Source organism: Mesorhizobium sp. AR07 (assembly GCF_024746815.1).
GTDB lineage: Bacteria > Pseudomonadota > Alphaproteobacteria > Rhizobiales > Rhizobiaceae > Mesorhizobium.
Window position 1 is genome coordinate 6,273,280 of the sequence record NZ_CP080525.1, and the last position, 110,977, is coordinate 6,384,256.

Sequence of the window (110,977 nt, forward strand, 5' to 3'; positions counted from 1 at the left end):
CGTCGAGCTGCAGAGTTTTTGGCGGCTGCCGCGATCCAACGGCATCGTCTTTCCGATCCGCTGCTATCTGATCAAGATGGACGAACTGGTGACGCAGCCGAAATGGGCGCGGCGCCTGCACCGCGTAATTCGCGATCTCCCGGACGAACTCGCGAATTACAAGGGCCTGACGCGCTATCGCCCGACGCTGGTCGAATGGCTGTCGAAGCTGGATGATGGGAGTGTGACGAGCCCGGGATTCGGGCCGGATTGAAGCTGAAACTGCCGATCTCCCCCTCGTGGGGAAGATGCCCGACAGGGCAGAGGGGGGCGCGAAGGAACGCAACCTTGCCCACTCCCCAGCGAAAGACCACCAACACCCCTAAGGTCGCAGCTGCGATCGATTGATAGGTCGGCGGGACAGCGCCCCCCTCTGCCCTGCCGGACATCTCCCCCACAAGGGGGGAGATTGGCCAACTTACCCCGCGCTGTTCTGCGGATAGCAGATGATCGAGAGATAGCGCATCGGCAGCACGGTCAGCACTTCCGGTCCGTGCGGGGCATCGGCATCGAAGAACAGGCTGTCGCCGGGTTTCATCGGATAGAGGTTGCTGCCGTGCCGGTAAACGACCTCGCCTTCAAGCATGTAGAGGAACTCCATGCCCTCGTGCTGGAAGGTCGGGAACACGTCGGAATCCTCGGTCAGCGTGATCAGATAGGGTTCGACGACGACGCCGCTGGTGTTCGAGCCGATATGGCCGAGCAGATTGTACTGGTGGCCGGCGCGCGTGCCGCGACGCTCGACATCGAGCCCTTCGCCGGCCTTGACGAAGACGGCGCTGCGCTCCTCCTCGAAACGGCGGAAGAAGGCGGTGACCGGGACGCCGAGCGCTCGCGACAGCGCCTGCAAGGTGGTCAGCGACGGCGAGGTGATGCCGTTCTCGATCTTCGACAGCATGCCCAGCGAAATGTCGGTGGCGACCGCCAGATCGGCGACGGTGATGCCGAGCTTCTTGCGGAACGCTCGCACCTCGCGGCCGATCGCGACCTCCAGCACCTTTTCGCGGGTGTCGCGAATGGCGTGCGGGTTCTGCGTCAGTGGCGCCCGAATGGTTTTTCCGTCTGCTGAAACCTTGGGCAGTGGCTTGGCTTTTGCGCCAGCGGGACCGGCCTTGGGATCGGAAATCTTGTTCGCCATGTCGCCCCCGTGCTCCGCGGATTTATTTCACTCTAGGTGAACATGTCAGGTGCCGATACAGCAGCGCAAGTGCGACGGCAAGTCGCTTGAATGCGCATGCACCCGATCCGACGCCTACCGTGCGAGGTTTTGCTGGAAATCCTCCCAGCCGAAACGCTGTTTCGACACAGGAACTGTTGACAGCACGAAAGGGCCAATTACTGTCCTGTGAGTGAAATTTGTTTCGTAAGAGCAATTCCAGGAAAAGTGTGAAACGGTTTTCCCGGGAAAAGCTCATAGCGCTTTCCCTTGGGAATTGCGTCAAAACAAAAGACAGAGCGGTTCTGCGTTTGCGTGAAACGATGGAACCGATCTAGGGAAATCAGATCGGGAGGCCTGAAATGAAAAGTCGCGTTGCCGTCATCGGAGCCGGACCGTCCGGTCTGGCGCAACTCAGGGCCTTCAAGTCGGCGGCCGACAAGGGCGCTGACATTCCCGAAATCGTCTGCTTCGAAAAGCAGTCCGACTGGGGCGGCCTGTGGAACTACACCTGGCGCACCGGCCTCGACGAACATGGCGATCCGGTGCATGGCTCGATGTACCGCTACCTCTGGTCCAACGGACCGAAGGAGTGCCTGGAATTCGCCGACTACACCTTCGAGGAGCATTTCGGCCGGCCGATCGGCTCCTATCCGCCGCGCGCCGTGCTGTGGGACTACATCAAGGGTCGCGTTGAAAAGTCCGGCGTGCGCAAATGGGTGCGTTTCAACAGCCCGGTGCGCATGGTGACCTTCTCCGAGACGACGAAGAAATTCACCGTCACCGCGCATGACCGCACCAACGACGTCACCTATTCGGAAGAGTTCGACAATGTCGTCGTCGCTTCGGGGCATTTCTCGGTGCCCAACGTGCCCTATTTCGAGGGCTTTTCGACCTTCAACGGCCGCATCCTGCACAGCCATGATTTCCGCGACGCGATGGAATTCAAGGGCAAGGATATATTGATCATCGGACGCTCCTATTCGGCCGAAGACATCGGTTCGCAGTGCTACAAATACGGCGCCAAATCGATCACCTCCAGCTACCGCTCGAAGCCGATGGGCTTCAAATGGCCTGACAATTGGAAAGAAGTGCCGCTGCTGCAGAAGGTCGTCGGCAAGACCGCGCATTTCAAGGATGGCACGACCAAGGATGTCGACGCCATCATCCTGTGCACCGGCTACCTGCATTCCTTCCCCTTCCTCACCGAGGATCTGAAGCTCAAGACCGCCAACCGCATGTGGCCGGACGGGCTCTATGAGGGCGTCGTCTGGGAGAGGAACCCAAAGCTGTCCTTCATCGGCATGCAGGATCAGTTCTACACCTTCAACATGTTCGACGCGCAGGCCTGGTTCGCGCGCGACGTCATCATGGGCCGCATCAAATTGCCGTCGGCCGAGGCGATGGCCGCGCACGGCGCGAAGTGGCGCGCGCGCGAGGAAACGCTGGAGGACGCCGAACAGATGATCTGGTTCCAGGGCGACTACACCAAGGAATTGATGGAGCAGACCGATTATCCAGGCTTCGATGTCGAGGCGGTCAACCAGACCTTCATGGAGTGGGAGCACCACAAGGGCGAAGACATAATGAGCTTCCGCGACCATGCCTACCGCTCGCTGATGACCGGCACCATGGCGCCGTTGCACCACACACCCTGGCTGCAGGCGCTGGACGATTCGATGGAGAGCTATCTGGAAGTGAAGGGCGTCGCGGCCGAATAGCTGCTACGTCTCAGCCTATCCCAGCCTTGCCCGCGCGTTCGCTGTCCAGGCATTGAACAGCCGGTCGGCGACGATGCCGATGAAGGCGATGGCGAGACCCGCGACGATGCCGCGGCCGGAATCGGCCTTGGACAATGCGATGAACACTTCCTGGCCGAGGTCGCGGGTGCCGACCATGGCGCAGATGATGATCATCGCCAGCGCCATCAGGATCGTCTGATTGACGCCGAGCATGATCTCGGGAAGCGCCAGCGGCAGTTGCACGCGAAAGAAGGTCTGGCGCGGCGTGCAGCCCGAAACCTTCGCCGCCTCGATCAGTGCCGGCGGCACCTGCCTGATGCCGTGATTGGTGTAGCGGATGGCCGGCACCACGGCGAAGGCGATGGTGGCGATCATCGCCGTGACATCGCCGACGCGGAACAGCATCACCACCGGAATGATGAAGCAGAACGACGGCAGCACCTGCAGCGTGTCGATAACAGGCGTGACGATCTTCTCGAAGCGGTCGCCGCGCGAGGCCGTCAGCCCGATCGGGATGCCGATAAGGCAAGCTATGAAGGCCGAGATGCCGCAGAGATAGACCGTCGCCATGGTCTTTTCCCACAGCCCGGTGACGGCGCAGAAGGCGGTGAGCGCCGCAACCAACGCGGCCAGACGCAGGCCGGAGAGTTGATAGCCGGCAAGCCCGAGCAGGAACACCGCGCCAAGCCACGGAAAGCCTTCACAGAAGGCGCGCAGCGGGTTCAGCAAATTGAGGATCAGGGCCACGCGAAACGCCTCGATCGTGTCGAAGAAGTTGATCGTTACCCAGTTCACTGCCGCCTTCCACAATGGCGCGGTGGTGAAGGTGATTGCCTTCGGCACCGCCGCGAAGGCCGGCACGAAGAGCCCAAGCAGCGTGGTGACGACCAGGATGGCGATGGCCAGAGTGAGATTGGGGTAACGCCGCCAAAGGTTGGGCACGACCTCCCGATGGACGTGGCCTTTTGCCTGTTTGTGCGCGATGGCCTGGCTCAGCCGGTCGAGCGCGATCGCCAGTGCGACGATGGCGAGACCCGCTTCCATCGCTTCGCCGACCTTCAGCGCCCGCAGCGCCAGAAGCACGTCGTAGCCAAGGCCGCCGGCGCCGATCATCGAAGCGATGATCACCATGTTCAGCGCCAGCATGATGACCTGGTTGACGCCGACCATCAGCGTCGGCCGCGCCGAGGGCAGCAGCACTCGCCACAATTTCTGCCGCGCCGTGCAGCCGGCCATTTCGCTGAAATCGTCGATCTCGGACGGAACCCGCGACAGGCCGAGCATCGTTGCCCGCACCATCGGCGGCGTCGCGAAGATGGCCGTCGCGATCATCGCCGAGACCGGGCTGTTGCCGAACAGGAGCAGCATCGGGATGAGGTAGGCGAAGGTCGGGATCGTCTGCATCAGGTCAAGGGCAGGGGAGACGATGAGCCTTTCCGCCCATGGCTTGCGCCACGCCCAGATGCCGGCGAACAGCCCGGTGACGATGCAGAACGGCACCGCGATGGAAATCAGCGCCAGCGTCAGCATGGCGCTGGTCCATTGGCCGAACAACGCGATGTAGAGGAAACAGCCGCCGACCAGTATGCCGAGCTTGCGGCCGCCGGCGGCTTGCCCGGCGAGGAAGGCGGCAGCGCAGACGCCGACCCAGGACAGGCGCGGCAGGATGACCGTATCGGCGCCGTGGCCGATCTTGAAATTCTTGGCCAGAAGGTTGAGTGCGAAGTCGAGCGGCACGCCAAGCACGGCGGTGATCGAGCGCGTCAGCCAGGACAGGTTCGACTTGATCCAGGCCATCAGTGCGCTGACCCAGTCGGCGACCGGCACGATCGCGCTGGCAGGATAGTTGACGGCCCAGGGCAGACTGTCCTGCAGCAGGAAGACGACAAGCACGGCGGCAAGCGCTAAAACCCAGACCAGCAGCCAGATTTGTACCGGCCGCGACCTTGCCTCGCCGGCGCTTGCCGTCACCGTCATGCGCCGACCCCCGAACGATCGATGCCCGCCAAAAGGTCGATCACCGCTTGCGGCGTCACCTCGCCGATCGGCTTACCGGTGCCATTGACCACAGCGAACGGCTTGCCGGCTGAAACGATGGCAGCCGAAAAACTCGCTATCTTGGCATCCGGCGCCACCATACCGCCATGCTCGGCGCCGTCGCAGGCGCGCATCAGGCTGCGCGCCGAGATCACCTTGGCGCGGTCGACGTCGCGGGTGAACTCGGCGACATAGTCGGTCGCCGGATTGACCACCAGTTCCTCCGGCGTGCCGATCTGGATGACCTCGCCGTCCTTCATGATGGCGATGCGGTCGGCCAGCCTTATCGCCTCGTCGAAATCATGGGTGATGAAGACGATGGTCTTGTGCAGCATCGTCTGCAGCCGCATCAGCTCGTCCTGCATCTCGCGGCGGATCAGCGGGTCGAGCGCCGAGAACGGCTCGTCGAGAAACCAGATTTCCGGTTTGGTCGCCAGGCTGCGGGCGATGCCGACTCGCTGCTGCTGGCCGCCGGAAAGCTCGCGCGGATAGAAATGCTCGCGGCCGCGCAGGCCGACAAGCTCGATCACCTCACGCGCTCTCGCCTCGCGCGTGGGCCGGTCCTGCCCCTGGATGCTGAGCGGAAAGGCGATGTTCTCCAGCACGTTGAGATGCGGTAGCAGCGCAAAATTCTGGAACACCATGCCCATCCGATGCCGCCGCAATTCGATCAGGGCCGCATCCGAGATTTTCAGCAGATCCTTGCCCTCGAATTCGACCTTGCCATGCGTCGGCTCCACCAGCCTCGACATGCAGCGCACCAGCGTCGACTTGCCGGAACCCGACAGGCCCATGATGATGAAGATCTCGCCCTGGCGAATTTCGAGGTCGACGGCACGCACGGCGCCGACCAGTCCGGCAGCCGTGACGTCGGCCATGCTGGCCTTGCCATCGCGCTCGCGGATGAAGTTCGCCGCGTTCGATCCGAACAGTTTCCAGACATTGCGGCAGGCAAGCTTTATCGGGCGGTCATCCTTGCCCTTCTGTGTCGGCGCCTGTTCAGTCCTATCCGTCATCCAATCGTCCTTCTGGAACATCGAGGTTCGAGGCCCGGCTGGTCAACAGCCGGGCCTCGTTTTCCAGTCGGAACGATCACTGCGCCCAGGCTTTCCAGTCAGCTTCGTGGGCCGCGATCCAGGCGGCGGCGACATCTTCCGGCTTCTTGCCATCGAGATCGACCTCGCCGCTCATCTTGTTGAGCTCATCGGTGTCAATCGTGTAGGCCTTCGCCACCTTGTAGGCGACCGGCCATTTGTCCTTCATGCCGTTCCAGGAATACTTCCAGATCTCGCCATGCGGCTTGCCGCAATCATATTTGGCGTCGGGGTTCACGCCCCATTTCGGGTCGTTGTAGCATTCGGGCGTGTATTCGGGGAATTGCACCCATTCGCCCTTGTATTTGGCCGGCGCCCAGTGCGGCGAATAGATCCACAGCATGATCGGCGCCTTGCGCTGATAGGCCGAGTCGAGTTCGGCGAACATCGCCGCGTCGGTGCCGGCATGGATGACGGTGAAGGGCAGTTTCAACGCCGCGACACGCTCGTCGTCAAAGCCTTCCCACGTCACCGGGCCGCCGAGATAGCGACCCTTCGGTGCGGTCTCCGCCGTCGAGAACGAAGCCGCGCATGTGGCGTCGAGCAAGGCATGCCAGTCCGGCAAGGTTGGGCATTTCTCCTTCATGTATTCGGGAAACCACCACTCTTCCTTGGCCTTGGGGCCGAGCTTGCCGAGCCGTTCGGTCTGGCCGGTCGCGTCGGATGCCTTCATGGCTTCGCCGGCGGTCGTGTCCCAGAACTCCAGGCCGACATCGAGGTCGCCATTGGTGAGGCCGGTGGTCAGGCTGGAGAGGTAGTCGGCGGTCGGATATTCGACGGTGTAGCCGAGCTTTTCCAGGATGCCGCCGAGGATCTTGGCGTTGAGGTTGACACTGGTCCAGTCGAACAGCGCGATCTTGATCGGATCGTTGGATTCGGGTGCGGCGGCTTGGGCGGAAGGCGTCAGCAGGCTTAGGGCCGCGAGCGCGACGGCGCCCATCGACAGTTTCGAGATATGGCTGCGAAATGACATGCTTGTTCTCCTTCAAGCTGTGTGAAAATTATCGTTGGTTCCCTTCTTGCGGCTTTTCTTGATTGTGTTGGAAAGGCGGTTCGTTGCGCAAGGCCGTCGGCGCCAGATTGTCGCCCTGGCTTTGGCCAAGGCAGGCAAGATGGTGCTCAATTCTGGTGATGGTGGAACAGGACTGGAGTGTCGGCGTCATGGCTGCCGGCGGATCGCTGCGGGAGCGATCATCCGCGGATCAATTGCCAGTCTTGCGGCGCCCTGCAAGGTGCGAGCCATCGAGGTCCCATGATCTCGGCTGTCGGTCCGGCAAGCCCCATCTCGCCAAGGCCGTTTCATGGGATGAAATTATATATACCAACGTTCATGTCGCGCAACGACTAACGCCTGCGGGATGCATAATTTCAGACTGCAGGCGAAATCGAGCCGGCCGCGTGCGGATTGCGTCTCACGCACGGAGATCGCCGCCATCGACGACGAGGCCGATGGCGGGGCCTTACAGCGAACGCACGCTCAGAAATAGCCGTCCGACGCGGCTGTGGCTTCCTTGGGGATTTCGACGCCGTCGACCAGGATCTTGTCGACCAGTTCGTGGTGGAAGCAGACCAGCCCCTTGATGCGTTCCGCCTCGTGCACCGGTTCGGGATAATACCAGACGAGGTTCTCGTGGTGCTTGGCCTTGGTCGTCACGTGATAGTAGTTGGAGATGCCCTTGTAGGGGCAGCGCGAAATGTAGCGGCTGGGCGCAAACATATCGAGCCGCGTATCGGAGATCGGCAGATAGTGGCGCACCGGATGGCCGGTCTCGAACAGGAACACGCCACGGCGTGAATCGGCGACCTGCTCGCCGTCGAGGATCACCTGGACGCGTCGCGAGGACGGCAGGCAGTCGACGCGGCGGAACGGATCGCGGGCATGGACGAAGATCTCCTCGTCCTCCTCGAACCAGTGGCCCATCTTGCTCCAGTAGAACGACATATGGTCGGCGAGCGGCGGGCTGCCTTTCACCGGATCGGCGTAGCGCCAGGCCGCGTCCTCGACCAGCGTCACCCCGGTGTTGAGCGAATAGTGGGTCGCCACGCCCTTGAACGGGCTTTCGGTCGTCGTCGTGCTCGGCAGCAGGAATTCCTCGCGCACGTCGCTCATCGGAAAATAGTAGACCGGCAGATGGTCGGACTCGTAAAGCACCAGCGCGTTGGTCGTATCGGCGACAGTCATCGATCCAACTTGCACGCGCAGCCGCTTCTGCGTCGGCATGGTGAAGGCGACATAACCCGGCTCGAAATCATATTGGGTGATGCTGTCGAGCAGCGGAAAATGCGGCCCGCGGCCGCGCAGATGACGCTTGCGAATGGTACTCTCCCGGTTCTTGGTCTTGGCGATCGGGCTCATGATCAGCCTATGGTTACACGATCGAGCAGCAGCCCGGCGGCGATCGGCGGCAAGCCGCTGACATTCTTGCGCACCGGCACCAGCAGATCGGGGAAATAGCTGAAAATGACAGGCGTCTCGTCGAGCAGCAGTTTCTGGATGTCGGAGGCGGCACTGCGCTGCGCGCCGATGTCGAGCGCCTTAAGGTAGCTGGTGACCATGCCGTCATAGGCCGGGCTCTTGAAATGCGCCGCGTTCCAAGGTCCGTCGCTGACCAGCGGGCTCTTGAGGAAGACGTTAGGCACACTGCGATGCGCGTAGTCGGTGATGCCGAGCGGGCTGTCCAGCCAGTCCGACTGGCCGAACACGGCCTTGCCGTAATATTTGTCCTGGTCCTCGATGTTGAGCGCGATGCGGACGCCGATTTCCTTGGCGAAGTTCTGGAACAGCTGTGCGTAGCCGGGAATGTCGGAATAGCGCAGCGTCGTCAGCGTGATGTCGAAGCCGCTGGCCACGCCGGCCGCCTCGAGCAACTGCTTGGCCTTGGCGATATCCTGGACGCGCTGCGGCACCGTCTTGTCGGTGGCGGGGAAGGCTGGCGCGAACGGGCTGTCGTTGCCGGTCGCCGCCATGCCGCGGCACAGGCCGTCGACAAGCTTGGAGCGATCGATGCACAGAGCCAGCGCCTGGCGCACGCGCTTGTCGGTGAACGGGCCGGTGTCGCAGCGCATGTGCAACTGGCGATGCGCTGTCGAGGCGACCCGCAGCACCGTGATGTCGGGACTGTTGAGCACCACCTGGCTGACATCGAGCGGGACCGCGTCAAGGATGTCGACCTCGCCGGCCTGCAGCGCCAGGATGCGCGGCTGCACGTCGCCGTAGAACTTGAATTCGAGACGGTCGGGCAGCGCCTTCTCGCCCCAATAGTCGGGGTTGCGCACGAAGGTCGCGCCGACCTTCGGCGTGTAGGTCTCCAGCCGGAACGGTCCGGTCCCCTCGAAGGTCTTTTCGTAGTCGCCCTTGTAGCTCGCCGGCAGGATGATGGCGTTGTAATTGTCGATCGACACCGAATAGGGAAAGCTGCCGTTCGGCGCATCGAGATGGAAGGCGACGGTGTGGTCGTCGACCTTCCTTGTGCCGCCTTTCGACAGCAGGCCCTTGAACACCGAAAGCGCGTTCGAGGCACCGCTGGGGTCGGCCAGCCGGTCGAAGGTCGCGACGACGTCGTCGGCCTTGAAGTCCTCGCCATTGTGGAATTTCACGCCCTTGCGCAGCTTGAAGGTCCACACACTGCCATCCTCGTTCGGCGCCCAGCTCTCCGCCAGCACCGGCTTCAGGGTGAGGTCCGGTTGGGTGATGCAGAGAAACTCGGCGGTCTGGAAAACCAGCTGGTAGCTGCCGCTGTCATAGTAGGTGACGGGATCGATGGCGCCGCCTGGCGTGGCAACGCCGGCGCGGACCGTGCCGCCGGGCTTGCCCTCGGCACGGGCCTGCTGCGTGCCGAGGCCGGCAGCAGTGACAAGGCTGCCGAGGAAGGGCAGGGAGAGGCCAAGCACGCTGCCATGGCGCAGGAAATCGCGGCGGCCCATCCTGCCGGCCAGCAACTCGTCGACAGCGGAATTTTCGATTGCGGTGAGATTTCTGCGAGCGGTGTCGATCATCCTGAAATGCTTCGGCATGGCTGGATTCCTCGCTTGTCTTGGGGCTCGGCCATCTAGTTCATTGTTGACTGCCGCCGGAAAGCGATATTTTTTGATAGGGGCCATCGAAATTTTCGATGCAAGGGGGTGAGGCATGGACACTGAAAATCTGCGCAGCTTTCTCGAAGTTGCCGCCCATGGCAGCTTTACCGTCGCGGCTGGCCGGCTCAACCTCGCCCAGTCCACCGTCAGCGCGCGGATTCGCGGGCTGGAGGAGCAGTTGGGACGCCGGCTTTTCGTGCGCGATCGCGATGGCGTCACGCTGACGCCGGCCGGCCGGCAGTTCCTGCCGCACGCTTCTTCCATCACCCGCACCTGGGAGCAGTCGAGGCAGGACATCGCCGTTCCCGATGGCTACGAGACGCTGCTGCGGCTGACCGCTCCCGCCTATCTCTGGGACCGCATCACCTCGCCATGGGTCGAGTGGATGCGCGCCAGGCAGCCGAACGTGGCGCTGCGGCTGGAGGGCAGTTTCCCGGATCTGGCCGTCGACCAGCTGGCGGAAGGCCTGCTCGACATCTGCATCCTCTATCTACCGCGGCCGCATCCCGGCATCGTCTACGAAACGCTGGCCGTCGATCAGGTCGTGCTTGTCCAGCATGCCGCGCAGACGAAGCCCTGGACCGAAAACTACATTCTGATGGATTGGGGGCTGGAATTCCGCATCGAGCACGACCGCGCCTTTGCCGGCATGGTGAAGCCGGCCATCTCAGCCGGACTGGTCTTCATCGGGCTGCAGCATGTGCTGTCGCAGCAGGCGGCCGCCTATCTGCCGCTCAGCGCCGTCAGCGGTCATATCGAGCGTGGCGAGATGAGACGCATCGACAACGCGCCTGTGTTCCAGCGGCCGATCTACCTTGCTTACCCAAGCAATCCTGTCTCTTCGGATGTTCTGGACGTCGCGCTGATCGGGCTGCGCATGCTGGCAACGGACTGGGCGGCAGGCCAGGGCTTTTCGGAAGGCGACCGTTCGCTGGGCATGGCCGGCCAGATGTGACAGGCCGGGCTTAGAGGCATCCCAGATCGTGCTTGCTATGCCGGTTCGGTCACCGCCGCCTTCTGCAGCCTCGCCAGTTCGGCGTAGGGAATGTGGCAGCGGATCGAATGGCCGGGCTGCGCCTCGATCAATGGCGGTTCCTGCTGCTCGCAGATCGCACCGATCTTGCGCGGGCAGCGTGTGTGGAACACGCAGCCCGATGGCGGGTTGGTAGCGCTGGGGATTTCGCCGTCGAGGCGAATGCGCGCCGTCTCCGTCTGATCGAGCTTGGGCACGGCCGACAGCAGCGCTTCGGTATAGGGATGATGCGGGCCGGAAAAGACGTCTTCCGATGGTCCGAGTTCCATGATGCGGCCGAGATAGAGCACGGCGATCTTGTCGGAGAGGTAACGGACCACGGCAAGGTCGTGCGAGATGAAGATGTAACTGACGTCTTCCTTCGACTGCAGGTCGGCGAGCAAATTGAGGATGGCCGCCTGCACCGACACGTCGAGCGCCGAGGTCGGCTCGTCGCAGACCACGATGCGCGGGTCGCCGGCGAAGGCGCGCGCGATGGCGACGCGCTGCTTCAGCCCGCCCGAAAGCTGGCGCGGCTTGACGGCAAGATGCCGGTCGGTCAGCCGGACCGAGCGGACGAGGTCGTTGAGGCGGGCCTCCAGTGCCTTGCCGTGTAATCCCGCCAGCCGCTTCAGTGCCCGGCCGATCAGGTGCCGGATCGAATGCGAGCGGTTGAGCGCCGAGTCCGGATTCTGGAAGACGATCTGCATCGCCTTGATCTCGTCGTCGCTTCGGTTTTCCAGCCGTGGCGCCAGCGCCTTGCCTTCGAGCTCGATGGAGCCGCCTTCATCTGGCGGCACCAGGCCGAGCAGCAGCCTGGCGAACGTCGTCTTGCCGCTGCCGGACTCGCCGACCAGCCCAAGCGTTTCGCCGGGCCTCAGATCGAGCGACACATCCTTCACGGCGCGCAATGGATGGCCATGGCTGGCATAGGTCTTGTTCAGCCCCGCGACGCGCAGCACCGGGCCGGCTGTTACCTTGGGCGCGGGCGCCACATCGCTCGGGGTCGCGCGCGGCAGCGCCTGCGCTTTGTCGTGATGGAAGCAGCGCGACAGCCGGCCGCCGAGATCATAGAGCGGCGGCAATTCTGTGCGACAGCGGTCGTCGGCCAAGGCACAGCGATCGGCGAAGGCACAGCCCTTGATGTCAGCACCAATGCCGGGCAGGAAACCCGGAATGGTGTCGAGCCGGCCCTGATCCTTGCGCTGGCCGCCGCGCGGCAGGCAGCGCAGCAGCGCCACCGTGTAGGGATGGCGTGGGTCGTTGAACACGACATCCGTCGGTCCTTCTTCCACCAGCATGCCGGCATAGAGCACGCCGACCCGGTCGCACATGTTGGAGACGACCGCGAGGTTGTGGCTGATGAACAGGATTGAAGCCGACAGCTCCTGCCTGAGCTGCGCGATCAGGTCGAGCACCTCGGCTTCCACGGTAGCATCCAGACCGGTGGTCGGCTCGTCGAGGATCAGCATCGACGGATCGTTGGCCAGCGCCATGGCAATCGCCACGCGCTGCTGCATGCCGCCCGAAAGCTGGTGCGGATAGCGCTGCATGACGCTTGTCGGGTCGGAAATGCGCACCCGGTTCAGCATGGCGATCGCGCGATCCTCGGCCGCCTTGCCCGTTATGCCGCCAAGTTCAAAAATTTCGGTCAGCTGGCGGCCGACACGAATCGACGGGTTCAGCGCCTTGCCCGGATCCTGATAGACCATCGAGACGCTTGCCGCGCGGGCGCGCCGCAAGGCCTCGGCGTCCAGCTTCATGACGTCCTGGCCGTCGAGCGAGATCGCGCCGCCGGTGATCGAACCGTTTCTAGGCAAATAGCGCACGACGGTGAGCGCCACGGTGGATTTGCCGCAGCCGGATTCGCCGACCAGCCCGTAGGCTTCGCCCTGGCCGATGTTGAGGCTGAGGTTGCGCAACACCGCGCGGTTGCGGCCAGCAACGCGGTAGGCAACCGACAAATCGTGCAGTTCGAGCGCGTTGTCTGCCTTGGCGGACTTAGTCATTGAGCGCTCCGTGAACGCCGTCGGCCGCCAGGTTGACGCCGATCACCAGCGAGGCGATGGCGAGCGCATCAAACAGCACCGTCCACCAGAAGCCGCCGCCGATCATGCCGTAATTGTTGGAGATCGAGAGCCCCCAGTCCGGCGAGGGCGGCTGGATGCCGAAGCCCATGAAGCTCAGTGTGGCGACCGCGAAGATGGCGTAGCCGAGCCGCACGGTGGTTTCGACCAGGATCGGTGGGATGACGTTCGGCAGGATCTCGACGAACATCGTATGTATGGCGCTCTCATGCCTGAGCTGGGCGGCGGCGACATAGTCGAGTTCGCGCTCGGCGAGGACAGCAGAGCGCACCGTGCGCGCGATGATCGGCGCGAAGCTCAGACCGATGACGACGATGACCGTCGTCTTGGAGGTGCCGAGCGCCACGATGGCCAGCAGCGCGACGATGACCACCGGGATCGCCATGAAGGCTTCGAGGATGCGGCTGACGACATCGTCGACGAGGCCGCGAAAATAGCCGGTGAGCAGGCCGAGCGCCGTGCCGGCCACCGTCGCCAGCAAGGTCGCCAGCGGTGCAACGGTCAGGATGTCGCGCGAGCCGACGATGACGCGCGAGAAGACGTCGCGGCCGATCTGGTCGGTGCCGAACCAGTGTTCGGCCGAAGGCGGCGACAGCGCATTGATGATGTCGTCGGAGAGCGGGTCGTAGGGCGCGAAGTGTTCGCCGAACAGCGCGCAGGCAACCCAGAACAGCACGATGGCGAAACCGGTCAGGAACGTGCCGGAGCGCAGCTGGGAGAAAAAGACCTCTCCCAGCGGGCCGCGCCGGCTTGTGTCGTCGGGGGGCGGCGAGGTGGTGGTTTGGATAGCGCTCATTGTTCTGACCCCAGCCGGATGCGCGGATTGAGCACGGAATAGAGAAAGTCGGCGGCAAGTGTCGCCACGGCATAGACGATGCCGATGGTGAGAATTCCCGATTCCAGCATCGGGAAATCCTTGCCGCGCGCGGCGGTAAAGATCAGCGAGCCGATGCCCTGGTAGCGGAACAGCGTTTCGATGACCACGAGGCCGCCGATGAGATAGCCGGTCTGCGTCGCAATCACAGTGATGGTCGGCAATAGCGCGTTGCGCAGCACATGCCGCCAGATCACGGTGCGCCATGGCAGGCCCTTCAGCACGGCTGTTCGCGTGTAGTCGGAATCGAGCGCCTCGATCATGCCGGAACGCGCCATGCGGGCGATGTAGCCGAACAGCACCAGGAACAGCGGCAGCGAAGGCAGGATCAGATAATAGAGCTGGGTGAAGAAGCCGGCATTGCGCGGCCATGCGGCCGAAATCGGCAGCCAGCGCAGCCAGACGCCGAAAATCAGGATCAGGATGATGCCGGTGACGAATTCCGGCAGCACCGTCACCGACAGGCCGCCAAGGCTGATGATGCGGTCGAGCGGGCGGTTGAGGTTGAGTGCTGCAACGACGCCGCCGAGGATGCCGATCGGCACCACCAGCACGAAGGCGACCGCCGCCAGCTTCATCGAATTGCCCAGCGCATCGATGACGAAGGGCGCCACCGGCGAGCGGAAGATATAGGAGGTTCCCATGTCGCCCTGGACGAAGTTCGAGATCCAGCCCCAGTATTGCGCCAAGAGCGGGCGATCGACACCGAGCGTGTGATTGAGCGCGTCGACCGCGCGCTGGTCGGCGAACGGGCCCAATATGGCGCGCCCGACATTGCCGGGCAGCACCTGGCCGCCCAGGAACACCATGATGCTGAGCAGGAACAGCGTGACGAGCGACAGCGAGACACGCCGGACAAGGAAGGAAAGAATGGCTAAGACTCCTTGTGGAGCCAGCCCCCATGCGGGAGCTGGCTGTTACAGGATTGGCTTTCCCTTCTGGCTCAGGCCTTCGATGCCTTGTCGAGGAACAACTGCGACATCGCGGTCGGCTGCACGCCGGCCACGCCTTTCGCCGTCGCTGTCAGATAGTCGTAGAAATAGCCGAAGATGACCGGCGTTTCTTCGAGCAGCAGGCTCTGGATCTTGCCTGCCGTCGCCTTCTGCGCCTCGAGGTCGAGTGCGGCGATGTAGCTGGTCGCCAGCGCGTCGTAGTCCTTGTTCTTGAAATGCGCGGCGTTCCAGGTGCCTTCGCTCTTCAGGGGTGCCGCAAGATAGACATTCGGCACGCCGCGGTGACCGTAGTCGGTGATGCCCATCACCGAATCAAGCCAGTTCGATTTGCCGAACACCGCATCGCCGTAATAGGCGCCCTGGTCGAGGATGTTGAGCTCGAGCTCGACACCGATCTCCTTGACCCAGTTCTGGATAAGCTGGGCGTATTCGGGGATTTCCAGATAGCGCTCGGTGGTCAGCGTCACCTTGAAGCCCTTGCCGGCACCCGCTGCTTCCATGAGCTGCTTGGCCTGCGCGATATCCTGCTTGCGTTGCGGTATGCTCGTATCGGTCGAAGGGTAGACCGCGGCGAACGGGCTGTCATTGCCGAGCGCCGAGCGTCCCTTCATCAGGCCGGCGGCCAGCTTGTCGCGATCGAGGCAGAGCGCAATGGCACGACGCACGCGCGCATCCTTCAACGGGCCGTCGTCGCAGCGCATATGCAGTTGCTGATGGGCGGACGATTTCAGGCTGATGATGTCGATGTTCGGATCGCTGAGCAGCGCCACGCCGGCCAGCACCGGCATCTGGTTGATGATGTCGACCTGCCCGCCCTGCAGTGCCAGGATCTGCGGCTGCATGTCGGCGAAGAAGGTGAACTCGGTGCGCTCGGGCAATGCCTTCGGCCCCCAATAGTCCTCGTTGCGGACGAAGGAGGCGCCGACTTTTGCCGTATATTTCTCGATCTTGAACGGCCCGGTGCCGTCGAAGCTCTTCTCGTAGTCGCCCTTGTAGCTCGCCGGGATGATGACGGCGTTGTAGTTGTCGGACGACAGCATGTAGGGGAAGTTGCCGTTCGGCGCGTCGAGGTGGAACTCCACCGTGTAGTCATCGACCTTCTTGCTGGCGCCCTTCTTCAGGATGCCGGTGAACACCGACAGCGCGTTGGACGAATTTGCCGGGTCGGCGAGGCGGTCGATGCTGGCCACGACATCGTCGGCCTTCATCTCGCCGCCGCTGTGGAACTTCACGCCCTTGCGCAGCTTGAAGGTCCACACCGTGCCGTTGTCGTTCGGCTTCCAGCTTTCGGCCAGTGCCGGCTGCAGCACGAGGTCGGGGCCGTCGACGCAAAGAAACTCGGCAACCTGCTGCATGACCAGCAGGCCGCCGGCGTCGGCGATGGTGACCGGATCGATGGTCGCTGCCGGCACGCTGCTGGCAACGCGGATGGTGGCGCCGGGCGCGCCCTGGGCACGCGCCAGCGACGGCATGCCGCCGAGGCCGGCGGCCATGCCGATACGGCCCAGCAGCGGCAGCGACAGGCCGAGCAGGCTGCCGTGGCGAATGAACTCACGGCGGCTGACCCTGCCGTCGACGAGGCCATCGATCAGGTGATTTTCAAGCGGCGAGCGATTGCGCCGGATCAGGTCGAGAATGTGATAGTTCTTGCTCATGGGTTTTTACCCTTTCCCCTATGTTTTTATGACTGACGAATTTTTCGCGGATTGCTCCATTTTCCGGCCGGCAGAGAGGCCCGTCGACCGGAACTGTAGCATGCAGTTTTGTCCGGTCCATCCAGTCCTTGGCCTGGATGTGTCGGATTCTTGGCCGCATTGCTTCACCCGTCTCTGTCCAACCTTCCCGACCGAAGTCTCGGCGGCTGGCTTCTCGTCTCTTGGCGGTCTGTCGCTGCCTAGTTCAGCGGCAAACGGCGATAGGTCCCGGGCTTCGCCGGGTCATGATACTTGTTGCACGGTCCTTTCTCGGTAAAGTCTCTGTGACATGCGGCGAGGTTATCCCGCGACAACGTGACGCCGAGACCGGGACCTTCCGGCACGCGCACGACATTGTTCTTCGGCGAAAACGGCCCTTCCTCGGTGACATCCATCGGCAGCATGCGAAACAGCGACTGGTTCGGCTCCCTGATCCAGCCGAGCGCCGCGCACAGATGCAGATAGGCGGCGCTGCCGATGCCGCTGTCGCCGCTGTAGCACCAGAAATCGATGCCGGCGTGCTCGCAGGCGCCGACGAAGCGCAGCATGCGCCCGATGCCGCCATGCGTCGTCGGGTTGCCAACGAAAGCGTCCGGCACCTTCATGTCCATGGCGCGTGCAATGTCGATGTTGTGGGTCGAGAACGGGATCGAGCAATGACGCCGCAGCTCGCGCATCTCCTCGATGGTCGCCACCGGGTCCTCCCAGTTGCGTACGCCAAGTTCTTCCAGTGGTCGGGCAATGCGACGCGCCGTCGCCAGCGAATAGGCCTGGTTGGAATCGATGCGGATCATCGCATCGTCGCCAAGCTTTTTGCGGATCAACTCGACCATCTTGAGCGAGATTTTCGAATCCTCAGTTGAAAACTTGCCTTCGAAGAAGGTCGTCCCATGGGTCTCATGCAGTTCGACGCAATAGTCGGCGACTTCTTCCGGCGTTGTCTCGCCCTTCACCTTCGGCCCGTCGCCGCGCAACGAAAAATAGTCGGTGAACGGGATGTCCTTGCGCACGGCGCCACCGAGCAACTGGTAGAGAGGCTGGTTCCACGCCTTGCCGCGCAGATCCCAGAACGCCATCTCGATGGCGCCAAACGCCATGATGCGGGTGCGGTCGTTGATCGACTGCACGCCGGTCCAGTAGGGCAGGCAGGCATTCTCGGCGCTGGCGATGTCGAAGGCGTCGCGGCCGACCAGCCGCGGCGCCAGGACATCGTTGATGATCGCGGCTGCTGCTGGCGTTGGCGCCTCGCCGAGGCCGATCAAGCCATCCTCGGTCTCGACCTCGACAATGGTCGGCGAAAACCCGTCGAGTTCGCCGAACACCCAGGCGTAGGGCGCCTCGAGGCGCAGGTTGATCGGCGTGGCTTTGATGCTGCGGATTTTCATCTCAGCGGCCGATCTCGAAGAATGGCGCGCCGAGCAGATCGGGAACGACGTCGATGCCAAGGCCCGGTCCGTCCGGGATGCCCATCCGACTGCCGGTGACCGGCGGCATGTTCGACGCGGTGCGCACCGTCACCCATTCGTGGAAGGCGATGGCATGCAGACGGCGTTCTTCCGGTGTCGACAACGACAGGTGCGCCATGGCCGCGGTGTCGATCTCGGCGCCGCCAGTGTCCTCGACGGTGATCATGAAGCCGAGGTCGACCGCGAGATCGCGGATCTGGCGCGTCTTCGTCACGCCGCCAAGCCGCGAGATCTTCAGCGTCAGCCCGTCGGCCGCACCCTTGCGATGAATGTCGAGCATGTCGTCGAGCGAGGCGACGGATTCGTCCAGCACCATCGGCTTGTCGAGCGAGCGGCGCACCGACATGCATTCGTCGATGGTCGTGCAGGGCTGCTCGAATGTGTAGTCGATGGCCCGCGTCGCGTCAGCGAACTGGCGTGCCTGGTATGGCGTCCAGCCGGCATTGGCGTCGCAGAAGATGACCGTGCCTTTCGGCACCGAAGCGGCGACTGCGGTCACACGCTCGATGTCGTCATGGACATTGCCGCCGACCTTGACCTGCAGCCGGTGGAAGCCGTCCTTGACGATTCGCTTCGCCAATGCCGCCATGGCGTCGACGCTGCCGTGGGTGACGACCTTGTAGAGTTCGGCCGTGTCGCTCTCCTGGCCGCCGAGCAGCGTGACCAGCGGCACATCGGCGGCGCGCGCCGCCAGATCCCAGCAGGCCATGTCGAGCGCCGATTTGATGTAGGGATGCCCCTTGAACACCGTGTCCATCAGCCGGCCGATGCCGGCAAGCCCGCGCGGGTCGTGGCCGATGAGATGCGGCGCGATCTCCACCACGCCGGCGCGAACGCCGGCCGCGAAGGCGGGCGAGTAGAAATTGCCGAGCGGCGCCATCTCGCCCCAGCCGGTCAAACCGCTGTCGGCGGTGATGGACACGATCACCGCGTCGAAAGCGTCGGCCACGCGCCCCTTCGACATGCGGTAGGGGCCGTCCACGAAGGGCTGCACGACATGATAGGCTTTGATGGTTTCGATCTGCACGTGTCTGTCCATTGTCTGCGGTGGTGAGGAACGGGTCAGACGCCCTTCGACGGACGCTGTTCGAGGCCGCGCGCGTAGGAAAGCAACTGTTCGAAGTCGAGGTTGATGTGCTCGCGGGCATGGCGCTGGGCAGCGCCCATATCGGTGCCCTTGAGCAGTTGCACGTAAGTCTCATGGACGTCTTCAGCCGGCACCGGCTCGTTGCGGGCCTGCTGGTGCAGGGCGAAATACATCTGCAGCCGGCTGATCAGCCGTTGCCAGGTTTCCAGCAGCACCGAATTGTCGGCCCATTCGTAGATCAAGCCGTGCAGTTGCAGCGCCGTTTCGATCTGCCGGGTGGTATCGAGGTTGCGTGTCGCTTGCTTCACCGCTTCGTGGCGCCGGTCAAGTTCGTCGAAGAAACGCTGGTCGCGCTGTGGCCATGTCTGTTCGATGGCGAACTCGTCGAGCACCTTGTTGAGCGAATAGGCATCGTCGATGTCCTTGGCGGTAACCTCGATGACGAAGGTTCCGGCATAGGGAATGCTGGTCAGGATGCCTTCCTGCACCAGCTCGCGCATTGCCTCGCGCAGTGGCGCGCGGCTGACCCGCATCTGTTCGGAAATCCGGAGTTCGTTGAGCTTCTGGCCTGGCTCGAGCTGGCCGGTCAGGATCGCGCGCCGCAGCAGCGCGACGATCTCGGCGCGACGCGTCGTGTCCGCGATCGGACTGAAATCCGCTTTCGCCATTCGGCCACTCCCAAGGAAACCGAGAGCAAGACAAGCAGATTGTCGACAATCTAACAAGAGGTCAATTTCGGATTCTTGGGGACCGCTTGGGGGACCACTGGCATGTCTGCCCTCCTCGGCTTAGGCCGCGCGGCCGTAGAAGCCGACCCGCTCCTCGGCGCTGAACATCACACCTTGCTTCTCGTAGTAGGAAAACACCGCGATCATGCGCTCGCGCTCGCCTTCGACGGTGGTGACGCGATGCGCTGTGTTCTTGCCGCGAAAGACGTTCAGCGTACCGGGCTTCATGCGCAGGATCTTGGCCTCGGGGTCGCGCCCTTCGAGCAGTCTGGCGACGCCGTCATAGTTCGGATTGTCGTCCGACCGCAGATCGGTGCGGTATTCGAGGTCGCCACCGCTTTGCGCTTGTTGCAGCAGAAGGGTGGTGGTGAATTCCGAACGGTCGAAATGCCAGTTGAGCGCTTCGCCGGCGCGATAGGCCATCACATTGGTGCGCGCCAGCGGGTCCTGCATGACATGCAGTTTGGTCTTGCCCATTGTCGCCGCCAGGAAGCGCAACAGCGGCTCGTATTCGTAGATGGCAAGCACGACGCTGCCGGGGATCTGGTCGGCACAAACGGTGTGGCTGATGGTCTCGACCTTGCGCAAGGCGGGATGATCGGGAGCAAGCTCGGGAATGTCAGGCTTGAAGTAGATGTTGTGCATCCGCTTGTGCACGTGCGACCGCGTGGCCATGACCGGCTGGATTTCCTGGACGGCCTTTTCGGCGACGCCAGGGCGCAGAAACCCTTCAAGGTTGAACATGCCGTCGGCTTCAAGTGCGGCGATGGACTGTTCGACGAGGCGCTGCCATTCGGCGCTGCCTTCGCGGTCGAGCGGATAGCGGTCGAGATCGAGAATGTCTTTCATGGGTCTCAGGCTCCGAGGTTTCGAGCCTATGAGACGGCAAAAAAATCTTTCTCTCAACGCGGAAAATTATTAGGATTGGGCAAGAAAAACTTTGGGAGGAATAAGCGTGGAACGATTGCCTCCGCTGAATGCAATCAAGGCCTTCGAGGTCGCCGCGCGCGCCGGCAGCTTCACCTTGGCCGCGACCGAACTCGGCGTGTCCTCGGCGGCGGTCAGCCAGCAGATCCGCAATCTCGAAACCTGGTTCGGCAAGCAATTGTTCGTGCGCAGCGGCAATCGCATCGCGCTCACCGACGCCGGCCACGCCATCTATCCGCAGACCGCGCGGGCGCTGGGTGATATCGCGGCGATCGGCCAGCGCATGCTGGAGGGCGGCTTGCGGACGCGTCTTGTCGTCAGTGTGCCGTTTTCGCTGGCTGAATTGTGGCTGGCGCCGAAGCTGGCCGTGCTTCTCGATGCCTTTCCGCAGATGGCGATCGACGTCCGTGTCGAGGACGATCCGGTCGACCTGATGCGCCAGAACATCGACCTGCGCATCAGCTATGGCGATTATCACTATCCCGGATTGAAACTCGTCCGCCTTGTCCATGACGACGTCCTGCCGGTTTGCGCGCCGGAATTCTGGCAGAGATACGGCAAGGACGATCCGGATCTGGCGGATCTGCACGAGAGCCTGTTCATCCACACCAATTGGGGGCCGAACTATGCCTCGCACCCGACCTGGGCCGATTGGTTCGCGGCATCCGGCGGCAGCCGCTCGCCCGATCCGTCGCATGGGCGGCGCGTTGGCCTGTCCAGCTTGGCGATCGCCTCGGCGAGGCTGGGTCTAGGCATCGCCCTTGGTCAGCGGGTCATGGCGCGCGCCGATCTGGAGGCTGGCCGGCTGATCGCGCTCTCGTCCGTCTCGGTCCGCCTGGGGCATCCCTATTGCGCGTTCATGCCGCCGGCCAAGGCCGACCGCGCCGATGTCGCCGGTCTGGTGGAGCTGCTCACGAAAGCGGCGCCCGCGACCTGTGGGAAGGTCGGGGCGCCGCGCTGAAGCCGGACCTGACGGGGGTGTTCAGGTGGCCGGCTTTTCCGGCAGCGGAGAAATCGGCATTCCGGGTCCGATCTTCTGCAGGTTGCCTGTTATCACTTGATCGCCTTCGGCGACGCCGGTCAGGATCGCAATCTTGTCGCCGCTGGTCGGGCCAAGCGAAACCAGCCGCTGGTCGACCGTGTTGCCCTTGCCGACGACGTAGAGATATTTGCCGAGCTGGCTCGAGCCCAGTGCCGTCTGCGGCACCATCAGCGCATCGGCCTGCTGCTTCACATGCAGCCGGACGCGGACATATTGGCCTGGCAGCAGTGTGAACTTGCCGTTGCCGATCGTCGCCCGCGCCGTGATGGTGCCGGTCGAACGGTCGACCGAATTGTCGATGAAGGTGAGTTCGCCCTTCTGGCCGGCTTCAGTCTCGCCGGGAAGTAGGACTTCCACCTCAATCGGACCAGCCGCACGAGCCTGCTCGATCTCGGCCAGATCCGTCTCGCTCGGGTTGAAGGTGACGTAGATCGGATCGAGCTGCACCAGCGTGTTGAGCACGGTGCCGGCAACGCTGACCAGCGTTCCGACCGAAGCCTGGTTGCGGCCCAGGCGCCCGGCAAACGGCGCGCGGATTTCGGCATAGCTCAGATTGAGCTCGGCCGTGCGGACGGCCGCCTGGTTGAGAGCCAGCGACGCCTGTGCCTCGCGCAAGGTGCTGGTGCGCTGGTCGAAGCCGTCCTTGGCGAGATAGCCGCTCTTGGCAAGTTCGGTGCCACGGCCAAGGTTGGAACGGGCATAGTCGAGCGTCGCGGTGTCGCGCTGGACCTGCGCCTTGGCCTGGTCGAGAGCCGCCTGGAAGTCATCAGGTGCGATCTTGTAGAGAAGATCGCCCTGCCGGACATCGACGCCGTCGGCGGCGGTCTGCTCTTGCAGATAGCCTGGAATCCTGGCCTGCAAGGTGATGTTGCGGATCGGCTCGGTCCGCGCGGCGTAGTCGAGGTAGATCGGGATCGTCTTCTTGACGACGCTGACTACCGGCACCGGCATGACGAACGCCGCCGGGGCGGGCGCCGCGCCAGCGGTGCCGGCATTGAGGCTGAGATTGCCCATGTCGAGCAGGTGGACACTGGCCACCGAGATCGCTCCCAGCGCGACGGCCGTTCCCAACGCTATTTTCCATTTACGCATGATTAGTCTCCAATCTTATTCGGCCGCTTCCGCCAGGGGAGGGAAGGCGGGTTCGGCAGTTGGTTCAGTGTGTTCGGCGGCGGGCTCGTCATTGCCACGGCGTTCGCGCAGCTGTTCGATGACCGCGTAGAAGACCGGCACGAACACCAGCGACAGGATGGTCGCGGCGACCATGCCGCCAAAGACGGTGGTGCCGATCGACTGGCGGCTTGCCGCACCGGCGCCGGTGGCGAACATCAGCGGCAGCACGCCGAGGATGAAGGCAAAGGCCGTCATCAGGATCGGCCGCAGCCGCAGCCGTGCTGCCTCCATTGCCGCGTCGACGATGCTGAGGCCCTCCTCGCGCCGTCGCCTGGCGAACTCGACGATCAGGATGGCGTTCTTCGCCGCCAGGCCGATCAGCATGACGAAGCCGATCTGCGAGTAGACGTCGATCTGCATGCCGCGTGCCCACAGCACGGCGAACGCGCCGAACAGAGCGAGCGGCACCGCCAGCAGCACCATGAACGGCATCGCCCAGCTCTCATACTGCGCCGCCAGGATCAGGAAGACGAAGACGATGGCGAGGCCGAAGACGACGGACGCGATCGATCCCGCCTTGAGCTCCTGGAAGGTGATGCCGGTCCATTCGAAACCGAAATCCCTGGGCAGGGCGGTGGCTGCGGCCCGTTCCATCGCGGCGACCGCCTGGCCCGAGGAGAAGCCCGGTGCGGCGCCGCCATTGATCGAGGCCGAGGCGTTGTTGTTGTAGTGCGGCACGGTTTCCGGGCCGACGAAGGGCACGAGTTTGCCCAGCGTGCTCAGCGGCACCATGCCGCCGGAGGCATTGCGCACATAGAGCCGCGAAATGTCGGCAGCACCCGCACGTGCATCCTTGTCGGCCTGTATGGTCACCCGGAAGGTGCGGCCAAACAGGTTAAAGTCGTTGACGTAGAGCGAGCCAAGATAGATCTGCAGCGTATTGAAGACGTCAGGCAGGTTGAGGCCGAGCAGTTTTGCCTTGCTGCGGTCGAGGTCGTAGTTGAACTGCGGCGTCGAGGTCGAGAACGGCGAGAACAACTGCTGCGGATTGATCTCGGGCTGCTTGCGCGCCTCGGCGATCACGGCTTGCGTCGCGTCGTTGAGGGCTGAACTGCCGCGGCCGGTGAGATCCTCGACGACGAATTCGAAGCCGCCCGTGGTCCCGATGCCGGGGATCGAGGGTGGATCGAAGCTCAGCGCAAAGGCTTCCGGAATCTGCAGCAGCTTGCCGCGCACGTCGGCGACGAGCTTCGACGCGCTCTGGTCCGGACTGCGTTCCTCCCAGGGCTTCAGGATGGCGAATTCGACCGCCGAGTTCGACTGCGCGGCACTGGTCAGGAAGTTCAGGCCGCTGATCGAGCCGACGATGTCGACGCCGGGTGTCGCCTGCAGGATGTCGCGCGCCTTTTGCGCCACCGCGTCGGTGCGCTCCAGCGACGCGCCGTCGGGCAACTGGATAACGACGAAGAAATAGCCCTGGTCCTCGACCGGAAGGAAAGTCGAGGGCAGGCGCTGCCAGACGAAATAGGTGGCGACAAGTCCGGCGGCGAACAGCCCAAGCATGATCCAGCGCAAGCGGATGAGAATGCGCACGCCATTGGCATAGGCATGCGACAGCCTGTCGAAGCCGGTGTTGAACCAGCGGAACAGCACGAACTGCGTTGGCTGGCGGTGGCGCAGTAAGGCGGCGCTCAGCGCGGGGCTCAGCGTCAGCGAGTTGAAAGCCGATATGCCGACGGAGATCGCCACTGTCAGCGCGAACTGGTTGTACAGCTTGCCGGAGACGCCGGGAATGAAGGCAACCGGCACAAACACCGCCATCAGCACGGCTGTGGTGGCGATGATCGGACCGGTGACTTCGGCCATCGCGGCCTTGGTCGCCGCCAGCGGCTTGAGCCCGGCCTCCAGCTGTCGTTCGACATTCTCGACCACGACGATGGCATCGTCGACGACGAGGCCGATCGCCAGCACCATGCCGAGCAGGCTGAGCATATTGAGCGAGAAGCCGAGCATCTCCATGACGACGAGCGTCGCCACCAGCGAGACCGGAATGGCGATGGTCGGGATGATCGTCGTGCGCCAGCTCTGCAGGAACAGGAACACCACGGCGACGACCAGCACCAGCGCTTCGCCGAGCGTGATCAGCACGTCATGCATCGACGCCGAAACAAAGCGCGTCGTGTCGTAGTGCATGGCATAGGAGACGCCCTTGGGGAAACGCCCCGACAGCTCCTGCATCTTGTCCTTGACGCGCTGCTGCAGATCGAGCGCGTTGGAGCCGGGCATCTGGTAGACGGCGAGCACCACGGTCGGGTCCTTGCCGAAGAAGGCCGACGATGAATATTGCAGCGCGCCGAGTTCGATGCGGGCAACGTCGCGCAGCCGCACCAGCGAGCCGGTGCTCGTGTTGGCGCGCACGACGATGTCGCCGAACTCCTTTGGATCGCTCAACCGGCCGACGGCGTTGACCTGCATCTCGAAGGCGGTGCCGGCCGGTGCCGGCGACTGGCCGATCTTGCCGGCCGCCACCTGGACGTTCTGTTCCGCGATCGCATTCTGGACGTCGACGGCGGTGATGCCGAGATTGGCGAGCTTGTCGGGATCGAGCCAGACGCGCATCGAATAGCGCCGCTCGCCGAAGATCTGCACGTCGCCGACACCGGGCAGCCGCTTCAGCGGATCGACCACCTGCAGATAGGCAAGGTTGCTCAGCGCCACCGGATCGACCGAACTGTCGGGCGAGGTCAGGTTGACGATGAGCACGAAGTTCGGATTCTGTTTCTTGATCGTCACGCCGCCCTGATTGACGATCGCCGGCAGCGACGACGCCGCCTGCGAGACGCGGTTCTGGACGTCGACGGCCGCCGTGCTCAGGGAGTAGCCGACATCGAAGGTGATGGTGATTGTCGAGGAGCCGTCATTCGAACTCGTTGACGACATGTAGGTCATGCCTTGCACGCCGTTGATCTGCTGCTCGAGCGGCGTCGTCACCGTATCGGCCACCACCTGTGCGCTGGCCCCCGGATAATGGGCGCTGACCACGACCTGGGGCGGTGTGATGTCGGGAAACTGCGAGACGGGCAGCAGGAAATAACAAATCGTCCCGGCGAGCACCATGATGATGGCGATCGCCGAGGCGAAGATCGGACGGTGGATGAAAAAGTTTACCACGACACGCACGCCTCGCCGGTTGCTCTTGCCTTGCCGAAGGCGCTGGCAACCCTGGAGAGCCTTTGGCCGCGCCCGTCGCCGGGCTCTTCCAGCGAACGCAGCAACGGCACCTCGCGGCGTCGCGCATCGGCGAGCGAGCGCAGCATCTTCTCGAAGGCGCGCGGGTCGACGCCATCTGCTTTCATGACCAGCCGGATCATCGGATCCCGGACGGCTTCATCTATGGTAAGATCGCGGCGCTGTGGCATTGGCCGGCTCCTTGTCTGTCGATTCGCAGCCCATGCTCGCGAACCGTTTTTCATCTCTTCACCGGCCGAGGCCGCATGATCTGCAATCTTTCGCCCGTCTCGGTCTGGCCCCATCTCAATCTGGCAGGACCAGTTCACGGCCTTGTTATTGACGAAAGACGACATAGGTGTTACCAGTAAGTAACATTTGTGACGTTACAGACCGGTAACACCCTAGTCAAGAGGCGTACCGAGGGATTTTTGGGAAACCAGGAGGTTTTGATGGAAGACGGCACTGTGGAACGCGCCCGCCCCCGGGACAGGATCCTGGAGACGGCGCAGGACATGTTTCACAAGCATGGCATCAAGGGCGTCGGCATCGACGCGATCACTGAGGCCGCCGGAACCAACAAGATGACGCTCTACCGTCATTTCGATTCCAAGGACGACCTCATCATCCAATGCCTGCGCGCCACCGCCTGCAAGGCCGGTGCCATGTGGGAAAGGTTCGAAATCGAGCACCCCGGCGACAAGCTGGCTCAGCTGCATGCCTGGGTGCGTATCGCCGCCGATATGCTCAAGGCGGACGGCCGCGGCTGCGACATGGCCAATGCCGCCGTCGAATTGAGCGAGACAGATCATCCGGCCCGGCGCGTGATCAAGGAACTCAAGGAAGCCCAGCGCGATCGCCTGGTGACGCTGTGCAGGGATGCCGGCATCGGCCAGGCTGAGCTGCTTGCCGATACGCTGTCGCTTCTGCTCGAAGGCGCCCGTGTCAGTGTTCAGAGTGTCGGTACGGAAGGCCCCAGCGCGCAGTTCGTCCGCATGGCTGAAGGGCTGATCGTTTCCTTCAGAGGCACTGCAGCCGGCTGAATTCTCCGCGGCAGTTACGATCCCCTAATTCGATCTCGTGACCGAAGGAGTGCCCACGCCTTTGACGTGAGCGCTGTGATCGCTGCTGGCTGGAACGAAAAAGCCCGCTGCCGGGAGGAGGTGGCAGCGGGCTCGATTTCGAATGTGGCGCGGGAGGAGGTGCACCACACTCAGCGTCGGCATCGCATCTGGGAGGAGTAGATGGCCGACAACTGGAAGCTATGGCGTGCCCAACGATTCGGCAATCGTGGATCGTGCATAGCAGCTGTGCAGATTTGCCGTGACGCCCGGGAAGATTGTCGAGTGTGACCAGAAAAGCACGGGGCTGCCTTCACTGCACCGGAACGTTTTCCCTGAAGATCAATCGCGGCTCGATGAACTTCCTTGTCAGATAGGGCGCTGAGGATGCAATCGAGCCAAGCAGGCGAATGACCGACTGCTCGGCAATCAGCCTGGCATTCTGGTCGATGACGACATCGAGCAGGTCGTCGACGAGATAGCCGCGTGTGTCGCGGGTAAGGTCGTGACAGATGAACACCGGCTTGCGGTTCGGCCTTAATTCCCGGATCGCCTTTGCAACGCCGGAGTGTCCGGCTCCGACGCAATAGATGCCGAGCAGTTCGGGCTCGTTGTGCAGCGCCTTCATGGTCTCGGCATAGCTGACGTCAGGCTCGTCGTTGATCTCGACGGCGCTGCTGACGGTCAGGTTGGGAAACTCTTCGTTGAGCACCGAGCGAAACCCCATTTCGCGTTCTTCGTGGCCGCGATAGGAGCGCGAACCGACGACCATCGCCAGGTGGCCGGTGCGGCCACCAAGGAAGCGCCCCATCAGCAGCGCAGCCGTTCGACCCGCCACCCGGTTGTCGATGCCGACATAGGCCGAGCGCGGTGCCGCCGGAACATCGGACACCAGCGTCACCAGGCGCATGCCGGCGTCGACGATATCGCGCAGGATGTTGCGCGTGCGCGGATGGTCGACGGCGATGACACCGACACCATTGGCCCTGAGCGAGAGGTTCTCGACGGCGCTCTGCAGCGCGTTTGGCGAAATTCCGGCAAGGTTGTGGATCCGGCACGAGGCGACAAGCGGCAGCCGCCCGGCATAGTCTTCGATATACCCGGCGAGATCACGCATGAAGGCATTGCTGCCGATCGGCAGCAGGAATTCGAGATGGGCGGGTCGCGAGGGCAGCGTCACCTGATCGGCGACCGGCAGATAACCGAGCTGCTTGGCCGCCTCCATGACGCGTTGCCGGTTGGCGGCGCTCGCACCCGGCCGGTTGTTGAGCACCCTGTCGACCGTTGCGGTCGACAGCCCGCAGTTGCGGGCGATATCCGAGACGGTGGCTTTCATGCCGAAACCCTATGCGCCGACGCGGCGTCGCGCCAGACAAGCGATGCGATTTGAGGTGATGGATGATTGCCGCCCATCAGCCGGATGGTCGTTCGGCTGCCTCGATCAGGCAGCTTCCCCCGTTCTCAGGCGATGGCTTGCCATCTGCCTCAATGTGATGGCTTGCCATCGGCAATGGCATCGCGGATTTCCTTGTCCGACATGCCGGTGATGATCCGCTCGACTTCGGCGACGCTGGTCTTCTTCGGGTCGATGTCGTCGGCGACCACCTTGCCCCTGCGCATGACGACGATGCGGTCGACCACCTGGAACACATGGTGGATGTTGTGGGCGATGAAGATGCAGGAATGGCCGGAATCGCGGGCGCTGCGCACGAAGCTCAGCACGCCCTGCGTTTCGGCGACGCCGAGATTGTTGGTCGGCTCGTCGAGGATGATCAGGTCGCTGTCGAAATGCATGGCGCGCGCGATCGCCACCGCCTGGCGCTCGCCGCCGGAGAGCGATCCGATCGGCGTCGTCGGCGGTATGTTCTTCGAGATGCCGACCTGCTTGAGCAGATCGCGGGCGACCGTGTTCATGGCCTCCTGGTCCATCCGGTTCAGGAAGCGCGGCGGCTTGATCGGCTCGCGCCCCAGAAACAGGTTGCGGGCGATCGACAGTTGCGTGACCAGCGCCGAATCCTGGTAGATCGTCTCGATGCCGTGGGCGATGGCGTCGCTGGTGCTGCGCAGGCTCACCTTCTTGCCGCGGATGAAGATGTCGCCGCTGGTCAGGGGAACCGCTCCAGAGAGCACCTTGATCAGCGTCGACTTGCCGGCGCCATTGTCGCCGAGCAGGCCGACGATCTCCCGTTCGTTGACATGGAAACTGGCGTCCTCCAGCGCCTGCACTCGGCCATAGGACTTGCGGATGTTCTGCATGCGGATCAGCGGCTCGGCCATGTCTCAAGTCCCCGCCTGATGCCGGCGTTCCAGCCACGAATGGAGCGCCATCATGCCAAGGATGATCGCACCGATGAAGATGTTGTAGGCAAGGCCGGGCACGCCGATCAGCACGATGCCGTTGCGCATCACGCGCAGGATCAGGATGCCGAGCACGGTGCCGATGATGGTGCCGCGTCCGCCGGTCAGCGCCGTGCCGCCGATCACCACCATGGCGATGACTTCGAGCTCATAGCCGGTGCCGCTGTTGGGGTTGGCCGCCGAGGTGCGCAGCGAAGAAATGACGCCGGCGAGCGAGGCCATGACCGACGACAGCACGAACAGGCCGATCTTGACGCCGCTGACATTGACGCCGCGGGCGCGCGCCGCACTGGGGTTGCCGCCGGCCGCCTGGATCCAGTTGCCGGTACGGCTTTGCGTCAAGACATAGCCGAGCGCGATGGCCGCGGCGATGAACCAGAACAGCGACATGTAGATGCGGAACGGCCCGATGAAGAAATCGCCGACCAGTATGTTGGCGAGCCAGCTGCCCTCGGCGCTCCAGGTGCGCTGCGGAAAGCCGTCGGTGACGAAAAGGGCGGTGCCGCGCACCACCAGCAGCATGCCGAGCGTCACCAGGAAGGACGGGATCTTGAGCTGTGTGACGAACCAGCCATTGACCAGCCCGATGAAGGCGGCGACCAGCAGCGCGACGACGAAGCCGACTTCCAGCGAGGTGAGCCCGCTGTTGAACAGCGTCCACATCAGCACCGGCGAGAAGCCGAACAGCGAACCGACGGAAAGGTCGAATTCGCCCGACGTCATCAGCAGCGTCATCGCCAGCGCGATCAGGCCGAGCTCGACCGTGAAGGCCAGCGTGTTGGAAATGTTCTGCGGCGACAGGAAGTCGTGGTTGATGCTCCAGAAAACGGCGATCTCGACGACGAGCAGCACCAGGGGGCCGAACTCGGGCCGCGCGATCAGGTGTTGGATGAGTGAACGATTTTCCACGTGCAACCCGCGACATGATTGGAAAGGCTGAGCCTTGCACATCTGTGTGCGAAGGACTCGGCGAAAATGGAGACGTCAGTCGCGACCGCCGGGGGCGGTCGCGACTGTTTGAGATTGGAGATGTTACTTGCCGGACAGGATGTTGTCGTAGACCTGCGCGGTGCCCTTTTCGTAGAGGGCGCCGGTAATGACGTTGAAGCCCGGAGGGATGCCGCTGGCGGCCATATTGGCAAGCGAAAGCGCCACATAACTGGTCGCCTGCGGATCCTGCCACTGGCCGGCATTGACGTAGCCGTTCAGCACTTCCTGGGTGGTGTCGAGCGAATTGCCCCAGCCGACGACCGGAATTTCGCCCGGCTTGATGCCGGCCTGGTCGAAGACCCGCTTGATCGAGCCGGTGACCAGGTCGCCAAGGCCGATGATCGCCTTGACCTTGGCCTTGTTGGCGGTGAGGTAGTCGACCATGCGGTTGATCGCTTCGGCCTGGTCGAGCGTCGCTTCGGTGATCTCATAGGTGATGCCGAGTGGCCCGAAGACACTCTTGATGCCTTCTTCTTCCTGGACGCCATAGGTGGCGCCGGGGATCTCGACTGGCATCCAGACGAAGTCGCCTTTCTTCACCAGGCCCTTGTCGACCAGATACTGCGCCCAGTGCTTGCCGAAGGTGACGTTGTCGCCGCCGACATAGGCATTGAAGCTCGCCTTGGGATCGGGTGTGTTGAAATTGATGATCGGAATCTTGGCGGTGTTCGCTTCCTTGGCGATCGCGATCAGGCTGCCCGGATCAGGGCTGGTGGTGACGATGCCGTCGGCCTTGGCGGCGATCGCGGCGCGAACCGCTTCCTGCTGCGAGGCCACGTCGCCATTGTGGAACGAGGTGTTGACGGTGTTGCCGGTGTCCTTGGCCCATTGCTTGGCGCCGGCGAGGAAGTAGGTCCACACCGGATCGGCCGGGCCGCCATGCGAAATCCAGTAGAACGTCTTGGCCTGTGCCGCTGCTGGTATAACCATCAGCGCCACCAACAGGCCGTATAGGACGAGTCTTAGCCGTGTCAGCATTTGATTTCCTCCCGTTTGTAGTTGGTCAGTTCAAAATCCGTCTCCTTGTTCCGGCGATCGCCGGATTGCGTCTTTTGCCAGCGCCGGTTGGATGCATCAGAGCATTCCCTTTTTCGACGGATGGCAAGCCTCCATCTGCAAGTCGTAATTGGCGTCTGACCGGGCGCCATCAACGGTCCCATCAGATTGCATCAGTTCAGGTGATTTTCAGCGGCAGTCGAAGGGTTGGCGTCGAGGCTTAGCCGAGCAGGTTGTCTTGACCATGTCCAGAGCGGCGGTTGCGCCACAGCCTGATCAGCCGATCGACCGCCAGCGCGAGCACGGTCAGGGCGCCGGTCGCGAAGGTGCTCCACGCGGCATCGACGCCGAGCAAGCTCATTGCGCTCAGGATCACCTGGACGATCAGGATGCCGATCACAGCGCCAATGACGCTGCCATGGCCACCCGAAAGCGATGTACCGCCGATGATGGCCGCCGCAATCGCCAACATCACGAAGGCGTTGCCGTCACCGGGACCGACGGCGCCGCCGGCGCCGACATAGATCACGCCGGCAAGTCCGGCCATCGCGCCCATCAGGATCAGCGTCAGCAATCGCACCTTGGCGGTGGGAATGCCGGCAAAGGCGGCGGCTTGCGGATTGCTGCCGACGGCCTGCACCCGATAACCGAAGCGCGTGCGGTGGAGCACGACATGCATCGCCAATGCGAGCACAATGAAAACGATGCTGGCCGCCGGCACCACCGCGAAGGCCTTGCCCGACAGCGTCGTAAAGAAGCTGCCGTCACCGCGCGGCGGCACGATCGTCTGTTCCTTGCCGGCCACCAGTGACAGGCCCTCGATCATCCACCATGTGCCGAGCGTCACCACCAGGGCCGGCAGGCGCAGCGTGATCGCCAGCAGGCCGTTGACGAGGCCAAGGCCCACGCCGAGCAGGATTCCGGCCAGGGCGGCAAGCCAGGGATCGATACCGGCGACCATCAAAAGCGCGGTGACAACCGCCGCGAGATGAAACACCGCGCCCGCCGAAAGGTCGATCTCGCGCATGGCGAGCACGAACACCATGCCGATCGCCATCAGGCCGGGCAGGGCGGTTTGCTCCAACAGCAACGACAGATTGGCCGGGTCGAGCAAGGACGGCCTTAGCCAGCCGAGGATCCCGACCAGGGCGGCGAGCGCGATCGCCACGCCGATTTCAGCCGGCAGTCGAATGCCGCGTCTCGGCTGACGGTTCGCCGACCCGGCAAGCGGCGGTGCGGTCTCGGTTCTGCTCATGCGGCGCTCTCTCGCTTGGTCTGTCGGGCCTCGCCGCCGGGCTCGCCCGCTGTGATCAGCTTGATCAGCGTGGCTCCATCCGCGTCCGCGCCGGCTATCTCGCCGGCGAGCCGGCCCTGGTGGAAGGCAAGGATGCGATCGCTTAAGCCCATCAGCTCGGACAATTCCTTCGAATGCAGCAGCACGATGCAGCCGCTGGCCGCCATCTGCCGGATCAACGCGTAGATTTCCTGTTTGCTGCCGATATCGATGCCGCGGGCCGGCTTATCGAGCAGCACGACTTGCGGGCCGATTTCCAGCCATTTGGCGATGATCACCTTCTGTTGGCCGCCCGCCGAAAGCGAGCCGACGGGCGTCTCGGGAGCGGACCGGATGCGCAGCGCCTCGATCTGCCGCGCAGCGCGGTCGAGCGCCATTTTGGGCGAGTACCCGAGCGAACCCCAGTCGCGTGCGCCGACGATGACGCTCGACAGGTTGAAGGCGATGGACTTGTCGGGCATCAGCCCATTGCCGCGCTCGCCTGAAATCAGGCAGATGTTGCGCCGCGCCGCTTCGGTTCGTGTCCTCGGCAACCCGTCTCCGTCTGAAAACGTACTTTGCCCGCGCGCGCCTGCTTCTGTCCGAACAACATGGCAAGCAGGTCCGACACGCCGGAGCAGGCGAGCCCGGCAAGGCCGACGGTCTCGCCCGCGCGCGCCGTGAAGCTGACGTCGGACAGAATTCCACCACCAAGTCCCGAAACCGTGATCTGCGGCCGCAGCGTGGCGGCAAGCGCCGGCATGGCTCTGAGCGGCAGCGGGAACAGCGACTGGCGCAACTGGCCGATCATCGCTTCCTCTGATGTCGTCAGCTCCTGACGCGCCTTCGACAGCACATCGCGGCCGTTGCGGATGACCGTCAACTGGTCGGCAATGGCCAATGCATCGTCCAGTCGGTTCGATGCGTAGAGCATGCTCATGCCCCTGGCCTTCAACCCTCGCAGCACCGCGAACAGCCGCTCGCTTTGACGCATGTCGAGCGTCGAATTCGGATCGTCGAGGACGAGCAGTCTCGGGTTTTCCAGAAGCGCGCGGGCTATGGCGATGAGTTGCCGTTGGCCAGGCCCGAGATCGGCGAGCGGGCCGTGGACATCGACATCAAGACCAAGCTGGCGAAGCAGGTCGCGGCTGCGCGCTTCCATTTCGCGCCGCGAGATCAGCCCGTTGTGCAGCGGTTCGCGGTTGACGAACAGATTGGCGAGCACCGGGCGCTCCGGGAACAGGCCGGGCTGCTGCAGAACCGCGCCGATGCCTTGCTTGCGCGCCGCATTGGGGCTGCCGATCGTCACCGTCTTGCCGTCGAATTCGACAGTGCCCCTGTCCGGCCGGAGGATGCCCGCCAGCACCTTTATCAGCGTTGATTTGCCGGCCCCGCTTTCGCCGACCAGCGCGTGGATCGAGCCGTGTTCGACCGCAAGGCTCATGTCTTCGAGCACGACCGTGCCGCCAAAGCGCTTGGCGATCGTGTGCACGAACAATATCGGCGAATCGGACATTCGGACGGCCCCCCGACCGCGCCGCGATCTTGGAGCGGATTACGTCCACAGTCACCCGGTTCCGCGCAAAAATTGTGTTGATGGCGGCCTTCCGGGCGAAGGTCGACTAAATCAAATCGGCCTTCGCCAGCTCCCGCATCAGATGACTGGCGCCGTAGGTCCAGTGCGGGCAGTCGGGCGACAGCCGTACCCGGTTGACGAGAGCGCCGAATTTCTCCGACGAGATCGTGACGATGTCGCCAACCTTGTGGGTGAAGCCCTTGCCTTTCTCGCCGCGATCCTTCGACGGCACGAACATCGTGCCGAGATAGAGCGCCAGCCCGTCCGGATACTGGTGGTGCGGGCCCATGGCGGCGGCAACCAGTTCTTCCGGCGAGCGGCTGATCTCGGCCATCGAGCTTGCGCCCTCCAGCGAGAACCCGTCCTCGCCCTCGACCTTCAGGCGCACGACGGCCTGCTTGACATTATCGATCGAGAACGTGTCGTCGAACAGGCGGATGAAGGGGCCGAGGGCCGCCGAGGCGTTGTTGTCCTTGGCCTTGCCGAGCAGCAGCGCCGAGCGCCCTTCGACGTCGCGCAGATTGACGTCGTTGCCGAGGGTGGCGCCGACGATCCTGCCGCTGCTGGCGGCGATCATGGCGATCTCCGGCTCCGGATTGTTCCAGGTCGAGACCGGGTGCAGGCCGACATCGGCGCCAAAGCCGACCGAGGCCATCGGCTGGCATTTGGTGAAGATCTCGGCGTCGGGGCCAATGCCGACCTCCAGATATTGCGACCAGGCGCCGCGCGCGATGAGCTTGGCCTTGATCTCCATCGCCTCTGGCGAACCGGGTTTGAGCTTCGACAAATCGTGGCCGATCAGCCCGGCAATGTCGGCACGGATGGCGTCGGCTTTTTCCGCCGAGCCGCGCGCCTGTTCCTCGATCACCCGTTCGAGCAGGCTGACGACGAAGGTCACGCCCGAGGCCTTCACCGCCTGCAGATCGACCGGGGAGAGCAGGTACGGCTTTTTCGCATCGCGCTTGGCCTCAAAGCTGTTGGCGGCGATGGCGTCGAGCGAGCCGATCGGCTTGCCCTTGGCCGAGCGCACGTGGCCGGCAGGATCAGCCATCTCGCAGACGTCACGCACGGTCGGCGCCGTGCTCGACGTGATGTCGAAGACGGTGCCGTCGCGCACCGTGACCACCAGCGGATGCGCGGCATCGTTGCTCCTGGCGCGACCGACAAAAAGGCCCTCGGCGGGCAGATGCGTCGGGTTGGTCATGGCGTTCGGTCCTCCGAAATGATCGACACTGGCCGGATCGGCGCGGCACTTTCACCGGATTCCCATCAAAGGTCTATCCCGTCGGCTGGCAATCGGCGGTGCTGTTCTCGGTCGCAAGATAACTGGCCTCCAAGAGCCCTTGGCGCTGGTCCAAATGGCAGGGCGGAAAATGCTATTTCAAATTTATGAAATTCTGACTAGAATTTTCATTCATCGCAAACTGCCCAGGTGACCCTTGCCCGCACTGTTCTCCGATCCGATCTGGCGAAAGCCGCAAGCGGCTTCCATGTTTCCGGCGCTCTTTGCTGGCGGCGAACGCGCCGATGTCGTCATTGTCGGCGGCGGCATCATGGGCCTGTCGACGGCGTTGCACGCTGCTCGCCTTGGCCTATCCGTGCAGGTGCTGGAGGCCGGCGAAATCGGCCAGGGCGCATCGGGGCTGAACGGCGGGCAGGTCATTCCCGGCCTGAAATACGATCCGGAATGGCTGCTGGAGCATTTTGGCGCCGAGCGCGGCGAGGCGCTCGTCAACTTCGCCGCTTCGACCGCGAATGCGGTTTTCGAGTTGATCCGCGACGAAAAACTGGCTGTGCCGTTCGTTCGCAATGGCTGGATCCAGGCGGCGCATACCGAGGCCGCGCTGAAGGCGGCGGCAAACCGTGACCGGCAATGGCGCGCGCGTGGCGCCGACGTCCGGCTTCTGAACGCGGGCGAGATCGCCGCGATGACCGGGGCGCAAGGGTATCTCGGCGGTTGGCTCGATCGCCGCGCCGGTATCATCGACCCCCTTGCCTACACGTCGGAACTCGCTCGAATTGCCACCGCCGCGGGTGTAAGAATCGCCGAACGCCAGAAAGTCGTGCGGCTCGGCAAGACTGCCGGTATCTGGCGCATTTCGACGGAAAGTGGCGAAGAACTGCAGGCAAGGGCGGTTGTGCTGGCAACGAACGCCTATACAGGCGGTCTGCTGCCAGGCCTCGCCGAGACCATCGTTCCGCTGCATTCCTTCCAGATTGCGACCGCGCCATTGCCGCCTGGCCTGGCAGCCACGATCCTGCCGCAAGGGCAGGCGGTGTCGGACTCCCGGCGCATCCTCGTCTATTACCGCAAGAGTGCCGACGGCCGGCTGGTGCTGGGCGGGCGTGGCGCATGGCCTTGCCGACAAGTCCGGGCGACTGGGCGCATCTCGAGCGGGCGCTGCGGCGGCTTTATCCCGGCCTGTCCGGCGTCGCTATCGAGAAGCGTTGGTTCGGCCGGGTGGCGATGACGCCGGACCACCTGCCGCACATCCACGAGCCCGAGCAGGGCCTCCTGGCCGTGGTCGGCTGCCAGGGGCGCGGCGTCGGCCTGATGACGGCACTTGGCGAGCGCATCGCAACCTATCTTTCCAGCGGCGACGCCAGGCAGTTGCCATTTCCAGTCTCGCCGATTCGGCCGATCCCGTTCCACGCCTTCCGGCAGGTCGGCGTTGCCGCGACCATCGCCTGGTATCGCTTGCTCGACGCGCTGGAGCGTTGACGCAGCAATTCGTCTCAATGGGATTCTGCTTGGGGATTCCGCTTGACAGTTTCATGAATATGAAAAAGTCTTAAGTAATTTCAAATTTCGATAGGCAGGTCGATGTCGACCATTGTTGCAACGCAAGCGCCAAAGGCCCGGTCTTCATCGGGCTTCCGCGTCGCCATGTTGCTGCCGGGCGCGCTGGTCACCTTCCTTTTGATCCTGTTTGCCCTCAGCCTGGTGCTTTTTCTCGCCTTCCGCGGCAATGACGGTTCGCTGCTCGGCGCTGGTTTCAGCCTGGCGAACTTCGCCACCGTGGTGTCCGATCCGCTGTACTGGACGGTGACGCTGCGCTCGCTGGTCATTGCCGCCTTGGTCACGCTGGCCACGGTCGTCACCGCCTATCCCGTCGCCTACTACCTTGCCTTCCACGCCGGACGGCGGCGCGGCCTGCTGCTGTTCCTGGTGACGCTGCCGTTCTGGACCAGCTATCTCCTGCGCGTCTTCGCCTGGAAGATCGTGCTGGCCTACAATGGCGTCTTGAACTCGGCGCTGATCGAAAGCGGCATCTGGTCCGAGCCGACCTTGGCTTTTCTCAACACGCCGGCGGCTGTCGTCATCACGCTGGCGCATGCCTACGCGCCGTTCGCCATCCTGCCGATCTACGTGGCGCTGGACACCATCCCGAAGTCGCTGATCGAGGCCGCTTCCGATCTTGGCGCTAGACCCTTCACCTCTTTCCGCCGGGTCGTGCTGCCCAATTCGATGCCGGGTGTGCTGGCCGCCGCCCTCGTCGTCTTCGTGCCGACGGTCGGCGACTATGTCACCCCCGCGCTCGTCGGCGGCCCGGCCAGCACCATGATCGGCACACTGATCCAGGCGCAGTTCGGCAAGGCCAACGACTGGCCGTTTGGCGCCGCGCTCTCCGTCGCTGTCATGCTGGTCATCCTTGCCGTGGTGCTGGTCGCACGTTTCACCGACCGCAAATTTGGCAGCCGCACATGAGCGGGGGGCGGCGCGCGCAAGGTGGCGGCCGCTGGCTTGGCGTCTACGTCGTCGCCTATCTGGTCTTCCTCTATCTGCCGGTGCTGCTGATCCCGCTGTTTTCCTTCAACAACTCAATCCAGGCAGCGTTTCCGCTGCTAGGCTTTACCTTGCAATGGTATGCGACGCTGTTCGGCAATTCGGCGCTGTCCGGCGCGCTTTTGAACAGCCTCGTCATCGGCGCGATTGCCGCCACGGGGGCAACGCTCTGCGGCATCACCGTGTCCTACATGGACCTTTATGGCCGCTCGCCGCTTGCCGCCACCATCAGCGCCATCGCCCGGCTGCCGATCCTGATCCCAGGTGTCATCGTCGGCATATCGCTGCTGATCCTCATCAACCTTATCGGGCTCGGGCCGTCGCGCATTGCCATCGTTCTCGGTCACATATTGGTGGCGCTGCCGACGACGGTGGTGATCATGCGCAGCCGCTTTGCCGCCATCCCGAAAACCATTCGCGATGCCGCGCTCGACCTCGGCGCTTCCGACTGGACGACGTTCCGGCGCGTGATGCTGCCGCTCAGCCTGCCGGCCATCGTCTCGGCCTTCATGCTGGCCTTCCTGATCTCCTTCGACGAATTCATCGTCGTCTTCTTCCTCGCCGGCACCGAGCCGACGCTGCCGCTCTACATCTGGAGCCAGCTGCGGTTCCCGAAATCGCTGCCGACGGTCATGGCGCTGGGCACGTCGATCCTGGCGGTCTCCTTCATCATCGCTGCAATCGCCGAAATCCTGCGCCATCGCGGCCTGTCCGCGGCAGCACCACGGCCCGTGGATCCATCACAACCAAAACAAACCGAAAGAGGAGAACTGCAATGGCATTCGACCTGATATCTGGAAAGATGGCCCGGACCGGCCTGGCGGCCCTGGCCTTGGCGCTGTCGTCGACCGTCGCCTTCGCCGGCGACAAGCTGCAATATTTCACCTGGTCGGGTTATGAACTGCCCGACTTCAACAAGAGCTTCCTTGCCGCACATCCCGATGGCGTCGAGGCCTCGATCTTCGGTGACGACGATGACGCCTTCACCAAGGTCAAGGCCGGCTTCCGTCCCGACATCGCGCATCCCTGCTATGACAAGGTGGCGCGCTGGAACAAGGAAGGCCTGCTGCAGCCGATCGACACCAAGCGCATCAAGAACTGGGATTCGATCTTCCCGGTGTTCAAGAACCTGCCCGACCTGCAGGCCGGCGACGGCAAGGTCTGGATGGTGCCGTGGGACTGGGGCAACACCTCGATCCTCTACCGCACCGATCTGGTGAAGAACCCGGAAGCGAGCTGGAACCTTCTGTGGGACAAGCAGTACGCCGGTCGCATGGCGACCATCGACGCCGTGCACGACACGCCGATCGTTGCGGCGCTGCTGGCCGGCGTCAATCCGTTCGACATGACACCAGAGCAAATGGACAAGGTAGCCGCGAAGCTGCGTGAGCAACGCCCGCTGCTCTCCAACTACACCACCGACATGACCTCGGTCGAACAGGCGCTGGCCAGCGGCCAGCTGGTCGCCGCCATGACCTGGAACGCGTCGGCCACCTCGCTGAAGAAGCAGGGCGTGCCGGTCGAGTTCATGAAGCCGAAGGAAGGCATGCTGACCTGGGCCTGCGGCTTCGTCATGCTGAAGGACGCCAAGAATGTCGATCTCGCCTATGATTTCATCAACAGCAGGCTGGACGCCGACTCGGGCAAATACCTGATCGAATCCTATGGCTATGGCAGCTCGCTGAGCTCTGCCTTTGCCACCGTGCCGAAGGAGGAGTTGGAGAAGCTGCAGCTGCCGTCCGACCCAGAGGTGATGCTGAAGACCACCATCTTCACCGGACCGATGAAACAGAATGACGACCTCGCCAAGATGTTCGAAAAGGTCAAGGCGGGCGGGTGAGGCTGGCTTTCCAATCGCTGAAATCTGCGCCGCCCCTCATCCGCCTGCCGGCACCTTCTCCCCGTATAGTGACGGGGAGAAGGGAAGCGCTCCAACGCTGGCGACCCCCTCTCCCCGTCTCTATACGGGGAGAGGGTAAGGGTGAGGGGCAGCGCTGACGTTCGGAAAGTGCAGCGCTATTCAGACGATCAAGCGGCAAACGAGGACGTACGCATGGACATGCTTGACGAAGCGGCTGAAAAACCGAAGGACGATGCCGATGTGCGGGTCGGCCGGCGCGTGCGGGCGCTGCGGCTGGAGCGCAAGCTGTCGTTGGCCGATCTGGCAGCCAGGGCCGGCGTGTCGATCGGGGCGCTCAGCCAGATCGAGCGCGGCATGTCCTCGCTGCGCGTCAAGGTGATCTGGCCGCTCGCCGCCGCCCTCGACATCGAGCCATCGGCGCTGATCGCCGACGGCAACGATGCCGTCAACGATCTCTATTGCGTGCGCGCGGGCAGCCGTCGCGCGATTCCCGTGAAATCGGAAGGCATCGCCAAGGCGCTGCTGTCGCCGCCGGGTGCGACACTGACCGGCATGCTGGTGACGGTGGACGCCGGCGGCGGCACCGCCGAGGCCTATGCCCATGCCGGCCATGAATTCGGCTTCGTCGTTTCGGGAGAGGTCGAACTGGTGGTGGATTCGACAAAATACGTGCTGAAGACCGGCGACAGCTTTGCCTTCAAGAGCACGCTGTTGCATGCCTTCCGCAATCCGGGCGCCGAGCGCTGCCAGATCCTTTGGGTCAACACCACGAAACCCTCCGAGGTTCGCGATGGCGCCTGATCCTCTCGTTCGGCTGCAGGCGGTTTCGAAGCACTTTCCCGGCGGCATCGTCGGGCTCGATGCCGTCGATCTCGACATTATCAGCGGCGAGTTTCTCACCCTGCTCGGGCCGTCGGGCTGCGGCAAGACCACCAGCCTGCGCGTCATCGCCGGCTTCGAAAGCCCATCGAGCGGCAAGGTGCTGCTCGACGGCCGCGATATCACAGCGCTTCGGCCCTACGACCGGCCTGTCAACACCGTGTTCCAGGACTACGCGCTGTTTCCGCATATGAACGTCACCGAGAATGTCGGCTTCGGCCTGTCCTTGCGAAAATTGTCCGGCGCCGAGCAGGCAAAACGCGTCGGCGAAGCCCTCGATATGGTCGGTCTTGCCGACAAGCTTGGCGCCCGCGTCTCCGAACTGTCGGGCGGCCAACGCCAGCGCGTAGCACTCGCCCGCGCCATCGTCTGCGAGCCGCGCGTGCTGCTGCTCGACGAACCGCTGTCGGCGCTCGACGCGCATCTGCGCGAACAGATGCAGGTCGAGCTGAAACGGCTGCAGTCGCGGCTCGGCACCACCTTCGTCATGGTCACCCACGACCAAACCGAAGCGCTGTCGATCTCCGATCGCATCGTCGTCATGAACAAGGGCCGCATCGAGCAGATCGCGCCGCCGGCGACGCTTTACGACCGGCCCGCCACCACATTCGTCGCCAGTTTCATCGGCACCATGAACCTGTTGCAGTCACGTTTTATCGGCCGCGATGGCGATCGCTTGCGCTTCGCCGCTGGCGCCTTGCCGCTGGAAGCAACCTCGGAATCCGGCGAGGCTCCGGCCGAAGGCGCGGTCCGCATTGTCGGGGTGCGCCCGGAAGATCTTCTGGCGGTGGCGGATGCGGCGCCGGGCACGGCGCCGGCGCGTGTCAACAGCATCGTCTTTCACGGCCGCACCTTGCGCCTGCATGCCGAACTCGGGCAGGGGGCACCTGTTGTCATCGACGCGCCACGCCAGGCCGGGGGTTTTCAGTTCAGCGTCGGCGATGTGGCGCATATCAGCCTGCGCCGTGGCGCTAACTGCCCTATGCTGCCAAGCTAGTCTCACCGACAGTCCAAAAACCGGAGCACCGCCCATGAGCAATCATCTGAACTTCTTCATCGACGGCAAGTGGGTGGCACCCGTGGTGCCGGCGACGCTTGATGTGATCGACCCGTCCACCGAAGAGGCCTACACCAAGATTTCCGTCGGCTCGAAGGCCGATGTCGACAAGGCCGTGGCGGCTGCTAAGGCGGCCTTCCCGTCCTTCTCGCAGACCAGCAAGGCCGAGCGGCTGAAGCTGCTGAAGCGTATCCTCGAAATCTACAATGAGCGCTACGAGGACATCGCCCAGGCCGTCAGCCAGGAGATGGGTGCGCCGATCACCTGGGCGCGCGAGGCGCAGGCCTGGGCGGGCAGGGCGCATATGGAAGCCACCATCAAGGCGCTGGAAGACTACGAGTTCAGCGAGAAGCGTGGCGGCACCATGGTGGTCAAGGAGCCGATCGGCGTCTGCGCGCTGATCACACCCTGGAACTGGCCGCTCAACCAGATCGTCTGCAAGGTTGCACCGGCGATCGCTGCCGGCTGCACTGTCGTGCTCAAGCCCTCCGAGATCGCGCCGATCAGCGGCATCGTCTTTTCCGAAGTGATGCAGGCCGCCGGCACGCCGAAGGGCGTCTACAACATGATCAACGGCACCGGCCCGGATGTCGGCCAGATCATGGCCGGCCATCCCGATGTCGACATGGTGTCCTTCACCGGTTCGACCCGCGCCGGCATCATCGTCGCCAAGACGGCGGCCGAGACGGTCAAGCGCGTGGCGCAGGAACTCGGCGGCAAGTCGGCCAACATCGTGTTGCCGGACGCCGATTTCGAAACGGCGGTGCGCAAGGGTGTCGAGGGCTGCTTCGGCAACAGCGGCCAGTCCTGCGACGCACCGACCCGCATGCTGGTGCCGGCTGCCCGCCATGACGAGGCGCTCGCCATCGCCAAGAAGGCGGCTGAAGCGCATAATGTCGGCGATCCGCGCTCGGAGGACACCAAGCTTGGGCCGGTGGTCTCCAACATCCAGTACGACAAGATCCAGCGGCTGATCGAAGCCGGCATCAAGGAAGGCGCCACGCTGGTCACCGGTGGGCCCGGCCGGCCCGAACACCTCAACCGCGGTTACTATGTCAGGCCGACCGTGTTCGGCCACGTCACGCCCGGCATGACCATCGAAAAGGAAGAGATCTTCGGCCCGGTGCTGTCCGTCATTTCCTATAGTGACGACGACGACGCGGTGAAGATCGCCAACGACACGGTTTACGGCCTCGCCGCCTATGTGCAGTCGCAGGACATCGATCATGCGCGAAAAGTGGCCGGACAGCTGCGCGCCGGACAGGTCTCGATCAACTATCCGGAATGGGACACGTTCGCACCCTTCGGCGGCTACAAGCAGTCGGGCAATGGCCGCGAATATGCCGACTGGGCGATCCACGATTTTCTCGAGGTCAAGGGCATCATCGGCTACGGGGCGTAGGCCTGGGATCAAACAGGGCAATCGCTTCAACGACGGGTTCCCATCTGTGGCGGAGACCACCAATTGCCGAGGCCGGCGCCGCCCCTCATCGCCCTGCCGGGCACTTCTCCCCGTATAGTGACGGGGAGAAGGGGCCGGCCGCAACTTTGGTGCCCCCCGCCAATGCCGGTGATTGGCGAAATCGGCGATGACAGCACCCTCTCCCCGTCACTATACGGGGAGAGGATGCCGGCAGGCAGGTGAGGGGCAGCGCTAACGCCCCATGAGGTGCGAATTCGACGCCTGAATTGCCCTGCCGTATCAAATCCGCGCTTGACTCAAGCGAGTGTTCCTGTTTTGTTCTATCTGTAGAGCAAAACAGGAGCGTTTCTTGTCGGGCGTATGCTTATGTATCTGCAAGGCGAATTCGATTTCGGAATCCCGGAGCCGCCATGGCGGCCTAAACGGCCCGATCGCGTATTCTACGGCTTGTTCTTGCAACCGAAGGACTATTCTCGGTTTGCTGATTGTCAAAACCGGCTATGCAGCCAATGTGGGATAACCGGCTCCCGTCTGCTTTGTCAGCGTTTTCACGTCAGTCTGCAGCACGTGGGTGACTACAAGAGACTGCGAACGAAAACCATCTTTGCAGCCGCCCGGTCGGGGCGGCGCATCGCGATGCCGGAGTTCGAGGTTACCTTTCGTCATTTCAGGAGCTTTCCCGGCCGCCCGGCGACAAGGGGCAGCCCGGCCAAGCATCCTTTCGTGCTTCTCGCCGAGGACGGACCGGTTTGTGAATTGAGCACGAAGATCGGTGCTGAAATGTTGCGCGAAGGCCTCAAAGCATCCGACGGTTTCGTTCCACATTTGACGTTAGCCTATGACCAAAAACTTGTCCCGCAACAGCCGATCGACCCAATCAGCTTTGTTGCACGGGAGTTCATTCTTGTGCACAGCCTGCGCGGGCTGAAGAAATACGTTTTCCCGGAATGTTGGCCGCTGAGCGCGATGTGATGCGCCGATCTGTCTCCTCACATCGTCCTGACATGGATTGTCACCTATCGAGCGCCCCGACGATGGCAGGCCGGGCGGCTGTTCCCTATTTGCACTATGTCTGAACAGGAGGAACACATATGACCATCGCGGAAATTGCCAAGGATTTCACCGAACTCCTCAAGCAGGGCGACCACGAACGTGCTGCTGGGAAATACAATGCCGACGATATCGTCAGCTATGAAGCCATGGACGGGCCGATGGCCATCGCCCGCGGCAAGGATGCCCTCAAGCAGAAGGGCCAGTGGTGGCAGGAGAACCACGAGGTCCATGGCGGCTCGGTCGAAGGCCCCTATCTCAACGGCGACCAGTTCGCGGTGCGCTTCAAGTTTGACATAACGCCCAAGGCCACCGGAGAGCGTGTCACCATGGATGAGGTCGGCTTGTACACGGTCAAGAACGGCAAGATCACCGAAGAGCGCTTCTACTATTGAGGCCGGACATACCGCCGGCTTCCGAGAGCTTGCTCTCGTCGCTGCAGGGTTGAAAGCATGGCGGCCGGGACGATGCCCTGGCCGCCATGCGAGAGGCTCAAATCGTCTTCACGAACTGCGCGAGCTGATCGAGCACCGTGCCCCAGCCGTCGAAGAAGCCCATCTCTTCATGGTTCTTGCGGGTCGCCTCGTCGCGGTGGATGGCGGTGGCGGTGTAGCGGGTTCCTTTGCCGTCCGGCAGGAAGGAAATGACCGCGGTTATGAACGGCTCCCCCGACGGCCGATAGCCCGGCAGCAGCGCGTCCGTCCACACCAGCCGCTCGTTCGGCACGATTTCGAGATAGCAGCAATGGCGGTCGTTGACCTCGTTGCCGTCGGGCGACTGCATGCGGGTCCGGAACAGCCCGCCGGGCTTGAGATCGATCTCGCAGTCGGTGATGAGCCATGGCTTCGGCGTGAACCACTGCTGGACATGCTCCGGCGTCGTCCAGGCCCTCCACAGCAACTCGCGCGGCGCATCGACGACACGCTCCAGCACGAGGTCCAGCCTGGGGTCCGGCTTGAAGGGATAGCTCATTTTTCTTGCTCCTTGAGGGTCATCACATAGGCGTCGAACTGGTCGAGGCGGCGCTCCCACAATGTGCGCTGTTGGGCCAGCCAGTTTTCGGCAAGCTTCAGCGGCTCGGGCGCCAGTTGGTAGGTTCGGACCCGGCCGGTCTTTTGCGAATGCACCAGCCCGCAGCCTTCAAGAACCTTGAGATGCTCGATGAAAGAGGGCAGGGCCATGTCGAAGGGATGCGCAAGTTCACTGACCGAGGCGGGACTGAGGTTCAGCCGTTCGACCACGCGTCGCCGCGTCGGGTCCGACAGGGCGCGAAAGATGCCGTCGATCGGTGGAGGGCTCGCGGTCTGGAGACTTGTCATTGGTCGATCCTGGGTGCCGTCAAACCGGCTCGAAAACACTTAGGAAAATTCCTTAGTGTTGGCAAGCCAAAAATCACCGGGACGCTGGCGAGGCCGCTGGCAAAGCGCACCGAGCGTCCTTAATCTGCGGGTTAGATTCGAAGTCCGAAGGGCAAGCGTTTTGACCATTACGATGTACGGCATCACCACCTGCGACACGATCAAGAAGGCGCGCGTCTGGCTGGAGGGCCATGATGCAGTCTATCGGTTTCACGACTACAGGGCCGAGGGTCTGGACGCCAAGCGGCTGGATGGCTGGGTCGGCAAGGTTGGCTGGGAAATCCTGCTCAACAAGGCGAGCACGACGTTCCGTGAACTGGCTGACAAGGACAAGCTGGGGCTCGATGAGAAGAAGGCCAAGGCGCTGATGCTGGCCAAGCCGACGATGATCAAGCGGCCGGTGCTGGAAGTTGGCGACAGGATTCTCGTCGGCTTCAAGCCGGATGTTTATGAGGAGGCGGTAGGCGGGAAGTAAAGCCGAACTCGCCCCCGCCGCGATCCTTCGCGCCCCCCTCTGTCCTGCCGGACATCTCCCCCTCAAGGGGGGAGATTGGCAGCGTCATTGTCGTCGCCTGTTTGTAACGTTGGCGATTGGCGAAAGCGGCGGCGAAGTCCGATCTCCCCCCTCGAGGGGGAGATGGCCGGCAGGCCAGAGGGGGGCGCTGTCCCGCCTGCCTGCGAAAATCCGAAGCTCTCAACCCCCGCGCAAATAAGCCGCCAGCGCCACCGCATTGTTGTGCGCTTCATCATGAGCGCCGTAGAGCAGCGTCACGTGACCTTCGCTAAGCAGGCTGCGCAATTGCCCGACTGCCTCTTCGTTCCCGTCCAGTTCGGCGCGATATCGCTTCTGAAACTCCGCCCAGCGCGCCGGCTCATGGCCGAACCACCCGCGCAACTCATCGCTCGGCGCTATCTCCTTCAGCCACAGCGCCAGCGCGGCCTCTTGCTTGCGGACCCCGCGTGGCCAGATCCGATCGACCAGAACCCTTTGCCCGTCACCAGGCGCCGGTGCCTCGTAAATCCGCTTGACCACCAGGTCGAAGGCCATCGGACCCGCCCCAAACGTGCTGTCAGGCCCACTCGCCCTTGCGCATGACAGGCACGCGGGCGCCGTCCTTGTGGACGCCGTCAATGTCGATCTTGTCCGAGCCGATCATCCAATCGATGTGGATGAAACTCTTGTTGCCGCCTCGTGCGGCGATCTCGTCCTGGCTGAGCGAGGCGCCGTCGACGAAGCATTTCGACATAGCACTGGCCGAGCGCGATGTGGCAGGCGGCGTTCTCGTCGAACAGCGTGTTGAAGAACAGCAGGCCGCTGGCCGAGATCGGCGAGGAATGCGGCACCAGCGCCACCTCGCCGAGACGGCGCGCGCCCTCGTCGGTGTCGAGCACCTTCTTCAGCACGTCCTCGCCCTTCGAAGCCTTGGCCTCGACGATGCGGCCCTCCTCGAAACGCACAGAAATCTCGTCGATCAACGTGCCCTGGTAGGACAGCGGCTTGGTCGAGGAGACATGGCCCTCGACGCGCCTTGCATGCGGCGTGGTGAAGACTTCCTCGGTCGGGATGTTGGGATTGCAGGTGATGCCGTTCTTGGCGGTCGAGGCGCCGCCCATCCATTCATGGCCGTCCGCCAGCCCGACGGTCAGGTCGGTGCCCGGCCCTGTGAAGTGCAGCGCGTGGAAATTGTGGCCGTTGAGCCATTCGGTGCGGCTGCGAAGTGCTGCATTGTGCGCCTTCCAGTTGCCGATCGGGTCTTCGACATCTACCCGCGACGCGGCGAAGATGGCGTCGGCGAGCTTGGCCACCGCAAGATCGTCGGCATCATCCGGGAAAACCTGCCTGGCCCAGGCGAGATCCGGATAGGCGACGATGTTCCAGTTGATGTCGAAGCCGGTGATCTTTTCCAGCGCCGGCTGGTAGGCCATCGAATTGGCCTTGTTGGCGCGCGCCACTTTCGTCGGGTCCTGCTCCGACAACAGCGACGGGTCCTCGCCGCGCACGGCAAGCCGCGCCGCATTGTTGGCGAAGGCTTTCGCCATGCCTTCATAGAGCCAGCCGGCGGCACGGTCGAAACTGGCATCGGCGCCGAAGCGGTAGCGCGCAAGCGTCATCTCATCATCGTTGAAGATCGGCGTCACCAGGCCGGCGCCGGCCTTGTAGGCGTGCTCGACGATGCGCCTGGTCAGCGGCAGCGCCGCGATCGATGATGTCAGCACCAGATCCTGTCCTGGCTGCAACTGCAGCCCGACCTTGATGGCGACCTCCGCCAGTCTGTCGAGCTTCACCGGGTCGATCGATGCGGAAACGCCGCGCGAATGTGTGGTCATGATCCTGCCTGCCGTAGTTTGATGTCCGATGCAACATAGAGCGGCGCTACGGTGCTTTCCACCGTGTTCGCGCCGGCGGACGCGGTGGCCGCATTGGCGGACCCGAACTGTGCCATTGTCGCCGCGATCTCTTCCTTGATCCAGACCTTGAAGTCGCGGACCTTGCGGCTTTCAGCCTCGGCAGAGGAGGTCACCAGCCAATAGCCGAGCCCACTCTGGGCGCGAATCCCGAACGGCGCCACAAGCCGCCCGTCGGCCAGTGCATCGGCGGTGAGCAATTGCCAGCCGAGCATCACGCCATGGCCGGCAATCGCCGATTCTAGGCACAGCATCGGGTCGGTGAAGCGCGCGCCTTTCAGGAAGGTGACGGGTTCGACACCCGCTTCGGCAAACCAGCTTTCCCAGTTGATCATCGCCCGCTCGTCGGTGATGGCGCAGGTCTGGGCAAGGTCCTCGATCGACTTCAGTTTTCGGGCGATCACCGGGGCGCAGACCGGGAAGACTTCCTGGGCCAGCAGCAGTTCCGCCCGCCCGCCCGGCCATTTGCCGTCGCCGAGCCGGATGGCGATGTCGATGTCGGAGTGATCGAGATCGGTCAGCCGCACCGAAGCATCGATGCGCAGCAGCACTTTGGGATGCCGGGCGAAGTGACGCGACAGTCGCGGCAGCAGCCATTTCGAGGCAAAGGCCGGCGCCACCGAAACCACCAATGTGCATTGCGTGGCGTCTTCGGCCAGCGCCACGGCCTGGGCAAGCTCACGAAACCCGACGCCGAGGCGAGCTGAAAAGACGGCACCGAATTCGGTCAGCACGAGACCGTTCGCCGTCCGCTCGAACAGCGCCTGGCCGAGCTGCTTCTCGGTGCGGCTTATCTGTTGGCTGACGGCACTGACGGAAACGCCGAGCTCACCGGCGGCCGCCGCGAGCGAGCCGAGACGGGCGACGGTTTCGACGGCGCGAAGGCCGTTGAGATGGACGCGGTTGAGCAGGGCCATTTGAGTTTTTCTAAACCGATCCGGCCGAAATCTCAATTGAAAGACACACCGAAACGGCAGACTTTAACCGGGGAGCCAGACCCGCGGAGCCGAAGATGCTGAGGATGTTGTCATCGCTGAAGGTCTTTTTCGCGACCGATGCTCCGCATGAGCCAAGCCGCGAGAGCGAGACGCAGCGATGGTTGACCGATCCGCTCGCGCACCCCGTTCTCAACACCATGTCGGAGCGCGAGCTTGGTGATGTGCCGTTCAGGCTGACGGCGCGGCGCACGGTGCATGAGACCGCTTCATTGCATGCCGGTTTCCGCGGACGCTGCTGAGAGACTGTTTGGAAATTCTACTCTGGCGGCCATCTGATGGCGTTTTCTGCGCTTCCGTTGCTCACGGACCAAATGTCCGCTGCGCTACGGTTCTCGAAACCACCACCATATGACTCGCCAGAGCGAATTTCGAAACAGTCTCTTAGTGGATGTCACGCTTTCCGGCTTGAGCAAAAGTCGAGGCGAGCGCCGCGCACCGCGACCGGCTGGCCCAACGGATGGCGGATTGTTTCAGCGATCCCTGCATTTATTGTGCGCTGCAATGACACCGGCCACCTCGACAGCACTGCGTTTCGCCGTTGCCGGCATGATCGCCATGGCCGTTGCCATGGGCATCGGCCGCTTCGTCTACACGCCGATCCTGCCTGGCATGATGGAGGAACTCCATCTGTCGCCAGCCGATGCCGGATGGATCGCCTCCGCCAACTATCTCGGCTACCTCGTCGGCGCGCTTGCCGCCGCCGGCGGCTGGGCGCATGGGCGCGAGCGCCTGCTGATGCTAGCCGGTCTCGGCGCGAGCACTGTTCTTGCTGCGTTGATGGGACTGTCCGACACCATGGTCGCCTTTCTCGTCATCCGCTTTCTTGCCGGTCTGGCCAGCGCCTTCGTCATGGTGTTCATGGCCAGCATCGTTTTCAGCCATATAAACGCTGCCGGCCGCAGCGACCTGCAGGCGTGGCATTTCGGTGGCGTCGGCCTCGGTATTGCGATATCCGCTGCGATGATGGCGGTGCTGGTCACCGAACATGCCGGCTGGGCGGCGGGCTGGCTGTGGTCGGCGGCAATTTCGGCTTGCGGTTTCGTCGTCGTGGCGCTGTTGGTGGATGAGGGTCCGCTCGCCCATGGCGAAGCCGGCCGGGAGCCGGCACTGCCGAAAGACCGGTCGCTGATGAAGATCATCGTCGCCTACGGCCTGTTCGGTTTCGGCTATGTGGTGACGGCGACGTTCCTGGTCGCCATCGTCCGGCAAGGCGGAGGCAGCCGCGTCTTCGAGGCCATGGTGTGGATGGTCGCCGGCCTTGCCGGTTTTCCCTCGACCTGGCTCTGGCAGAAGATCGCCGCGCGGATCGGACTCCATGCCGCCTATGCGCTGGCATGCTTCATCGAAGTTGCCGGTGTCACCGCCAGCGTCGCCGTTGGTGGGCGCACCGGACCGCTGCTAGGCGGCCTGCTGCTAGGCGGTACCTTCATTGCCATCACGGCACTTGGCCTGCAGGCCGCGCGGCGGCAGGCGTCAACGGCGCCCCGGCGCATCTTTGCCTTGATGACGGCGTCCTTCGGCCTTGGCCAGATCATCGGCCCGATCGCCGCCGGGCTGCTGGCGCAGGCGTCAGGCGATTTCTTCCTCGCCTCGATCACCGCCGCTGCCATGCTGGTCGTCTCCGGCGCGATCACATGGTCGGCTGCGCCAAAATCGCCATGATTGTGGTCTTGCTCGATGCCGGGCATCGGGCGGGCATTTTCTTTCCACCTAATGTGTGACTTTATGCCCGCTGATATCAGCTGATTTACGCATCGATCGAGGAATTCGCCACAGTGTTCGTATCTTTTTTCCCGCAGCCGAAGCTGTTTTTCTCTTCGGCCGCCGCCTGGAGCCTTGCGGCAATCCTGTTCTGGTTTTTCGGTGGTGAACAACTGGGCGCCGTTTTCGGAATGCCGCCTGCCGCGGCTGGTGCGCCGCCCATCATCGGCATCGCCATCCTCGTGTCGAAGCCGTTTCTCTGGTTTTATCTGTACTTCGCGTTTTGCGTTGCCATCTTCTACGCGTTCTGGAGCTGGTATTCGCCGCATCCGTGGCAGCGCTGGTCGATCCTGATGACGGCGGTCATCCTGTTCTTCATCTATTTCAATGTGCAGGTCAGTGTCGCCGTCAATGCCTGGTATGGGCCTTTCTTCGACTACGTACAGGGGCTGATGTCGGGGACTGGAAAGTCAACCAACGGAGAATTCTATATCGGATTGGCCGATTTTTCTTGGCTCGCGCTGGTCGGCATGAACGTGCAGGTGGTCAATGCCTTCATCGTCAGCCACTGGATCTTCCGCTGGCGCACGGCGATGAACAATTATTTCGTCGAGAACTGGGGCAGGCTACGCCACATCGAGGGCGCCTCGCAGCGTATCCAGGAAGACACGATGCGGTTTTCGCAGATCATGGAAGATCTCGGCTCCAGCTTCGTCCAGTCGATCATGACGTTGATCGCGTTCCTGCCGGTCATGATCCAGCTGCAGGCTCACATCAGCGAGCTGCCGATTATCGGCGCGATTCCGCAGCCATTGGTTGTCGCAGCACTCGCCTGGTGTCTGTTCGGAACGATCTCGGTCATGATTGCCGGCCTGAAACTTCCAGGACTGCAGTTTCGCAACCAGCGCGTCGAGGCTGCCTATCGCAAGGAACTTGTCTATGGCGAGGATCATGCGGACAGGGCCCAGCCAGCCACCACCGCCGAGCTGTTTGCGAATGTTCGTCACAACTATTTCAGGCTTTATTTTCACTACATCTATTTCAACGTGGTCCGGTATACGTATCTGCAGGCTGACAACATCTTCTCGCTGTTGATCCTGGGTCCGTCGCTGGTGGCGCACAAGATCACCTTCGGCGCACTGAACCAGATCTCGAACGCCTTCGGCAAAGTGACGGGCTCACTGCAGTTTCTGCTCACCTCCTGGTCGACCATCGTTGAGCTGCAATCGGTCCACAAACGCCTGCGCGCCTTCGAAGCGACACTGCAAGGCGAGCCGTTGCCGGCTATCGATCAACGCTACCTGGAGCGGCAGAGCGCCGAGGACCCGGCCTAAAAAGCTGAGGTTTGGAAAGCCAACCTGGTTGGCGGCTCAGCCGCCCACCGTCGCCTGTGTCCCGCCAGCGCCCTGCCGCGAAACATAGTCGCGAAAGCTGATGCATTCGACATCGGCCTTGATGCAGACCTCGCCGGCAAAGCGCTCCAACGCGGTCCAGTAGGCGCCGTCATTCATCAGCGTGAAGTGGAAGCCGAGTTCCAGCGGAGTGCGCTTGCCCTGATATTGCGCGTCGAAGGCGGCGCGGAAGGCGTCATAGGTCCGGTTGGCGAACGCGTCGGCCTGGCTTGGCCGCTCGAAACCGCCGGAGTGTCTGACATAGAGATTGTAGTCCATGGCGATCACCGGCCTTGATTTCGGCCCCTCCGGAATCTGCGGCAGTGAAAAGCGCATGATGCCGTTGCCGGTCGCCGGCCGGGCAGGGCCCTGGGAGACGCCGCTCGCATCGAATTGATAGCCGGCCGCCGGCAGCGCCTAGTAGAGCGCCTTGTTCGTCGATAGGTATGGCGCGCGGAACCCGACCACCGCATGCCGTGCGAAATCGCGCCAGCCCCTGGGTTCGGGTGCGATGCCGTTGATCGCATAGGCGTTATCGAGAATGTGCTCGAACGAACCGAACTCGCTCAGCCAGTCGGCCTTGCTCCAATCCTTGCCGTCAAAATGGCCGCAGGCGTGGCTGGCGATGTCGTGGCCCTCATGCACAGCAAGGCTGATCTGCTCCAGCCGCTCGGTGACTTCCTGCTTGGAGGCGGCAAAGCCGATGTTGGATTTGCCTGATGTCTTGCCTGGCGGCGTGTATTCCTTTCGCGTTTCCTGTGACAGCAGGAACACGCAGGACAGGAAGTAGGTGAAATGCGCGCCGGTGCGCTGCGCCAGTGCCCGGCTGCGCTTCCACTGCGAAATGTCGCGGGCGCTGTCGAACGAGATGATGACGACCTGCTTGGGCTTCGCCAGCGTTGGTGGCGCCGGCGGATCGGCCAAAGCCACGCCGGCGGTGGCAAGCGAGGCGAGGGAAAACGCAACAACGCGGAACGGACTAAGCATCGGCAATCTTAATTAAACTCGGGCTGCTCTTTACTCGGGGGACGTCTGCAAGCCGGCTATCGCCCAAATGTGGCGTGGGTGCGATTGACCTTTTCGGCCGTCTGCCCTGGGAATAGGCGATTTTCCGGTGAAACCCCTTCCATGCCGACAAAATTTCGCTAAAACGCGGGCTGACAAAAGCCCGAGAGGGCAGGAATGGTTTTGATTGATGTCCGACGACAGTTTTATCCGTGAAGTCAACGACGAGATCCGTCGCGAACAGGCGCATGCGCTATGGGACCGTTTCGGTCCCGCCTTGATCGTTATTGCGATCTTCGTGGTGCTCGGCACCGCCGCCTTCGTCGGCTATCGCTATTGGGACGAGACGCGCGCCAACCGCTCGGGCGATGCGTTCTCGCAAGCGCTGAAACTTGCCAATGACGGCAAGAGCGACGAAGCGCTGACCGCGCTCGATCAACTGGAGAAGGATGGCTACGGCGCCTATCCGCTGCTTGCCCGCATGCGTGCGGCGACCGTCAAGGCCAGCAAGGGCGACGTTGCCGCCGCCGTCAAGGATTTCGACGATGTCGCCGCCGATACGGCCATTCCCTCCGGCATTCGCGACATGGCGCGCCTCAGGGCGGCGCTCCTGCTTGTCGACCATGGCTCCTTCGCCGACGTCTCCAGCCGTGTCGAGGCGCTTACATCCGATGCCAACACGCTGCGCCACACGGCGCGCGAGGCGCTCGGCCTTTCCGCCTGGAAGGAAGGCAAGACCCAGGATGCGCTGAAGCTGTTCGACCAGATCGCCGCCGATGACGGCGCCCCGCGCAACACCCGCGAGCGGGCAACCCTGATGTCCGAGCTTATCCGCGGGTCGGGCAGTGCGTCGTGACCTTCAAAGTCGCCATCATCGGCAGACCTAACGTCGGCAAATCGACTCTTTTCAATCGGCTGGTGGGAAGGAAGCTGGCGCTTGTCGACGATACGCCCGGCGTCACCCGCGATCGCCGCGTTCATGCCGCCAAGCTCTACGACCTGCATTTCGACGTCATCGACACGGCCGGCTTCGAGGATGCCGCCGCCTCGACCTTGCCCGGTCGCATGCGTGCGCAGACCGAGATCGCCATCCGCGAGGCCGACCTGATCTTCTTCACCGTCGATGCCAAGTCCGGCCTGATGCCCGACGACAAGACTTTCGCCGAGATCGTGCGCAAATCCGGCAAGCCGGTGGTGCTGGTCGCCAACAAGGCCGAGGCGAAGGGCGCCCAGGGCGGCATGCTGGAGGCCTGGGAACTCGGCCTTGGCGAGCCGATCCCGGTGTCGGCCGAACACGGCCAGGGCATGCCCGACCTGCGCGACGCGGTGATCGGCGCGCTTGGTGAGGCACGCGCCTTCGGCGAAGAAGAAGAAGACGGCGAAAACGAAGAGACCGTCGCCGGCGAGGTGCTGATCGGCGAGGATATCGTCGACCCGGATGCGGAAGATGTGCATTGGTATGACGACACCAAGCCGATGCGCATCGCCGTCGTCGGTCGCCCGAATGCCGGCAAGTCGACGTTGATCAACGCGCTGATCGGCGAGGAGCGGCTGTTGACCGGACCCGAAGCCGGCATCACCCGCGACTCGATCTCGGTCGACTGGGACTGGCATGGCCGCCGGCTGAAACTGTTCGACACGGCCGGCATGCGCCGCAAGGCAAGGATCCACGAAAAGCTGGAAGTGATGTCGGTGCAGGATGGCCTGCGCGCCATCCGCTTTGCCGAGATCGTCGTCATCGTGCTCGACGCCACCTTTCCTTTCGAGAAACAGGATCTGCAGATCGCCGACCTGATCATCCGCGAGGGGCGGGCGCCGGTGATCGCCTTCAACAAATGGGACCTGATCGATCATCCGCAGGAGCTTTTGGCGGAATTGCGCGAGAAGACCGAGCGGCTGCTGCCGCAGGTGCGCGGTATCCAGGCCGTGCCTGTCTCGGCCGAAACCGGACGCGGCCTCGACAAGCTGATGGATGCGGTGCTGAAGACCCACAAGGTGTGGAACAGCCGCGTCTCGACCGGCAAGCTCAACCGCTGGCTGGAAAGCATCCTGGCGCATCATCCGCCGCCTGCCGTCGCCGGCCGCCGCCTGAAGGTCAAATACGTCACCCAGGCCAAGACGCGGCCGCCGGGCTTCGTCGTCCAGTGCTCGCGGCCGGATGCGATGCCGCAATCCTACGTCCGCTATCTCTCCAACAGCCTGCGCGAAGCCTTCGATATCCCCGGCGTGCCGATCCGCATTGCACTGCGCACCTCTGACAATCCGTTCGCCGGCAGGGCCAAGAAACGCGGCTGAACGTTGGTGCCCGTCTGGCGCTCCATGATCACGCCACGTTGCGCAAACCGTTGTCGTTAGAGCAATTCCAGGAAAAGTGTGAAGCGGTTTTCCGTCCGGAATTGCGTCAAGACAAAGAGATAGAGCGGTTCTGCGTTTCCGTGAAACGATGAACCGCTCTATCCTGCATATTTTCGGGCAGCGCCTGCCGCACAGCGTCCAGCAGAATGTCGGCGAGGCGGGCTACCACCGGCTCGGGCTCAGTGTCCTTGCGATGCAGGAACAACGCCATTTTGGGCAGTGCCGGCAGCCCGGCGATCTCCGGCGTCATCGCGCTGACGCTGGCCGGCAGTCCGATGTCGGTACGGATCGTCAGCCCCAGTCCAGCAGCGACGGCCGCCCAGATGCCGCCAAGGCTCGGGCTGGAAAAAGCCATGCGCCAGGGCAGGCCGGCACGGTCGAGTGTTTCCGTCGCCACCGTGCGCAGCAGGCATGGCGCTTCGAACGCCACCAGCGGCAATGGCTCGCCGTCGCGCAGACTGGTCTCGATGCGCCTTGCCGGACCGATCCAGCGCATTTGTACGTCGGCGACGAGCTCGCTGTAAGGCAAGGTCTCGCCATTGTGCCATGCCAGCGCGATGTCGAGACTGCCTGACAGGATCCTCTCGGCCAGGTCCTGGCTGCGTGCGATCCTGGCTTCGATCTTGACCTTTGGGTGGGCGCGGGTGAAGCGGCCGAGCACCTCAGGCAGCACCGCCTCGCCGAAGTCCTCCTGCAGCCCAAGCCGTACCCAGCCTTCCAGTTCGACGTCATGGATGGCGGATGCCGCTTCGTCATTGAGCTCGATCAGCCGTCGCGCATAGCCGAGCATGGTCTCGCCGGCTTCGGTCAAGGCGAGGCCGCGCCCCGATTTGCGGAAGATCGGCGTTGCCGCCTGCTCCTCCAGTTTCTTCAATTGCGCGCTGACCGCCGAGGTCGACCGGCCAAGCCGGTCGGCCGCCTTGGCGAAGCTGCCCAGTTCCATGCCGGTGACGAAACTGCGGAGAACGTCGAGGTCGAATGTCACGCGTCGCATAGCTATAGTCCTGATATTCGGGATAATAAGTCAAAAACTTCCTGATATTCAGCATGAACCTATGGCGATAGAGACAGGCCGTCAAGGTCCGGATGCAGGTCGGGCCATTCCAAGGGAAATTCAGCCATGTCGCTCGTCGCTACGGATTTGGAATGCAACCAGGGCAAGCCTCGGCAGCAGGCGGCCGCTGCTGGTGCCACGGCTGTCCGCTCCAATCATCGCTGGAAGGTCCTGGGCATCGGTGTCGCCGCCAATGCCAGTTTTTCCGCGACCTTCTCCGGCATCCCGGCGACGGCGGTCTTTTTGCGCTCGGGCTACCATCTCGGCAATGGCCAGCTCGGGCTGGTTCTCGGTCTTCTCGGCCTGGGTGTGGCGCTGAGCGAACTGCCATGGGGATTGCTCACCGATCGCTGGAGCGATCGCCGGGTGCTGCTGACCGGGCTCGGCGCCACCGCGGCATGGCTGCTTCTCATGGCATTCATGGTCGTGCCGTCGCCGGCATACATTCCAGGTGTCGCGCCTCTGGCTGCCACCCTACTCGTCACCGGTCTGCTCGGCGGCAGCGTCAACGGCTCAAGCGGGCGCGCCATCATGGCCTGGTTCCGTGAAGGCGAGCGTGGCTTCGCCATGAGCATCAGGCAGACGGCGGTGCCGCTCGGCGGCGGGCTCGGCGCCCTTGTTCTGCCGTCGCTCGCCTCGACACATGGTTTTGCAGCGGTCTATGGCCTGCTGGCCGCATTCTCCGCCGTCACCGCGCTTTTCGCCTGGCGCTGGTTGCGCCAGCCGCCGATCGGCGAAGACGCAACGTCCGCCGGCAACGCCACAGTGTCGGCTGGCTCGACACCGCTGCGCAATCCAGATGTCTGGCGCATTGCAATGGCCATTGGCCTGCTCTGCGTCCCGCAAGTGGCGGTGCTCACCTTCGCCTCCGTCTTCCTGCATGACTTCGGCGGCATGGGAACGGCAGTGATCAGCGCCAGCCTGGCAGCGGTGCAGGTCGGCGCTATGGTCATGCGCGTCTGGAGCGGCCGCTTCACCGACCGTCACGGCAATCGTCGCTCGTTCCTGCGCCTTTTCAGCCTGCTGAGCGCGGTCGCTTTCGCCACCCTCACGCTGCTCGTGTTTGTGGCGACCACCATGCCGGGCTGGCAGCCGGTGCTCGCGACAATGACTGTTGCCGCCCTGATCGTCGCCGGGGTCTGTGTCTCGGCATGGCACGGCGTCGCCTACACCGAGCTTGCCACGCTTGCCGGGGCCAGCAACGCGGGGACGGCGCTCGGTCTCGCCAACAGTTTTGTCTTTGTCTCCTTCTTCCTGGTGCCGATCGCCATCCCCGGGCTTCTGGTTGTCGGATCATGGACGGGCGTCTGGCTGGTGGCTGCCATCTGTGCGCTGATCGCCTGGCCGATCTTCCTGCGGCCGGCCTGAATTCACATGCCCGCCGCAAAACCGCCCGACTTCGAAACCACGACCTTGAGCCGACTGAGAAAACGCGATCGAAGTCGTTAACGTCCCATCAAGGTTAATGCATCATTTTGCTCTCCAGTGGGGTCAGTAGCGTTCCTGGAGAGAGTTCCGTGCATCGACGTGTGTTGAAGCGGCTTGTTGCCGCCGCCGGTGAGAAAAGACGTGGCTTTCTGCCCCCGTTGGTCATCGGTCTCGGCATCTGGATCGGCTTTCCGACCATCGCCGCCTACCAGGACATGACGAGCCTTGTTTCCGGCCTCGAAGCATCGAACACCCGCTGGAACTCCTATGTCGAGAAATCCGTCGCCGGCTCGACCCATGCGGCCGAGATGCCGTTCGTCGATTCCGATGTCACCGGTTCGATCTCCGGATCGGGCGTCCATCTGGCTGGCATCGGCGCGGTCTCGTTTCGCGGCAAGGGCGGCAAGGTCAGAGGCACGCCCGACGAGGATCGCATCGTGCGCGCCGACAAGAAGGGGCGCATCGTCCAGATGTCTCCGGTCGCGCCTCCCAAGAACTTCAATGCCGGGTCGATCTTCGAGCGCACCTCTTTCCTGCTGCGGCGCGGCATGGACAGCGATCTGAAGATGGCCTTTGCCAAGCCGCAGATCAAAGGCAAGGAAATCCAGATCGCGGCGGCGTTCCATGCGCGTGAGGACAAGAAGCCGGATCCCGGCGTGCCGGCCATGCTTGCCGCGCTGGTCAACAATGACCATCCCGATGTGCTGGCGACCGCCTATGCGCAGGCCGAGCCCGACTATGCCAAGGCCTCACCCTTCGAGGCGCTGCTTCAGGACGAGCAGCCCAATGACGGCCGCTTCATTCCGCCGATGACCAAGGGCGATCATTCGTGGATCCAGAACCCGCTGCCCGCGAGTGTCTTCTCCAAGAAGGAGCAGGCATGCCTGGCCAATGGCATCTATTTCGAGGCGAGAAGCGAATCCGTGCGCGGTCAGGCCGCCGTCGCCCAGGTCATCCTCAACCGCGTCCGCAACCCGGCCTACCCGAATTCGATCTGCGGCGTCGTCTACCAGAACGACAGCTGGTTCAACCGTTGCCAGTTCTCCTTCGCTTGCGATGGCAGGAAGAAGCGCATTGACAGTCCTGCCGCCTACAAGACCGCGCAGGATATCGCCATGGCTGTCACCGCCGGCAAGATCTTCATCCCGGAGGTCGGATCGTCGACCCACTACTACGCCCAATATGTCCATCCCGGCTGGGCGCGCACCATGCAGAAGATGACCAAGATCGGCCTGCATATCTTCTATCGTACCTATGGCGGCGGCTGGAGCTGAACGCCGAACGATTGCCGGTCTTTTCGCGCCGCACGCGGTCGATCGAAGAGCCATTGCCGCGGGGATTCGCGCAGCGCATCCCGGTCATCGTGGCGGGCACGATGTCGCACCTTTATAACCAGTTGATTTTGCTACCTAAAATACATGGCAATGAACTTCCGCCCGTGGCTTGACTGGCGCAAACCCTCTAACTATGTTGCCGGCGACTTTAGAAGCGGACGGACGGTGACGGTCTGACCGGGCAGGGGGTTGCGATGGCCGACAAGAAGGGGCCAGACGGAACCGGAGAATCCGGCCGCGGCAAGCAGCATGAAACCGACATCCGCGACGACGATCTCGAGCGCCGCCGGCGTGATCTTGAAGCATCGCTTGCGACAAGGCGGCCGGACCGGCTTGAGGGGAAAGACGACGCGAAAGCGGCGGCCGGATATGGCCAGGCGCTCAAGCTGTCCAGCGAATTTATCGCCGGGATAGTGGTGGGCGTGGGGCTTGGCTGGTTTTTGGACCGTGTGGCGGGAACATCGCCATGGGGTCTGATCGTGGGTCTGATGCTGGGATTTGGCGCCGGCGTGCTCAATGTCCTGCGCTCGGCGGGCGCCGTGGCGGAATTCGGACAGGGCGGCAAGCCGCGCGATCCGAAAGAATGAACCAAAGCGCTGCTCGCAGCGCGATGAACAGGACACTCAAGCCGCATTCGGCTTTGATGGGGATATAAAGTGGCTGCTGACAAGGTCGATCCGATCCACCAGTTCCATATCATCAAGCTGATTCCGATCAATATCGGCGGCTATGATCTGTCCTTCACGAATTCGGCATTGTTCATGGTCGCGACCGTGATCGTCGCGGCGGCTTTCCTCTATCTCACCACCTCGAGCCGCAGCCTCGTTCCCGGACGCCTCCAGTCGGTCTCCGAAATGGCCTATGAGTTCGTCGGCAACATGCTGCGCGATGCCGCCGGCACACAAGGCATGAAGTTCTTCCCGCTTGTGTTCTCGCTGTTCATGTTCGTGCTGGTCGCCAATTTGCTTGGCCTGATCCCCTATTTCTTCACCATCACCAGCCACATCATCGTTACCTTCGGCCTTGCCATTCTGGTCATCGGGACTGTGATCGTCTACGGCTTCATGAAGCACGGTCTGGGCTTTCTTAAGCTGTTCGTGCCGCAAGGCGTGCCTATCTACCTGATGCCGCTTGTGGTGGCGATCGAGGTGATTTCCTTCGTGTCGCGCCCGGTCAGCCTCTCGGTTCGTCTGTTCGCCAACATGCTGGCGGGTCACATCACGCTGAAAGTGTTTTCGGGATTTGTCGTCAGCCTTAGTGCTTTCGGCGCTGTCGGCATTGCGGGCTCGGTGCTGCCGCTGGCCATGGCAGTGGCGCTGACGGCGCTGGAACTGCTCGTCGCCTTCCTGCAGGCCTACGTCTTTGCCGTGCTGACCTGCATGTATCTCAACGACGCTCTGCACCCCAGTCACTAAGTTTCACCGGCGCATAACGCCAACTAAAAACTGCAACGAAAACGGAACCACAAGGAGTTTGACATGGAAGTAAATGCAGCAGCAGCAATCGGCGCCGGCATCGCTTGCCTCGGCATGGGTGGCGCGGGCATTGGCCTCGGCAACATCTTCGGCAGCTATCTCTCGGGCGCGCTGCGCAATCCGTCGGCTGCCGATGGCCAGTTCGGCCGCCTGATCTTCGGCTTTGCCGTGACTGAAGCGCTGGGCATCTTCTCGCTCCTCATCGCTCTCCTCCTCGTGTTCAAGTAAGAAACACGGGCTGACGAAGTGAGGCGCATGGTGCGACCTTGCCGGATGGACAGGGAAATGAGATGTTCGTGACATCTGCCTTTGCGGAAGAGACCGCGCCGGCTGCCGGCGCGGGAGGCGATACGCATTCGGGCACTTCCGTGCCTGCCGAGGCGCATGGCACGTTTCCACCATTTGATCCTGCGACGTTTCCGTCGCAACTTCTGTGGCTGGCGATCACGTTCGGGCTGTTCTACCTCTTCTTGAAGAAGGTGGCGATGCCGCGTGTCGGGGGCATCATCGATGTCCGTAACGATCGCATCACCAAGGACCTCGACCAAGCCGCCAAGTTGAAGGGCGAGGCCGACGCCGCCGTTGCCGCCTACGAGCAGGAACTGGCGGAAGCCAAGACCAAGGCCAACGCGATCGGCCAGCAGGCCAACGATGCGGCCAAGGCGGAAGCCGAGACCGTACGCAAGAAGATCGAGGCCGCGCTCGACGCAAAGCTCGGCGAGGCCGAAGCGCGCATTTCTTCCATCAAGGCCAACGCCATGAAGGAAGTCGGCAGCATCGCCGAGGACACCGCTTCGGCGATCGTCGAGGCATTGGTCGGCGGCAAGGCCAGCAAGACCGAGATCGCGGCCGCGGTCAAATCCGTGGCCCGGTGAGGAGCGCATCATGGACGCCACATCTCTCGCAACGCTCTGGGCCACGATAGCCCTCGTCATCTTCCTCGGCGTTGCCGTCTACATCAAGGTGCCTGGCCTGATCGCCAAGGCGCTCGACGCCCGGGCCGCCAGGATCGGCAACGAGCTTGACGAAGCGCGCCGCCTGCGTGAGGAGGCCCAGCAACTGCTCGGCCAGTATCAGCGCAAGCGCAAGGAAGCCGAGCAGGAGGCCGCCGACATCGTCGCCGCTGCCAAGCGCGAGGCCGACATGCTTGCAGCCGATGCGCACAAGAAGACCGAGGACTATGTTGTCAGGCGCACCGCGCTTGCCGAACAGAAGATCGGCCAGGCCGAGCGTGACGCCATCAGCGAAGTCCGCGCCAGCGCCGTCGACATCGCCGTTGAGGCAGCGCGTACGCTGCTCGCCGGCAAGATGGACGCCAAGGCGGGTGCGGACCTCTTCAAGGCATCGCTGGTGGATGTGAAGTCCAAGCTCAACTGAGCCGATAGCGTCCAAAAATTCAAAAAGCCGCCTGGGAAACCTGGCGGCTTTTTGTTGTGGAAAACCCTCCTTTGGCCTCGAAAGGCAGGCAATTTGCCGAGGTCAGCGCCAACGGAAGTCTCCCTCCCCCTTGAGGGCAGGGCTATCGCATATGAGTGATAAGGCTGATGAGGTCTTGATCGGCCCACCGTGCTTTGAGTCGTTTGTGGCTGAGCGGGATGTTTTCCGGGTCGGCTCTAAGGATGTTGAGAGTAAGGCGCCGAAGTATGGCGTGGTTTGCCGGCGCGTTGTTCTTGCGACCCCTGATGCGATCTTCGCAGAGCAGGACGTCGAGTTGCCAGTGCAGCTCATTCTCTATGCTCCAGTGGCGGCGGACGGAGGCGATCAGTTCTTTGGCCGGCATTGTGCGCGACAACGCATAGCAGCGGACCTTGTGGGTGGTCTTGCCATCGACGGTGCGCCAGCTTTCGACACGGCCGACGGCGCAAAGGTCGACGAGCGCGTTCTGGCCCGGCGTCTGGGCGAAGGGGACGACGAAAGCACGGCGCACCTCGTGGCGGCCATGGGCATCCTCGTCGACCTGATGGAACCTGGTTCTTTTGCTCGCAGCTGCCGCGTCGAGGGCGGCATTGGCCTGTACTGCCAGTTTCGACTGGTTGCCCTTGATGGCCAGCACATAGTTGCCGCCACCTTCGCGGATGGTCTTGGTCATGCGGCGATGGCAGTGCAAGGCATCGCCGGTGACGGTCAACCCCTTGAGCGACAACAGCTTGAGCGCCTCGATCGCAGCCTCGACCTCGCCACCCTTGTGTGCCACGACCTGAGCCAGGCTCATGAAGGTGTCGCAGGCAAAGACTGTAACCACCAGCGGCGGCATGTGGGCGCAGCCCTTGGCGTAGGCGCGCCTGAGGCTCTTGCCGTCGACGGCGACTTGGCCTTTCGGCACATCGATGTGCGCCTGTGCGCCGAAGGCGGCCATGAAGCGCATGAAGGCGGCGTTGAAGGCCACCGGATCGAGTGCGGCCAGCACCCGGCTGAAGGTGTCGTGGCTGGGCACGCCGTGCTTGAGGGGGATGAACTGCCGCAACAGATCGAGCCGCGACTTGGCAAACAGCACCATCTCCGTGCAGTGCGTCGCTCCGCAAAGCACCGCCGCCAGCGCCACGAACAAAATCTCTGGCAATTCGTGCTGGGCCGTGAAGTCTCGGGGGTCCGGAACCTCGTCGAATATATCCACAAACACCATCATGACCTCCTGTCTTCAAGAGGTCCGTCAGAATCAATTTCTCTCCACCACGCAAGTGACCCGATCTACTCATGTGCGATTCCCCTGCCCTTGTGGGGAGGGGTTAGGGGTGGGGGTATTCGTAGAGCGAAAGCCCCGGCTTCCCATATGCTATTAGCCCTGCCTCGTGGGGGAGATTGGCTGTGATCACCGCTGTCGCCAATCTTCTCAGCTCAATCCAAGCCGGCCAAGCTCTCTTCTTCCGCCACTTCGACCCCGCCAAGTCGGAACGGTGCAAACGAAACGCGATGCAGCCGCGCTACCGGCCCGTGCGCTTCGATCGCCGTGCGATGGCGGGCTGTAGCGTAGCCCATGTGGACTTCGAAGCCGTAGCGATCGTGATGGTTGCCGCAGCCGCACATCATGCGGTCGCGCATCACCTTGGCGACGATCGAGGCGGCGGCGATCGACTGCGAACGCTGGTCGCCCTTGATCAGCGCGCGCCCTGCACAGGGCAGGCCAGGCGGCACGTCGCGCCCGTCGGCGAGCGCGAGCTTTGGTTGAATCGACAGGCCGACCAGCGCACGCCGCATCGCCTCAAGGCTGGCCTTGAGGATGTTGCTGCCGTCGATACCCTCGGCGCTGATGGACGCCATCGAAACGCCCAGCGCGGAGCCGAGGATTCGCAGGAACAGCGCTTCGCGTTGCAGATGGCTGAGGCGTTTGGAATCGTCGAGCCCGTCTGGAATGTTGGCGGGATCAAGCACGACCGCCGCCGCCACCACCGGCCCGGCCAGGGGACCACGGCCGGCCTCGTCCATGCCCGCCACCGGCCACAGTCCGTCGGCCATCGCCTTCGTCTCGAAGGAGAAGTCGGGTTTCTCGATGATCTCAAAGAGAAGCGGAGAATCGGAACGCGCGCGAGCCATGTTGCGGCGAGGTTCGCATCGGCTCCGATTCTCCGCAAGTCCCTCCGGGTCGGGTGGGGCGCCGGACCGGGAGGGCACCGTCTGCAGGCCGGGGCAGGCCGGACGGGATTCTTGTGCCGCGACAGATCAAACCGCCGCGGTGAACTGCATTCTTAGAGCAGCGTCAGCTGCACCTGGTCCTTTCCGGCGGCAACGAACTGATCGGTCCGCAGTGTGCGCCGTTCGACATTGAGGCCGAGCCGTTTGGCGGTGATCTCGAAGCGCCGGCCGATCTGCCACGCGTAGGGACCGGCGCCCTTCATGCGCTTGCCCCATTCCGAATCGTAGTCCTTGCCGTCGCGCATCGAACGGATCAGCGACATCACGTGACGGTAGCGGTCGGGATAATGACGCAGCAGCCAGTCCTTGAAGATCGGGCTGACCTCCAGCGGCAGGCGCAGTATGACATAACCCGCCTCGCGCGCACCGGCGGCGCGTGCCGAATCGAGAATGCGTTCCATCTCCTGATCGGTCAGGCCGGGGATGATTGGCGCAACCATCACCGAAGCCGGAATGCCGGCATCGGAAAGCTGCCTGATCGCCTCCAGCCGCTTGGTCGGCGTGGATGCGCGGGGCTCCATCGTTCTGGCCAGCATACGGTCCAATGTCGTCACCGACAGCGCTACCTTGGCCAGACCGCGTTCGGCCATGCGCGACAGAATATCGATGTCGCGCGTCACCAGGGCGGACTTGGTCACAATGCCGACCGGATGGCCGCGCGCTTCCAGCACTTCGAGGATCTCGCGCATGATCCGGTATTGCTTCTCGATCGGCTGATAGGGATCGGTGTTGGTGCCGATGGCGATGGTGCGCGGCTGGTAGCCGTCCTTCGACAGCTCCCTGTCGAGCAGCCGCGCCGCATCCGGCTTGGCGAACAGCTTGGATTCGAAATCGAGACCCGGCGACAGGCCCATGAAGCTGTGCGTCGGCCGGGCAAAGCAATAGACGCAGCCATGCTCGCAACCACGATAGGGGTTGATGGAACGGTCGAAGGAGATGTCGGGCGATTCGTTGCGGGTGATGATGGTGCGCGGCTTCTCGACCTGCACCTCGGTCTTGAACGGCGGCAGTTCCTCCAGCGAATTCCAGCCATCGTCGAAGACATGCCGGCTGACCGGCTCGAACCGGCCGGACGGATTGATGCCTGCGGACCTGCCGCGATTGCGGTCCGGACGGACACGCATGCCACTCTGCTCGATCATCGCATTGGCCATCTCGGCTCTTCCTGCTCCGAAAGCTGCAATGTCGGCGCGCACGATCTGTTCCATCTTTGCCCGCTCCCAGGGACTGTCCGAGTTGTGTCGAATCGCTCTGTTCATGAAATTATTCCTATTTTGTCGATGAGAACAAAGCAAGAACTTTCTATGGTGCGCTGCAAAAACTGGCGCTGCGTCCGGCTTTCCGCTATTCGGCTAAAGATGCTCAGCGTTCTCATCGAAACCCGCAATGACGAGGAGGGCCTTGCCCGCACGCTCGCCTCGCTGATTGGCGGCGCGGTCGAGGGCGTGGTGCGTGACGTGATCGTCTGCGACACGGGTTCCACCGACCAGACGCATCGTGTTGCCGAGCATGCCGGCTGTCAGTACGTGACTGACGGTATCGCTGCCGGCATCCGGCAGGCCAAGGGTGACTGGCTGCTGCTCCTGGAGCCAGGCGCGCGGCTGGTGGAAGGCTGGATCGACGCGGTCGTCGCCCACACAGCCAAGCAAACCATGGCGGCGCGGTTCTCGCGGGCACGCGGCAGCCGCACGCCGTTCCTGGCTCGCGTCTTTTCGAGTAATCGCGCCTTGGCCGACGGATTGCTGATCGGCAAGCATCAGGCCGCGGCCTCGGCGAAGAGTGCCGGCAGCGCCGAGGCCATCGCGCGCGGCCTCGCGACAAAGCGGCTCGATGCCGAAATCTGGGTGGCGCCGCCGAAGCAAGCGCACCGCTCCCCGAAGTGATTTTTTTGCAGCTCCTTCTATTGTGCATTGCACAAAATTTGACGTGGGGTTAATTTCCCCGTGGAGTGGGTGCATTGGGTTTGGGTCATTGTGAGCGGGGCGTGCCGCTCTCACAGCCGAGGACCCGATGAACCTTTCACCCCCCGACAAATCTGGCACGGCCAGTCTCGAGGCCATTGCGCGCAACGGCAGCCTGCTGCGGCGCATCGCGGTGCGCGTACCGACCTATCTCAAGGATCTCCGCGAAAACCCTGCCTGGCTGCCGATGTTCATGCTGGCGCGCACGATGCCTGGGCGCCGGATGCATTGGCTGGGTGCGAAACGCGCCCGTCCGGCCGGCAATACGGGGGATACGATGTTCGCCGGCGTCGACCGTGAAGCGGTGGTCGAAGCGCTTCGGTCCGACGGGCTGTTTTCAGGTCTGGTCCTGCCGCCGGCGATCCATCAAGAGATCGCGAGTTTCGCCCGGCGCACGCCTTGCTTCGGCAATTTCGACCGCCGGCTCGAATTCATGCCGGGTGAACATGCCGAGGCCGAAAAGCGCTTTGGCCGCTCGCTGCTCAGCGGGCATTTTTTCGAGCGCATCCTCGACTGCCAGGAGGCACTCGCCATCCAGCGCGATCCGCTGCTTCTCGACATCGCCGCGCACTATCTCGGCGGCCAGGCGAAGCTGATCACGACACGAGTCTGGTGGAGTTTTCCGACCGGTGCCGCTTCGGATGCCGACAAGAACCTTGCCTCGCTCGGCAAGTATCATTTCGACCTCGACGACTGGCGCATGCTGAAATTCTTCTTCTATCTCCAGCCGGTCGACGCCGACACCGGTCCGCATGTCTATGTCAGGGGCAGTCACAAGCGCCGCAAGCTGAAGCATCAGCTCACCTTGCTGGTCGGCCATCCCGCGCAAGAGGTTCTGGATGTCTATGGCGAGCAGAGCCCGGTGACGCTGACCGGCGACGCTGGCCTCGGCTTCGTCGAGGACCCATTTGGCTTCCACATGGGCACCGTCCCGGCGCGCACGCCGCGACTTATGATGGAAGTCGGCTTTGGCGTATCGCCGCCGTCACGCCGACGCTTTCATGGCGAGCCGGTCATCCGCTGAAAGGGGAACTATCCGAAGCTCATCTCGACAGGCATCCAGCGAGCGCGACGCCTGGCTTGGCGTTGCTCTCCGCTTTCCGCGTCGAAATCCACAGGGGTCGGCTCCCGACTGAACGACTTTTGGTCGTCCAAGGTGTTGAGGATGACGATCGCCCTTGGATCATCTCCAGCGATCGCGGCGACATAGACGCCGCAGTCCCGGCAGATCAGGTAATCGGCTGTCCTCAGCCCGAACCGATATGTCCGCAATCGCGACTTGTCCTTGACCGAGATGGTCAGTCTGCCATTCGGATCGGCAACGGCACGCGAACCATGCTTGACGCAGAACGAGCATTGGCAGGCCCGAACGTCGATTTGCGACGGGTCGAGCCCGGTCTCGAATGTCAGGCGAACATTGCCGCAATGGCATCCGCCGGAGTGTGCGTTCATCGTATTTCCCGCCGCCAAGGTCGTGGCTGAGACTATTCGTGGGGCATCAGCTTGGGAATGGCGCTTCGAAGGCGCAAGCAGCGCTCTGCTGGGCGAAACCAAGGTCACTCGCTTGAATAGCCTGCGACTTGCTTCCTCTTTGCGGAACTGTTCAGCCGCGCCGCAGATGCTCGTCCAGGCGCGGCATGATCTCAACGAAGTTGCAGGGCATGTGCCGGTAGTCGAGCTGTGCCTTCAGGATGCCGTCCCAGGTGTCCTTGCAGGCGCCGGGCGAGCCCGGCAGCACGAAGACGAAGGTGGCGTTGACGACGCCGCCGGTCGCCCGGCTCTGGATCGTCGAAGTGCCGATCTTGTCGTAGGAGATGCGGTGGAACACTTCCGAAAAGCCGTCCATGCGCTTTTCGAAGATAGGTTCCAGCGCTTCCGGCGTCACGTCGCGGCCGGTGAAGCCGGTACCGCCGGTGGTGATCACGACATCGATCGCCGCGTCCTTCGACCAGCCAAGCACCTTGTCGCGGATTTTCTCGCGGTCGTCGGTGACGATATCGCGGGCGGCAAGGATGTGGCCGGCTTCGGTGATGCGATCGGCCAGCGTCTGGCCGGATTTGTCGTCGGCGAGGCTGCGCGTGTCTGACACGGTCAGCACCGCGATGCGGATTGGGATGAAAGGGCGGCTCTCGTCAATTCTGGCCATCTCAGTCGGCCTCCGATGTCATACTGCGCGTCGCGGCGACGAACCAGTCGGGCTGCCGGCCGCGGATATCGGCGGCGGCGCGTTTAGCGACATTGCCGGTTTCGAACAGGCCGAAGCATGTCGCGCCGGATCCGGACATCCGCGAGAATCCCGATCCAGCCTTGTTGAGCCAGGAAAGCGCTCTGCCGATGGCGGGCTGCATTGCCGTCGCCGCGGGCTCAAGATCGTTGCGGGTGATCTCCAGCCAGTTGCGCAGGCTGTGGAAATCGATACTGCGCGGCAGCGGCGGCAGTGGCTCATTGTCGCGACGGGAAAGCGCTGCGAAGACGTCCGCGGTCGAGACCGCCGTGCCCGGATTGACGAGCACCAGCCCAAGTGCTGAAAAATCCGGCACTATCGACAATTCGTCACCAATGCCGCGCGCGACCAGCGGCCTTGCCGCCAGGCACATCGGCACATCGGCGCCCAGCGAAAGGCCGATCCGCGCCAGCTCGGCGCCACCGATGCCCAAGTTCCATGTCTCTACCAGCCCGCGCAGCACGGCTGCCGCGTCGCTCGAGCCGCCGCCGACGCCGGAGGCAACCGGCAGGTTCTTTTCAAGTTTGATGGCGACCGGCGGTGTTCTCTCCAGCCCGGCCTCTTTTCGCAGGGCATCGCGCGCCTTGAGCACCAGATTGCTGGCATCGAGAGGAACGGCCGGCGCGTAGCGGCCGGACACGGTAAAATCATCGCTGTCGGCGAGCGCGATCTCGACCCGGTCGCCAAAGCGCGTGAACACCGCCAGGCTTTCGATCAGATGATAGCCATCGGGGCGCCTGCCGGTGACATGCAGCGCCAGATTGATCTTGGCGTGCGCATGCCAGGTTCGCGACCCAATATCGGTGTCCACGGCGTCAGTCGTATGCGGGATGATGCTCAGTCCTTGGCCAGCCGGTATTCGCCGGTCTTGGGATCCTTGACCAGCGTTCCCATTGCGCCGTTGGCCGCCTGTTTTTCGGTGCGCCGCACCTTGGCGGTCACGCGCTCGGCTTCCCGCACGAAGGTGCGGTAGCCGAAATAGGCGGCGACGCCAACGACGGTGAAGAAAATGATCTGCGGCATGTCAAAATTCCTCCCACGCTGGGCCGGCGAGGCGGCCGGTCGGGTCGGTTAACGCATGTCGCCCAAAAGTGGCCCCGGTTTTGGGGACAACGACATGCATGAAACAAAGTCATGCTAGACGGTTTTGCCGGGTTTTCAAAGCCCGAACCGAGACCACAATGCGCGCTCTTCCGCCGCATCGAACACGCCGCTGGCGGCCGCCGCGGCTATATCGGGCGCCGAAAAGCCCTTAGCTGAGCCGAAAAGACCGAAGCGGCTGAGGAAACCGCGCGGCGCCGTGATCAGCCTGAGCTGGGTTTTCGCTCCAAAACGGGTTTTCAGCACCGTGCGCATGTCGCCGAGCGCGTCGACCAGGCCGAGTTCGAGCCCCTTCTTGCCGGTCCAGAACAGGCCGGTGAACAGGTTCGGATCGTCTTTCAGCTTCGTGCCGCGCCTTTCCCTCACGAGATCGATGAAGGTTTCGTGCACCTCGAGCTGCAGCGCCTTCAGCCGCTCGACGTCTTCCTTCTTCTCGGGCTTGAACGGATCGAGCACCGCCTTGTTCTGGCCGGCGGTGTGGACACGGCGCTCGACACCGATCTTCTTCATCAGTTCCGGAAAACCGAACGAGGCCGAGACCACGCCGATCGAACCGACGATCGAGGAAGGATCGGCGAAGATCTCGTCGCCGGCGACCGCGATCATGTAGCCGCCCGATGCCGCGACGTCCTCGACGAAGACCAGTACTTTTTTGTTCTTTTCCGTCGCCAGGTCGCGGATGCGCTTGAAGATCAGCCGCGACTGTACCGGCGAGCCGCCCGGCGAATTGATCGAGAGGGCGACTGCCGGCGCGTCGAAGGAAAACGCCTTCTCGATGAGACCGGCGGTGGAAGCCAGCGACAGGTTCTGCCGGAACTGGCCGCCCGACATGATCGTGCCGTGCAGCCGGATGACCGGAATGGTGACGACGGTGGAGCGCCAGGATTTCGGCAGCAGTCGGTTGAAAAGTCGTTTCACGAGGGCGCGGTCTCCGGTCGGTGGGTTGCAGGCATGTAGGGATTTCCCGGCCAACGGCAATGTGGAGGGCCAAGAATAGCTCAGTCTCTAAACAGCGAGGCGAGGCCGTTGGTGATCATTTCGCTGCGCTCATCAGGGCCATCGCCCGTTTGCGCGTGAAGCATCAAGGGAGGGCGGATGGCGAGTTTCCCCCGCGCCCCGAGTGCTGCCCGCACCACGATACGGATCGCCGCCGCGTCGGGACGAGGGTGGACGGCGAGCATCTCGGCATCGCCGAAGCGCCCGGCGATCGCGTCGAGAATGGCGCCGAGCTGTTCGGGCCGGGCGATCACGGCAAGCCCGCCGCGCGGCCTGACCACGGCGGCGGCACTGCGGATCCAGCTCTCGAACAGCCCGTCCTCCATGACATGCGCTTCCTTTCTCAGGCGATCGGGCGTGGCGCGGTCCCGTGCGGCGTTGAAAGGCGGGTTCATGACGACGAAGTCGAAATCGTTGTCGGCGAGGCCGGCCGCCGCGCGAGCCCGGCCCGATACCGCGACATCGGCGACCAGCACTGCCGCACGATCGCTGAGATGCGCATTGCCTGGGTGGGCAAGGGTGGCCGCGGCGAAGGCCGCCATTTCCGGCGCGCGCTCGACCAGCACGACCTCGGTACTTGGGCAGCGCGACAGCACCGCCAGCCCGGCAGCCCCGGCCCCGGCGCCGAAATCGGCAAGACGCCCGGCAAAGGAGGATGGCACGGACGCCGCCAGCATCATCGCATCCATGCCGGCGCGATGGCCGCCTTGCTTGGGCTGCACGAGCCAGAATCGGCCGCGATGGAAGGCATCGACCGTGTGGGCCGGCGTGTCCGGGGCAAGGGTGGCCGGCGCGGCGGACATTATTTTCCGCGAATCTCGTTGGCGATGCCGGCATCCGTCAGGATGCGCCGTGCCGCGTCGGCCTGGTCGGCATCGACCATGACGCGTCGCGGCAGGATGCCGAGCGAGCCGTCGAGCACGCTCATGTTCTGGTCGGCGACGAAGCAGCCGATGCCGGCATCGCGCATCAGCGATTCGACAAAGGAGATGATGACGGCGTCGTTGGTGCGAATGAGCTCTATCATCGGGCGAAACTCTCAGTTTGCGGCGCATATGTAAACGGGCAGGCGGTTACCGGTATGTCCCGTGCTCCCCGCTTTACCGTTCGGCGAAGTGACGCTTCAGCCGGGCGACGTCGTCGGCCGACCAGCCCTCGACGTCCGTCACCGCCATCCAGGCATCAATATAGTGCTCCGTCTCATAAACGTGGCCATGACCCATCGGCATGGTCGCTGCACCCGCCATGTCGACCGCCAGCTGCAGGAAGGTCACGATCGGATACCAGCGCAAATCGGGAGAAACGTCGGGCCCGCGCGGCCGGCTCATCCAGTCGGGAGCCCTATAGAAGGATCTGGGCTCGAAGAAGGTGATCGCGTCGCTGGCATATTGCAGATAGACGATGCGCATCGGTCCCCAACGCGCATTGGGGATATCGAGGGCAGTCTTCTGGCTGGTAAATCGCACATAGGAGCCGTCGCGGAAGCGCGGCAGCCATGCCGGCGAGCCCGGATTGCGGTTGCTGGTGATGGAGCGCCAGATGCGGCTCGAATAGGGCGGGCCGCTCCACAGCGCGCCCTGGTAGGGATCGCCGAGCACTTCGAACAGTTCGTTGGATTGCTCGGAGTTCATCGCGCCCAGGCTCAGGCCATGCAGATAGAGCTTTGGGCGGTGATCCCTGGGCAGCGTGGTCCAGTAGCCATAGACCTCGGCGAAGAGCGCCCGCGCGGCGTCGCCGCCATAGCCGGGCTCGACCATCAGCGACAGCCAGCTCGGCAGGTAGGAATACTGGATGGCGACGCTGGCGACGTCGCCGTCATGCAGATATTCGAGCGTGTCGATGGCTGCCGGATCGATCCAGCCTGTCCCCGTCGGCGTGATGATGACGAGAACCGAGCGGTCGAATGCGCCGACGCGTTTCAGCTCCGCCAATGCCAGCCTTGCTCTGGCCTGCGGCGTATCGGCCGAGCGCAATCCGGCATAGACGCGGATGGGCTCGAGCGCATCGCGCTTCAGGAACGATTGCAGGTCCTGCTTCATCGGACCCGTCGTGACGAACTCCCTACCGGTTCGTCCAAGATGGTCCCAATCGATCAGCGAGGCGGCGCTGCCGGTCTTGGCGGGATCGCCCGGCTGCTGGATGCTGTCTTCGACAAGGGCGTCAAGCTGTTGATAGGAACTGTCGGCGACGTGGAGCGCATATCTCAGCAGGACGCCATTGATGACGCTGCCGAACAGCACGACGGCGATCGAAACGCCGGCGACAATGGCAATACGCCGGGGAATGAAACGGGCAAGCCTGTTGGCCACAAACAAAAAAGTGATCTGAAACAGGCGCGCTAGCATCAGGACCACGACGAAGGTGGCCAGTGCAATCAGGCCCACCCGGAATGGCTGCGCACTGTCGACCGGCTCCAGCTCCATCAGGGCTCGAACCGAATTCTGCCAATCCGCCGCGCGCCAGAGAAAGACCAGCGCGATCGCCGTGCAGACGACCGAAGCGACCAGCTTGATCAATTGTGCCTTGCGTGGTCCGGGGTTGGGAAGCCCCAGATATGTCCACAGCCAAAGACCGAAGACACCGGCACCATAGCCCGTGGCAAAGCAGAAGCCGGAGAGAATGCCTTGCACAAGCACGGCGCGCGGGTTGAGCGAGGGGGGTCAGGGACGCCGCGAAGAACAGCGTGCCGACAAGCAGGCCGACCGTCGAGAACGAGTGCCAGAGCCGGATCATCCACCCTCGCATCATCGGCCGCGTTCATCTCCTTTTCGGCGGGGTTGACAGGCTGTCATCGCCCCCCGCGCCAATTAGCCACTTGCCGTGGCTGTGTCTGCCGCCCTAGAGTCCATGCAGGGACCAAGGGTGCCGTCGCACGCGTTATACCAAGACGGGAGTGATTGTCGTGGGTGTCGTTCTCAATATTGAAAACGGGAAGCGGGAACCCGCCTCCATCAAGGATCTGATCGATCTGACGGCGGCCGACATGGGACGCGTCAATGAATTGATTCTGTCCAAGGCCGGCTCCGACGTCGAGATGATTCCGGAGGTTGCCAATCATCTGATCTCGTCTGGCGGCAAGCGGCTGCGGCCGATGCTGACGCTCGCCGCAGCGCAGATGTTCGGCTATGCCGGCGAGGGGCACGTCAAGCTCGCCACATCGGTCGAGTTCATGCACACGGCGACGCTTCTTCACGACGACGTCGTCGACGAGAGCGGCATGCGCCGCGGCAAGAAGACCGCCCGCATGATCTGGGGCAACCAGGCGAGCGTCCTGGTCGGCGATTTCCTGCTCGGCCAGGCCTTTCGCATGATGGTCGATGTCGGCTCGCTCGAAGCGCTCGACATCCTGTCCAGTGCGGCCTCGATCATCGCCGAGGGCGAGGTCATGCAGCTTGCCGCCGCAAAAAACCTTGAGACCACCGAGGACGAGCATTTCGCCGTCATCAAGGCCAAGACCGCCGCGCTGTTTTCGGCTGCTGCCGAGGTCGGTCCGGTCATCGCCCAGGCGACCCGCAACGACCGCGCGGCACTGCGCTCCTACGGCATGAATCTCGGCCTTGCCTTCCAGCTGATCGACGATGCGCTGGACTATGGCGGCACGAGCAAGGATCTGGGCAAGAATGTCGGCGACGATTTCCGCGAGGGCAAGGTGACCTTGCCGGTCATCCTTGCCTACCGGCGCGGCACCAAGGCCGAGCGCACCTTCTGGAAGCGCGCCATCGAAGACAATGTCGTCGATGACGCCGGCCTGGAAAAGGCGATCGGCCTGATGACCCACCACGGCGCCATTGCCGACACGATCGGGCGCGCCCGCCATTTCGGCGAGATCGCCCGCGACGCGCTGGCGCCGCTGGAAGCGACGCCGCAGAAATCGGCGCTGATCGACGTGATCGATTTCTGCATCAGCCGGGTGAACTGAGCGGCTGGCGTTTCGCGGGCTCGCTCCGGCCCATATTGGGGAGGAAGGTCGCGAATCCCGATCTCGCCGTCTCGACAAGCCGCCCCGCCGCAAATTATCTATAAAACATGGCTAAGGGCACAGACGACACCATCGCGGTGCGCATCAGCAAGGTGTTGGCGGACCGCATCATCTCGGGCGCGATCGAGCCCGGGGCTCGGCTTCGGCAGGATCACATCGCAGAAGAATTCCACACCAGCCATGTTCCGGTGCGCGAGGCCTTCCGTCGTCTCGAGGCGCAAGGGCTGGCCGTCGGTGAGCCACGCCGTGGCGTGCGTGTCGCGGCTTTCGATCTGGGCGAGGTCAAGGAGGTCGCCGAAATGCGGGCGGCGCTCGAAGTGCTGGCGCTGCGCCATGCTGCCCCGCACCTGACATCGGCCATTCTCGACCTTGCCGAGGAGGCGACCAAGGCGGGCGACAAGTCCCGCGATGTCAGGTCATGGGAAGAAGCCAATCGCGCCTTCCACCGGCTGATCCTGGCGCCATGCGGCATGCCCCGCCTGCTTGCCACCATCGATGATCTGCACGCCGCGAGCGCCCGCTTCCTGTTCGCGGCATGGCGCTCGGAGTGGGAGACGCGCACCGACCAGGATCACCGCGCGATCTTGGCCGCCTTGCGGCAGGGAAACACCGAATCGGCCGCGGTGACGTTGGGACGGCATGTCCAGTGGATTGGCCGCAAGCCGGTCAGGACCGCCTCCGGGACGACGCGCGAGGCCTTTGCCATCGTCGGTTGATGCGTGTCGCCCAAAAGTGGCCCCGGTTTTCGGGAACGACATGCATAAAAACAACAGCCTAAAGCGCGTCGCGACGCGCTTTAGGCGACCTTTGCACAGCGAAGGCTTGCCATCCCCGCGGAATTGTGGATTCGATAATAGATCGAAAACAGAAATTATCTATAATTTGCAACCGATCGAAGGAATCCCAATGGCAGACGTCGCATTCTCGTCCCGCAACCCGTCGTTCAGCCCGCTCAGGCTTCAAGGCCGCTCTCTCGGCTGGCAGATCGGAGCCGTCGTGCTCGGCACGCTGTTCCTGGCGCTGTCGTCCTATATCGAAGTGCCGATGGTGCCGGTTCCCGTGACCATGCAGACCTTCGCCGTGACATTGATCGGCGCGCTCTATGGCTGGCGGCTTGGCGCTATCACCATCGCCGCCTGGCTGGTCGAGGGCGCGGTCGGCTTTCCGGTTCTGGCCGGAGGGGCAGCCGGTCTGCAGCATTTCGTCGGGGCCGACGGGCGGCTATCTCTTCGCCTTCCCAATTGTCGGCGCGCTGGTCGGCTGGCTGGCCGAACGCGGCTGGAACGGCAACAGGGTGGTGCTTGCCTTCGCCGCCATGCTGCTCGGCAACCTTGCCTGTCTGGTGCTCGGTACGGTCTGGCTCGCTGCCATGATCGGCGCTGAAAAGGCCATCACCTTCGGGTTCCTGCCTTTTCTGCTTGGTGGTCTGCTCAAGTCGGCACTTGGTGCCGCGACACTGATGGCCCTTCGCGGCGGCAAACCGGCGAATCCGTGACGATCAGGCTGCGCGCCCATCACCTCCTTTGCCTGCTCACCTACGTGGGCAAGGGATACAGTCCTGCCTTCACCGCCAATTACGACGGGATCGCGGAGCGCCTGAGCCGGGGCGAGGACATCCTCCTCGTTTCCGGCCCGGACGACGTTTGTGCCCCGTTGCTCGACGAGCCTGAACCGCACTGCCTGCGCGACAGCGCCGCCGAACGAGACCGGTTCGCGGCGCAGGACGTGGCGGATCTGCTGGCGCGGCCAATCCGCGCCGGCGCCCGTCTCGACCTCGATGCGGCAATCCTGGCACGAATGCGGCAGGCATTTTCGGCCGGCCTTGTGCGCAGGGCTTGCGCAGGCTGCGAGTGGCATGGGCTGTGCAGTATGGTTGCGGCCGGCTTCTATCGCGACACGCGGGTGCGGCGGCCTGACTTGCCGGGCAAGCGCTGATATCGGCGACGGAGTCTCCGCGAGCGAATCTGTGATATGTTCGGCTCCGCGCAGGGCCATGGCCGGAACTCGGAAACGGAAAACTGTCCCTTGTCGCCATGGTTTGTTAATCGGGTGCCCGGATTGTGAATTCGAGGCGGATTGAAGCGCGACCCCAAAAAGGCCATGCTTTGCCCGGAAAGATCGAGTCTACGTCGATCCCGCTGACGCGGAGATGGCGCCTGGCTGAAAGGGATACGATGCAGCAAGGACGTGCGCGCTGGCTCACAGGGCTGGCAATTGTGACGGGCATGGCGATCTTGGCCATGCCGGCCTATGCCAAACAAACCACCGAACCGGTCAGGATCACGTCCTTCTCGGGAGCCTATCTGGCCGCGCGGATCGCCGAAGGCGACAACGATCTCGACAGCGCCATCGCCTACTACAAGCAGGCATTGGCCTTCAATCCGGGCGACGCCGGCCTGCAGCAGAGCCTGATGCTGTCGCTGATCGCTCAAGGCCGCTTCGACGAATCCCTGGTCTATGCCGACAAGCTCAAGGAAATTCCCGATGTCGAGCGCTTCTCGCGCCTGGCGCTTGCGGTCGATTCCTTCCACAAGAAGGATTTCACCAAGGCGCAGTATTGGCTGAAGCTGTCGCTGGAATCCGATCTCGACCGGCTGATCTCCGGGGTCATGTCCGGCTGGGCCCAGCAAGGCGCCGGCCAGGCCAGCGATGCGATGGCTTCCATCGACAAGCTCCAGGGCCCGGATTGGTTCGGCCTGTTCAAGTCCTTCCATCGCGCGCTGATCGCCGATGCGTCTGGTATGCCGGAAAAGGCCGAAGCGATCTACGCGGCGACGATGCAGGATACGGCCGCCGGCGGTGCGGCTCCCGAAACCTGGATGCGCAACGCTCAGGCCTACGCGTCGTTCCTGGCCCGCAAGGGCGACAAGGCCAAGGCGCTGTCGGTGCTCGATCAGGCCGAGGCCTTTGCACCTGGCAAGCTGGAAATCATCGCCTTGCGCAACAGGATCAGCAAGGGCGACAAGATTGCGCCTTTCGCGGCTGGCCCGTCGGACGGTGCGTCGGAAATCCTGCTTGATCTCGCCACGGCGCTCAATCGTGGTGGCGGCGAGCCGTTCGTTCGTCTTTACCTGCAATATGCCCTGGCCCTGAAGCCTGACAACGACGCGGCCCTTGTACAGCTCGCCGCCGTCTCCGAACAGCTGAAAGACGGCGAGGGCGCCATCGCGCTCTATCGGCGGATCCCCGACTCTTCGCCCCTGAAGGAGCTCTCGGACCTGCAGCTCGGCCTCAACCTCGCCGATCTCAATCGCCAGGACGAGGCGATCACCCATTTGAAAGCCTTTGTCGATGCGCATCCCGATGACATGCGCGCCTACCTGGCGCTTGGCGGCGTCTATTCGTCGAAGGAGGATTTCCGCTCCGCGGCCAATCTCTATGACAAGGCAGTCACGGTGCTGAAGACGCCGACCGCCGCCAACTGGAACATTTTCTACCAGCGCGGCATCGCCTATGAGCGGCTGAAGGAATGGCCGAAGGCCGAGCCGAACTTCCGCAAGGCGCTGGACCTGTTCCCCGATCAGCCGCAAGTGCTGAACTATCTCGGCTATTCCTGGGTCGACATGAACACGAATCTCAAGGAAGGCCTGGCGATGATCCAGAAGGCCGTCGATCTCAGGCCAAGCGACGGCTACATCGTCGATTCCCTGGGCTGGGCCTATTTCCGCCTCGGCCGGTTCGACGACGCGGTGCGCGAAATGGAACGCGCGGTGTCGCTGAAGCCGGAAGACCCGGTTCTGAACGACCATCTCGGCGATGCGTACTGGCGCGTCGGCCGCAAGCTGGAAGCCACCTTCCAGTGGAACCAGGCGCGCGACCTGAAGCCGGATCCCGACGTGCTCGCCACCTTGCAGCAGAAGCTGATGAAGGGCCTGCCGCCGATCGAATCCAACACGGCGCAGGAAACCCCGAAGGTCAAACCCGAGCCGGTGCCAGCCCCGAAGGGATGACATCGGGTTTTGAATGCAAACGGGGCTCTTTCGGAGCCCCGTTTTCGTTCCAAACGCTCAATCCGCGAAACGGGCTCAGAACAGCTTTCGATAGACGATAAAGCCGGAGCGTTCGCCGATCTTGTCATAAAGCTTCATCGCCGTGTGATTGGTTTCATGCGTCAGCCAGTACACCCGGCCCGATCCGGCTGCCTGGGCACGGTCGTAGACGCCCTCTATCAGGGCTCGGCCGATGCCTTTGCCGCGCGAGGCCTCCGTGGTGAAAAGGTCTTGCAGATAGCAATTCGGCGCGATCGCCGTCGTGCTGCGGTGGAAGAGGTAATGCACCAGGCCGAGAAGCTGTCCCTCGCTCTCGGCAACCAGCGCATGCACCGGCTCATAGGCATCGAAGAAGCGCGACCATGTCATCGCGGTGATCTCGCTTATGCCGTCTCGCCCGAGCGGCCATAAAATGCGTTGTAGCCGTCCCATAGCGGCAGCCACTGCTCGAAATCCTGGCGCGTGATGGGGCGGATGGCGACCGGGCTGGGCATGGCTGAACCTGCTGTCGTTGAGACGGGGCAAACAAACCGCAGGCTGCCATGGCCGGCAATGGGCCAGCCACCCGCAAAGCTTTCAACGTCCCGCACGCTCGCGGCGATCGGCCGGCGCGCCTTGCTTGACGCTTCGCCGCCGGGTCTCTAGGACGTGCCGGCAAGCTAGCCTTTGCTGTCGAGGCCCCCCGTGATGATTGAAATCCCCGCCCATATGCATCCCAGCCGCTCGTTCCAGGGGCTGATCCTGACCTTGCACAATTACTGGGCGAACTATGGCTGCGTCATCCTCCAGCCCTATGACATGGAAGTCGGCGCCGGCACGTTTCATCCGGCAACGACGCTGCGGGCGCTCGGGCCAAAACGCTGGAACGCCGCCTATGTCCAGCCCTCGCGCCGCCCCAAGGATGGCCGCTATGGCGAGAACCCGAACCGGCTGCAGCATTATTATCAGTATCAGGTGATCCTGAAGCCGAACCCGCCGAACCTGCAGGAGCTCTATCTCGGCTCGCTGGCGGCGATCGGCATCGATCCGTTGCTGCACGACATCCGCTTCGTCGAGGACGATTGGGAAAGCCCGACGCTCGGCGCCTGGGGGCTGGGCTGGGAATGCTGGTGCGACGGCATGGAAGTGTCGCAATTCACTTATTTCCAGCAGGTCTGCGGCATCGAATGCGCGCCAGTGGCCGGCGAACTGACCTACGGGTTGGAGCGTCTGGCTATGTATGTGCAAGGCGTCGACAATGTCTACGACCTCAACTTCAACGGCCGCGAGGGCGCCGACAAGGTCACCTACGGCGATGTCTTCCTGCAGGCAGAGCAGGAATATTCGCGCCACAATTTTGAATACGCCAACACGGCGATGCTGCTGCGCCACTTCGAGGACGCCGAGGCCGAATGCAAGGCGTTGCTCGACGCCGGTGCGCCAGCATCGAACGACAACCTGCCGATGCACCGCATGGTCTTCCCGGCCTACGACCAGTGCATCAAGGCCAGCCATGTCTTCAATCTGCTTGACGCGCGCGGCGTGATTTCGGTCACCGAGCGGCAGAGCTACATCTTGCGGGTGCGCAATCTGGCGAAGGCCTGCGGCGAGGCGTTTTTGAAGACACGGGCCGGCGGACTGGCGGCCTGAACTTCAGGCGCGCTTAAGCAATTCGAGGGAAGCGTTGATCGGCGACAGGATCTGGCCGCTTGGGCCAGCCATTGTCCGTAATGCCTGCCTAACACCCGGCATCGAGAAGGTGCCATGCACCTGCGCCGCGAAGCAGGCGCTGAGCGCCAGGATTTGCAGGAGTCTCGATGCCGTCTTCATGGTCGTTCAGCCAATAGTCCTCTGCCTGAGCGTGGGTCGCTTCAGCGCCTGCGTCTGGTTCATGGAAATCTTTGACCTAAGGACGAGCGGCATCGCCTCGTCCCGACAGAACGGCCAAAATTTCTGGAAAGGGTGACAGCGGCCAGCCGAGTTGCTATGCCCCGCGCGGACCATCTTGCCGTGCGAGCCCCATCCATGCCTGACTTGCTTCTAGAACTTCGCTCCGAGGAAATCCCCGCCCGCATGCAGCGCAAGGCGGCGGGTGATCTCAGGAGGATGCTGACCGATGGTCTGGTCGAGGCCGGGCTGACCTATGAGGCGGCGCGCGAGTACTGGACGCCGCGGCGTCTGGCGCTCGATATCAGGGGGCTGACCGCGCGCTCGAAGGATATAAGCGAGGAGATCAAGGGGCCTTCGACGACGGCGCCCGAACAGGCGGTCCAGGGTTTCCTGCGCAAGGCCGGGCTTTCATCGATCGCCGAGGCGCATGTCCATTCCGACCCGAAGAAGGGCGATTTCTATGTCGCCCACATTTCGAAGCCGGGCAGGGCGGCGGAAGAGATCATCGCCGAACTGGTGCCGGGCATCATCCGCGGCTTTCCCTGGCCGAAGTCGATGCGCTGGGGGCCGGCTTCGGCCAAGCCCGGCTCGCTGCGCTGGGTGCGGCCGCTGCAATCGATCCTGTGCACCTTCGGCCCGGAGACCGAGGAGCCGGTGGTGGTCGATTTCGAGATCGACGGCATCCGCTCGGGCAACGTCACCTATGGCCACCGCTTCCATGCGCCCGGCGCCATCACGGTGCGCCGCTTCGACGACTATGTCTCCAAGCTGGAGGCGGCGAAGGTCGTGCTCGATGCCGACCGGCGCAAGGAGATCATCCTTGCCGATGCGCGCAATCTCGCCTTCGCCAACGGGCTCGACCTCGTCGAGGACGACGGACTGCTGGAAGAGGTGTCCGGGCTGGTCGAATGGCCGGTGGTGCTGATGGGCGAGTTCGAGGAGGCTTTCCTGGCCATTCCGGCCGAGGTGATCCGCCTGACCATCCGCGCCAACCAGAAGTGCTTTGTGACATCGCGCCCGATCTCCCCCCTAGAGGGGGAGATGTCGGCGCAGCCGACAGAGGGGGGCGCTGTCCCGCCGTCCTCTCAGCGCCAAGCACCCCCCTCTGCCCTGCCGGGCATCTCCCCCTCGAGGGGGGAGATTGGCCAATCGGCGCTTTCCAACCGCTTCATCCTCACCGCCAACATCGAGGCCAAGGATGGCGGCAAGGAGATCGCTCACGGCAACGGCAAGGTGGTGCGCGCCCGTCTGTCCGACGCGCTCTATTTCTGGACGACCGACCAGGGCGATTTGCCGGATCTCGACCAACTAGACGGATCGGCGAAAAAATTCGGGCTCGATCTGAAGAAGCCGCTCGACCAGCGCATGGCCCGCCTCGACCACCTCGATGTCACCTTCCACGCCAAGCTTGGCACGCAAGGGGAACGGGTGGAGCGGATTGCCCGGCTGGCGGAAGAACTGGCGCCGATCGTCGGCTCCGATCCCGCGCTGGCGCGCCGCGCCGCTGTTCTGGCCAAGGCTGATCTCACCACGGAAGTCGTCGGCGAATTTCCCGAACTGCAGGGCGCCATGGGCCGCAAATACGCTCTGTTGCAGGGCGAGCATGCTTCGGTCGCCGCAGCGGCTGAAGAACACTACAAGCCGCAAGGCCCATCCGATTATGTGCCGAGCGATCCTGTGTCGGTCGCTGTCGCGCTTGCCGATAAGCTGGATACGCTGGTTGGATTTTGGGTCATCGAGGAAAAACCGACGGGCTCGAAGGATCCTTACGCTCTGCGTAGAGCTGCTCTTGGGACGGTAAGGCTGGTGCTGGATAATGAGACGCCGGTAAACCTTCTTTCGACCATAGCCGAGCATCGAAAAATCATCGAAGATCAGATCGACCTAAGGCACGCTGAAGAGCAAGCCAAGTCGGGCGGCGACTATGTGAGTGCACGAGCTTATGTCGGCGACGGAAGGTCTACAGACCGCGACCTCCTCGCCTTCTTCCATGACCGCCTGAAAGTCTATCTGCGCGACCAGGGCGCACGGCATGATCTGATTGATGCGGTTTTGTCGGCAGGTTCGCGCCCAATCTCCCCCCCTGTGGGGGAGATGTCGGCGAAGCCGACAGAGGGGGGCGCTGTTCCGCCGACATCTCAGCGCGAAGCGCCCCCCTCTGGCCTGCCGGCCATCTCCCCCACAGGGGGGGAGATTGGCCAATCGCAGTCCGACGACCTGCTCCAGATCGTCCGCCGGGTCGAGGCACTTGGCTCCTTCCTCGACACCGAGGACGGCAGGAACCTGCTCGCCGGCGCCAAGCGCGCGGCCAACATTTTGGCTGCCGAGGAGAAGAAGAAAACAGCGGTCGCCGACCATGTTGAGCCGGCGCTGTTTCGCGAGGATGCCGAGAAGTCGTTGTTTGCAGCGGTGAATCAGGCTGAGAAGCAAGCCGGCGAAGCGATTCAAAACGATGACTTTTCCGGCGCCCTGCTGGCGCTTAGCGTGCTGCGTGAACCGGTTGATTCATTCTTCGAGCATGTTCTGGTGAATGATGAGGACGAGGCGGTGCGCGCCAATCGCCTGGCCTTGCTCGCACGCATCCGCGCGGCCACCGGCCAGGTCGCGGATTTCTCGAAGATTGCTGGTTGACAAGCATGATCCCGAAAAGTGGGTACCGGTTTTCGGACAAGATCATGCTCGGACAAAACAGGCCGTAGGCCGAAGAGAAATTTTCTTTGCCGCCGGCCATTCGAGCCGGCTTACAGTCATATGACGATGATCTCTCCGTGGCAAAAGGGACATGTTCCCTAACCCACGGAGGCTTCCATGAATTCCGATCACGAAATCGAAGTGACAGAAGAAACCCCGGCTCCCGCCGAGGCGCTTGAATCCGCTTCCGAAACCACCCTCGACCATGCCGCTGCCGCCACGGTCGAAGCGACCGATCTGTCGGATGACGACCAACATGGCGACGATGAAGACGACGCCGAAACCGCTACGCTCTCGGGTGACGACGAAGACGAAGATGAGGACGAAGACGACGCCGACGACAGCGTAAAGGCTGAAGGCGACGACGAGAAATCCGAAGAAGACGAATCCGAAGAAGAAGAAGACGACAAGGAAGAAGCGGCCTGATTTTTCGGCTGCCGATTCTATGGTTGCCAGGGCGGCGCTGACGCGCCGCCCTTTTCTGTCAGATGCTGACCCCGTCAGTTTTCCAGAATGCTGACTTGCACGCTGTTTTCGTAGACGTCGACCTGGATTAGCGGCTCGCCATTGACGATGGCTCGCTTGGTCGAGGAACTCATCGCGCCGGGACGCTCCAGCATGCGCTGCAAATCGGCGCGCTGGTCGTTGGTCCTGAACCAGCTATCGCCCTCGTCGTCGCTGTCGCGGCGATGGAATTTGTGCCAGTTGGCGCGGTCCTGCCGCACCATCTGCGCCGCGCTGTTCAGCGCATAGCCGTCACTCGCCTGATGATCCCGATCGGAAATGCGCGCGACATAGGAACCCAGCATGTCGTCGGCATGAGCGGCGCCGGCGCCAAGCAATGACGCCAGCAGAAGCCCGGCCACGGTAACGGTCTTGGATTTTCTCATGAGAAACCCCCTTTGAAAGACGAAATCCCGCCTGCCAGAGCCGCCTGACGAAATTCAGGCGGTGACGTCCAGCGGCGAAGATAGGCTGGCGCGGAATTCGCCTGGCAATGGTGCGCCGGGCGGCAGATCACAGTCAAGCCAAGCCGTCAGGTTACTTGGCTTTGCCGGACGCGGGCATGCGCTGGGTTGTCGCCCGCGCTGGCGCGCTCGGCGGCGGGGTGGATTGCTTTCCGGCGTTCCCTGAGGGTGCTGCTGAGGCAATGGCCGTTGTTGGCGTGGCGCCTGCCGCTGGTGCAGTGCCCGCCGCTGGCGCAGTGGCTTTTGCGGGCGTAGCGGTTGGCGTCGGTGCCGAGAAGGCGGGACCGGTGATGCCGCCGCGAATGACCATCGGGCCTTGCTGGAAACCGTGCCTGGCCTCGGGCTTATCCGGGATCGCCGCCACCTTTTCATAGGTGACGTCTGGCTCCGCTTCGCCGACCGCCACGACCGACTGCACATCCTTGGTCCCGGCCACCTCGGCGATCTTAAGCTGCTTGGGCTCCCCGAGCCTGATGATGGACGGTGTCGAGGATGGCGCGCCGGGAAAAACCAGCGACGAGGCCTGTGCCCCGCCGGTTGCCGTCGCCAGAATGATGCCCAGTAGGATACGCATTGACACGGATGACAGCTCCCCTTTGCCCCAGAAGCCGCACGATAGCAGGCCGGAATTGATGCCGGCTTTCGTGGAAACATGGCATTTTAGGGATTGATGAATCGCCAATGCCCGACTTGCCCAACAGCCGCCATCGTACTACGCACGCCGGCATCTGCGAGGTGACGAGAGTGGCTGAAGTACTTGCCGTCGGCGAGGCGTTGGAGCGGGCGCTGGCGCTGCTTGAGGGCGGCGATGTCGTCGCCATCCCGACGGAAACCGTTTACGGGCTTGCCGGCGACGCCACCAACGGCATCGGCGTGGCGCGTATCTTCGAAGCCAAGGGACGGCCACGCTTCAATCCGCTGATCGCCCATGTCGCCGACATGGCGATGGCTGAGCGCATTGCCTTGTTTGATCCACTGTCGGAGAAACTGGCGCTGGCATTCTGGCCCGGCCCGCTGACGCTGGTGCTGCCGCGGCGACCCGGCAACGGCATCCACCCGCTGGTCACGGCCGGGCTCGATACGATTGCCTTGCGCATGCCAAGGGGCTTTGGCGGCGACCTGATCGCCAGGCTTGGCCGTCCGCTTGCCGCGCCCAGCGCCAATTCATCCGGCAAGATCAGCGCGACGACAGCGCAAGCGGTGGCGGCCGATCTCGGCGCACGGATAAAGCTGGTAGTCGATGGTGGCGCGACACCGGTCGGACTGGAATCGACCATCGTCAAGGCAGAAGCGGGAAGGTTGCGGCTGCTCCGGCCTGGCGGCATCGCCGCCGAAGAGATCGAGGCGGCCATCGGCATGGAGCTGCTGCGCGGCGGTGCCGCCGGCGTCGAGGCGCCGGGCATGCTTGCTTCGCACTATGCGCCGGGTGCCGCGGTGCGGCTCAATGCTGGTACGGTCGGCGAGGGCGAGGCCCTGCTCGGCTTCGGTAACCGGCGCGCGCAAGGTTGGCGACAAGCTGCCGCTTTCCTCAACCTGTCCGAAACGGGCGACCTGCGCGAAGCGGCGAGCAATCTTTTCGCCCATATGCAAGATCTCGATCGCAGCGGCGCACGGACCATCGCCGTCGAGCCGGTTCCCTTCGACGGTCTCGGCGAGGCGATCAACGATCGGCTCTCGCGTGCCGCCGCCCCTCGTGACAACACTCATGCCTCGACATAGTTTTCCCACATGACCGAAATTTCTCAGACACTCGACCCCGCTCTCATCGACCGCTTCGCCGTGATTGTCGGCGACAAATACGCGCTGCGCGACGAGCAGGATATCGCGCCTTACCTGACGGAGCGGCGCGGGCTCTGGCACGGCGTGACATCGCTGGTGCTGCGGCCGGGCAGCACCGACGAGGTCAGCCGGATCATGCGGCTGGCGAGCGAGACGGGAACGCCGGTCGTGCCGCAAAGCGGCAACACCGGGCTGGTCGGTGCCCAGGTGCCGGACAGGTCCGGCCGCGAGATCGTGCTGTCGCTGTCGCGGCTGAACCGCATCCGCGAGATCGATGTCCTGTCCAACACGGTGACGGTCGAGGCCGGGGTCATCCTGCAGACGCTGCAGGAGGCGGCCGATGCCGCCGACCGGCTGTTTCCGCTGTCGCTGGCCGCGCAAGGCTCCTGCCAGATCGGCGGCAATCTCTCCTCCAATGCCGGCGGCACAGGCGTGCTTGCCTATGGCAATGCCCGCGAGCTCTGCCTTGGTGTCGAGGTGGTGCTGCCGACCGGCGAAGTATTCGACGATTTGCGCAAGCTGAAGAAGGACAACACCGGCTACGATCTGAAGAACCTGTTCGTCGGCGCCGAGGGAACGCTCGGCGTCATCACCGCCGCCGTGCTCAAACTGTTCCCGAAGCCGAAAGGGCGCGAAGTGGCTTTCGTCGGCCTGTCATCGCCGGAGGCAGCACTTTCCCTGTTCGGCCTGGCAATGGACCGTGCCGGGGCAGCGCTCACCGCTTTCGAACTGATCGGCAAGCGGCCGTACGACTTCACGCTGGCGCATGCCCACGGCGTGGTGCGGCCTTTGATCGAGGACTGGCCGTGGTATGTGCTGATGCAGATTTCGTCCGGCCGTTCATCGGAAGATTCGAGAGCGTTGATCGAAGACGTGCTCTCGGCGGGCCTCGAACAGGAATTCGTCGGCGATGCCGTCATCGCTGCAAGTCTTGGGCAAGGCGACGCCTTCTGGAATTTCCGTGAACTGCTGCCCGAGGCGCAAAAGCCGGAGGGTGCCTCGATCAAGCACGACATTTCAGTGCCGGTGGCATTGATCCCGCGCTTTATCGATGAAGCCGCCGGTGCGGTGGCGTCGGTGAGTGCCGGCGCCCGAGTGGTCTGCTTCGGCCATATGGGCGACGGCAATCTGCACTACAACATCTCGCGGCCCGTCGACGGCGACGACGAGGCGTTTCTCGACCTCTATCATCCCATGAACAAGGCCGTGCATGACGTGGTGCGCAGCCTGCACGGTTCGATCTCGGCCGAGCACGGCATCGGCCAGTTGAAGCGCGACGAATTGATCGCCACCGCGCCGCCGATGGCGATCGACCTGATGCGCAGGGTGAAGGCTGCCTTCGACCCCGCCGGCATCATGAATCCCGGTAAGGTTATCTGATCCTTTCCACATCTTGTGGCTGGTGGCATTCCGATAACCATCCCTGAGATCAGCAAAATTTAACCGACTTTCTTAAGCGGGGCGGTAAGGAGCCCGCGCTACTGTCTGCTCACAAACGAGGCTGGAAAAACCGGCCCGGAGAGAACCGGACACCGGCTCTCAGGAGACAGACAGGAAGGCACTCTATGAACACCGGACTGAAGCCAGTCTGGGCGGGACGCAACATGCGTCTCGACCCATTCCGCCTGCCGCAAGTGGTGAGCTACGCCACGCGCGACGATTATGGTGACGTGACCTTCACCATCGACCATCGTGGTGCCGTCATACGCCGTCTGCTCGAGATGAGCGGCGTGCCGGCGATCATCGCGCTGCCCGCCAATGCGTTTCGCGGCGTCGCCGCCCGTGCGATGGAGGATCCGGATGGCAATGTCACGGTGACCCTGGAACTTCTGCACAACGATCCGATGCTGTCGGTGCCGCTGCTGGTGGCCGACGATCTCGACGATGTCGCCGCCGACTGGCGCGCCTGGGCCGACGCCTACCGCCTGCCGATGCTGCTGATCGAATCGGACGGCGTCGCCCGCACCCTGGAAGAATCGCTTGGCGCCGCCATCAAGACGCTGCCGCCGCGGGATCGCCGCAAAGGCCGTGTTTCGACCACCCGCCGCCCACGTTTCCTCGCCCGCCGCCGGGCCGGCGACCTCGGCCTCAGACTGGTCATCGACGGCCAGGAGATTATCTCGCGCGAATAGCTTGAAACTCTGCTTGCGAGGTTGGTGCTGCCCCTCATCCGGCTGCCGCCACCTTCTCCCCGTATAGGACGGGGAGAAGGGACTTCCGCACCTTTGGCACGTTTTCCGCAACGTCTGCGATTGGCGAAACCCTCGATAACGGCGTCCTGCTTGTCACTATACGGGGAGAAGTGCCCGGCAGGGCGATGAGGGGCAGCACAAGCAGTTGGAAAGATGGTTGGTTCTCACAGCTGCCAACCAATACTTTGCCGCTAAACCAGCGGCTTCAGCGCCACCCACACCGCGCCGCCGATCAGGCCAAGGAAGATCAGCCAGCCGACCTGGTTGTTCGAGCGGAACAGCCGCAGGCACTGGTCCGGATTGTCGATATCCAAAACGACGATCTGCCGGGCCATATGGGCGCCGGCGGCGATCAGCCCGGCCAGCGCCACTACTGGAGCCTGCGCCGATGCGAAGGCGATGGCGAAGCAGGCCAGCGTGCCGCCATAGAGTCCCACCAGCCACGTCTTGGTGTTTTCACCGAACAGGCGTGCCGTCGAGCGCACGCCGACAATGGCGTCATCTTCCTTGTCCTGATGCGCATAGATCGTGTCGTAGCCGATCACCCACAGGATCGAGCCGATATAGAGCATGATGGCGGGCCCATCGATGTCGCCGAACTCGACCGCCCATCCCATCAGCGCACCCCAGGAAAAAGCAAGGCCGAGAACCAGTTGCGGCCAGTTGGTTATTCGCTTCATGAACGGATAGACGGCGATGATGGCCAGCGAACAGATGCCGAGCAGAATGGCGAAGCTGTTGAACTGTATGAGCACCGCCAGGCCAACCAGTGCCTGCAGGCCGATAAACACCCATGCCCGCAGGCGCGTCGTCTTGCCCGAAGGCAGCGGCCGCGACCGGGTGCGCTCGACCTGGTTGTCGATGCCCTCGTCGACGAGGTCATTGTAGGTGCAGCCGGCGCCGCGCATGGCGATGGCGCCGATGAAGAACAGCACCAGATACAATGGCGCCGGCAGTAGCGAGAGCAGCGGATCGCCGGGACGCGGATAGGCACTCGCCGCAAGCGCTGCCGACCACCAGCACGGCCACAGCAGCAACTGCCAGCCGATCGGCCTGTCCCACCGGGCAAGCTGCGCATAGGGCCATATCGTGCGCGGCAGCACGCGGTAGACCCAATGGCCGTTCGGCGCATCGGCGACACGGCCCTGGGCTGCTTTCGACTGGATGGGTTCCATCATGCTGGATTGGCAGCAGACTGGAAGGCCGTCAAGCGGTCTCGCTTGCGGACGAGAAGATGTCGTGGGAGGCGAACCAAACCTTGGCCACCTCGATGAACGCCAACGCCGCATTCGACACCCGCTGATGCGTGTCATAGGTGAGCAGGATCCGTTGCATGGGCAGCGGATCCGACAGCGGCTTGCAGATGAGAGGCAGGCCGTCATAGCTGCGGTCGCCATGCGGGCGGGTGTAGCTGACCGCGACACCGAAGCCGTTGGCCACCATGCTGCGCTGGAGTTCGAACGAGCTTGTCGCCCTGTCTGCCACCGGGGAAAGGCCGCGGCTGCGGAAAAGATCGAGCATATGTTGCCAGCTGTGCGGCTGGTCCGTCGTGATCAGCGGATAGGCGGCCAGATCCGCCAGACTGACCTCGGGGCGGTCCGCCAGCGCATGGCCTGCCGGCAACAGCGCATGCGGGCGAAGTTCGCGCAGCAGGATGCGGGCGAAATGCGTCGGCAGGCTGAGGTCATAGGTGAGGCCGAGATCGATGGCGGCATCGCCGAGCCGTCGCCCGAGCGTCTCGAACGTCTCGTCGCGAACGACGATCTCCACGGCCGGATAGCGTTCGGAGAAGGCGCGGATCAGGGCCGGCGCGAAGAAAGGCGCCAAGTCCTCGAAACACCCAAGCACCAGTTCACCACCGATAGCGGATTTGCTTGAACCAAGACCGATGAGTTCATCCGTTTCTGTCAGGACCTGTCTTGCCTTCGCCACGACGGCACGGCCGAACGATGTCGGCGACACGCCGCTTCCCCGCTGGCGGACGAACAGCTTCTGGCCGAAATTCTTCTCGACGGCGTCGATGGCCACCGAAATCGAAGGCTGCGAGACGTTCAGCATCTTCGCCGCGCCAGTGACGCTGCCATGACGCGCCACGGCGACCAGATAGCGCAACTGAGTGAGGGTTACATTCATAGGGTAGTCCTATGTACCAAATGGGAAGTTATTATTTTACTGAATGAAAGAGGATTGCGATAGTCGGTTCATTCCAAGAGGAGAACGCCATGGCTTCCGCAATCGACACCCAGACAAACGACACCCAATTCATCGACGCAAAGACGATCGCCGACTATCAGCGCGATGGTGCTGTCTGCATTCGCGGCGCCTTCAAGGGCTGGGTCGACACGATTGCCGCCGGCATCGAGCGCAACATGCAGAACCGCAGCGCCACCGCGTCCGATATCGCCAATGGCCGCGGCAGTTTCTTCGACGACTACTGCAACTGGGAGCGCATTCCCGAATTCGTCAGCGTGGTGCGGGATTCGCCGGCCGCCGAACTGGCGGCGGCGGTGATGCAGTCGCGCACCGCGCAGTTCTTCCACGACCACGTGCTGGTCAAGGAGCCCGGCACGCAGAAGCCGACGCCCTGGCATCAGGACATCCCCTACTACTTCGTCGATGGCCAACAGACCGTGAGCTTCTGGATTCCCATCGATCCGGTGAAGGAGGCGACGCTGCGCCTGATCGCCGGCTCGCACAAATGGGACAAGATGATCATGCCGGTGCGCTGGCTCGACGACAGCAATTTTTACGCCGGCGAGGGCGACTATCTGCCGGTGCCCGATCCCGACAAGGACCCTGGGATGAAGGTGCTCGAGTGGGAAATGGAGCCGGGCGACGCCATCCTGTTTGACTTCAGGACCGCGCATGGCGCGCGTGGCAATCTGACCTCGGCACGGCGCCGGGCGCTGTCGCTGCGCTGGGTCGGTGACGACGCGCGGTATGTCGAGCGGCCCGGGCGCACCTCGCCGCCCTATCATGGCCACGGCATGCAGCCGGGACAGAGGCTGCGCGAGGACTGGTTTCCGGTCGTCTTCCAGGGTTGAGCGACAGCCGGAACATCGGCGGCGGATGGCGCCGCCGATGTTCGGCAGGGGTAACGTTCCCGTGCGCAATTCCGATCAAAGCACCCTGATGCCTTGACCCGTCGTCCAGAGAGCAATAGCGGGTTCTCTAAGAGATCGGCATCAAGAGGTAGCCATGAACGTTCTTCTTCTCGGCTCCGGCGGCCGCGAACATGCGCTGGCCTGGAAGATCGCCGCGTCGCCGCTGCTGAGCAAGCTCTATGCCGCTCCCGGCAATCCGGGTATCGGCGGCGAGGCCGAGCTGGTGAAACTGGACATTGCCGATCACGCCGCTGTCGCCGCCTTCTGCAAGCAAAAAGAGATCGGCCTCGTCGTGGTTGGCCCGGAGGGGCCGCTGGTCGCCGGCATTGCCGACGATCTGCGCGCGCAAGGCATTCGCGTTTTCGGACCCTCCAAGGCTGCCGCGCAGCTGGAAGGCTCAAAAGGGTTCACCAAGGATCTCTGCGCCAGATACGATATTCCGACCGCCGCCTATGGCCGTTTCGGCGATCTCGCGTCCGCCAAGGCCTATGTCGAAAGGACCGGCGCGCCGATCGTCATCAAGGCCGATGGCTTGGCCGCTGGCAAGGGCGTCACGGTTGCCATGACGCTGGGCGAAGCAGAAGCGGCACTCGATGCCTGTTTCGACGGGTCCTTCGGCGCTGCCGGCGCGGAGGTGGTGATCGAGGAATTCATGACCGGCGAGGAGGCGAGTTTCTTCTGCCTCTGCGACGGCACCACAGCACTTCCCTTCGGCACCGCACAGGATCACAAGCGCGTCGGCGATGGCGACACTGGCCCCAACACCGGCGGCATGGGCGCCTATTCACCGGCCCCGGTGATGACGCCGCAAATGATCGAGCGTACCATGCGCGAGATCATCGAGCCTACCATGCGCGGCATGGCCGAATCGGGCGCGCCATTCGCCGGCGTGCTGTTTGCCGGGCTGATGATATCAGACAAGGGGCCAAGACTGATCGAATACAACACCCGTTTCGGCGATCCGGAATGCCAGGTGCTGATGATGCGGCTGAAGGACGATCTGCTGGTCCTGCTCAATGCGGCAACCGACGGCCAGCTCGCGCACACCTCGGTGCGCTGGCGCGACGAGGCGGCACTCACCGTGGTGATGGCGGCCAGGGGCTATCCCGGCACGCCGGAAAAGGGATCGGTCATCCGCTGCGTCGAAGACGCTGTGAGCGACGGCGTCCAGATATTCCACGCGGGCACGGCAATCAACGGTGGTGCTCTGGTTGCCAATGGCGGCCGCGTCCTCAACGTCACGGCGACCGGTAGCACGGTCGGCGAGGCGCAGAGACGCGCCTATGCCGCGCTCGACCGGATCGACTGGCCGGACGGCTTCTGTCGCCGTGACATTGGCTGGCAGGCGGTGGCGCGCGAGCAGGCAAACTGAAGGCCTGTATTGGCGGGACGGCGGCTTACCGCTGGCCGCGGTCGATCTCGGTCGAAGCGGTGCTGAGCGGATCAGCCCCGGCAAAGGCGGCATCGAGTTGCGCGGGCGAACGCTGTTCGGTCCGCTTCCAGGCGACATATTGGACAATGCCGAAGCCCGCCCGTCGCGGCACTGTCTTCACCACAGGCATGCGGAAGCCGTCGCGGAACGTCGTCCATCGCGTGCCCAGCACTGCTACCATCTCCTCGAAGGTCGGCGGCGCCGCCACCGAGGCGTAAGTGATGGTGACATTGCCGGCGAGGCCGGCTTCGCGTGAGACCGGCAGCGGTATCGAGGCGAGATAGTCAGGTGGCACGTCGATCAGGCCGCCGAAAGGCCATTGCGCACGCAGCGTGGTCGCGTCCGTCGGTGCGACGTTGACGTCGATGTCGTTGGGCGTGCCGGCAACCCTGTAAGGGCAGTGGAAGCGGCCGCAATTGGCTTGCGCCGAAAACTGCCACAGCGCGTAGCCGCGCCAGTTGCCCATCGGAAAATGCACGTCGATGTCGTTGATGTAGCGGGCATACCAGAGCGGCAGCCGCGACAGGAGCCGGTATCTGTAGCTGTTGTCGGCAATGTACTGGGCCGTCTTGCCGTTGGTGTAGAGCACCGGGAAGCGGCCGATGCGCCGATGCACCTGGCGCGCGAACTCCTCGGCATCGTCGAGCGACATCCACTGCGAGGGATCGTTGCCCTCGATGTCGAGAGCCAGCAGATCGTCCGGCGCGGGATCGGCGAAATCGAGGAAATTGTTGGCCTGCTCGACCGGATTGCCGGGGCGGGCGAGGTGATAGGCGCCCCATTTCAGGCCGAGCGCCTTGGCGACCACCCTGCGCGTCTGGAACAGTTCGCGTGTCACCGCATGGCGTTTCCACAGCGCCTTGCACAGCTTTACCTCGCTGTCGCCGCCGAAACAGAAATAGGGCGGCGGCATGCCGTCGGATGCCTTGTTGATGAAGCCGACGATCCGCTTGTCGGTGGCGAGTTGCGCCCAGTCGATGGAATTGTACTCGTAGGCGTCGACCACCAGGGCGCGGTCGGCATTCTTCCAGGGCTCGGAAAAATCCGAGGCCTTTGCCGCCGTTGGCTGCGCCATCGTCGCCGCAAAAGCGAGAAGCGCCAGTGCATGTCGCCCAAAAGTGCGCAGCGGTTTTGGGGCAACGACATGCACAAAAACCAAAGACTTGAAGAGCATCGGCACGACGCTCTTTAAGCGGCGAAGGAGGCGCGCCGGCATTTTCAAACAGGGAATCCCCGTTGATCAAAGACAAATCCTGAACCGCTATGGTTAAGGAAGTGCTTCTGCAGGCTGGCGACGGCGATGCTAACGCCGGATAACCGGCTGAAATTCAAACGGGTCCGGCGCCGGCTCTTGCTGCAGCGTGCCTTCGGCCGCCCGTTTGCGGTGATGGGCGAGCGAGCATTGCGGCGAACACAATATGCCGCGGTCCGACCAGTAGGCGGCGCCGTGTTCCAGTCTGCCCTCATGGTACCAGAACCCTGCCGCTCGATAGGGCAGGCCGCATTCGATGCAGCGATAGGCGTCTGGTCTGGCAAGCATGGGACATTCCGGTCGATGGTTTGTGCAGGATTGAATTTAATACATGCGAACGCGATTGCAAAATCCGCGTGACAAAATTTGACGTTTACGTAAAAAGAAGATGGAGGACCGCCCCTCAAAGGCGGATGGTTTTGCGGCAGTGCGGGTCCTAGGATCAGTCCGATGGATCAGGAGGAGGAAGCGGCATGTATCGGGCACCGGTCGAGGATATCGCTTTCACGCTCAAGCACGTGGCGGGTCTCAAGCCCGCCCTCGATGCCGGCACATTCGGCGATCTTGGCGAGGATCTGGTCGATGCCATTCTTGGCGAGGCCGGACGCTTCGCTACCGAAGAGGTCGCGCCGCTCTACAAGATCGGCGATGAGGAAGGTGCGGTGTTGAAGGACGCCGCCGTCATCACGCCGCCCGGCTGGAAGGCACTCTATCGCCGCTGGATCGACGGCGGCTGGAACGCACTGTCCGGGCCTGAAGCGTATGGTGGCCAGGCGCTTCCGACCATGCTCGGCGTCGCCGCGCTCGAAATGTGGAACTCCGCCGCCATGGCCTTCGGCATCGGCCCGACGCTGACCATGGGCGCGGTCGAGGCGCTCGACAAACACGCCTCGCGGGAGCTCAAGGCGAAATATCTCGAAAAGCTCGTCTCCGGTGAATGGATGGGCACGATGAACCTGACCGAGCCGCAGGCCGGTTCGGACCTCAATGCGTTGCGCGCACGCGCCGAGCCGGCGGGCGACGGCACCTACCGCATCTTCGGCCAAAAGATCTTCATCACCTATGGCGAGCACGACTTTACCGACAACATCATCCATCTGGTTCTGGCGCGGCTGCCCGATGCGCCTGCCGGCACGCGCGGTCTGTCGCTGTTCCTGGTGCCGAAATTCCTGGTCGGCGACGATGGCTCGCTCGGCGCGCGCAACGACGTCTTCTGTTCCGGCCTGGAGCACAAGCTTGGCATTCATGCCTCGCCGACCTGCACCATGATCTATGGCGATGGCTTCGGCGGCACTGCGCCCGGCGCCATCGGCTGGCTGATCGGCGAGGAGAACAAGGGCCTCGCCTGCATGTTCACCATGATGAACAACGCCCGCCTTGCCGTCGGCATGCAGGGCGTCGCGGTCGCGGAAGCCGCGACGCAAAAGGCAATCGCCTATGCCAATGAGCGCCGCCAGGGCAAGGCCGCAAGCTACGCTGGTGCCGGCATGGCGCCGATCGTCCACCACCCGGATGTGCAGCGCAATCTCCTGACCATGAAGGCGCTGACGCAGACAGCGCGCGCCATCAGCTATTGCTGCGCTCACGCCATCGACCTGGCGCGCGTGTCGGCTGGCGATGAGGCGACGCATTGGCGCGACCGCGCCAATCTGCTGACGCCGCTGGCCAAGGCATTCTCGACCGATATCGGCGTCGAGGTTGCCTCGCTTGGCCTCCAGGTGCATGGCGGCATGGGCTTCATCGAGGAGACGGGCGCGGCCGCGCTCTACCGCGATGCACGCATCGCGCCGATCTATGAGGGCACCAACGGCATCCAGGCGATCGATCTGGTGATGCGCAAGCTGCCGCTCGGCAGCAGTGACCATGTGCATGGTTACATCGCCGAACTTGCCGCGGTCGCCAATGCCGTGCGGACATCGAATCTTAGGGGTTTCGGCCGCACCGCCGATGCCCTCGACGCGGCGCTCGCCGAGTTGACGCAGGCGACCCGCTTCCTGCAAAAACTAGCGGCCGACGGCCGGCCGGACGAGGCGCTGGCTGGTGCTACGCCCTATCTCAGGCTGATCTCGCTTGCCGCCGGCGGTGCCTACCTGGCGCAGGGCGCTCTTGCCGATCCGGGCCGCATCGCGCTTTGCCGTTTCTTCGCCGAAAACCTGCTCGGCGAGGTCAGGGCCTTGAAGGAGCGCGTTATCGGCGGCGCCGAAAGCCTCTCGATTGCCGGCAAAACACTGATTTCAGCCTGACCGCTCACAAGGAAAAAACCGTGACAGACCACATCCTCGTCGAGCGCCAGGGCGCCATCCAGATCATCCGCATGAACCGCCCGGACAAGAAGAACGCCTTGACGCGCGCCATGTATGCGAAAATGTCGGCCGCTCTGGCCGAGGGCGACGCCGATCCTGCGATCCGCGTCCATGTCTTCCTTGGCGTGCCCGGCGCCTTCTCCTCCGGCAACGATCTTGCCGATTTCATGGTCGTCGCCACTGGCGGCGATGGCGGCACCGAGGTCTGGGACTTCCTGATGGCGCTGGCCAGGGTTGAAAAGCCCATCGTTTCCGGCGTCGACGGCATTGCGGTCGGCATCGGCACGACGCTCAATCTGCATTGCGACCTGACCTTCGCCACGCCGCGCACGGTGTTCAGGACGCCTTTCGTCGATCTCGGGCTGGTGCCCGAGGCAGGATCGAGCCTGCTCGCGCCCCGCATCCTTGGGCAGCAAGGTGCTTTCGCGCTGCTCGGCCTCGGCGAAGGCTTTTCGGCCGAGCGGGCGAAAGCCGCCGGCTTGATCTACGAGGTGGTCGAGGAAGGGGCGCTGGAGGCCTCGGTTCTGGCGGCGGCAGGCCAGATCGCGGCCAAGCCGCCACAGGCGCTGAAGATCGCGCGCGACCTGATGCGTGGCTCGCGCGACGATCTCGTCGCCCGCATCGGCGAGGAAAGCGAGCATTTTCGCGAACGGCTGAAATCAGATGAGGCGCGCGCCGCGCTCACGGCATTCATGACGAGAAAGAAATCATAAGTAGAAGCTGCCGATCTCCCCTCGTGGGCAGGGCTATCGCATATGAGTGATAAGGCTGATGAGGTCTTGATCGGCCCACTGTGCTTTGAGTCGTTTGTGGCTGAGCGGGATGTTTTCCGGGTCGGCTCTAAGGATGTTGAGAGTAAGGCGCCGAAGTATGGCGTGGTTTGCCGGCGCGTTGTTCTTGCGACCCCTGATGCGATCTTCGCAGAGCAGGACGTCGAGTTGCCAGTGCAGCTCATTCTCTATGCTCCAGTGGCGGCGGACGGAGGCGATCAGTTCTTTGGCCGGCATTGTGCGCGACAACGCATAGCAGCGGACCTTGTGGGTGGTCTTGCCATCGACGGTGCGCCAGCTTTCGACACGGCCGACGGCGCAAAGGTCGACGAGCGCGTTCTGGCCCGGCGTCTGGGCGAAGGGGACGACGAAAGCACGGCGCACCTCGTGGCGGCCATGGGCATCCTCGTCGACCTGATGGAACCTGGTTCTTTTGCTCGCAGCTGCCGCGTCGAGGGCGGCATTGGCCTGTACTGCCAGTTTCGACTGGTTGCCCTTGATGGCCAGCACATAGTTGCCGCCACCTTCGCGGATGGTCTTGGTCATGCGGCGATGGCAGTGCAAGGCATCGCCGGTGACGGTCAACCCCTTGAGCGACAACAGCTTGAGCGCCTCGATCGCAGCCTCGACCTCGCCACCCTTGTGTGCCACGACCTGAGCCAGGCTCATGAAGGTGTCGCAGGCAAAGACTGTAACCACCAGCGGCGGCATGTGGGCGCAGCCCTTGGCGTAGGCGCGCCTGAGGCTCTTGCCGTCGACGGCGACTTGGCCTTTCGGCACATCGATGTGCGCCTGTGTGCCGAAGGCGGCCATGAAGCGCATGAAGGCGGCGTTGAAGGCCACCGGATCGAGTGCGGCCAGCACCCGGCTGAAGGTGTCGTGGCTGGGCACGCCGTGCTTGAGGGGGATGAACTGCCGCAACAGATCGAGCCGCGACTTGGCAAACAGCACCATCTCCGTGCAGTGCGTCGCTCCGCAAAGCACCGCCGCCAGCGCCACGAACAAAATCTCTGGCAATTCGTGCTGGGCCGTGAAGTCTCGAGGGTCCGGAACCTCGTCGAATATATCCACAAACACCATCATGACCTCCTGTCTTCAAGAGGTCCGTCAGAATCAATTTCTCTCCACCACGCAAGTGACCCGATCTACTCATGTGCGATTCCCCTGCCCTCGTGGGCAGGGCAAACGCACAGGGATTCTTGCGAAGAAGGACCCCCACCCTAACCCTCCCCACAAGGGGGAGGGAATACTGCCGCGCGCTTCCCCCTTGGCGTAAAACGTCGGCAATTTTTGCCGAGATCGGCGCCTACGGAATCTCCCTCCCCCTTTTGGGGAGGGGTTAGGGGTGGGGGTATTCGTAGGGCGAAAACCTCGGCTTCCCATATGCGACTGCCCTGCACTCCGCTGGGGAGATTGGCGCCTCAGGGATAAAGCCTCGTCTTGTCCCAGCCGTCCTTCGCATCGCGGGAAAAGACGACGCGGTCATGCAGCCGGAACGGCCTGTCGTGCCAGAACTCGATGGTCGTGGGCACGATGCGGAAACCCGACCAATGCTTTGGCCGGGGAATCTCGCCGATCGGATAGCGCGCCGTGTATTCGGCCACCGCCTTTTCCAAGGCGAAGCGGCTTTCCAGTGGCCGCGACTGTTTCGAGGCCCAGGCGCCGATGCGGCTGCCGCGCGGCCGCGTCGCGTAGTAGGCGTCGGCTTCGGCGTCGCTGACGATCTCAACCGGACCGCGAATGCGCACCTGACGGCGCAGCGATTTCCAGTGGAAGCACATGGCTGCCTTCATGCTGCCAAGAATTTCCTGGCCCTTGGCGCTCTCGAAATTCGTGTAGAACACAAACCCGCCTTCATCGAACCCCTTGAGCAGAACCATACGCACATCCGGCATGCCGTCGGCATCGACGGTCGCCAGCGCCACGCCGTTGGGGTCGTTCATTTCGCTCTTGGTGGCGTCATCCAGCCATGCGGCAAAGAGGCGAAACGGCTCCGCGGCTTCGGTAAAGTCACTGGTTGTTAACTTTGTGTCACTCATAGTTTTTCTCAAATTGTCACGAAGCCAAGATTCTTATGCAGCAGGGGGAGGTTGCCGATTGTCGCGTATCGCGCAAGCTTTTGACAGCAGGCAATGGGGCGTTATCGCTTCGGCCAGCACGAAAGCCGCGATCGTGATGATCGCGCTGCCGCTCGCCGCTTGCGGCGCGGGTGGGTTTAGCCTGGAAAAAGCTGAAGTCGACAGGTCGATTCTGACCGGCAGCACCTCGGCCTCAGCCGCGCCGGCCAATGCCGATCGCGACTCCGACCAGACGACGATCGGCAATGCGGTGTCCTCCGCCGATATCGAGCAACTCGGCGAGCAGGCCGTGCCATGGGCGAATGCCGGCACCGGGTCACGCGGTTCCATCACCGAGCTGGCGGAATTGAAGGACAAGGGCCAGACATGCCGCCGCTTCAAGGCCTCGCGTGAAAGCTTTGATGGCGTTGCCATGTTCAAAGGCGAACTTTGCCTGGCCAGCGCCGGCGGCTGGCACATGCAGGACTTCAAGGCACTCTGATTTTCCGCTTTCGATATGCCGACCCAGCACTGGAATTTCTTCCTATGCGAGCGCATATAGGAGGCAACCAGAGACTCACTCCTTTTCCAGGGCACAGGAAGCATGCGCGACCCCTATGAGGTGCTGGGCGTTGCCAAGAACGCATCGGCCAAGGACATAAAATCGGCGTACCGGAAACTCGCCAAGAAGCATCATCCGGATCAGAATCCGAATGATCCCAAGGCGAAGGACCGTTTTGCCGCGGCCAACCAGGCCTATGAGATCGTCGGCGACGAGAAAAATCGCGCCGCTTTCGATCGCGGCGAGATCGACGCCGACGGCAAGCCGCGTTTCCAGGGCTTTGAGGGTGCCGCCGGTGGGGGCGATCCCTTTGGCGGGTTTCGCCGGCAGCAAGGCGCTGGCGGTTCGCGATTCGAATTCCGCTCCGGCCGCCCCGGAGGCGATCCGTTCGACGGCAACAGCGATATCTTCAGCCAGATTTTCGGCGATGCCTTTTCAGGTGCGCGCGGTGCCGGCGCGGGCGACCGCCGTCAGCCGGCGACCGCCGCCGATCTGAACGTGACGCTCGACGTCACCATCGAGGAAGCGGCGACCGCCGAAAAGGTGACGGCGATGTTCCCCGACGGTCGCAAGGTGGCGGTCAAGCTGCCGGCCTATGTCGAGGATGGCCAGACCATCCGGCTGAAGGGACAAGGCGAGCAAGGGCCGGGCCAGCCAGGCGATGCGCTGGTCAAGATCCATCTGCGCCGGCATCCGCGCTACCGTATCGAGGGGCGCGATCTGCATGCCGACCTGCCTGTGGCGCTGGCGGATGCGGTGCTCGGCGCCAAGGTGCCGGTCGAGACGCCGACCGGCAAGCTTGCCGTCAACGTTCCCGCCTGGTCGAGTTCGGACAAGGTCCTGCGGCTGAAGGGCAGGGGCCTGCCGGAGAAAGCCGGCGGCCATGGCGATCTCTACGCGCATGTGCGGATCATGCTGCCGCAGGGCGGCGATAGCGCGCTCGAAGCGCTGTTGCGCGGCCAAAAAGGTTGATTGGCGGCTTTTGTCCCCCGAACTGTCCGGTTTGAACGCTTGAAGGGGCACTGTGCCTGTGCGATAGGGCACTCCACAAAGCAGAAAATCTTGCGGAGAGCGCTCACATGGCGGGTGGACAGGGCCTTATGGCCGGCAAGCGCGGCCTTATTCTTGGCGTCGCCAATAACAGGTCGATCGCATATGGCATCGCCAAGTCGTGCGTCGACCATGGCGCCGAGATCGCGCTGACCTATCAGGGCGAGGCGTTCAAGAAGCGCGTCGAGCCGCTGGCCGCCGAACTCGGCGCCTTTGTCGCCGGCCATTGCGACGTCACCGACCCGGCGAGCCTGGACGAGGTTTTCGCCAATGTCGCCAAGCATTGGGGCAAGCTTGATTTTCTCGTCCACGCCATCGCCTTCTCCGACAAGGACGAGCTGACTGGTCGTTACGTCGAGACGACGCGCGACAATTTCCTGCGCACCATGGACATTTCGGTCTACTCCTTCACCACCATTGCCAAGCGCGCCGAGGCGCTGATGACCAATGGCGGCTCGCTGCTGACGCTGACCTATTACGGCGCCGAAAAGGTGATGCCGCATTACAACGTGATGGGTGTCGCCAAGGCCGCGCTCGAGGCCAGCGTGCGTTATCTGGCCGTCGATCTCGGCGCCAAGAAGATCCGTGTCAACGCCATTTCGGCCGGCCCGATCAAGACGCTTGCCGCATCCGGTATCGGCGATTTCCGCTACATCCTGAAGTGGAACGAATACAATTCGCCACTGAAGCAGACGGTGACACAAGAGGAAGTCGGCGATTCCGGCGTCTATTTCCTGTCCGATCTGTCGCGCGGCGTCACCGGTGAAGTGCACCACGTCGATTCGGGCTACCACGTCGTCGGCATGAAGGCGGTCGACGCACCGGATATTTCGACGGTCAAGGACTGACACCCGCCAACCGTCGTCCGCCCGCTCCCGTTCCGGAAGACCTGATGTACCCGCTGGTTTACATCGTGCGCCACGGCCAGACCGCGTGGAACGCCGAATTCCGGCTTCAGGGGCAGGCCGACACTGACCTCAATACGCTTGGGTGCGAACAGGCGGACGGCAACGGCCATCGGCTGGCCGAACTCGTCCACAATCCGCAGGATTTCGATTTCGTCGCCAGCCCGATGAAACGGACGCGCGAGACGATGCAGCGCATCCGCGCCGCGATGAAGCTTGATCCGGATGGCTATCGAACTGATTCTCGGCTGGTCGAAGTCAATTTCGGCGATTGGCAGGGGTTTACCTTTGCCGAGCTGGAGACGCGGTATCCCGGAGCGAGCCGGATACGCGCTTTGGACAAGTGGAACTTTCAGCCGCCCGGCGAAGGCGCCGAGAGCTACCAGATGCTGCTCGAACGGGTGAAGCCCTGGTTCGACGCGATCGAACGCCAGACGATCTGCGTGACCCATGGCGGGGTCATGCGGACCTTGTTTCGCTTCGTCGAGGGGATGGCCGAGGACGAAGCGGCGAACCTGGAGATACCGCAGGATCGTGTGCTCAAACTCGACGGCAAGAGCCTGCAGTGGCTTTAGGCCCGTTCAGAGCAAGTCCAGAGAAAGTGCTTCGCAAAAGCAAATGATTAGAGCGGTTCAGCGAAATGCCGAACCGCTGGCACTGCGTCCAATTCGGGTTGGAAGCTCTAATTGGCCGCGCTGTCCGGCAGTTCCATGTCGGTGATGACGTTTTCACCATTGGTGACGTCGTAGGCGATGACGATGTCCATGCCCGGCTTCAGCGCGTCGAGATCTGTCTCGGCGTTCAGTTTGTAGGATTTGCCGTCGTCCAGCGTCAGTATCAGCGCGTCCTTGTCGATCTTCTTGATCAGGCCCTCGGTCTGGCCGGCGAAAGCGGCGGTGGAAAGCAGCAGCGTGGCGGCAACGGCGCCAATCAGGGTACGCATAATCGTTCCTCTTAATCATTGCACCGGCATGGCGACGGGCGTTCAACGGCGGATGGAGCAGAGCAGAAACCAACCGAATGTGTCAAAACTAAATCCGCCAGATCACAGTTTGACCCCTGTGAAAAACGCCAATAGAAGGCGTCTTGAGCCGGCTCCGACGCCGGGCAGGGTCATTTCATGTCTCACAACACGTTCGGCCACCTTTTCCGCGTCACCACCTGGGGCGAAAGCCATGGCGCCGCACTCGGCTGCGTGGTCGACGGCTGTCCGCCCGGCATCCGCTTTACGCGCGACGAGATCCAGGCCGACCTCGACAAGCGCCGGCCGGGCCAATCACGCTTCGTCACCCAGCGCCGCGAGCCCGACGAAGTGAAGGTGCTGTCAGGCTTCGTGCTCGACGAGGACGGTGAGACGATGATCACCACCGGCACGCCGGTGTCGATGCTGATCGAGAATGTCGACCAGCGCTCGAAGGACTATGGCGAAATCGCCCGCCAATACCGGCCGGGCCATGCCGATTACACCTATGACGTCAAATACGGCATCCGCGATTATCGCGGCGGCGGCCGCTCCTCGGCCCGCGAAACCGCGGCGCGCGTGGCCGCCGGGGCGCTCGCCCGCAAGGTGGTGCCGGGCATGGTGGTGCGCGGCGCGCTGGTCTCGATGGGCGAAAAATCGATCGATCGTGCCAACTGGAACTGGAATTTCATTGGCAACGCCGAAAATCCATTCTTCACCCCCGATCCGGCCTCCGTTCCCGTCTTCACGCGATATCTCGACGGCATTCGCAAGGCGGGATCCTCGGTCGGCGCGGTCATCGAGATCGTTGCCGATGGTGTTCCGGCGGGCCTCGGCGCTCCGATCTATGCCAAGCTTGACCAGGACATTGCGTCCGGCCTGATGTCGATCAATGCCGTCAAGGGCGTCGAGATCGGCAACGGTTTCGAAGCCGCCCGCATCACCGGCGAAGAGAATGCCGACGAGATGCGCATGGGCAATGACGGCAAGCCGGTGTTCCTGTCCAACAATGCCGGCGGCATCCTCGGCGGTATCTCGACCGGCCAGGCGATCGTTGCCCGTTTCGCCGTCAAGCCGACCTCGTCGATCCTGACGCCGCGCAAGTCGATCGACAAGGACGGCAACGACGTCGAGATCATGACCAAGGGCCGCCACGACCCATGCGTCGGCATCCGCGCCGTGCCGATCGGCGAAGCGATGGTTGCCTGCGCCATTGCCGATCATTACCTGCGTCATCGGGGACAGACGGGAAGGGGAGTAGGGCAGTAAGGGAGTAGGGCAGTATGGTACGCTGCCCGCCGAGACAGCCAATTTTTTCCTTTGCCCCTACTCCCGTACTGCCCTATTCCCCTACTCCCTGGCGAGCGAAGCGAGCATACCATGCCTTACGACCAGAAGAAGATCGTCGAAGCCTTGCGTGCTTTCGAGCGCGGCGAGATCGTCGTCGTCATGGACGATGACGGGCGCGAGAACGAGGGCGACCTGATCGTCGCCGCCGTCCACTGCACGCCCGAAAAGATGGCGTTCATCGTCCGTCACACGTCAGGCATCGTCTGCACGCCGATGCCGCGCGAGGAAGCCAAGCGCCTCAACCTGCAGCCGATGGTGGCCGACAATGATTCGGCTCACACCACCGCCTTCACCGTCAGCGTCGACTTCAAGCATGGCACGACGACAGGCATTTCGGCCGAGGACCGCACGCTGACCGTTCGCAACCTCGCCAACGGCAATGTAGGCGGCTCGGATTTCGTCCGCCCCGGCCACATCTTCCCGCTGATCGCGCGCGAAGGCGGCGTGCTGATGCGCTCGGGCCATACGGAAGCCGCGGTCGATCTGTGCAAGCTTGCCGGCTTGCCGCCTGTCGGCGTCATTTCCGAGCTGGTCAACGACGATGGCACCGTCAAGCGCGGGCCGCAGGTGGCGGCCTTTGCCGAGCAGCATGGCCTCAAGCAGGTTTCGGTCGCCGATCTCATTGCCTACCGGCAACGCAAGGAAACGTTGGTCGAACGCGTGGCTTGCTCGGAGATCGACACGCTCGGCGGCAAGGCGCAGGTCTTCACCTACACGCTGCCCTGGGACTCCATGCATCATGTCGCCATTGTCTTCGGCGACATCCGCGACGGCGAGGACGTGCCGGTGCGCCTGCATTCCGAGGACGTAGTGACCGACGTTTTCGGCACCAGCCATCGGCTCGACGGCATCATGAAGGCGATGGGCGAGCGCAAGCGCGGTGTCATCGTCTATCTGCGCGAGGGCTCGGTCGGCGTCGCCCATCAGGAGCGCAAGCGGCCGGCGAGCGGCGACCGCGAGGATCACGAAGAGGCGCGCCGCCGCGAGAATGAATGGCGCGAAATCGGCCTCGGCGCGCAGATCCTCAAGGATCTCGGCATTTCCTCGATCAACCTGATCGCTTCGCGCGAACGTCACTATGTCGGTCTCGAAGGTTTTGGCATCCACATCGCCAAGACCGAGATTCTCTGAACGGCAACCACCTGGGATAGCGCCCGGTCCGTTCGAACCGGAGGCCTCGGGATCATTCCGCGGCAACGACGCCTGCTTCGCATCCGTCCAGCTCGCACTCGGGCGTGGCAAGGCTGCTCTGGCCAAGCAGCACGGTGGCCAGTGCGATCGTGCCTGAAGCCACCGAGATCCAGAACCCGTTCTGCGCGCCGAACGCATCGACCACCGAGCCGGCTGCGAACGAGCCCAGCGCCATGCCTATGCCGATCCCTGTGGTCACCCAGGTGATGCCCTCGGTCAGCATGGCCTCCGGCACATGCCGTTCGATCAGGCCGAATGCCGTGATGAAGGTCGGCGAGATCGCCACGCCGCTGATGAAGACGGTCAGTGCCAGAAGCGGCACTGAGCGGGCGGTCAGCGGCAGCAATGTGCTGAGCGCGATGATGGCGACCGCGATGGCAAGCTGGCGTTGCAGCGGCGCTTTCAGGTTGAGCGCCCCGACGATGATGCCGAGCACGAACGATCCCAGCGCATAGACGCCAATGACGAGGCTCGCGGCACCCGGTTGGCCAAGTTCCTTGGTGAATGCCACCGTGCTCACTTCCGTCGTCGCGAAGGTCGCGCCGATGAAGATCAGGGCGAAGGTGATGATCTGCACCGGCCGCAGGCGGATTGCCGAGCCGCGCGAACCTGATTCCGCTGGCCGCACTTGCGGCTCGGTCGAACGCTGCAGGATGAAGGCCGTCGAACCGAAGGCGAGGAACAGCGTGCTCGCCAGCATGCCCGCTTCCGGGAACAGGGCGGCACTCAGGCCCACCGACAGCGATGCCCCGGCGATGTAGACCAGCTCGTCCGCCGCCGATTCGAAGGCAAATGCGGTATTCATCTCGGGTCGCCCGCGAAAAATCTCCGTCCAGCGCGCGCGCACCATTGCCGGCATGCTGGGCATCGCCGCCGCCAGCAATGCCGACACGAACAGCGTCCATACCGGCCAGTCCTGATTGGCCGCCGCAATCAGGACCGCGAAAGCGAGCACGGAGATGATGGTGGTCGGCACCACGATCCGCGTCTGGCCGACGCGATCCACCAGCCTTGATATCTGCGGCGCCACGAAGGCGTTGGCCAGCGCGAATGTCGCGGAGACGGCGCCGGCAAGCCAGTATTCGCCACGCGTCTGCGACAGCATCGCCACGATGCCGATCGGAGCCATGGCGATCGGCAGGCGCGCTATGAAGCCCGCGGCCGCAAAGCCCTTGGTGCCGGTGGCGCGAAAGATCTCGGAGTAAGGATTTTGCATGGTCCGGTTCCTCGACAAAGGAAGATTCGACAATTACATACGTTGCGTATGATTGTTAGATAGATCATACGCCGCGTATGTCAATTGGCATACGTGACGTATGTCAATAGGTCCAGAAGCCATGCACAAACCTCGCAGGGAGATGATCGCCGAGACGCGCGCCAAGCTGATCGCGGCGGCCCGCCATGCCTTCGGCACAACAGGCTACGCCGAAGCCTCGATGGATGATTTCACCGCATCGGCCGGGCTGACGCGCGGCGCACTCTATCATCACTTCGGCGACAAGAAGGGATTGCTGCAGGCGGTCATCGCCGAGATCGACGGCGAGATGGCTGCTCGGGTGAATGAGGTCGCGTCGAGAGCGCCGACCCGCTGGCAGCGTTTCGTTGACGAATGCACGACCTATATCGAGATGGCATTGGAACCGGAAATCCAGCGCATCATGTTCCGGGATGGCCCGGCCGTGCTGGGGGATCCGGCACAATGGCCGAATGCCAATGCCTGCATCGCTTCAATGACCGGCCATCTGACGACGCTGCAGGCGGAGGGGCTTGTCGTCTCCAGCCTCGACGCCGAGACTGCCTCGCGGCTGATCAACGGGGCGAGCAGTCAGGCGGCGCAACGGATTGCCAATTCGAGCGACCCCGAAGCGACGTCGAAGAAGGTGGTGACGGCGTTCAAGCAACTGCTCGAAGGCCTGCTCAAAAGGCCTGATCCGCAGCCGGATTGAAATTCCTTTTCGACGGTCAGGCATCATTGCCCGCGATTGACAATGGCTGGTTTGAGCGCATCCTCTTGCGCCATCTCTGAGGGGGAGATTCGGGGCATGTGGGATTTCGATATCGGCAGGGCGGTGTCCATCATGATGCGGACATGGCCCTTCATCGTCTTTCGCATGATCGTCTATTTCGGCATCACTCTTGCCTACATCTTGGCGACCGGCACGGGCGCCAGCGTCGGCTATGGCGTCGGCCATATCTCGGCCGATCCCGACGGGCCGCTGTCCTTTGCCCTGTGGGGCGGCGTGGTCGGCTTCGGTATCGTCTCGATCGCCGTCTACTGGATCCGCGAATACTTCCTCTATGTCGTCAAGGCCGGCCACATCGCCGTCATGGTCCATCTGATCGACGGCCGCGACATTCCCGACGGCCAGAACCAGATTGCCTATGCCAAGGAAATCGTGACCCAGCGTTTCGCCGAGGCCAACATCCTTTTCGTCGTCGACCAATTGGTCAAGGGCGCCATCCGCGCCATCACCGGCCTGATCAGCGGCATAGCCGCCTTCCTGCCGATTCCTGGCTTGAGCGGCGTGGTCTCCTTCATCAACACGGTGATCCGCCTGTCGCTGACCTATGTCGACGAGATCATCCTCGGCTACAACATCCGCATGAATTCCGCTTCGCCGTTCGAGACGGCGCGGCAAGGCGTCGTGCTCTATGCCCAGAACGGCAAGACCATGGTCAAGAACGCCGTCTGGCTGGCGGTCATCATGTGGGGCGTGTCCTTCGTCATCTTCCTGTTGATGCTGGCGCCGGCCGGCGCCATTCTTTTCATGATGCCCGGGCAACTGGCCGGCTGGGCCTTCGTGCTCGCCGTCGTCTTCGCCTGGGCCTTCAAGGCCGCGTTCATCGAACCCTTCGCAATCGCCTGCCTGATGCAGGTCTATTTCAGGACTATCGAGGCCCAGGTGCCCGATCCCGCCTGGGATGCCCGGCTGGCGGAGGCGTCTTCCAAATTCAGGGAACTCAAGGACAAGGCGCTGGCCTCCTTCGGCGGCTCGCGCTGGGGAACGGCCGGCGCCACACCCTGACTGTCAACGCTTGGAGGCCGCCGCTTCGGTGCCTGCGGTGTTGAGGCCAGCAATGGTCGATTTGAGCGCCGCTTCGCCTTGCCCGCAAAAAATCTCGCTCATGATCAGTTCCGGCAGCGGCAAGCGGCGGCCCCAGCCATGCGTTTCGAGATCCGGTTTAGGCGCGAACTCCGAGACACGGCCGACGCAGAGATAGGCGATCGGCGTCACATGCTCGGGAATGGATAGCAGGCTTTTCAATGCCTGCGCCTCGATGATGCTGACCCAGCCGACACCGACGCCTTCGGCGCGCGCCGCCAGCCAGAAATTCTGCACCGCGCAGACCGTGCTGTAGAGATCCATCTCCGGATTGTGCCAGCGCCCCAGCGGCGAACCCTGCGAGCGCTGGCGGTCGCAGGTGATGCAGATGTTGAGCGCGCTTTCGCAGATGCCCTCCAGCTTGAGCTTGCGGTAGAGCGCTTGCCGCTCTTCCTCGATGGCCGGCAGTTCCTGTTCGCGTGCCGCCAAAAACAGGTCGCGGACTTTTTCCCGTCGCCCGGCGTCGCGGATGACGATGAAATTCCAGGGCTGCATGAAGCCGACAGACGGCGCATGGTGAGCGGCAAGCAGCAGCCGTGCCAGCACCTCGTCGTCGAGTGCGGTGGGCAGAAAATGGCTGCGCACATCGCGCCGCGTGAACATGGCGCGATAGACCGCATCGCGCGCACTCTGGTCAAATCCGTCGCCAACAGGAGCGGTCATGGTTTCCGGCATCGCGTGTCCCCTTGCGATTGCAGTAGATGCCGCCCGCCTGACCATGCGGATGACGATGTCTGCCAGGCCGGTCTTCTGGCTCGGGATCAACCCGCGTCCGGCGCCTTCCCGTCAAAAGACAGTGGCATTTACCGGCGCGGTCCCCCTTACAGCGTTGGGCACGCCACGGAGTTCAACCGTGTTCCCGATTCTCCCGTTTGCGGCGGGCACCAGGCAGCGGTGGCGACCTTACGCCGAAGCACTGACGACGCCAATGCCTGCAGCGACACCAATGGACGCAGGCGTGATTTTCCCCAGCCATCAGCCGCCTGCTCATGGCCTTTGTCGATCCAGGTCACTAGATTAGGGCAATGGTCACTCGTCTCTACACCCATCCGATATTCCTCGAGCACATCACGCCGCCCGGTCATCCCGAGCGGCCCGACCGCTTGCGCGCCATCGAGCGGGTGCTCGACGACGAGGCCTTCGCCGGGCTCGATCGCGTCCAGGCGCCGGAAGGCGACGAGGCGACGATCCTCTACGCGCATCCCGCCGATTTCGTCGCCCGCGTGCGCGCCGCCATTCCCGACCAAGGCATCGCCCGCATCGACGCCGACACCACCGCCAGCCCGAAGAGTTGGCAGGCGGCGATCACGGCGATCGGTGCCGCCAATGCCGCCGTCGATGATGTTTTCACAGGCCGCGCCGACAATGTCTTCGTCGCCGCGCGGCCGCCCGGCCATCATGCCGAAAAAACCACGGCGATGGGTTTCTGCCTCTTCAACACGGCGGCGATCGCAGCGCGCCATGCGCAGAGGAAACATGGCGTCGAGCGTGTCGCCGTCGTCGACTGGGACGTGCATCACGGCAACGGCACACAGGATATTTTCTGGGACGACCCGTCGGTGCTCTATTGCTCGACGCACCAGATGCCACTCTATCCCGGCACCGGGGCAAAGAACGAGACCGGCGCCGGCAACATCGTCAACGCACCTTTGGCGCCGCAAACCGGCAGCGAGGTTTTCCGCGATGCCTTCCTGTCGCGCGTGCTGCCGGCGCTCGACAGTTTCGCGCCCGACCTGATCATCATTTCGGCCGGTTTCGACGCGCACCACCGCGACCCGCTGGCCGAGATCAATCTGACCGAGGATGATTTCGACTGGGCAACCGGCCAGCTGATGCAGCGCGCCACGCGCCACAGCGGCAACCGGCTCGTCAGCCTGCTCGAGGGTGGCTACGATCTGCAGGGACTGGCATTTTCGGTCGCCGCCCATGTCGGGCGGCTGATGAAAGGATGAATGATGGCTGGTGAGACCAACGAAGACGTCAAGGCGATGAGCTTCGAACAAGCACTCGACGCGTTGGAGAAGATCGTCGATGATCTGGAGCGCGGCGACGTGCCGCTCGACCAGTCGATCCGGATCTATGAGCGCGGCGAGGCGCTGAAGGCGCATTGCGACCGGCTGCTGAAGGCCGCCGAGGACAAGGTCGAGAAGATCAGGCTGTCGCGCGACGGCAAGCCGGTTGGAACGGAGCCGCTCGACGCGGACTGAGGCGCGGTCCGAATGATGGTCTTGCCTCACCGGTTTTTGGACATGATCATGATCGAGGATAGAACTCGTCCCGATTGAAAGGGCTTCAGGACAAGAGGAGGTTCGGAAACGATGTGCAGAAACATCAAGACCCTGTTCAATTTTGATCCGCCGGCGACCCATGACGAGGTGCGCGACG

105 protein-coding genes, 6 pseudogenes and 1 riboswitch (2 of these 112 running past the window's edge) are annotated in these 110,977 nt (G+C 63.2%); of the genes and pseudogenes, 55 read left to right on the forward strand and 56 right to left on the reverse strand.

Translation table 11 applies throughout. The annotated features are described in order from the left end of the window. Positions 1 to 253: the end of a heme-dependent oxidative N-demethylase family protein gene (locus BPNPMPFG_RS30875; protein WP_258592330.1), read on the forward strand. It extends 788 nt beyond the left edge of the window; 253 of the gene's 1,041 nt are visible here — the last part of the coding sequence; the start codon falls outside the window, past its left edge; it ends in the stop codon at positions 251 to 253. A 204-nt stretch (positions 254 to 457) separates the two neighbouring features. Here BPNPMPFG_RS30875 and BPNPMPFG_RS30880 read toward each other — a convergent pair whose 3' ends face one another. After that, positions 458 to 1,177: a helix-turn-helix domain-containing protein gene (locus tag BPNPMPFG_RS30880; RefSeq protein ID WP_258592331.1), complete on the reverse strand. Its 720-nt coding sequence runs from the start codon at positions 1,175 to 1,177 to the stop codon at positions 458 to 460. Positions 1,178 to 1,557: 380 nt separating this feature from the next. Here BPNPMPFG_RS30880 and BPNPMPFG_RS30885 point away from each other — a divergent pair, with 380 nt between their 5' ends. Further along, positions 1,558 to 2,916, forward strand: a complete 1,359-nt coding sequence (locus BPNPMPFG_RS30885) for a trimethylamine monooxygenase (RefSeq protein ID WP_258592332.1) — start codon at positions 1,558 to 1,560, stop codon at positions 2,914 to 2,916. A gap of 15 nt (positions 2,917 to 2,931) precedes the next feature. On the opposite strand, the gene BPNPMPFG_RS30890 is transcribed toward BPNPMPFG_RS30885, so the two are convergent. From BPNPMPFG_RS30890 to BPNPMPFG_RS30910, 5 genes are all read right to left on the reverse strand, one after another. Further along, positions 2,932 to 4,914: an ABC transporter permease gene (locus tag BPNPMPFG_RS30890; protein WP_258592333.1), complete on the reverse strand. Its 1,983-nt coding sequence runs from the start codon at positions 4,912 to 4,914 to the stop codon at positions 2,932 to 2,934. Next, positions 4,911 to 5,990 carry a quaternary amine ABC transporter ATP-binding protein gene (locus tag BPNPMPFG_RS30895; RefSeq protein ID WP_258592334.1) on the reverse strand — a complete coding sequence of 360 codons (1,080 nt, stop codon included), beginning with the start codon at positions 5,988 to 5,990 and terminating at the stop codon, positions 4,911 to 4,913. Before BPNPMPFG_RS30895 ends, BPNPMPFG_RS30890 begins: the two co-directional genes overlap by 4 nt. A 76-nt stretch (positions 5,991 to 6,066) precedes the next feature. Then, entirely contained in the window at positions 6,067 to 7,041 is a 975-nt protein-coding gene (locus tag BPNPMPFG_RS30900; RefSeq protein WP_258592335.1) for an ABC transporter substrate-binding protein, read from the reverse strand. Positions 7,042 to 7,545: 504 nt separating this feature from the next. Then, the gene (locus tag BPNPMPFG_RS30905; RefSeq protein WP_258592336.1) at positions 7,546 to 8,424 is read right to left on the reverse strand and encodes a DUF427 domain-containing protein; all 879 of its coding nucleotides are present in this window, start codon (positions 8,422 to 8,424) and stop codon (positions 7,546 to 7,548) included. A 2-nt stretch (positions 8,425 to 8,426) separates the two neighbouring features. Next, positions 8,427 to 10,082 (reverse strand): ABC transporter substrate-binding protein, encoded by a 1,656-nt coding sequence (locus BPNPMPFG_RS30910; protein ID WP_258592337.1) that lies wholly within the window; start codon positions 10,080 to 10,082, stop codon positions 8,427 to 8,429. 115 nt (positions 10,083 to 10,197) lie between these two features. Between BPNPMPFG_RS30910 and BPNPMPFG_RS30915 the strand changes: the two genes are divergently transcribed. Then, positions 10,198 to 11,100, forward strand: a complete 903-nt coding sequence (locus BPNPMPFG_RS30915) for a LysR family transcriptional regulator (protein ID WP_258592338.1) — start codon at positions 10,198 to 10,200, stop codon at positions 11,098 to 11,100. Between the two features lie 35 nt (positions 11,101 to 11,135). On the opposite strand, the gene BPNPMPFG_RS30920 is transcribed toward BPNPMPFG_RS30915, so the two are convergent. From BPNPMPFG_RS30920 to BPNPMPFG_RS30955, 8 genes are all read right to left on the reverse strand, one after another. Continuing rightward, the gene (locus tag BPNPMPFG_RS30920; protein WP_258592339.1) at positions 11,136 to 13,166 is read right to left on the reverse strand and encodes an ABC transporter ATP-binding protein; all 2,031 of its coding nucleotides are present in this window, start codon (positions 13,164 to 13,166) and stop codon (positions 11,136 to 11,138) included. Next, positions 13,159 to 14,040, reverse strand: coding sequence for an ABC transporter permease (locus BPNPMPFG_RS30925; protein WP_258592340.1), 882 nt, complete (start codon positions 14,038 to 14,040; stop codon positions 13,159 to 13,161). The genes BPNPMPFG_RS30920 and BPNPMPFG_RS30925 overlap by 8 nt, the downstream gene beginning before the upstream one ends. After that, positions 14,037 to 14,927: an ABC transporter permease gene (locus BPNPMPFG_RS30930; protein WP_258592341.1), complete on the reverse strand. Its 891-nt coding sequence runs from the start codon at positions 14,925 to 14,927 to the stop codon at positions 14,037 to 14,039. The genes BPNPMPFG_RS30925 and BPNPMPFG_RS30930 overlap by 4 nt, the downstream gene beginning before the upstream one ends. Positions 14,928 to 15,061: 134 nt before the next feature. Beyond that, entirely contained in the window at positions 15,062 to 16,726 is a 1,665-nt protein-coding gene (locus BPNPMPFG_RS30935) for an ABC transporter substrate-binding protein (protein ID WP_258592342.1), read from the reverse strand. Positions 16,727 to 16,965: 239 nt separating this feature from the next. Then, entirely contained in the window at positions 16,966 to 18,150 is a 1,185-nt protein-coding gene (locus BPNPMPFG_RS30940) for a mandelate racemase/muconate lactonizing enzyme family protein (protein WP_258592343.1), read from the reverse strand. A gap of 1 nt (position 18,151) precedes the next feature. Beyond that, positions 18,152 to 19,258 carry a mandelate racemase/muconate lactonizing enzyme family protein gene (locus BPNPMPFG_RS30945; RefSeq protein WP_258592344.1) on the reverse strand — a complete coding sequence of 369 codons (1,107 nt, stop codon included), beginning with the start codon at positions 19,256 to 19,258 and terminating at the stop codon, positions 18,152 to 18,154. A 35-nt stretch (positions 19,259 to 19,293) separates the two neighbouring features. After that, positions 19,294 to 19,986 carry a GntR family transcriptional regulator gene (locus tag BPNPMPFG_RS30950; RefSeq protein WP_258592345.1) on the reverse strand — a complete coding sequence of 231 codons (693 nt, stop codon included), beginning with the start codon at positions 19,984 to 19,986 and terminating at the stop codon, positions 19,294 to 19,296. Between the two features lie 120 nt (positions 19,987 to 20,106). Beyond that, positions 20,107 to 20,895, reverse strand: coding sequence for a HalD/BesD family halogenase (locus BPNPMPFG_RS30955; protein ID WP_258592346.1), 789 nt, complete (start codon positions 20,893 to 20,895; stop codon positions 20,107 to 20,109). A gap of 106 nt (positions 20,896 to 21,001) precedes the next feature. Here BPNPMPFG_RS30955 and BPNPMPFG_RS30960 point away from each other — a divergent pair, with 106 nt between their 5' ends. Beyond that, complete coding sequence (locus BPNPMPFG_RS30960) at positions 21,002 to 21,934, forward strand: LysR substrate-binding domain-containing protein (protein ID WP_258592347.1); 933 nt, start codon at positions 21,002 to 21,004, stop codon at positions 21,932 to 21,934. Between the two features lie 21 nt (positions 21,935 to 21,955). Here BPNPMPFG_RS30960 and BPNPMPFG_RS30965 read toward each other — a convergent pair whose 3' ends face one another. The 3 genes from BPNPMPFG_RS30965 to BPNPMPFG_RS30975 are packed head-to-tail and all read right to left on the reverse strand — an operon-like array spanning position 21,956 to position 26,547. Then, entirely contained in the window at positions 21,956 to 23,107 is a 1,152-nt protein-coding gene (locus BPNPMPFG_RS30965) for an efflux RND transporter periplasmic adaptor subunit (protein WP_258592348.1), read from the reverse strand. A gap of 15 nt (positions 23,108 to 23,122) precedes the next feature. Then, positions 23,123 to 26,299 (reverse strand): efflux RND transporter permease subunit, encoded by a 3,177-nt coding sequence (locus BPNPMPFG_RS30970; RefSeq protein ID WP_258592349.1) that lies wholly within the window; start codon positions 26,297 to 26,299, stop codon positions 23,123 to 23,125. Further along, positions 26,293 to 26,547: a hypothetical protein gene (locus BPNPMPFG_RS30975; RefSeq protein ID WP_258592350.1), complete on the reverse strand. Its 255-nt coding sequence runs from the start codon at positions 26,545 to 26,547 to the stop codon at positions 26,293 to 26,295. Before BPNPMPFG_RS30975 ends, BPNPMPFG_RS30970 begins: the two co-directional genes overlap by 7 nt. A gap of 261 nt (positions 26,548 to 26,808) precedes the next feature. On the opposite strand from BPNPMPFG_RS30975, the gene BPNPMPFG_RS30980 reads away from it, so the two are divergent. After that, a complete protein-coding gene (locus BPNPMPFG_RS30980) occupies positions 26,809 to 27,399 on the forward strand; it encodes a TetR/AcrR family transcriptional regulator (protein ID WP_258592351.1) in 591 nt (196 codons plus the stop codon). Positions 27,400 to 27,730: 331 nt separating this feature from the next. Here BPNPMPFG_RS30980 and BPNPMPFG_RS30985 read toward each other — a convergent pair whose 3' ends face one another. The 8 genes from BPNPMPFG_RS30985 to BPNPMPFG_RS31020 form a co-directional block, all read right to left on the reverse strand. Then, positions 27,731 to 28,753, reverse strand: coding sequence for a LacI family DNA-binding transcriptional regulator (locus tag BPNPMPFG_RS30985; protein ID WP_258592352.1), 1,023 nt, complete (start codon positions 28,751 to 28,753; stop codon positions 27,731 to 27,733). Between the two features lie 149 nt (positions 28,754 to 28,902). Then, positions 28,903 to 29,694: an ATP-binding cassette domain-containing protein gene (locus tag BPNPMPFG_RS30990; protein WP_258592353.1), complete on the reverse strand. Its 792-nt coding sequence runs from the start codon at positions 29,692 to 29,694 to the stop codon at positions 28,903 to 28,905. Positions 29,695 to 29,697: 3 nt separating this feature from the next. After that, the gene (locus BPNPMPFG_RS30995; protein ID WP_258592354.1) at positions 29,698 to 30,684 is read right to left on the reverse strand and encodes an ABC transporter permease; all 987 of its coding nucleotides are present in this window, start codon (positions 30,682 to 30,684) and stop codon (positions 29,698 to 29,700) included. A 123-nt stretch (positions 30,685 to 30,807) separates the two neighbouring features. Next, the gene (locus tag BPNPMPFG_RS31000; RefSeq protein ID WP_258592355.1) at positions 30,808 to 31,743 is read right to left on the reverse strand and encodes a substrate-binding domain-containing protein; all 936 of its coding nucleotides are present in this window, start codon (positions 31,741 to 31,743) and stop codon (positions 30,808 to 30,810) included. Positions 31,744 to 31,981: 238 nt separating this feature from the next. After that, positions 31,982 to 33,016 carry an ABC transporter permease gene (locus tag BPNPMPFG_RS31005; protein ID WP_258592356.1) on the reverse strand — a complete coding sequence of 345 codons (1,035 nt, stop codon included), beginning with the start codon at positions 33,014 to 33,016 and terminating at the stop codon, positions 31,982 to 31,984. Further along, on the reverse strand, positions 33,013 to 33,588 hold the full coding sequence (locus BPNPMPFG_RS31010; protein WP_258592357.1) for an ATP-binding cassette domain-containing protein: 576 nt from the start codon (positions 33,586 to 33,588) through the stop codon (positions 33,013 to 33,015). Before BPNPMPFG_RS31010 ends, BPNPMPFG_RS31005 begins: the two co-directional genes overlap by 4 nt. Continuing rightward, the gene (locus tag BPNPMPFG_RS31015) at positions 33,543 to 34,550 is read right to left on the reverse strand and encodes an ATP-binding cassette domain-containing protein (protein WP_258592358.1); all 1,008 of its coding nucleotides are present in this window, start codon (positions 34,548 to 34,550) and stop codon (positions 33,543 to 33,545) included. The genes BPNPMPFG_RS31010 and BPNPMPFG_RS31015 overlap by 46 nt, the downstream gene beginning before the upstream one ends. A gap of 106 nt (positions 34,551 to 34,656) precedes the next feature. Further along, on the reverse strand, positions 34,657 to 35,814 hold the full coding sequence (locus BPNPMPFG_RS31020; RefSeq protein ID WP_258592359.1) for a fumarylacetoacetate hydrolase family protein: 1,158 nt from the start codon (positions 35,812 to 35,814) through the stop codon (positions 34,657 to 34,659). 235 nt (positions 35,815 to 36,049) lie between these two features. On the opposite strand from BPNPMPFG_RS31020, the pseudogene BPNPMPFG_RS31025 reads away from it, so the two are divergent. From BPNPMPFG_RS31025 to BPNPMPFG_RS31065, 9 genes and pseudogenes are all read left to right on the forward strand, one after another. Then, a pseudogene (locus tag BPNPMPFG_RS31025) lies at positions 36,050 to 37,332 on the forward strand (NAD(P)/FAD-dependent oxidoreductase). A gap of 102 nt (positions 37,333 to 37,434) precedes the next feature. Beyond that, positions 37,435 to 38,319 carry an ABC transporter permease gene (locus BPNPMPFG_RS31030; protein WP_258592360.1) on the forward strand — a complete coding sequence of 295 codons (885 nt, stop codon included), beginning with the start codon at positions 37,435 to 37,437 and terminating at the stop codon, positions 38,317 to 38,319. Then, complete coding sequence (locus tag BPNPMPFG_RS31035; RefSeq protein WP_258592361.1) at positions 38,316 to 39,188, forward strand: ABC transporter permease; 873 nt, start codon at positions 38,316 to 38,318, stop codon at positions 39,186 to 39,188. Before BPNPMPFG_RS31030 ends, BPNPMPFG_RS31035 begins: the two co-directional genes overlap by 4 nt. Next, entirely contained in the window at positions 39,173 to 40,237 is a 1,065-nt protein-coding gene (locus tag BPNPMPFG_RS31040; protein ID WP_258592362.1) for an ABC transporter substrate-binding protein, read from the forward strand. Before BPNPMPFG_RS31035 ends, BPNPMPFG_RS31040 begins: the two co-directional genes overlap by 16 nt. A 213-nt stretch (positions 40,238 to 40,450) precedes the next feature. Continuing rightward, the gene (locus tag BPNPMPFG_RS31045) at positions 40,451 to 41,059 is read left to right on the forward strand and encodes a cupin domain-containing protein (RefSeq protein WP_258592363.1); all 609 of its coding nucleotides are present in this window, start codon (positions 40,451 to 40,453) and stop codon (positions 41,057 to 41,059) included. Beyond that, positions 41,049 to 42,134: an ABC transporter ATP-binding protein gene (locus BPNPMPFG_RS31050; RefSeq protein WP_258592364.1), complete on the forward strand. Its 1,086-nt coding sequence runs from the start codon at positions 41,049 to 41,051 to the stop codon at positions 42,132 to 42,134. The genes BPNPMPFG_RS31045 and BPNPMPFG_RS31050 overlap by 11 nt, the downstream gene beginning before the upstream one ends. Positions 42,135 to 42,168: 34 nt before the next feature. Continuing rightward, positions 42,169 to 43,596: an aldehyde dehydrogenase family protein gene (locus BPNPMPFG_RS31055; protein ID WP_258592365.1), complete on the forward strand. Its 1,428-nt coding sequence runs from the start codon at positions 42,169 to 42,171 to the stop codon at positions 43,594 to 43,596. Between the two features lie 387 nt (positions 43,597 to 43,983). After that, positions 43,984 to 44,589: a 2'-5' RNA ligase family protein gene (locus BPNPMPFG_RS31060; protein WP_258592366.1), complete on the forward strand. Its 606-nt coding sequence runs from the start codon at positions 43,984 to 43,986 to the stop codon at positions 44,587 to 44,589. A 119-nt stretch (positions 44,590 to 44,708) separates the two neighbouring features. Continuing rightward, a complete protein-coding gene (locus BPNPMPFG_RS31065) occupies positions 44,709 to 45,062 on the forward strand; it encodes a nuclear transport factor 2 family protein (RefSeq protein ID WP_258592367.1) in 354 nt (117 codons plus the stop codon). Positions 45,063 to 45,159: 97 nt separating this feature from the next. Here the strand turns inward: BPNPMPFG_RS31065 and BPNPMPFG_RS31070 are convergent, their stop codons facing one another. Then, positions 45,160 to 45,639 (reverse strand): SRPBCC family protein, encoded by a 480-nt coding sequence (locus BPNPMPFG_RS31070; protein ID WP_258592368.1) that lies wholly within the window; start codon positions 45,637 to 45,639, stop codon positions 45,160 to 45,162. Further along, the gene (locus BPNPMPFG_RS31075; protein ID WP_258592369.1) at positions 45,636 to 45,986 is read right to left on the reverse strand and encodes an ArsR/SmtB family transcription factor; all 351 of its coding nucleotides are present in this window, start codon (positions 45,984 to 45,986) and stop codon (positions 45,636 to 45,638) included. The genes BPNPMPFG_RS31070 and BPNPMPFG_RS31075 overlap by 4 nt, the downstream gene beginning before the upstream one ends. Before the next feature lie 160 nt (positions 45,987 to 46,146). Between BPNPMPFG_RS31075 and BPNPMPFG_RS31080 the strand changes: the two genes are divergently transcribed. Beyond that, positions 46,147 to 46,500, forward strand: a complete 354-nt coding sequence (locus BPNPMPFG_RS31080; protein WP_258592370.1) for an ArsC family reductase — start codon at positions 46,147 to 46,149, stop codon at positions 46,498 to 46,500. 219 nt (positions 46,501 to 46,719) lie between these two features. Here BPNPMPFG_RS31080 and BPNPMPFG_RS31085 read toward each other — a convergent pair whose 3' ends face one another. From BPNPMPFG_RS31085 to BPNPMPFG_RS31095, 3 genes and pseudogenes are all read right to left on the reverse strand, one after another. Continuing rightward, a complete protein-coding gene (locus BPNPMPFG_RS31085) occupies positions 46,720 to 47,073 on the reverse strand; it encodes a DUF488 domain-containing protein (protein ID WP_258592371.1) in 354 nt (117 codons plus the stop codon). A 22-nt stretch (positions 47,074 to 47,095) separates the two neighbouring features. Further along, positions 47,096 to 48,353, reverse strand: a pseudogene (locus BPNPMPFG_RS31090) (aminopeptidase). Next, positions 48,350 to 49,348 carry a LysR substrate-binding domain-containing protein gene (locus tag BPNPMPFG_RS31095; protein WP_258592372.1) on the reverse strand — a complete coding sequence of 333 codons (999 nt, stop codon included), beginning with the start codon at positions 49,346 to 49,348 and terminating at the stop codon, positions 48,350 to 48,352. The pseudogene BPNPMPFG_RS31090 and the gene BPNPMPFG_RS31095 overlap by 4 nt, the downstream one beginning before the upstream one ends. 95 nt (positions 49,349 to 49,443) lie before the next feature. Between BPNPMPFG_RS31095 and BPNPMPFG_RS31100 the strand changes: the two genes are divergently transcribed. From BPNPMPFG_RS31100 to sbmA, 3 genes are all read left to right on the forward strand, one after another. After that, on the forward strand, positions 49,444 to 49,668 hold the full coding sequence (locus tag BPNPMPFG_RS31100; protein ID WP_258592373.1) for a hypothetical protein: 225 nt from the start codon (positions 49,444 to 49,446) through the stop codon (positions 49,666 to 49,668). A gap of 262 nt (positions 49,669 to 49,930) precedes the next feature. Beyond that, a complete protein-coding gene (locus BPNPMPFG_RS31105; protein WP_258592374.1) occupies positions 49,931 to 51,091 on the forward strand; it encodes a YbfB/YjiJ family MFS transporter in 1,161 nt (386 codons plus the stop codon). A 113-nt stretch (positions 51,092 to 51,204) separates the two neighbouring features. Further along, positions 51,205 to 52,464, forward strand: a complete 1,260-nt coding sequence (sbmA, locus tag BPNPMPFG_RS31110; protein ID WP_258592375.1) for a peptide antibiotic transporter SbmA — start codon at positions 51,205 to 51,207, stop codon at positions 52,462 to 52,464. Positions 52,465 to 52,500: 36 nt separating this feature from the next. Here sbmA and BPNPMPFG_RS31115 read toward each other — a convergent pair. Further along, positions 52,501 to 53,508 (reverse strand): annotated as a pseudogene (locus BPNPMPFG_RS31115) (polysaccharide deacetylase family protein). 208 nt (positions 53,509 to 53,716) lie between these two features. Here BPNPMPFG_RS31115 and BPNPMPFG_RS31120 point away from each other — a divergent pair. Together BPNPMPFG_RS31120 and der are read left to right on the forward strand one after the other, a co-directional pair. Then, positions 53,717 to 54,382: a tetratricopeptide repeat protein gene (locus BPNPMPFG_RS31120; RefSeq protein WP_258592376.1), complete on the forward strand. Its 666-nt coding sequence runs from the start codon at positions 53,717 to 53,719 to the stop codon at positions 54,380 to 54,382. Then, positions 54,379 to 55,821, forward strand: a complete 1,443-nt coding sequence (der, locus tag BPNPMPFG_RS31125) for a ribosome biogenesis GTPase Der (RefSeq protein WP_258592377.1) — start codon at positions 54,379 to 54,381, stop codon at positions 55,819 to 55,821. The genes BPNPMPFG_RS31120 and der overlap by 4 nt, the downstream gene beginning before the upstream one ends. Positions 55,822 to 55,927: 106 nt before the next feature. On the opposite strand, the gene BPNPMPFG_RS31130 is transcribed toward der, so the two are convergent. Further along, complete coding sequence (locus tag BPNPMPFG_RS31130; RefSeq protein ID WP_258592378.1) at positions 55,928 to 56,875, reverse strand: LysR substrate-binding domain-containing protein; 948 nt, start codon at positions 56,873 to 56,875, stop codon at positions 55,928 to 55,930. Between the two features lie 126 nt (positions 56,876 to 57,001). On the opposite strand from BPNPMPFG_RS31130, the gene BPNPMPFG_RS31135 reads away from it, so the two are divergent. The 7 genes from BPNPMPFG_RS31135 (at position 57,002) to BPNPMPFG_RS31165 (ending at position 62,549) form a co-directional block, all read left to right on the forward strand. After that, complete coding sequence (locus BPNPMPFG_RS31135; RefSeq protein ID WP_258592379.1) at positions 57,002 to 58,303, forward strand: MFS transporter; 1,302 nt, start codon at positions 57,002 to 57,004, stop codon at positions 58,301 to 58,303. Between the two features lie 149 nt (positions 58,304 to 58,452). Then, positions 58,453 to 59,637: a cell wall hydrolase gene (locus BPNPMPFG_RS31140; RefSeq protein WP_258592380.1), complete on the forward strand. Its 1,185-nt coding sequence runs from the start codon at positions 58,453 to 58,455 to the stop codon at positions 59,635 to 59,637. A 254-nt stretch (positions 59,638 to 59,891) separates the two neighbouring features. Further along, a complete protein-coding gene (locus tag BPNPMPFG_RS31145) occupies positions 59,892 to 60,284 on the forward strand; it encodes an AtpZ/AtpI family protein (protein WP_258592381.1) in 393 nt (130 codons plus the stop codon). 69 nt (positions 60,285 to 60,353) lie between these two features. Continuing rightward, positions 60,354 to 61,112, forward strand: a complete 759-nt coding sequence (locus tag BPNPMPFG_RS31150) for a F0F1 ATP synthase subunit A (RefSeq protein ID WP_258592382.1) — start codon at positions 60,354 to 60,356, stop codon at positions 61,110 to 61,112. Positions 61,113 to 61,175: 63 nt separating this feature from the next. Next, a complete protein-coding gene (locus BPNPMPFG_RS31155) occupies positions 61,176 to 61,400 on the forward strand; it encodes a F0F1 ATP synthase subunit C (RefSeq protein ID WP_010914827.1) in 225 nt (74 codons plus the stop codon). Between the two features lie 62 nt (positions 61,401 to 61,462). After that, positions 61,463 to 62,047, forward strand: a complete 585-nt coding sequence (locus BPNPMPFG_RS31160; RefSeq protein WP_258592383.1) for a F0F1 ATP synthase subunit B — start codon at positions 61,463 to 61,465, stop codon at positions 62,045 to 62,047. 10 nt (positions 62,048 to 62,057) lie between these two features. Beyond that, positions 62,058 to 62,549 carry a F0F1 ATP synthase subunit B gene (locus BPNPMPFG_RS31165; protein ID WP_258592384.1) on the forward strand — a complete coding sequence of 164 codons (492 nt, stop codon included), beginning with the start codon at positions 62,058 to 62,060 and terminating at the stop codon, positions 62,547 to 62,549. A 142-nt stretch (positions 62,550 to 62,691) separates the two neighbouring features. Here the strand turns inward: BPNPMPFG_RS31165 and BPNPMPFG_RS31170 are convergent, their stop codons facing one another. The 3 genes from BPNPMPFG_RS31170 to BPNPMPFG_RS31180 all read right to left on the reverse strand — a co-directional run bounded on the left by BPNPMPFG_RS31170 (position 62,692) and on the right by BPNPMPFG_RS31180 (position 66,010). Beyond that, a complete protein-coding gene (locus tag BPNPMPFG_RS31170) occupies positions 62,692 to 63,798 on the reverse strand; it encodes an ISAs1 family transposase (RefSeq protein ID WP_258592385.1) in 1,107 nt (368 codons plus the stop codon). 209 nt (positions 63,799 to 64,007) lie between these two features. Beyond that, on the reverse strand, positions 64,008 to 64,703 hold the full coding sequence (gene rnhB / locus BPNPMPFG_RS31175) for a ribonuclease HII (protein ID WP_258592386.1): 696 nt from the start codon (positions 64,701 to 64,703) through the stop codon (positions 64,008 to 64,010). A 152-nt stretch (positions 64,704 to 64,855) separates the two neighbouring features. Beyond that, complete coding sequence (locus BPNPMPFG_RS31180) at positions 64,856 to 66,010, reverse strand: PA0069 family radical SAM protein (RefSeq protein ID WP_258596998.1); 1,155 nt, start codon at positions 66,008 to 66,010, stop codon at positions 64,856 to 64,858. A 150-nt stretch (positions 66,011 to 66,160) separates the two neighbouring features. On the opposite strand from BPNPMPFG_RS31180, the gene BPNPMPFG_RS31185 reads away from it, so the two are divergent. Next, complete coding sequence (locus BPNPMPFG_RS31185) at positions 66,161 to 66,685, forward strand: glycosyltransferase (RefSeq protein ID WP_258592387.1); 525 nt, start codon at positions 66,161 to 66,163, stop codon at positions 66,683 to 66,685. 127 nt (positions 66,686 to 66,812) lie between these two features. After that, the gene (locus BPNPMPFG_RS31190) at positions 66,813 to 67,787 is read left to right on the forward strand and encodes a hypothetical protein (protein WP_258592388.1); all 975 of its coding nucleotides are present in this window, start codon (positions 66,813 to 66,815) and stop codon (positions 67,785 to 67,787) included. A gap of 8 nt (positions 67,788 to 67,795) precedes the next feature. Here the strand turns inward: BPNPMPFG_RS31190 and BPNPMPFG_RS31195 are convergent, their stop codons facing one another. The 8 genes and pseudogenes from BPNPMPFG_RS31195 to BPNPMPFG_RS31230 form a co-directional block, all read right to left on the reverse strand. Further along, the gene (locus tag BPNPMPFG_RS31195; protein ID WP_258592389.1) at positions 67,796 to 68,215 is read right to left on the reverse strand and encodes a GFA family protein; all 420 of its coding nucleotides are present in this window, start codon (positions 68,213 to 68,215) and stop codon (positions 67,796 to 67,798) included. A gap of 151 nt (positions 68,216 to 68,366) precedes the next feature. After that, positions 68,367 to 68,909: a molybdenum cofactor biosynthesis protein B gene (gene moaB / locus BPNPMPFG_RS31200; RefSeq protein ID WP_258592390.1), complete on the reverse strand. Its 543-nt coding sequence runs from the start codon at positions 68,907 to 68,909 to the stop codon at positions 68,367 to 68,369. 1 nt (position 68,910) lies between these two features. After that, positions 68,911 to 69,798, reverse strand: coding sequence for a 4-(cytidine 5'-diphospho)-2-C-methyl-D-erythritol kinase (locus BPNPMPFG_RS31205; protein ID WP_258592391.1), 888 nt, complete (start codon positions 69,796 to 69,798; stop codon positions 68,911 to 68,913). Positions 69,799 to 69,824: 26 nt separating this feature from the next. After that, a complete protein-coding gene (locus BPNPMPFG_RS31210) occupies positions 69,825 to 70,010 on the reverse strand; it encodes a membrane protein (RefSeq protein ID WP_013896713.1) in 186 nt (61 codons plus the stop codon). 135 nt (positions 70,011 to 70,145) lie between these two features. Continuing rightward, positions 70,146 to 71,006 (reverse strand): S49 family peptidase, encoded by an 861-nt coding sequence (locus tag BPNPMPFG_RS31215; RefSeq protein ID WP_258592392.1) that lies wholly within the window; start codon positions 71,004 to 71,006, stop codon positions 70,146 to 70,148. An 80-nt stretch (positions 71,007 to 71,086) separates the two neighbouring features. After that, complete coding sequence (locus BPNPMPFG_RS31220) at positions 71,087 to 71,887, reverse strand: methyltransferase (protein WP_258592393.1); 801 nt, start codon at positions 71,885 to 71,887, stop codon at positions 71,087 to 71,089. After that, positions 71,887 to 72,111 carry a putative signal transducing protein gene (locus tag BPNPMPFG_RS31225; protein WP_015318845.1) on the reverse strand — a complete coding sequence of 75 codons (225 nt, stop codon included), beginning with the start codon at positions 72,109 to 72,111 and terminating at the stop codon, positions 71,887 to 71,889. Before BPNPMPFG_RS31225 ends, BPNPMPFG_RS31220 begins: the two co-directional genes overlap by 1 nt. Before the next feature lie 73 nt (positions 72,112 to 72,184). After that, a pseudogene (locus BPNPMPFG_RS31230) lies at positions 72,185 to 73,832 on the reverse strand (alpha/beta hydrolase). A gap of 154 nt (positions 73,833 to 73,986) precedes the next feature. Between BPNPMPFG_RS31230 and BPNPMPFG_RS31235 the strand changes: the two are divergent. From BPNPMPFG_RS31235 to BPNPMPFG_RS31255, 5 genes and pseudogenes are all read left to right on the forward strand, one after another. Continuing rightward, positions 73,987 to 75,003 carry a polyprenyl synthetase family protein gene (locus BPNPMPFG_RS31235; RefSeq protein WP_258592394.1) on the forward strand — a complete coding sequence of 339 codons (1,017 nt, stop codon included), beginning with the start codon at positions 73,987 to 73,989 and terminating at the stop codon, positions 75,001 to 75,003. 107 nt (positions 75,004 to 75,110) lie between these two features. Beyond that, entirely contained in the window at positions 75,111 to 75,779 is a 669-nt protein-coding gene (locus BPNPMPFG_RS31240; RefSeq protein ID WP_258592395.1) for a GntR family transcriptional regulator, read from the forward strand. Between the two features lie 190 nt (positions 75,780 to 75,969). Continuing rightward, positions 75,970 to 76,558, forward strand: a pseudogene (locus BPNPMPFG_RS31245) (biotin transporter BioY). Next, on the forward strand, positions 76,555 to 76,998 hold the full coding sequence (locus BPNPMPFG_RS31250; RefSeq protein ID WP_258592396.1) for a DUF1284 domain-containing protein: 444 nt from the start codon (positions 76,555 to 76,557) through the stop codon (positions 76,996 to 76,998). Before BPNPMPFG_RS31245 ends, BPNPMPFG_RS31250 begins: the two are co-directional and overlap by 4 nt. 239 nt (positions 76,999 to 77,237) lie before the next feature. After that, positions 77,238 to 79,013 carry a tetratricopeptide repeat protein gene (locus tag BPNPMPFG_RS31255; protein ID WP_258592397.1) on the forward strand — a complete coding sequence of 592 codons (1,776 nt, stop codon included), beginning with the start codon at positions 77,238 to 77,240 and terminating at the stop codon, positions 79,011 to 79,013. Between the two features lie 75 nt (positions 79,014 to 79,088). On the opposite strand, the pseudogene BPNPMPFG_RS31260 reads toward BPNPMPFG_RS31255, so the two are convergent. Further along, positions 79,089 to 79,546: pseudogene (locus BPNPMPFG_RS31260) on the reverse strand (GNAT family N-acetyltransferase). A 193-nt stretch (positions 79,547 to 79,739) separates the two neighbouring features. On the opposite strand from BPNPMPFG_RS31260, the gene BPNPMPFG_RS31265 reads away from it, so the two are divergent. After that, positions 79,740 to 80,681: a glycine--tRNA ligase subunit alpha gene (locus BPNPMPFG_RS31265; protein ID WP_258596999.1), complete on the forward strand. Its 942-nt coding sequence runs from the start codon at positions 79,740 to 79,742 to the stop codon at positions 80,679 to 80,681. A 3-nt stretch (positions 80,682 to 80,684) separates the two neighbouring features. On the opposite strand, the gene BPNPMPFG_RS31270 is transcribed toward BPNPMPFG_RS31265, so the two are convergent. Further along, positions 80,685 to 80,861, reverse strand: a complete 177-nt coding sequence (locus BPNPMPFG_RS31270; protein WP_258592398.1) for a hypothetical protein — start codon at positions 80,859 to 80,861, stop codon at positions 80,685 to 80,687. Between the two features lie 195 nt (positions 80,862 to 81,056). Between BPNPMPFG_RS31270 and BPNPMPFG_RS31275 the strand changes: the two genes are divergently transcribed. Both BPNPMPFG_RS31275 and BPNPMPFG_RS31280 read left to right on the forward strand, forming a co-directional pair. Next, positions 81,057 to 83,552, forward strand: coding sequence for a glycine--tRNA ligase subunit beta (locus BPNPMPFG_RS31275; protein WP_258592399.1), 2,496 nt, complete (start codon positions 81,057 to 81,059; stop codon positions 83,550 to 83,552). A 177-nt stretch (positions 83,553 to 83,729) separates the two neighbouring features. Continuing rightward, complete coding sequence (locus BPNPMPFG_RS31280; protein ID WP_258592400.1) at positions 83,730 to 84,038, forward strand: ATPase; 309 nt, start codon at positions 83,730 to 83,732, stop codon at positions 84,036 to 84,038. Positions 84,039 to 84,112: 74 nt separating this feature from the next. Here BPNPMPFG_RS31280 and BPNPMPFG_RS31285 read toward each other — a convergent pair whose 3' ends face one another. After that, positions 84,113 to 84,502: a hypothetical protein gene (locus tag BPNPMPFG_RS31285; RefSeq protein ID WP_258592401.1), complete on the reverse strand. Its 390-nt coding sequence runs from the start codon at positions 84,500 to 84,502 to the stop codon at positions 84,113 to 84,115. 151 nt (positions 84,503 to 84,653) lie between these two features. Then, positions 84,654 to 85,154 carry a hypothetical protein gene (locus BPNPMPFG_RS31290; protein WP_258597001.1) on the reverse strand — a complete coding sequence of 167 codons (501 nt, stop codon included), beginning with the start codon at positions 85,152 to 85,154 and terminating at the stop codon, positions 84,654 to 84,656. Positions 85,155 to 85,324: 170 nt separating this feature from the next. On the opposite strand from BPNPMPFG_RS31290, the gene BPNPMPFG_RS31295 reads away from it, so the two are divergent. The 3 genes from BPNPMPFG_RS31295 (at position 85,325) to BPNPMPFG_RS31305 (ending at position 88,491) form a co-directional block, all read left to right on the forward strand. Next, complete coding sequence (locus BPNPMPFG_RS31295; protein WP_258592402.1) at positions 85,325 to 86,299, forward strand: L-threonylcarbamoyladenylate synthase; 975 nt, start codon at positions 85,325 to 85,327, stop codon at positions 86,297 to 86,299. A 9-nt stretch (positions 86,300 to 86,308) separates the two neighbouring features. After that, a complete protein-coding gene (locus BPNPMPFG_RS31300) occupies positions 86,309 to 87,739 on the forward strand; it encodes an FAD-binding oxidoreductase (RefSeq protein ID WP_258592403.1) in 1,431 nt (476 codons plus the stop codon). 185 nt (positions 87,740 to 87,924) lie between these two features. Next, positions 87,925 to 88,491: a DUF6101 family protein gene (locus tag BPNPMPFG_RS31305; RefSeq protein WP_258592404.1), complete on the forward strand. Its 567-nt coding sequence runs from the start codon at positions 87,925 to 87,927 to the stop codon at positions 88,489 to 88,491. Positions 88,492 to 88,742: 251 nt separating this feature from the next. Here BPNPMPFG_RS31305 and ubiA read toward each other — a convergent pair whose 3' ends face one another. Both ubiA and BPNPMPFG_RS31315 read right to left on the reverse strand, forming a co-directional pair. Further along, positions 88,743 to 89,726 (reverse strand): 4-hydroxybenzoate octaprenyltransferase, encoded by a 984-nt coding sequence (gene ubiA / locus BPNPMPFG_RS31310; protein WP_258597002.1) that lies wholly within the window; start codon positions 89,724 to 89,726, stop codon positions 88,743 to 88,745. Between the two features lie 31 nt (positions 89,727 to 89,757). Continuing rightward, positions 89,758 to 90,684 (reverse strand): LysR family transcriptional regulator, encoded by a 927-nt coding sequence (locus BPNPMPFG_RS31315; protein ID WP_258592405.1) that lies wholly within the window; start codon positions 90,682 to 90,684, stop codon positions 89,758 to 89,760. 89 nt (positions 90,685 to 90,773) lie between these two features. On the opposite strand from BPNPMPFG_RS31315, the gene BPNPMPFG_RS31320 reads away from it, so the two are divergent. Beyond that, complete coding sequence (locus BPNPMPFG_RS31320; RefSeq protein ID WP_258592406.1) at positions 90,774 to 91,595, forward strand: phytanoyl-CoA dioxygenase family protein; 822 nt, start codon at positions 90,774 to 90,776, stop codon at positions 91,593 to 91,595. A gap of 154 nt (positions 91,596 to 91,749) precedes the next feature. Next, positions 91,750 to 93,027: a phosphoribosylamine--glycine ligase gene (purD, locus tag BPNPMPFG_RS31325; RefSeq protein ID WP_258592407.1), complete on the forward strand. Its 1,278-nt coding sequence runs from the start codon at positions 91,750 to 91,752 to the stop codon at positions 93,025 to 93,027. 25 nt (positions 93,028 to 93,052) lie between these two features. Here the strand turns inward: purD and BPNPMPFG_RS31330 are convergent, their stop codons facing one another. Together BPNPMPFG_RS31330 and BPNPMPFG_RS31335 are read right to left on the reverse strand one after the other, a co-directional pair. After that, complete coding sequence (locus BPNPMPFG_RS31330; protein WP_258597003.1) at positions 93,053 to 94,162, reverse strand: glycoside hydrolase family 25 protein; 1,110 nt, start codon at positions 94,160 to 94,162, stop codon at positions 93,053 to 93,055. Positions 94,163 to 94,390: 228 nt separating this feature from the next. Further along, entirely contained in the window at positions 94,391 to 94,627 is a 237-nt protein-coding gene (locus BPNPMPFG_RS31335) for a hypothetical protein (RefSeq protein ID WP_258592408.1), read from the reverse strand. 185 nt (positions 94,628 to 94,812) lie between these two features. Here BPNPMPFG_RS31335 and BPNPMPFG_RS31340 point away from each other — a divergent pair, with 185 nt between their 5' ends. Next, entirely contained in the window at positions 94,813 to 96,582 is a 1,770-nt protein-coding gene (locus BPNPMPFG_RS31340; RefSeq protein WP_258592409.1) for an acyl-CoA dehydrogenase family protein, read from the forward strand. Between the two features lie 20 nt (positions 96,583 to 96,602). After that, on the forward strand, positions 96,603 to 97,355 hold the full coding sequence (locus BPNPMPFG_RS31345) for a crotonase/enoyl-CoA hydratase family protein (protein ID WP_258592410.1): 753 nt from the start codon (positions 96,603 to 96,605) through the stop codon (positions 97,353 to 97,355). Between the two features lie 33 nt (positions 97,356 to 97,388). On the opposite strand, the gene BPNPMPFG_RS31350 is transcribed toward BPNPMPFG_RS31345, so the two are convergent. Next, positions 97,389 to 98,495: an ISAs1 family transposase gene (locus tag BPNPMPFG_RS31350; RefSeq protein ID WP_258590624.1), complete on the reverse strand. Its 1,107-nt coding sequence runs from the start codon at positions 98,493 to 98,495 to the stop codon at positions 97,389 to 97,391. A 338-nt stretch (positions 98,496 to 98,833) separates the two neighbouring features. Further along, a complete protein-coding gene (gene pdxH / locus BPNPMPFG_RS31355; protein WP_258592411.1) occupies positions 98,834 to 99,451 on the reverse strand; it encodes a pyridoxamine 5'-phosphate oxidase in 618 nt (205 codons plus the stop codon). 58 nt (positions 99,452 to 99,509) lie between these two features. Between pdxH and BPNPMPFG_RS31360 the strand changes: the two genes are divergently transcribed. The 4 genes from BPNPMPFG_RS31360 to BPNPMPFG_RS31375 all read left to right on the forward strand — a co-directional run bounded on the left by BPNPMPFG_RS31360 (position 99,510) and on the right by BPNPMPFG_RS31375 (position 102,561). Continuing rightward, a complete protein-coding gene (locus BPNPMPFG_RS31360; protein ID WP_258592412.1) occupies positions 99,510 to 99,971 on the forward strand; it encodes an RT0821/Lpp0805 family surface protein in 462 nt (153 codons plus the stop codon). A gap of 102 nt (positions 99,972 to 100,073) precedes the next feature. Next, positions 100,074 to 101,003, forward strand: a complete 930-nt coding sequence (locus tag BPNPMPFG_RS31365) for a DnaJ C-terminal domain-containing protein (protein ID WP_258592413.1) — start codon at positions 100,074 to 100,076, stop codon at positions 101,001 to 101,003. 107 nt (positions 101,004 to 101,110) lie between these two features. After that, a complete protein-coding gene (gene fabI, locus BPNPMPFG_RS31370) occupies positions 101,111 to 101,929 on the forward strand; it encodes an enoyl-ACP reductase FabI (RefSeq protein ID WP_023808634.1) in 819 nt (272 codons plus the stop codon). A gap of 44 nt (positions 101,930 to 101,973) precedes the next feature. Next, positions 101,974 to 102,561 carry a histidine phosphatase family protein gene (locus BPNPMPFG_RS31375; protein ID WP_258592414.1) on the forward strand — a complete coding sequence of 196 codons (588 nt, stop codon included), beginning with the start codon at positions 101,974 to 101,976 and terminating at the stop codon, positions 102,559 to 102,561. 107 nt (positions 102,562 to 102,668) lie between these two features. On the opposite strand, the gene BPNPMPFG_RS31380 is transcribed toward BPNPMPFG_RS31375, so the two are convergent. Further along, entirely contained in the window at positions 102,669 to 102,929 is a 261-nt protein-coding gene (locus tag BPNPMPFG_RS31380; RefSeq protein WP_258592415.1) for a DUF1344 domain-containing protein, read from the reverse strand. A 177-nt stretch (positions 102,930 to 103,106) separates the two neighbouring features. On the opposite strand from BPNPMPFG_RS31380, the gene aroC reads away from it, so the two are divergent. Together aroC and ribB are read left to right on the forward strand one after the other, a co-directional pair. Next, entirely contained in the window at positions 103,107 to 104,216 is a 1,110-nt protein-coding gene (aroC, locus tag BPNPMPFG_RS31385; RefSeq protein WP_258592416.1) for a chorismate synthase, read from the forward strand. 111 nt (positions 104,217 to 104,327) lie between these two features. Beyond that, positions 104,328 to 105,428, forward strand: coding sequence for a 3,4-dihydroxy-2-butanone-4-phosphate synthase (ribB, locus tag BPNPMPFG_RS31390; RefSeq protein ID WP_258592417.1), 1,101 nt, complete (start codon positions 104,328 to 104,330; stop codon positions 105,426 to 105,428). A 52-nt stretch (positions 105,429 to 105,480) separates the two neighbouring features. Here the strand turns inward: ribB and BPNPMPFG_RS31395 are convergent, their stop codons facing one another. After that, positions 105,481 to 106,704: an MFS transporter gene (locus tag BPNPMPFG_RS31395; protein WP_258592418.1), complete on the reverse strand. Its 1,224-nt coding sequence runs from the start codon at positions 106,702 to 106,704 to the stop codon at positions 105,481 to 105,483. 121 nt (positions 106,705 to 106,825) lie between these two features. Between BPNPMPFG_RS31395 and BPNPMPFG_RS31400 the strand changes: the two genes are divergently transcribed. Both BPNPMPFG_RS31400 and BPNPMPFG_RS31405 read left to right on the forward strand, forming a co-directional pair. Beyond that, a complete protein-coding gene (locus BPNPMPFG_RS31400; RefSeq protein ID WP_258592419.1) occupies positions 106,826 to 107,434 on the forward strand; it encodes a TetR/AcrR family transcriptional regulator in 609 nt (202 codons plus the stop codon). Positions 107,435 to 107,530: 96 nt separating this feature from the next. Next, on the forward strand, positions 107,531 to 108,514 hold the full coding sequence (locus tag BPNPMPFG_RS31405; RefSeq protein WP_258592420.1) for a hypothetical protein: 984 nt from the start codon (positions 107,531 to 107,533) through the stop codon (positions 108,512 to 108,514). A 3-nt stretch (positions 108,515 to 108,517) separates the two neighbouring features. On the opposite strand, the gene bluB is transcribed toward BPNPMPFG_RS31405, so the two are convergent. Continuing rightward, positions 108,518 to 109,255 (reverse strand): 5,6-dimethylbenzimidazole synthase, encoded by a 738-nt coding sequence (gene bluB / locus BPNPMPFG_RS31410; protein WP_258592421.1) that lies wholly within the window; start codon positions 109,253 to 109,255, stop codon positions 108,518 to 108,520. Positions 109,256 to 109,315: 60 nt separating this feature from the next. Next, a riboswitch (cobalamin riboswitch) is annotated at positions 109,316 to 109,496 on the reverse strand. A gap of 121 nt (positions 109,497 to 109,617) precedes the next feature. On the opposite strand from bluB, the gene BPNPMPFG_RS31415 reads away from it, so the two are divergent. The 3 genes from BPNPMPFG_RS31415 to BPNPMPFG_RS31425 form a co-directional block, all read left to right on the forward strand. Then, positions 109,618 to 110,544: a histone deacetylase family protein gene (locus tag BPNPMPFG_RS31415; protein WP_258592422.1), complete on the forward strand. Its 927-nt coding sequence runs from the start codon at positions 109,618 to 109,620 to the stop codon at positions 110,542 to 110,544. 3 nt (positions 110,545 to 110,547) lie between these two features. Next, on the forward strand, positions 110,548 to 110,799 hold the full coding sequence (locus BPNPMPFG_RS31420; RefSeq protein WP_013532792.1) for an exodeoxyribonuclease VII small subunit: 252 nt from the start codon (positions 110,548 to 110,550) through the stop codon (positions 110,797 to 110,799). A 111-nt stretch (positions 110,800 to 110,910) separates the two neighbouring features. Next, on the forward strand, positions 110,911 to 110,977 hold the beginning of the coding sequence (locus BPNPMPFG_RS31425; RefSeq protein WP_258592423.1) for a DUF2277 domain-containing protein. The gene runs 200 nt beyond the window's last position; only the first 67 of its 267 coding nucleotides appear in the window; it begins with the start codon at positions 110,911 to 110,913; its stop codon lies beyond the right edge, outside the window.

Coding starts and splice junctions, on each gene's coding strand:
- BPNPMPFG_RS30880 (WP_258592331.1), bottom strand. CDS start 1,177: ATGGCGAACAAGATTTCCGATCCCAAGGCCGGTCCCGCTGGCGCAAAA.
- BPNPMPFG_RS30885 (WP_258592332.1), top strand. CDS start 1,558: ATGAAAAGTCGCGTTGCCGTCATCGGAGCCGGACCGTCCGGTCTGGCG.
- BPNPMPFG_RS30890 (WP_258592333.1), bottom strand. CDS start 4,914: ATGACGGTGACGGCAAGCGCCGGCGAGGCAAGGTCGCGGCCGGTACAA.
- BPNPMPFG_RS30895 (WP_258592334.1), bottom strand. CDS start 5,990: ATGACGGATAGGACTGAACAGGCGCCGACACAGAAGGGCAAGGATGAC.
- BPNPMPFG_RS30900 (WP_258592335.1), bottom strand. CDS start 7,041: ATGTCATTTCGCAGCCATATCTCGAAACTGTCGATGGGCGCCGTCGCG.
- BPNPMPFG_RS30905 (WP_258592336.1), bottom strand. CDS start 8,424: ATGAGCCCGATCGCCAAGACCAAGAACCGGGAGAGTACCATTCGCAAG.
- BPNPMPFG_RS30910 (WP_258592337.1), bottom strand. CDS start 10,082: ATGCCGAAGCATTTCAGGATGATCGACACCGCTCGCAGAAATCTCACC.
- BPNPMPFG_RS30915 (WP_258592338.1), top strand. CDS start 10,198: ATGGACACTGAAAATCTGCGCAGCTTTCTCGAAGTTGCCGCCCATGGC.
- BPNPMPFG_RS30920 (WP_258592339.1), bottom strand. CDS start 13,166: ATGACTAAGTCCGCCAAGGCAGACAACGCGCTCGAACTGCACGATTTG.
- BPNPMPFG_RS30925 (WP_258592340.1), bottom strand. CDS start 14,040: ATGAGCGCTATCCAAACCACCACCTCGCCGCCCCCCGACGACACAAGC.
- BPNPMPFG_RS30930 (WP_258592341.1), bottom strand. CDS start 14,927: ATGGTGTTCCTGGGCGGCCAGGTGCTGCCCGGCAATGTCGGGCGCGCC.
- BPNPMPFG_RS30935 (WP_258592342.1), bottom strand. CDS start 16,726: ATGAGCAAGAACTATCACATTCTCGACCTGATCCGGCGCAATCGCTCG.
- BPNPMPFG_RS30940 (WP_258592343.1), bottom strand. CDS start 18,150: ATGAAAATCCGCAGCATCAAAGCCACGCCGATCAACCTGCGCCTCGAG.
- BPNPMPFG_RS30950 (WP_258592345.1), bottom strand. CDS start 19,986: ATGGCGAAAGCGGATTTCAGTCCGATCGCGGACACGACGCGTCGCGCC.
- BPNPMPFG_RS30955 (WP_258592346.1), bottom strand. CDS start 20,895: ATGAAAGACATTCTCGATCTCGACCGCTATCCGCTCGACCGCGAAGGC.
- BPNPMPFG_RS30965 (WP_258592348.1), bottom strand. CDS start 23,107: ATGCGTAAATGGAAAATAGCGTTGGGAACGGCCGTCGCGCTGGGAGCG.
- BPNPMPFG_RS30975 (WP_258592350.1), bottom strand. CDS start 26,547: ATGCCACAGCGCCGCGATCTTACCATAGATGAAGCCGTCCGGGATCCG.
- BPNPMPFG_RS30980 (WP_258592351.1), top strand. CDS start 26,809: ATGGAAGACGGCACTGTGGAACGCGCCCGCCCCCGGGACAGGATCCTG.
- BPNPMPFG_RS30985 (WP_258592352.1), bottom strand. CDS start 28,753: ATGAAAGCCACCGTCTCGGATATCGCCCGCAACTGCGGGCTGTCGACC.
- BPNPMPFG_RS30990 (WP_258592353.1), bottom strand. CDS start 29,694: ATGGCCGAGCCGCTGATCCGCATGCAGAACATCCGCAAGTCCTATGGC.
- BPNPMPFG_RS31000 (WP_258592355.1), bottom strand. CDS start 31,743: ATGCTGACACGGCTAAGACTCGTCCTATACGGCCTGTTGGTGGCGCTG.
- BPNPMPFG_RS31005 (WP_258592356.1), bottom strand. CDS start 33,016: ATGAGCAGAACCGAGACCGCACCGCCGCTTGCCGGGTCGGCGAACCGT.
- BPNPMPFG_RS31015 (WP_258592358.1), bottom strand. CDS start 34,550: ATGTCCGATTCGCCGATATTGTTCGTGCACACGATCGCCAAGCGCTTT.
- BPNPMPFG_RS31020 (WP_258592359.1), bottom strand. CDS start 35,814: ATGACCAACCCGACGCATCTGCCCGCCGAGGGCCTTTTTGTCGGTCGC.
- BPNPMPFG_RS31030 (WP_258592360.1), top strand. CDS start 37,435: ATGTCGACCATTGTTGCAACGCAAGCGCCAAAGGCCCGGTCTTCATCG.
- BPNPMPFG_RS31035 (WP_258592361.1), top strand. CDS start 38,316: ATGAGCGGGGGGCGGCGCGCGCAAGGTGGCGGCCGCTGGCTTGGCGTC.
- BPNPMPFG_RS31040 (WP_258592362.1), top strand. CDS start 39,173: ATGGCATTCGACCTGATATCTGGAAAGATGGCCCGGACCGGCCTGGCG.
- BPNPMPFG_RS31045 (WP_258592363.1), top strand. CDS start 40,451: ATGGACATGCTTGACGAAGCGGCTGAAAAACCGAAGGACGATGCCGAT.
- BPNPMPFG_RS31050 (WP_258592364.1), top strand. CDS start 41,049: ATGGCGCCTGATCCTCTCGTTCGGCTGCAGGCGGTTTCGAAGCACTTT.
- BPNPMPFG_RS31055 (WP_258592365.1), top strand. CDS start 42,169: ATGAGCAATCATCTGAACTTCTTCATCGACGGCAAGTGGGTGGCACCC.
- BPNPMPFG_RS31060 (WP_258592366.1), top strand. CDS start 43,984: ATGTATCTGCAAGGCGAATTCGATTTCGGAATCCCGGAGCCGCCATGG.
- BPNPMPFG_RS31065 (WP_258592367.1), top strand. CDS start 44,709: ATGACCATCGCGGAAATTGCCAAGGATTTCACCGAACTCCTCAAGCAG.
- BPNPMPFG_RS31070 (WP_258592368.1), bottom strand. CDS start 45,639: ATGAGCTATCCCTTCAAGCCGGACCCCAGGCTGGACCTCGTGCTGGAG.
- BPNPMPFG_RS31075 (WP_258592369.1), bottom strand. CDS start 45,986: ATGACAAGTCTCCAGACCGCGAGCCCTCCACCGATCGACGGCATCTTT.
- BPNPMPFG_RS31085 (WP_258592371.1), bottom strand. CDS start 47,073: ATGGCCTTCGACCTGGTGGTCAAGCGGATTTACGAGGCACCGGCGCCT.
- BPNPMPFG_RS31095 (WP_258592372.1), bottom strand. CDS start 49,348: ATGGCCCTGCTCAACCGCGTCCATCTCAACGGCCTTCGCGCCGTCGAA.
- BPNPMPFG_RS31100 (WP_258592373.1), top strand. CDS start 49,444: ATGCTGAGGATGTTGTCATCGCTGAAGGTCTTTTTCGCGACCGATGCT.
- BPNPMPFG_RS31105 (WP_258592374.1), top strand. CDS start 49,931: ATGACACCGGCCACCTCGACAGCACTGCGTTTCGCCGTTGCCGGCATG.
- BPNPMPFG_RS31120 (WP_258592376.1), top strand. CDS start 53,717: ATGTCCGACGACAGTTTTATCCGTGAAGTCAACGACGAGATCCGTCGC.
- BPNPMPFG_RS31130 (WP_258592378.1), bottom strand. CDS start 56,875: ATGCGACGCGTGACATTCGACCTCGACGTTCTCCGCAGTTTCGTCACC.
- BPNPMPFG_RS31135 (WP_258592379.1), top strand. CDS start 57,002: ATGTCGCTCGTCGCTACGGATTTGGAATGCAACCAGGGCAAGCCTCGG.
- BPNPMPFG_RS31145 (WP_258592381.1), top strand. CDS start 59,892: ATGGCCGACAAGAAGGGGCCAGACGGAACCGGAGAATCCGGCCGCGGC.
- BPNPMPFG_RS31155 (WP_010914827.1), top strand. CDS start 61,176: ATGGAAGTAAATGCAGCAGCAGCAATCGGCGCCGGCATCGCTTGCCTC.
- BPNPMPFG_RS31160 (WP_258592383.1), top strand. CDS start 61,463: ATGTTCGTGACATCTGCCTTTGCGGAAGAGACCGCGCCGGCTGCCGGC.
- BPNPMPFG_RS31165 (WP_258592384.1), top strand. CDS start 62,058: ATGGACGCCACATCTCTCGCAACGCTCTGGGCCACGATAGCCCTCGTC.
- BPNPMPFG_RS31170 (WP_258592385.1), bottom strand. CDS start 63,798: ATGATGGTGTTTGTGGATATATTCGACGAGGTTCCGGACCCCCGAGAC.
- rnhB (WP_258592386.1), bottom strand. CDS start 64,703: ATGGCTCGCGCGCGTTCCGATTCTCCGCTTCTCTTTGAGATCATCGAG.
- BPNPMPFG_RS31180 (WP_258596998.1), bottom strand. CDS start 66,010: ATGGAACAGATCGTGCGCGCCGACATTGCAGCTTTCGGAGCAGGAAGA.
- BPNPMPFG_RS31185 (WP_258592387.1), top strand. CDS start 66,161: ATGCTCAGCGTTCTCATCGAAACCCGCAATGACGAGGAGGGCCTTGCC.
- BPNPMPFG_RS31190 (WP_258592388.1), top strand. CDS start 66,813: ATGAACCTTTCACCCCCCGACAAATCTGGCACGGCCAGTCTCGAGGCC.
- BPNPMPFG_RS31195 (WP_258592389.1), bottom strand. CDS start 68,215: ATGAACGCACACTCCGGCGGATGCCATTGCGGCAATGTTCGCCTGACA.
- moaB (WP_258592390.1), bottom strand. CDS start 68,909: ATGGCCAGAATTGACGAGAGCCGCCCTTTCATCCCAATCCGCATCGCG.
- BPNPMPFG_RS31210 (WP_013896713.1), bottom strand. CDS start 70,010: ATGCCGCAGATCATTTTCTTCACCGTCGTTGGCGTCGCCGCCTATTTC.
- BPNPMPFG_RS31220 (WP_258592393.1), bottom strand. CDS start 71,887: ATGTCCGCCGCGCCGGCCACCCTTGCCCCGGACACGCCGGCCCACACG.
- BPNPMPFG_RS31225 (WP_015318845.1), bottom strand. CDS start 72,111: ATGATAGAGCTCATTCGCACCAACGACGCCGTCATCATCTCCTTTGTC.
- BPNPMPFG_RS31240 (WP_258592395.1), top strand. CDS start 75,111: ATGGCTAAGGGCACAGACGACACCATCGCGGTGCGCATCAGCAAGGTG.
- BPNPMPFG_RS31255 (WP_258592397.1), top strand. CDS start 77,238: ATGCAGCAAGGACGTGCGCGCTGGCTCACAGGGCTGGCAATTGTGACG.
- BPNPMPFG_RS31265 (WP_258596999.1), top strand. CDS start 79,740: ATGATTGAAATCCCCGCCCATATGCATCCCAGCCGCTCGTTCCAGGGG.
- BPNPMPFG_RS31270 (WP_258592398.1), bottom strand. CDS start 80,861: ATGAAGACGGCATCGAGACTCCTGCAAATCCTGGCGCTCAGCGCCTGC.
- BPNPMPFG_RS31275 (WP_258592399.1), top strand. CDS start 81,057: ATGCCTGACTTGCTTCTAGAACTTCGCTCCGAGGAAATCCCCGCCCGC.
- BPNPMPFG_RS31280 (WP_258592400.1), top strand. CDS start 83,730: ATGAATTCCGATCACGAAATCGAAGTGACAGAAGAAACCCCGGCTCCC.
- BPNPMPFG_RS31285 (WP_258592401.1), bottom strand. CDS start 84,502: ATGAGAAAATCCAAGACCGTTACCGTGGCCGGGCTTCTGCTGGCGTCA.
- BPNPMPFG_RS31290 (WP_258597001.1), bottom strand. CDS start 85,154: ATGCGTATCCTACTGGGCATCATTCTGGCGACGGCAACCGGCGGGGCA.
- BPNPMPFG_RS31300 (WP_258592403.1), top strand. CDS start 86,309: ATGACCGAAATTTCTCAGACACTCGACCCCGCTCTCATCGACCGCTTC.
- BPNPMPFG_RS31305 (WP_258592404.1), top strand. CDS start 87,925: ATGAACACCGGACTGAAGCCAGTCTGGGCGGGACGCAACATGCGTCTC.
- ubiA (WP_258597002.1), bottom strand. CDS start 89,726: ATGGAACCCATCCAGTCGAAAGCAGCCCAGGGCCGTGTCGCCGATGCG.
- BPNPMPFG_RS31315 (WP_258592405.1), bottom strand. CDS start 90,684: ATGAATGTAACCCTCACTCAGTTGCGCTATCTGGTCGCCGTGGCGCGT.
- BPNPMPFG_RS31320 (WP_258592406.1), top strand. CDS start 90,774: ATGGCTTCCGCAATCGACACCCAGACAAACGACACCCAATTCATCGAC.
- purD (WP_258592407.1), top strand. CDS start 91,750: ATGAACGTTCTTCTTCTCGGCTCCGGCGGCCGCGAACATGCGCTGGCC.
- BPNPMPFG_RS31330 (WP_258597003.1), bottom strand. CDS start 94,162: ATGGCGCAGCCAACGGCGGCAAAGGCCTCGGATTTTTCCGAGCCCTGG.
- BPNPMPFG_RS31335 (WP_258592408.1), bottom strand. CDS start 94,627: ATGCTTGCCAGACCAGACGCCTATCGCTGCATCGAATGCGGCCTGCCC.
- BPNPMPFG_RS31340 (WP_258592409.1), top strand. CDS start 94,813: ATGTATCGGGCACCGGTCGAGGATATCGCTTTCACGCTCAAGCACGTG.
- BPNPMPFG_RS31350 (WP_258590624.1), bottom strand. CDS start 98,495: ATGATGGTGTTTGTGGATATATTCGACGAGGTTCCGGACCCTCGAGAC.
- pdxH (WP_258592411.1), bottom strand. CDS start 99,451: ATGAGTGACACAAAGTTAACAACCAGTGACTTTACCGAAGCCGCGGAG.
- BPNPMPFG_RS31365 (WP_258592413.1), top strand. CDS start 100,074: ATGCGCGACCCCTATGAGGTGCTGGGCGTTGCCAAGAACGCATCGGCC.
- fabI (WP_023808634.1), top strand. CDS start 101,111: ATGGCGGGTGGACAGGGCCTTATGGCCGGCAAGCGCGGCCTTATTCTT.
- BPNPMPFG_RS31375 (WP_258592414.1), top strand. CDS start 101,974: ATGTACCCGCTGGTTTACATCGTGCGCCACGGCCAGACCGCGTGGAAC.
- BPNPMPFG_RS31380 (WP_258592415.1), bottom strand. CDS start 102,929: ATGCGTACCCTGATTGGCGCCGTTGCCGCCACGCTGCTGCTTTCCACC.
- aroC (WP_258592416.1), top strand. CDS start 103,107: ATGTCTCACAACACGTTCGGCCACCTTTTCCGCGTCACCACCTGGGGC.
- ribB (WP_258592417.1), top strand. CDS start 104,328: ATGCCTTACGACCAGAAGAAGATCGTCGAAGCCTTGCGTGCTTTCGAG.
- BPNPMPFG_RS31395 (WP_258592418.1), bottom strand. CDS start 106,704: ATGCAAAATCCTTACTCCGAGATCTTTCGCGCCACCGGCACCAAGGGC.
- BPNPMPFG_RS31400 (WP_258592419.1), top strand. CDS start 106,826: ATGCACAAACCTCGCAGGGAGATGATCGCCGAGACGCGCGCCAAGCTG.
- BPNPMPFG_RS31405 (WP_258592420.1), top strand. CDS start 107,531: ATGTGGGATTTCGATATCGGCAGGGCGGTGTCCATCATGATGCGGACA.
- bluB (WP_258592421.1), bottom strand. CDS start 109,255: ATGACCGCTCCTGTTGGCGACGGATTTGACCAGAGTGCGCGCGATGCG.
- BPNPMPFG_RS31415 (WP_258592422.1), top strand. CDS start 109,618: ATGGTCACTCGTCTCTACACCCATCCGATATTCCTCGAGCACATCACG.
- BPNPMPFG_RS31420 (WP_013532792.1), top strand. CDS start 110,548: ATGGCTGGTGAGACCAACGAAGACGTCAAGGCGATGAGCTTCGAACAA.